At 70.5% G+C, this 113,181-nt stretch carries 99 protein-coding genes and 3 pseudogenes (1 of these 102 only partly in view); 63 read left to right on the top strand and 39 right to left on the bottom strand.

The genetic code is table 11. The features are described 5' to 3' along the window. The 4 genes in view from AB0B28_RS10425 to AB0B28_RS10410 are tightly spaced (at most 22 nt apart) and all read left to right on the top strand, a layout consistent with a single transcriptional unit that may run on beyond the window. Window positions 1–604 carry the end of an FAD-dependent oxidoreductase gene (locus AB0B28_RS10425; protein ID WP_360119352.1) on the top strand. 791 nt of this gene lie to the left of the window's left edge, so 604 of the gene's 1,395 nt are visible here — the last part of the coding sequence; the start codon falls outside the window, past its left edge; it ends in the stop codon at window positions 602–604. Further along, on the top strand, window positions 601–1,518 hold the full coding sequence (locus AB0B28_RS10420) for a dihydrodipicolinate synthase family protein (RefSeq protein ID WP_360119350.1): 918 nt from the start codon (window positions 601–603) through the stop codon (window positions 1,516–1,518). Before AB0B28_RS10425 ends, AB0B28_RS10420 begins: the two co-directional genes overlap by 4 nt. A gap of 22 nt (window positions 1,519–1,540) precedes the next feature. Next, window positions 1,541–2,542, top strand: a complete 1,002-nt coding sequence (locus tag AB0B28_RS10415; RefSeq protein ID WP_360119348.1) for a proline racemase family protein — start codon at window positions 1,541–1,543, stop codon at window positions 2,540–2,542. Window positions 2,543–2,551: 9 nt separating this feature from the next. Then, entirely contained in the window at window positions 2,552–4,018 is a 1,467-nt protein-coding gene (locus AB0B28_RS10410; protein ID WP_360119346.1) for an aldehyde dehydrogenase family protein, read from the top strand. Between the two features lie 133 nt (window positions 4,019–4,151). Here the strand turns inward: AB0B28_RS10410 and AB0B28_RS10405 are convergent, their stop codons facing one another. After that, on the bottom strand, window positions 4,152–5,357 hold the full coding sequence (locus AB0B28_RS10405; RefSeq protein WP_360119344.1) for an aminotransferase class I/II-fold pyridoxal phosphate-dependent enzyme: 1,206 nt from the start codon (window positions 5,355–5,357) through the stop codon (window positions 4,152–4,154). Between the two features lie 98 nt (window positions 5,358–5,455). On the opposite strand from AB0B28_RS10405, the gene AB0B28_RS10400 reads away from it, so the two are divergent. Continuing rightward, window positions 5,456–5,950 carry an Lrp/AsnC family transcriptional regulator gene (locus AB0B28_RS10400; RefSeq protein ID WP_360119342.1) on the top strand — a complete coding sequence of 165 codons (495 nt, stop codon included), beginning with the start codon at window positions 5,456–5,458 and terminating at the stop codon, window positions 5,948–5,950. Here the strand turns inward: AB0B28_RS10400 and AB0B28_RS10395 are convergent. Then, window positions 5,832–6,479 carry a TetR/AcrR family transcriptional regulator gene (locus AB0B28_RS10395; RefSeq protein ID WP_360119340.1) on the bottom strand — a complete coding sequence of 216 codons (648 nt, stop codon included), beginning with the start codon at window positions 6,477–6,479 and terminating at the stop codon, window positions 5,832–5,834. The genes AB0B28_RS10400 and AB0B28_RS10395 overlap by 119 nt on opposite strands. A 78-nt stretch (window positions 6,480–6,557) precedes the next feature. On the opposite strand from AB0B28_RS10395, the gene AB0B28_RS10390 reads away from it, so the two are divergent. Next, window positions 6,558–7,715: an FAD-dependent oxidoreductase gene (locus tag AB0B28_RS10390; RefSeq protein WP_360119339.1), complete on the top strand. Its 1,158-nt coding sequence runs from the start codon at window positions 6,558–6,560 to the stop codon at window positions 7,713–7,715. Between the two features lie 57 nt (window positions 7,716–7,772). Beyond that, complete coding sequence (locus tag AB0B28_RS10385) at window positions 7,773–8,966, top strand: hypothetical protein (protein ID WP_360119337.1); 1,194 nt, start codon at window positions 7,773–7,775, stop codon at window positions 8,964–8,966. Window positions 8,967–9,004: 38 nt separating this feature from the next. Here AB0B28_RS10385 and AB0B28_RS10380 read toward each other — a convergent pair whose 3' ends face one another. Together AB0B28_RS10380 and AB0B28_RS10375 are read right to left on the bottom strand one after the other, a co-directional pair. Further along, window positions 9,005–9,460, bottom strand: coding sequence for a hypothetical protein (locus tag AB0B28_RS10380; RefSeq protein WP_360119335.1), 456 nt, complete (start codon window positions 9,458–9,460; stop codon window positions 9,005–9,007). Between the two features lie 115 nt (window positions 9,461–9,575). After that, window positions 9,576–10,541 carry a hypothetical protein gene (locus tag AB0B28_RS10375; RefSeq protein ID WP_360119333.1) on the bottom strand — a complete coding sequence of 322 codons (966 nt, stop codon included), beginning with the start codon at window positions 10,539–10,541 and terminating at the stop codon, window positions 9,576–9,578. Window positions 10,542–10,759: 218 nt separating this feature from the next. Here AB0B28_RS10375 and AB0B28_RS10370 point away from each other — a divergent pair, with 218 nt between their 5' ends. Genes AB0B28_RS10370 through AB0B28_RS10350 form a run of 5 tightly spaced genes read left to right on the top strand, consistent with a single transcriptional unit; the run spans window position 10,760 to window position 16,474 of the window. Next, a complete protein-coding gene (locus AB0B28_RS10370; RefSeq protein WP_360119331.1) occupies window positions 10,760–11,779 on the top strand; it encodes a LacI family DNA-binding transcriptional regulator in 1,020 nt (339 codons plus the stop codon). 5 nt (window positions 11,780–11,784) lie between these two features. Then, window positions 11,785–13,380, top strand: a complete 1,596-nt coding sequence (locus tag AB0B28_RS10365; protein WP_360119507.1) for an FAD-dependent oxidoreductase — start codon at window positions 11,785–11,787, stop codon at window positions 13,378–13,380. A gap of 31 nt (window positions 13,381–13,411) precedes the next feature. Then, a complete protein-coding gene (locus AB0B28_RS10360; protein ID WP_360119329.1) occupies window positions 13,412–14,683 on the top strand; it encodes a sugar ABC transporter substrate-binding protein in 1,272 nt (423 codons plus the stop codon). Continuing rightward, window positions 14,680–15,627: a sugar ABC transporter permease gene (locus AB0B28_RS10355; protein WP_360119327.1), complete on the top strand. Its 948-nt coding sequence runs from the start codon at window positions 14,680–14,682 to the stop codon at window positions 15,625–15,627. Before AB0B28_RS10360 ends, AB0B28_RS10355 begins: the two co-directional genes overlap by 4 nt. Beyond that, window positions 15,617–16,474 (top strand): carbohydrate ABC transporter permease, encoded by an 858-nt coding sequence (locus AB0B28_RS10350; RefSeq protein WP_360119325.1) that lies wholly within the window; start codon window positions 15,617–15,619, stop codon window positions 16,472–16,474. Before AB0B28_RS10355 ends, AB0B28_RS10350 begins: the two co-directional genes overlap by 11 nt. A 28-nt stretch (window positions 16,475–16,502) precedes the next feature. Here the strand turns inward: AB0B28_RS10350 and AB0B28_RS10345 are convergent, their stop codons facing one another. Beyond that, window positions 16,503–17,417, bottom strand: a complete 915-nt coding sequence (locus AB0B28_RS10345) for a UbiA family prenyltransferase (protein ID WP_360119323.1) — start codon at window positions 17,415–17,417, stop codon at window positions 16,503–16,505. 157 nt (window positions 17,418–17,574) lie between these two features. Here AB0B28_RS10345 and AB0B28_RS10340 point away from each other — a divergent pair, with 157 nt between their 5' ends. Next, a complete protein-coding gene (locus AB0B28_RS10340) occupies window positions 17,575–19,875 on the top strand; it encodes a M28 family peptidase (RefSeq protein WP_360119321.1) in 2,301 nt (766 codons plus the stop codon). Here the strand turns inward: AB0B28_RS10340 and AB0B28_RS10335 are convergent. Further along, entirely contained in the window at window positions 19,872–20,792 is a 921-nt protein-coding gene (locus AB0B28_RS10335) for a diacylglycerol kinase family protein (RefSeq protein WP_360119319.1), read from the bottom strand. The genes AB0B28_RS10340 and AB0B28_RS10335 overlap by 4 nt on opposite strands. A gap of 149 nt (window positions 20,793–20,941) precedes the next feature. Between AB0B28_RS10335 and AB0B28_RS10330 the strand changes: the two genes are divergently transcribed. Continuing rightward, window positions 20,942–21,577 (top strand): class I SAM-dependent methyltransferase, encoded by a 636-nt coding sequence (locus AB0B28_RS10330; protein WP_360119316.1) that lies wholly within the window; start codon window positions 20,942–20,944, stop codon window positions 21,575–21,577. 80 nt (window positions 21,578–21,657) lie between these two features. Then, on the top strand, window positions 21,658–22,329 hold the full coding sequence (locus AB0B28_RS10325; RefSeq protein ID WP_360119505.1) for a DUF2071 domain-containing protein: 672 nt from the start codon (window positions 21,658–21,660) through the stop codon (window positions 22,327–22,329). Window positions 22,330–22,375: 46 nt separating this feature from the next. Here the strand turns inward: AB0B28_RS10325 and AB0B28_RS10320 are convergent, their stop codons facing one another. After that, window positions 22,376–25,033, bottom strand: coding sequence for a polysaccharide lyase family 1 protein (locus AB0B28_RS10320; RefSeq protein ID WP_360119314.1), 2,658 nt, complete (start codon window positions 25,031–25,033; stop codon window positions 22,376–22,378). Window positions 25,034–25,272: 239 nt separating this feature from the next. Here AB0B28_RS10320 and AB0B28_RS10315 point away from each other — a divergent pair, with 239 nt between their 5' ends. From AB0B28_RS10315 to AB0B28_RS10280, 8 genes are all read left to right on the top strand, one after another. Further along, window positions 25,273–26,358, top strand: coding sequence for a cellulose binding domain-containing protein (locus tag AB0B28_RS10315; RefSeq protein ID WP_360119312.1), 1,086 nt, complete (start codon window positions 25,273–25,275; stop codon window positions 26,356–26,358). 84 nt (window positions 26,359–26,442) lie between these two features. Then, window positions 26,443–26,880, top strand: a complete 438-nt coding sequence (locus AB0B28_RS10310; RefSeq protein WP_360119310.1) for an Asp23/Gls24 family envelope stress response protein — start codon at window positions 26,443–26,445, stop codon at window positions 26,878–26,880. Beyond that, window positions 26,877–27,191 carry a hypothetical protein gene (locus AB0B28_RS10305; protein WP_360119308.1) on the top strand — a complete coding sequence of 105 codons (315 nt, stop codon included), beginning with the start codon at window positions 26,877–26,879 and terminating at the stop codon, window positions 27,189–27,191. Before AB0B28_RS10310 ends, AB0B28_RS10305 begins: the two co-directional genes overlap by 4 nt. After that, window positions 27,191–27,367, top strand: coding sequence for a DUF2273 domain-containing protein (locus AB0B28_RS10300; RefSeq protein WP_360119306.1), 177 nt, complete (start codon window positions 27,191–27,193; stop codon window positions 27,365–27,367). The genes AB0B28_RS10305 and AB0B28_RS10300 overlap by 1 nt, the downstream gene beginning before the upstream one ends. Further along, window positions 27,360–27,740, top strand: coding sequence for a hypothetical protein (locus tag AB0B28_RS10295; RefSeq protein ID WP_360119304.1), 381 nt, complete (start codon window positions 27,360–27,362; stop codon window positions 27,738–27,740). The genes AB0B28_RS10300 and AB0B28_RS10295 overlap by 8 nt, the downstream gene beginning before the upstream one ends. Further along, window positions 27,737–28,258: a DUF6286 domain-containing protein gene (locus AB0B28_RS10290; protein ID WP_360119302.1), complete on the top strand. Its 522-nt coding sequence runs from the start codon at window positions 27,737–27,739 to the stop codon at window positions 28,256–28,258. The genes AB0B28_RS10295 and AB0B28_RS10290 overlap by 4 nt, the downstream gene beginning before the upstream one ends. After that, entirely contained in the window at window positions 28,255–28,818 is a 564-nt protein-coding gene (locus AB0B28_RS10285) for a hypothetical protein (protein ID WP_360119300.1), read from the top strand. The genes AB0B28_RS10290 and AB0B28_RS10285 overlap by 4 nt, the downstream gene beginning before the upstream one ends. A 474-nt stretch (window positions 28,819–29,292) precedes the next feature. Next, entirely contained in the window at window positions 29,293–29,403 is a 111-nt protein-coding gene (locus tag AB0B28_RS10280) for an AraC family transcriptional regulator (protein ID WP_360119298.1), read from the top strand. Here the strand turns inward: AB0B28_RS10280 and AB0B28_RS10275 are convergent. Continuing rightward, complete coding sequence (locus tag AB0B28_RS10275; protein WP_360119296.1) at window positions 29,400–30,035, bottom strand: hypothetical protein; 636 nt, start codon at window positions 30,033–30,035, stop codon at window positions 29,400–29,402. The genes AB0B28_RS10280 and AB0B28_RS10275 overlap by 4 nt on opposite strands. A gap of 98 nt (window positions 30,036–30,133) precedes the next feature. Here AB0B28_RS10275 and AB0B28_RS10270 point away from each other — a divergent pair, with 98 nt between their 5' ends. Then, complete coding sequence (locus AB0B28_RS10270) at window positions 30,134–31,126, top strand: SDR family oxidoreductase (protein ID WP_360119294.1); 993 nt, start codon at window positions 30,134–30,136, stop codon at window positions 31,124–31,126. Here the strand turns inward: AB0B28_RS10270 and AB0B28_RS10265 are convergent. The 12 genes from AB0B28_RS10265 to AB0B28_RS10210 form a co-directional block, all read right to left on the bottom strand. Beyond that, a complete protein-coding gene (locus AB0B28_RS10265; protein WP_360119292.1) occupies window positions 31,092–32,822 on the bottom strand; it encodes a serine hydrolase domain-containing protein in 1,731 nt (576 codons plus the stop codon). The genes AB0B28_RS10270 and AB0B28_RS10265 overlap by 35 nt on opposite strands. A gap of 119 nt (window positions 32,823–32,941) precedes the next feature. After that, a complete protein-coding gene (locus tag AB0B28_RS10260) occupies window positions 32,942–34,201 on the bottom strand; it encodes a DUF1343 domain-containing protein (RefSeq protein ID WP_360119290.1) in 1,260 nt (419 codons plus the stop codon). Window positions 34,202–34,212: 11 nt separating this feature from the next. Then, window positions 34,213–36,015 (bottom strand): glycoside hydrolase family 3 N-terminal domain-containing protein, encoded by a 1,803-nt coding sequence (locus AB0B28_RS10255; protein WP_360119288.1) that lies wholly within the window; start codon window positions 36,013–36,015, stop codon window positions 34,213–34,215. A 226-nt stretch (window positions 36,016–36,241) separates the two neighbouring features. Beyond that, window positions 36,242–37,165 carry an LD-carboxypeptidase gene (locus AB0B28_RS10250; RefSeq protein WP_360119286.1) on the bottom strand — a complete coding sequence of 308 codons (924 nt, stop codon included), beginning with the start codon at window positions 37,163–37,165 and terminating at the stop codon, window positions 36,242–36,244. Beyond that, complete coding sequence (locus AB0B28_RS10245) at window positions 37,162–39,096, bottom strand: prolyl oligopeptidase family serine peptidase (protein WP_360119503.1); 1,935 nt, start codon at window positions 39,094–39,096, stop codon at window positions 37,162–37,164. The genes AB0B28_RS10250 and AB0B28_RS10245 overlap by 4 nt, the downstream gene beginning before the upstream one ends. A 69-nt stretch (window positions 39,097–39,165) precedes the next feature. After that, the gene (locus tag AB0B28_RS10240; protein WP_360119284.1) at window positions 39,166–40,470 is read right to left on the bottom strand and encodes a M20/M25/M40 family metallo-hydrolase; all 1,305 of its coding nucleotides are present in this window, start codon (window positions 40,468–40,470) and stop codon (window positions 39,166–39,168) included. Further along, on the bottom strand, window positions 40,463–41,296 hold the full coding sequence (locus tag AB0B28_RS10235; RefSeq protein WP_360119282.1) for a M55 family metallopeptidase: 834 nt from the start codon (window positions 41,294–41,296) through the stop codon (window positions 40,463–40,465). Before AB0B28_RS10235 ends, AB0B28_RS10240 begins: the two co-directional genes overlap by 8 nt. After that, window positions 41,293–42,294, bottom strand: coding sequence for an ABC transporter ATP-binding protein (locus AB0B28_RS10230; protein ID WP_360119280.1), 1,002 nt, complete (start codon window positions 42,292–42,294; stop codon window positions 41,293–41,295). Before AB0B28_RS10230 ends, AB0B28_RS10235 begins: the two co-directional genes overlap by 4 nt. Beyond that, window positions 42,284–43,261, bottom strand: coding sequence for an ABC transporter ATP-binding protein (locus AB0B28_RS10225; protein ID WP_360119278.1), 978 nt, complete (start codon window positions 43,259–43,261; stop codon window positions 42,284–42,286). The genes AB0B28_RS10230 and AB0B28_RS10225 overlap by 11 nt, the downstream gene beginning before the upstream one ends. Further along, the gene (locus tag AB0B28_RS10220; RefSeq protein ID WP_360119276.1) at window positions 43,258–44,169 is read right to left on the bottom strand and encodes an ABC transporter permease; all 912 of its coding nucleotides are present in this window, start codon (window positions 44,167–44,169) and stop codon (window positions 43,258–43,260) included. Before AB0B28_RS10220 ends, AB0B28_RS10225 begins: the two co-directional genes overlap by 4 nt. A gap of 4 nt (window positions 44,170–44,173) precedes the next feature. Next, window positions 44,174–45,241 (bottom strand): ABC transporter permease, encoded by a 1,068-nt coding sequence (locus AB0B28_RS10215; RefSeq protein ID WP_360119274.1) that lies wholly within the window; start codon window positions 45,239–45,241, stop codon window positions 44,174–44,176. Further along, the gene (locus AB0B28_RS10210) at window positions 45,238–47,052 is read right to left on the bottom strand and encodes an ABC transporter substrate-binding protein (protein WP_360119272.1); all 1,815 of its coding nucleotides are present in this window, start codon (window positions 47,050–47,052) and stop codon (window positions 45,238–45,240) included. The genes AB0B28_RS10215 and AB0B28_RS10210 overlap by 4 nt, the downstream gene beginning before the upstream one ends. Window positions 47,053–47,275: 223 nt before the next feature. On the opposite strand from AB0B28_RS10210, the gene aspT (AB0B28_RS10205) reads away from it, so the two are divergent. The 3 genes from aspT (AB0B28_RS10205) to aspT (AB0B28_RS10195) are packed head-to-tail and all read left to right on the top strand — an operon-like array spanning window position 47,276 to window position 52,379. Next, the gene (gene aspT, locus AB0B28_RS10205; protein WP_360119270.1) at window positions 47,276–49,006 is read left to right on the top strand and encodes an aspartate-alanine antiporter; all 1,731 of its coding nucleotides are present in this window, start codon (window positions 47,276–47,278) and stop codon (window positions 49,004–49,006) included. Between the two features lie 31 nt (window positions 49,007–49,037). After that, a complete protein-coding gene (locus AB0B28_RS10200) occupies window positions 49,038–50,657 on the top strand; it encodes a bifunctional aspartate transaminase/aspartate 4-decarboxylase (RefSeq protein WP_360119268.1) in 1,620 nt (539 codons plus the stop codon). Between the two features lie 30 nt (window positions 50,658–50,687). Beyond that, the gene (gene aspT, locus AB0B28_RS10195; RefSeq protein WP_360119266.1) at window positions 50,688–52,379 is read left to right on the top strand and encodes an aspartate-alanine antiporter; all 1,692 of its coding nucleotides are present in this window, start codon (window positions 50,688–50,690) and stop codon (window positions 52,377–52,379) included. Between the two features lie 59 nt (window positions 52,380–52,438). On the opposite strand, the gene AB0B28_RS10190 is transcribed toward aspT (AB0B28_RS10195), so the two are convergent. Next, a complete protein-coding gene (locus tag AB0B28_RS10190; protein WP_360119264.1) occupies window positions 52,439–53,305 on the bottom strand; it encodes an alpha/beta hydrolase in 867 nt (288 codons plus the stop codon). Window positions 53,306–53,526: 221 nt separating this feature from the next. On the opposite strand from AB0B28_RS10190, the gene AB0B28_RS10185 reads away from it, so the two are divergent. The 5 genes from AB0B28_RS10185 to AB0B28_RS10165 all read left to right on the top strand — a co-directional run bounded on the left by AB0B28_RS10185 (window position 53,527) and on the right by AB0B28_RS10165 (window position 59,911). Continuing rightward, window positions 53,527–54,291, top strand: a complete 765-nt coding sequence (locus tag AB0B28_RS10185; RefSeq protein WP_360119262.1) for an IclR family transcriptional regulator — start codon at window positions 53,527–53,529, stop codon at window positions 54,289–54,291. Between the two features lie 289 nt (window positions 54,292–54,580). Beyond that, window positions 54,581–55,354 (top strand): MIP/aquaporin family protein, encoded by a 774-nt coding sequence (locus AB0B28_RS10180; RefSeq protein ID WP_360119260.1) that lies wholly within the window; start codon window positions 54,581–54,583, stop codon window positions 55,352–55,354. A gap of 55 nt (window positions 55,355–55,409) precedes the next feature. After that, window positions 55,410–56,939, top strand: a complete 1,530-nt coding sequence (glpK, locus tag AB0B28_RS10175) for a glycerol kinase GlpK (RefSeq protein WP_360119258.1) — start codon at window positions 55,410–55,412, stop codon at window positions 56,937–56,939. 25 nt (window positions 56,940–56,964) lie between these two features. Next, window positions 56,965–58,578 (top strand): glycerol-3-phosphate dehydrogenase/oxidase, encoded by a 1,614-nt coding sequence (locus tag AB0B28_RS10170; protein ID WP_360119256.1) that lies wholly within the window; start codon window positions 56,965–56,967, stop codon window positions 58,576–58,578. 145 nt (window positions 58,579–58,723) lie between these two features. Then, on the top strand, window positions 58,724–59,911 hold the full coding sequence (locus AB0B28_RS10165; protein WP_360119254.1) for a hypothetical protein: 1,188 nt from the start codon (window positions 58,724–58,726) through the stop codon (window positions 59,909–59,911). A 4-nt stretch (window positions 59,912–59,915) separates the two neighbouring features. On the opposite strand, the gene AB0B28_RS10160 is transcribed toward AB0B28_RS10165, so the two are convergent. Further along, window positions 59,916–60,455: a winged helix-turn-helix domain-containing protein gene (locus AB0B28_RS10160; RefSeq protein ID WP_360119252.1), complete on the bottom strand. Its 540-nt coding sequence runs from the start codon at window positions 60,453–60,455 to the stop codon at window positions 59,916–59,918. Window positions 60,456–60,526: 71 nt separating this feature from the next. Here AB0B28_RS10160 and AB0B28_RS10155 point away from each other — a divergent pair, with 71 nt between their 5' ends. Next, a complete protein-coding gene (locus AB0B28_RS10155) occupies window positions 60,527–61,807 on the top strand; it encodes an MFS transporter (protein WP_360119250.1) in 1,281 nt (426 codons plus the stop codon). A gap of 71 nt (window positions 61,808–61,878) precedes the next feature. On the opposite strand, the gene AB0B28_RS10150 is transcribed toward AB0B28_RS10155, so the two are convergent. Beyond that, entirely contained in the window at window positions 61,879–62,397 is a 519-nt protein-coding gene (locus AB0B28_RS10150; RefSeq protein ID WP_360119248.1) for an N-acetyltransferase, read from the bottom strand. Between the two features lie 79 nt (window positions 62,398–62,476). Beyond that, complete coding sequence (locus tag AB0B28_RS10145; RefSeq protein WP_360119246.1) at window positions 62,477–62,896, bottom strand: DUF4267 domain-containing protein; 420 nt, start codon at window positions 62,894–62,896, stop codon at window positions 62,477–62,479. A 105-nt stretch (window positions 62,897–63,001) separates the two neighbouring features. Between AB0B28_RS10145 and AB0B28_RS10140 the strand changes: the two genes are divergently transcribed. Then, window positions 63,002–63,568: a TetR/AcrR family transcriptional regulator gene (locus AB0B28_RS10140; protein ID WP_360119244.1), complete on the top strand. Its 567-nt coding sequence runs from the start codon at window positions 63,002–63,004 to the stop codon at window positions 63,566–63,568. 62 nt (window positions 63,569–63,630) lie between these two features. After that, window positions 63,631–64,485, top strand: a complete 855-nt coding sequence (locus AB0B28_RS10135; protein WP_360119242.1) for a sigma-70 family RNA polymerase sigma factor — start codon at window positions 63,631–63,633, stop codon at window positions 64,483–64,485. A gap of 186 nt (window positions 64,486–64,671) precedes the next feature. Here the strand turns inward: AB0B28_RS10135 and AB0B28_RS10130 are convergent, their stop codons facing one another. Continuing rightward, complete coding sequence (locus tag AB0B28_RS10130) at window positions 64,672–66,585, bottom strand: translation factor GTPase family protein (RefSeq protein WP_360119240.1); 1,914 nt, start codon at window positions 66,583–66,585, stop codon at window positions 64,672–64,674. Window positions 66,586–66,766: 181 nt separating this feature from the next. Here AB0B28_RS10130 and AB0B28_RS10125 point away from each other — a divergent pair, with 181 nt between their 5' ends. Genes AB0B28_RS10125 through AB0B28_RS10115 form a run of 3 tightly spaced genes read left to right on the top strand, consistent with a single transcriptional unit; the run spans window position 66,767 to window position 70,416 of the window. After that, window positions 66,767–67,963: a serpin family protein gene (locus tag AB0B28_RS10125; protein WP_360119238.1), complete on the top strand. Its 1,197-nt coding sequence runs from the start codon at window positions 66,767–66,769 to the stop codon at window positions 67,961–67,963. A 9-nt stretch (window positions 67,964–67,972) separates the two neighbouring features. Next, a complete protein-coding gene (locus AB0B28_RS10120) occupies window positions 67,973–69,169 on the top strand; it encodes a serpin family protein (RefSeq protein WP_360119236.1) in 1,197 nt (398 codons plus the stop codon). A 59-nt stretch (window positions 69,170–69,228) separates the two neighbouring features. Beyond that, window positions 69,229–70,416 (top strand): serpin family protein, encoded by a 1,188-nt coding sequence (locus AB0B28_RS10115; protein ID WP_360119234.1) that lies wholly within the window; start codon window positions 69,229–69,231, stop codon window positions 70,414–70,416. A gap of 128 nt (window positions 70,417–70,544) precedes the next feature. On the opposite strand, the gene AB0B28_RS10110 is transcribed toward AB0B28_RS10115, so the two are convergent. The 3 genes from AB0B28_RS10110 to AB0B28_RS10100 all read right to left on the bottom strand — a co-directional run bounded on the left by AB0B28_RS10110 (window position 70,545) and on the right by AB0B28_RS10100 (window position 74,794). Then, window positions 70,545–71,174, bottom strand: a complete 630-nt coding sequence (locus AB0B28_RS10110; RefSeq protein WP_360119232.1) for a hypothetical protein — start codon at window positions 71,172–71,174, stop codon at window positions 70,545–70,547. 40 nt (window positions 71,175–71,214) lie between these two features. Next, window positions 71,215–72,921, bottom strand: coding sequence for an ABC transporter ATP-binding protein (locus AB0B28_RS10105; protein ID WP_360119230.1), 1,707 nt, complete (start codon window positions 72,919–72,921; stop codon window positions 71,215–71,217). A gap of 211 nt (window positions 72,922–73,132) precedes the next feature. Beyond that, window positions 73,133–74,794 carry an ABC transporter ATP-binding protein gene (locus tag AB0B28_RS10100; RefSeq protein WP_360119228.1) on the bottom strand — a complete coding sequence of 554 codons (1,662 nt, stop codon included), beginning with the start codon at window positions 74,792–74,794 and terminating at the stop codon, window positions 73,133–73,135. Window positions 74,795–74,964: 170 nt separating this feature from the next. On the opposite strand from AB0B28_RS10100, the gene AB0B28_RS10095 reads away from it, so the two are divergent. Beyond that, a complete protein-coding gene (locus AB0B28_RS10095) occupies window positions 74,965–75,264 on the top strand; it encodes a hypothetical protein (protein ID WP_360119227.1) in 300 nt (99 codons plus the stop codon). A gap of 43 nt (window positions 75,265–75,307) precedes the next feature. Here AB0B28_RS10095 and AB0B28_RS10090 read toward each other — a convergent pair whose 3' ends face one another. Next, the gene (locus tag AB0B28_RS10090; protein ID WP_360119501.1) at window positions 75,308–76,456 is read right to left on the bottom strand and encodes an MFS transporter; all 1,149 of its coding nucleotides are present in this window, start codon (window positions 76,454–76,456) and stop codon (window positions 75,308–75,310) included. 208 nt (window positions 76,457–76,664) lie between these two features. On the opposite strand from AB0B28_RS10090, the gene AB0B28_RS10085 reads away from it, so the two are divergent. The 3 genes and pseudogenes from AB0B28_RS10085 to AB0B28_RS10075 all read left to right on the top strand — a co-directional run. Further along, window positions 76,665–77,030, top strand: coding sequence for a metalloregulator ArsR/SmtB family transcription factor (locus tag AB0B28_RS10085; protein ID WP_360119225.1), 366 nt, complete (start codon window positions 76,665–76,667; stop codon window positions 77,028–77,030). After that, window positions 77,027–77,500 (top strand): annotated as a pseudogene (locus AB0B28_RS10080) (SRPBCC family protein); the annotation flags it as partial. The gene AB0B28_RS10085 and the pseudogene AB0B28_RS10080, both read left to right, overlap by 4 nt. Window positions 77,501–77,512: 12 nt before the next feature. Continuing rightward, window positions 77,513–78,064: pseudogene (locus tag AB0B28_RS10075) on the top strand (TIGR03086 family metal-binding protein); the annotation flags it as partial. Between the two features lie 55 nt (window positions 78,065–78,119). On the opposite strand, the gene AB0B28_RS10070 reads toward AB0B28_RS10075, so the two are convergent. Further along, window positions 78,120–78,959 carry a 3-keto-5-aminohexanoate cleavage protein gene (locus AB0B28_RS10070; RefSeq protein ID WP_360119223.1) on the bottom strand — a complete coding sequence of 280 codons (840 nt, stop codon included), beginning with the start codon at window positions 78,957–78,959 and terminating at the stop codon, window positions 78,120–78,122. Further along, window positions 78,956–80,413 (bottom strand): lysine 2,3-aminomutase, encoded by a 1,458-nt coding sequence (locus AB0B28_RS10065; RefSeq protein WP_360119221.1) that lies wholly within the window; start codon window positions 80,411–80,413, stop codon window positions 78,956–78,958. The genes AB0B28_RS10070 and AB0B28_RS10065 overlap by 4 nt, the downstream gene beginning before the upstream one ends. A 174-nt stretch (window positions 80,414–80,587) precedes the next feature. On the opposite strand from AB0B28_RS10065, the gene AB0B28_RS10060 reads away from it, so the two are divergent. From AB0B28_RS10060 to abc-f, 9 genes are all read left to right on the top strand, one after another. Beyond that, on the top strand, window positions 80,588–81,646 hold the full coding sequence (locus tag AB0B28_RS10060) for a hypothetical protein (protein ID WP_360119219.1): 1,059 nt from the start codon (window positions 80,588–80,590) through the stop codon (window positions 81,644–81,646). Further along, window positions 81,643–83,199: a lysine 5,6-aminomutase subunit alpha gene (locus AB0B28_RS10055; protein ID WP_360119217.1), complete on the top strand. Its 1,557-nt coding sequence runs from the start codon at window positions 81,643–81,645 to the stop codon at window positions 83,197–83,199. Before AB0B28_RS10060 ends, AB0B28_RS10055 begins: the two co-directional genes overlap by 4 nt. Then, window positions 83,196–83,975 carry an OAM dimerization domain-containing protein gene (locus AB0B28_RS10050; RefSeq protein WP_360119215.1) on the top strand — a complete coding sequence of 260 codons (780 nt, stop codon included), beginning with the start codon at window positions 83,196–83,198 and terminating at the stop codon, window positions 83,973–83,975. Before AB0B28_RS10055 ends, AB0B28_RS10050 begins: the two co-directional genes overlap by 4 nt. Next, on the top strand, window positions 83,972–84,352 hold the full coding sequence (locus AB0B28_RS10045; RefSeq protein ID WP_360119213.1) for a hotdog domain-containing protein: 381 nt from the start codon (window positions 83,972–83,974) through the stop codon (window positions 84,350–84,352). The genes AB0B28_RS10050 and AB0B28_RS10045 overlap by 4 nt, the downstream gene beginning before the upstream one ends. Window positions 84,353–85,055: 703 nt before the next feature. Next, window positions 85,056–86,378 carry a glutamate mutase L gene (locus AB0B28_RS10040; RefSeq protein WP_360119211.1) on the top strand — a complete coding sequence of 441 codons (1,323 nt, stop codon included), beginning with the start codon at window positions 85,056–85,058 and terminating at the stop codon, window positions 86,376–86,378. A 439-nt stretch (window positions 86,379–86,817) separates the two neighbouring features. Further along, on the top strand, window positions 86,818–87,303 hold the full coding sequence (locus tag AB0B28_RS10035; protein ID WP_360119209.1) for a TrkA C-terminal domain-containing protein: 486 nt from the start codon (window positions 86,818–86,820) through the stop codon (window positions 87,301–87,303). Beyond that, window positions 87,303–88,496 carry a cation:proton antiporter gene (locus AB0B28_RS10030; protein ID WP_360119207.1) on the top strand — a complete coding sequence of 398 codons (1,194 nt, stop codon included), beginning with the start codon at window positions 87,303–87,305 and terminating at the stop codon, window positions 88,494–88,496. The genes AB0B28_RS10035 and AB0B28_RS10030 overlap by 1 nt, the downstream gene beginning before the upstream one ends. 295 nt (window positions 88,497–88,791) lie before the next feature. After that, window positions 88,792–90,114: a M20/M25/M40 family metallo-hydrolase gene (locus AB0B28_RS10025; RefSeq protein WP_360119205.1), complete on the top strand. Its 1,323-nt coding sequence runs from the start codon at window positions 88,792–88,794 to the stop codon at window positions 90,112–90,114. A 258-nt stretch (window positions 90,115–90,372) separates the two neighbouring features. Then, on the top strand, window positions 90,373–91,989 hold the full coding sequence (gene abc-f, locus AB0B28_RS10020; RefSeq protein WP_360119203.1) for a ribosomal protection-like ABC-F family protein: 1,617 nt from the start codon (window positions 90,373–90,375) through the stop codon (window positions 91,987–91,989). Between the two features lie 844 nt (window positions 91,990–92,833). On the opposite strand, the gene AB0B28_RS10015 is transcribed toward abc-f, so the two are convergent. Beyond that, window positions 92,834–93,670: a helix-turn-helix domain-containing protein gene (locus tag AB0B28_RS10015; RefSeq protein WP_360119201.1), complete on the bottom strand. Its 837-nt coding sequence runs from the start codon at window positions 93,668–93,670 to the stop codon at window positions 92,834–92,836. Window positions 93,671–93,745: 75 nt separating this feature from the next. On the opposite strand from AB0B28_RS10015, the gene AB0B28_RS10010 reads away from it, so the two are divergent. Beyond that, entirely contained in the window at window positions 93,746–94,240 is a 495-nt protein-coding gene (locus AB0B28_RS10010) for a VOC family protein (RefSeq protein WP_360119199.1), read from the top strand. A 31-nt stretch (window positions 94,241–94,271) separates the two neighbouring features. Here the strand turns inward: AB0B28_RS10010 and AB0B28_RS10005 are convergent, their stop codons facing one another. After that, window positions 94,272–95,246 carry an aldo/keto reductase gene (locus AB0B28_RS10005; RefSeq protein WP_360119197.1) on the bottom strand — a complete coding sequence of 325 codons (975 nt, stop codon included), beginning with the start codon at window positions 95,244–95,246 and terminating at the stop codon, window positions 94,272–94,274. A 131-nt stretch (window positions 95,247–95,377) separates the two neighbouring features. Between AB0B28_RS10005 and mshC the strand changes: the two genes are divergently transcribed. The 3 genes from mshC (at window position 95,378) to AB0B28_RS09990 (ending at window position 99,304) form a co-directional block, all read left to right on the top strand. Beyond that, the gene (gene mshC, locus AB0B28_RS10000; protein WP_360119195.1) at window positions 95,378–96,619 is read left to right on the top strand and encodes a cysteine--1-D-myo-inosityl 2-amino-2-deoxy-alpha-D-glucopyranoside ligase; all 1,242 of its coding nucleotides are present in this window, start codon (window positions 95,378–95,380) and stop codon (window positions 96,617–96,619) included. Between the two features lie 71 nt (window positions 96,620–96,690). Then, a complete protein-coding gene (locus AB0B28_RS09995; RefSeq protein ID WP_360119193.1) occupies window positions 96,691–98,379 on the top strand; it encodes an enoyl-CoA hydratase-related protein in 1,689 nt (562 codons plus the stop codon). Between the two features lie 31 nt (window positions 98,380–98,410). Beyond that, window positions 98,411–99,304 (top strand): phenylalanine 4-monooxygenase, encoded by an 894-nt coding sequence (locus tag AB0B28_RS09990; RefSeq protein ID WP_360119191.1) that lies wholly within the window; start codon window positions 98,411–98,413, stop codon window positions 99,302–99,304. 7 nt (window positions 99,305–99,311) lie between these two features. On the opposite strand, the gene AB0B28_RS09985 is transcribed toward AB0B28_RS09990, so the two are convergent. Then, window positions 99,312–99,944, bottom strand: a complete 633-nt coding sequence (locus AB0B28_RS09985) for a pyridoxamine 5'-phosphate oxidase family protein (protein ID WP_360119189.1) — start codon at window positions 99,942–99,944, stop codon at window positions 99,312–99,314. A 41-nt stretch (window positions 99,945–99,985) separates the two neighbouring features. Then, complete coding sequence (locus AB0B28_RS09980; protein WP_360119187.1) at window positions 99,986–100,123, bottom strand: hypothetical protein; 138 nt, start codon at window positions 100,121–100,123, stop codon at window positions 99,986–99,988. A 101-nt stretch (window positions 100,124–100,224) separates the two neighbouring features. Between AB0B28_RS09980 and metH the strand changes: the two genes are divergently transcribed. From metH to AB0B28_RS09960, 4 genes and pseudogenes are all read left to right on the top strand, one after another. Beyond that, window positions 100,225–103,761, top strand: coding sequence for a methionine synthase (metH, locus tag AB0B28_RS09975; RefSeq protein WP_360119185.1), 3,537 nt, complete (start codon window positions 100,225–100,227; stop codon window positions 103,759–103,761). Window positions 103,762–103,850: 89 nt separating this feature from the next. Continuing rightward, on the top strand, window positions 103,851–104,408 hold the full coding sequence (locus AB0B28_RS09970) for a thymidine kinase (protein ID WP_360119183.1): 558 nt from the start codon (window positions 103,851–103,853) through the stop codon (window positions 104,406–104,408). A 102-nt stretch (window positions 104,409–104,510) separates the two neighbouring features. Continuing rightward, entirely contained in the window at window positions 104,511–105,146 is a 636-nt protein-coding gene (locus AB0B28_RS09965; protein ID WP_360119499.1) for an HAD family phosphatase, read from the top strand. 415 nt (window positions 105,147–105,561) lie between these two features. Continuing rightward, a pseudogene (locus AB0B28_RS09960) lies at window positions 105,562–105,717 on the top strand (DUF2087 domain-containing protein); the annotation flags it as partial. Between the two features lie 57 nt (window positions 105,718–105,774). On the opposite strand, the gene AB0B28_RS09955 reads toward AB0B28_RS09960, so the two are convergent. After that, the gene (locus AB0B28_RS09955; protein ID WP_360119181.1) at window positions 105,775–106,113 is read right to left on the bottom strand and encodes a helix-turn-helix domain-containing protein; all 339 of its coding nucleotides are present in this window, start codon (window positions 106,111–106,113) and stop codon (window positions 105,775–105,777) included. Window positions 106,114–106,252: 139 nt separating this feature from the next. Here AB0B28_RS09955 and AB0B28_RS09950 point away from each other — a divergent pair, with 139 nt between their 5' ends. The 3 genes from AB0B28_RS09950 (at window position 106,253) to AB0B28_RS09940 (ending at window position 108,948) form a co-directional block, all read left to right on the top strand. Then, window positions 106,253–107,116, top strand: a complete 864-nt coding sequence (locus tag AB0B28_RS09950) for an NAD(P)-binding domain-containing protein (RefSeq protein ID WP_360119179.1) — start codon at window positions 106,253–106,255, stop codon at window positions 107,114–107,116. A gap of 63 nt (window positions 107,117–107,179) precedes the next feature. Continuing rightward, window positions 107,180–108,058 (top strand): NAD(P)-binding domain-containing protein, encoded by an 879-nt coding sequence (locus AB0B28_RS09945; protein WP_360119177.1) that lies wholly within the window; start codon window positions 107,180–107,182, stop codon window positions 108,056–108,058. After that, on the top strand, window positions 108,055–108,948 hold the full coding sequence (locus AB0B28_RS09940; protein WP_360119175.1) for an NAD(P)-binding domain-containing protein: 894 nt from the start codon (window positions 108,055–108,057) through the stop codon (window positions 108,946–108,948). Before AB0B28_RS09945 ends, AB0B28_RS09940 begins: the two co-directional genes overlap by 4 nt. Window positions 108,949–108,968: 20 nt before the next feature. Here the strand turns inward: AB0B28_RS09940 and AB0B28_RS09935 are convergent, their stop codons facing one another. Beyond that, complete coding sequence (locus tag AB0B28_RS09935) at window positions 108,969–109,820, bottom strand: helix-turn-helix transcriptional regulator (protein WP_360119173.1); 852 nt, start codon at window positions 109,818–109,820, stop codon at window positions 108,969–108,971. A 131-nt stretch (window positions 109,821–109,951) separates the two neighbouring features. Between AB0B28_RS09935 and AB0B28_RS09930 the strand changes: the two genes are divergently transcribed. After that, window positions 109,952–110,695, top strand: a complete 744-nt coding sequence (locus tag AB0B28_RS09930) for an NAD(P)H-dependent oxidoreductase (RefSeq protein WP_360119172.1) — start codon at window positions 109,952–109,954, stop codon at window positions 110,693–110,695. 66 nt (window positions 110,696–110,761) lie between these two features. Here AB0B28_RS09930 and AB0B28_RS09925 read toward each other — a convergent pair whose 3' ends face one another. Both AB0B28_RS09925 and AB0B28_RS09920 read right to left on the bottom strand, forming a co-directional pair. Next, complete coding sequence (locus AB0B28_RS09925; RefSeq protein WP_360119170.1) at window positions 110,762–112,054, bottom strand: lysine 2,3-aminomutase; 1,293 nt, start codon at window positions 112,052–112,054, stop codon at window positions 110,762–110,764. Between the two features lie 204 nt (window positions 112,055–112,258). Next, window positions 112,259–112,684 (bottom strand): OsmC family peroxiredoxin, encoded by a 426-nt coding sequence (locus tag AB0B28_RS09920; protein WP_360119168.1) that lies wholly within the window; start codon window positions 112,682–112,684, stop codon window positions 112,259–112,261. Window positions 112,685–113,181 lie beyond the last annotated feature (497 nt).

The following is a 113,181-nucleotide window of genomic DNA, read 5'->3' as shown; positions in this document are numbered from 1 at the left end:
CACCCTCGCCGCCGACGCGGTGTGCGTCTCGCACGGCTTCACCCCGCGCCTCGAACTGCCGATCGCCGTAGGCTGCCGCATCGGCCCCGACCGGTTCGTGGCGGTCGACGCCGACCAGCGCACCAGCGTCGGATCCGTCTATGCCGCAGGGGAGTCCACCGGCATCGGCGGCGTCGACGCGGCCCTGGTCGAAGGCCGCATCGCCGGACACCGCGCCGCAGGCGGCCGGTCCGGACTGCGCGGCGACCTGCGCCGCCGCGCCGCCACCACCGAGTTCGCCCGCCGCATCGAGGCCGCCCACGGCATCCGTCCGGGATGGACTTCCTGGCTCACCGACGACACCGTGATCTGCCGCTGCGAAGAAGTCGCCTACGGGCCCCTCCGCGACGCCGCCGCAGCGACCGCGCAGACCTCGACCCGCTCGCTCAAACTCACCACCCGCGCGGGCCTGGGCCTGTGCCAGGCCCGCATGTGCGGCCGCACCCTCGAAGACCTCACCGGCGCGGCCCCCGCCCGCGCCGAGGACACCACCGATCGGCGGCCCCTGGCCGCCCCCGTCCGGCTCGGCGACCTCGCCGCGCTCGCCCCAGAGGAGATCTCATGACCGATCCGCAGTTCGACCTGGGCGGCGTCATCGTCGCCACCACCCTCGCGTTCAAGGAGGACCCGAAGGCCCCCGGCGGTCTCGCGGTCGACTACGACAAGTACGCCGAGCACTGCGACTTCCTCATTCGCAGCGGTTGCCGCGGCGTCGGCCCCAACGGCTCGCTCGGCGAGTACTCCTCGCTCACCGACGCCGAGCGCCGCAAGGTCGTCCAAGTCGCCGTCGACACCGTCGCAGGCCGCGGCCTGGTCGTCGCGGGCGTCCACGGCGTCGGCTGGCACCAGGCCGTCCAATGGGCCGAGCACGCCAAATCCGACGGCGCCGACGGCGTGCTCCTGCTGCCACCGACCATCTACCGCGCCAACCGCGGCGAAGTCGTCGAGCACTACTCGCGCGTCAACGAGGTCGGCCTGCCGATCATGATGTACAACAACCCCATCGACACCAAAGTGGACCTCGTCCCCGACCTCGTGGCCGAACTCTACGAACTCGACAACGTGGTCGCCATCAAGGAGTTCTCGACCGACGTGCGCCGCGTCCTGGAGATCAAGGAGCGCTGCGACATCGACGTGATCGCCGGAGCCGACGATCTCCTGTTCGAGTCCCTCGTCGTGGGCGCCACCGGCTGGTTCGCCGGGTACCCCAACGCGTTCCCGCGCGAGGCCGTCGAGATCTATGACCTCGTGCAGGCCGGGCGCATCGAAGACGCCCGCCACCTCTACAGCGGCCTCGTCCCGGTGTTCCGCTGGGACTCCAAGACCGAGTTCGTGCAGGCCATCAAGCTCTCGATGGACATCGCCGGCCACAGCTACGGCGGCCCCACCCGCCCGCCCCGCGGGCCCCTCAGCCCCGCGCAGCGCGACCAGATCACCCGCGACACCCGAGCGGCCCTCGACTTCGCGGCCGCCAGATGACCACCGACCCACGGGGAGCACGATGAAGACCATAAGGACGATCAGCGCGGTCGACTCCCACACCGAAGGCATGCCCACCCGCGTCGTCACCGGCGGGGTGGGCGCCATCCCCGGCGCGACCATGAATGACAAGCGCCTCCACTTCATCGCCCATCTCGACCACCTGCGACAGTTCCTCATGAACGAACCCCGCGGGCACCCGGCGATGAGCGGCGCGATCCTCCAGCCGTCCACTCGGGACGACTGCGACTGGGGCGTGGTCTTCATCGAAGTATCGGGCTGCCTGCCCATGTGCGGCCACGGCACCATCGGCGTCGCCACCGTCCTGGTCGAGACCGGCATGGTCGAAGTGACCGAACCGGTCACCGAGATCCGCCTCGACACCCCCGCCGGGCCGGTCACCGCCAGCGTCGCGGTCGAGGACGGGCGCGCCACTTCGGTCACCATCCAGAACGTGCCCAGCTATGTGGACCGGCTCGACACCGAGATCGAGGTCCCCGGCCTCGGAACCGTCCCCTACTCGATGGCCTTCGGCGGCAACTTCTACGCCATCGTCGACCTCGACGCCCTCGGCCTCCCCTTCGACCGCACCCGCCAGCAGGACATCCTCACCGCCGGACTCGCCGTCATGGACGCGATCAACACCACCGCCCCGCCGCGGCACCCCCACATCGCCGGACTCGACCACTGCCACCACGTCTACTTCACCGCCCCCGGCTCCACCGCCGCCCACTCCCGCCACGCCATGGCCATCCACCCCGGCTGGTTCGACCGATCCCCCTGCGGCACCGGCACCTCCGCGCGCATGGCCGAACTCTGGGCCCGCGGTGAACTCCCACTCGACACCGACTTCGTGAACGAGTCCTTCATCGGCTCCCGCTTCATCGGCCGCCTCATCGCCGAGACCGCCATCGGCGACCGCCCCGCCGTCGTCCCCACCGTCACCGGCCGCGCCTGGATCACCGGCACCGCCCAGTACACCCTCGACCCCACCGACCCGTTCCCCACCGGCTTCCAGTTCTAGGAGCGCACGATGACCACCGACGCCACCGCCCGCACCGCCGACACCGCGACCCGCGCCCTCGCCGAACTCCCGCCCACCGTGAGGGCCGGCGCACTTGTGGCCCTCGCCGACGCGCTCACTTCGAACGCCGACGAACTCGTGGCGCTCGCGATGGGGGAGACCGGACTCGCCGAGGCTCGGCTTCGCGGCGAGCTCAAGCGCACTGCGGTGCAGCTGCGACTCTTCGCCGACACCGTCGTCGACGGCGCCCACCTCGACGTGAGGATCGACCGCGCCGACCCCGACTTCGCGCTCGGCCCCCGTCCCGACGTGCGCAGCGGCAACGAACCGATCGGCCCGGTCCTCAACTTCGCCGCCGGGAACTTCCCGTTCGCGTTCTCGGTCGCGGGCGGCGACACGGCTGCGGCGCTCGCGGCGGGGAACGCGGTGATCGTGAAGGCCCACCCGGGGCATCCGCGCCTCGCGGCTCGAGTCGCGGCGATCGCCGCTGAAGCGCTCGAAGGGGCCGGTCTGCCCACGGGCACACTGCAACTCATCGAAGGCCAGGACGCCGGGGTCGCGATGCTCGAGCACCCGCTGATCAAGGCCGCCGCGTTCACCGGCTCGCTCCGCGCGGGCCGCCTCCTCGCCGACATCGCCGCCGCCCGCCCGGCCCCGATCCCGTTCTACGGCGAACTCGGCAGCGTGAACCCGGTCTTCGCGACGGCGGGAGCGATCAAGGCCCGCTTGGCCGAGTTCGCTTCGGGTCTGGCGGCGAGCGTGGGCGGCTCGGCCGGTCAGCTCTGCACCAAGCCCGGATTGGTTTTCGTTCCGGCTGACCACGGTCTTGACGGGGCCGTTGCCGATGCCGTTGCGGTGCAGGAGCATCGAATGCTCGACCCGCGAATCGGAGACGGGTACCGCGAACGCCGCGACACGATCCTGAGCGCGGATGGCGTGCGGGTGATCGTGGAGGGCTCGGCCCGAGTCGACGACGAGGGCCAGGGCTGGGTGACACCGACCGTGGTGGCGACCACTCTGGACGGGCTTCGCGCGAATGCGGTGCTGTCGGGGGAGTGCTTCGGCCCGTTGACGATCCTGGTCGAGGTCCCCGACGAGGCCGACTACGCCGAGATCCTGGACGACCTCTTCGAAGGTGAACTCTCCGTCGCCATCTACAGGGCCGAAGGTGAAGACGTATCACTCCTCGCTCGAACAGCCGCCCGCAAGACAAGCCGCGTGCTCTTCGACGCCTGGCCGACGGGTGTCGCGGTCACCCCCGCGATGCAACACGGAGGCCCCTGGCCCGCAACAACATCAGGCGGAACCAGCGTCGGCACCGCAGCGATCAACCGCTTCCAAAGAGCAGTCGCCTACCAGAACGCCCCCGCAGAGGCCCTCCCTGCGCCGCTGCGCGACGACAACCCCTGGAACGTCCCGCAGCGCATCGCCGAAGCGGGCGAGTCCACGACCTGGGGCGACCGCGCGAAGTCCTGAGGCACTTCCCCAGGCACGCCGAACGCCGAGCACGCCGAAGATCGCCGGGACCACCGGGGTTGGGCCCCCGGTTTTCAACGGTTCCCGAGGGGTACGACAATTCAGGGCAGCAAGGCACGAATCGTGCCGGGGATCACTGTGCCTGGAGCTCCCTCGTCGCGACCGGGCGGTGCGTCCGCAGCGCCTGATCGAGGTCGGTCATCAGGTCTTCTGGGGCTTCGAGGCCGATGGAGAGGCGTACCAGGCTTTCCGTGGGCTTTGCCTCCGAAGCCACCGGGCGGTGTGTCAAGGCTGCCGGGTGTTGGATCAGTGAGTCGACTCCGCCGAGGGAGACCGCGTGGGTGAAGAGGTTGACTCCTGAGGTGACTGCCAAGGCTTGTTCGTAGCCTCCGAGCAGTTCCACTGCGATCATGGCGCCGGGGCCTCGCATTTGCTTGCCCAGGAGGCCCTTCGGGTCCTCGGCGAGGCCCGGGTAGTGGACCTCCGCCACGCTCGGGTGCCGTTCCAGCCATGCCGCGATTCGCCTGGCGCCTTCTTGTTGCGTCCGTACTCGGATCGGCAGGGTCGTCAAGCCTCGGTGGAGCAGGTACGCGCCCAGCGGGTGCAACAAGCCGCCTGTCACCGCCCGGACCCGCCGCAGCGCCGCCGCTGTCTCGTTCCCGCAGGCGATCACGCCCGCCACCACGTCGCCGTGGCCGCCCAGGTACTTCGTGGCGCTGTGCAGCACCATAGAGGCACCGAAGTCGAGCGGGTTCTGGAGTACCGGGGTGGCGAACGTGTTGTCCACCAGGACCGGGACCCCTTGGGCCGCTTGGACCACCGCTGTAATGTCGACCAGTTCCAGCGTGGGGTTCGCCGGGGTCTCCAGCACGATCAGGCCCGTCTCCGGCCGCACCGCCGCCGCCACCTCGTCCGCCGTGCAGTACGTGGTCTCGGTGCCCAGCAGGCCCGTCGAGAGCAGGTGGTCGGTTCCGCCGTACAGCGGGCGCACCGCCACCACGTGGCGCTTGCCCGACTCGGCGATCGTGGCCAGGATCGCGGCGGTCATCGCCGCCATGCCCGACCCGAACGCCACCGCCGCTTCGGCGTGCTCCAGCTCCGCCAGCGCCGTCTCGAACCGCGCCACCGTGGGATTCCACAGCCGCGCGTACACCGCGCCGCCCTCGGTCGGGGTCCCGCCAGTCGCCATCGACTCGTACGAGAGCCCGCCGGCCTCGATGTCGGGCAGGGGATTGGTCGAGGAGAGGTCGATCGGGAGGGCGTGGACGCCGAGTTCCGCGAGGTCTTCGCGGCCGGCGTGGACGGCGACGGTGTCGAGTTGCAGCCACGGCGATTTCATGACCAGACTGTAAGTAGAACCACAAGATACTGCAATACTTGCTGTGGGATCTAGCGTCAAGGTCCGAAATCAACGTGGATTCAGCGGAGGGAACCCTCATGGCAGGCACCCAGTCGAAGAAACCGCAACCTCCTCCGGGAGGCCTGGACGGGACCGACCTGGCCATCCTCGCCGCCCTGGTCGAGGACGGCCGGATGACCAACGCGGCCTTGGCCGCCCGCGCCGGGGTCGCCGAGTCCACCTGCGCCTACCGGGTCCGGGCGCTGCGGGAGTCCGGCATCGTCGAGCGCATCGGGGCCCGGCTGAACACTGAGGCGCTCGGCCGCCCGCTGCACGCGATCATCAAGGTGCGCTTGGGAAGCCACAGCCGCGAGTACGTGCACAACCTCTACGACCGGCTCATGAACGTCCCCGGCGCGCTCACGGTCTTCCATGTGGCCGGGGACGACGACTTCCTCATGCACGTGGCCGTGGCTAACCCTCAGGACCTGCGGGATCTGATCCTCGAACACGTGACGGTCCATCCGATGGTCCGGCAGACCGAGACCCAGCTGGTGTTCGAGGTGCGCGAGGCCGACGGCCTCCTGGGCTGACCAGCGCCTCGACCGTTCGCGGGAGCCGTTCGTCCCCGGTCAGGGCCGTGTGGTGCAGGACCGCCACGAGCGCCGGCGCAAGCGCCTCCGGATCGCCGTCGAAGCGCCCGAGTTCGCCTTCTGCCTTGAGATACGCGGCCAGTGCCCGCTCGATCGCGTCGAATCCCTTGTCGCCCAAGACCGCCTCGACGTTCGGCGCGAGGTCCGGGTGCAGCACCTGTAGCCGCGCCAGCGCCGACAGCGCCGCTCGCGGTATCGCCTGGAGCGTCGCGCTGATGTTCCCCGCAGGGTCGCCGAGGCCCGGTTCCGGGAGTGCCGCCGCGGCCGCGCTCACGGTGAACGTGCGGTCCACCGCGTAGGCGGTGAGGAAATCGTCGAGGTCGGTGAAGTGGGCGTAGAGCAGGCCTGCGGCCACGCCCGCTTCGGTGGTGACGGCCCTCCCGGTGAGCTTGGCGGGTCTGAGGATCAGCGCCTCGACCGCGGTGAAGAGCTGCTGCCTGAGCTGGGGGATCGCGATTCCTCTTGGCACGGGACCCAGTCTACAACCGGAATGAACAATGGTTCATACTCAGTTTGAACATGTGTTCATTCTCAGGTTGGAGGCCCCATGACGACCAAACGAGCGATCATCGTCGGCGCCGGCATCGCCGGACTCGCCGCCGCCCTGCGGCTCCACCGCGGCGGGTGGGCGACCCTCGTCCTCGAACGCGCGCCCGCCCGCCGCAGCAGCGGCTACATGGTCAACCTCCTCGGCGGCGGCTACGACGCCGCCGAGCGCCTCGGCCTCGTCCCCGCACTCCAAGCCCGCGACCTGGGCGTCTTCACCTCGATCCTCACCCGCGCCGACGGCTCGCCCAAGTTCACCGTCCCCGCCGCCGTGGTCGAAGCCGCCGTAGGCGACCGCGCCCTCTCGCTCTTCCGCGGCGACCTCGAAACCGTCCTCTTCGAAGCGGCCGCAGCGGACATCCGATTCGCCACGACCCTGCGCGCCATCGACACCGACCCCGACGGCGTCACCGTCACCTTGAGCGACGGCGCCACCGAACGCGCCGACCTCCTCATCGCCGCCGACGGCCTGCACTCGGCCACTCGCGAAGCCGTGTTCGGACCCGAGGCCGACCACCTCGTCGAGATGGGCCACATGGTCGGCGCCCTGCCCCTCCACCGCGTCCCCACCGGACTCGCCGAAGGCTCCGGCAGCACCTACATCGGCCCCGGCCGCACCGCCGCCGTGGTCAACCTCGGGCCCGGCCGCTCCTCCGCGTTCTTCACCTACCGCACCGCAGACGCGGCCGCCGACCTCGAACGCGGCTCCGTCGCATCCCTCACGAGCGCGTTCGGCGACCTCGGCGGCGGCGTCCCCGACGCCCTCGACCAGCTCGCCGCAGCGCCCGAGACCGCCTACTTCGACTCGGTCAGCCAGATCGTCACCGACTCCTGGAGCCGCGGCCGCGTCGTGCTCCTCGGCGACGCCGCGTGGTGCGTGACCCTCTTCGCCGGTTTCGGCGCGGCCCTGGCACTCTCGGGCGCCGACGAACTCGGCGCCGCCCTCCAGCGCCACCCCGACGTCCCGACCGCGCTGGCCGACTGGGAAGCGCGCCTGCGCCCCGAGGTCCGCAAGCGCCAGGCCCTCGCCAAGCGAGGCATGCTCCAGTTCGCGCCGCCCACGAAGGCGCACATCTGGATGAACGACCTCACGATGCGAGCGATCCAGTTGCCCGGGCTGCGCGCCCTGGTGCAGCGGTCGATCCGCGCTGCGCGCTGACCGGGTCACCAAGCGTCACAAAGCAACCTTTTCGCTCCTCTGTGGCGTATCCAGCTCATGCATCAACCACACCGGCACCGGCGCCCCCGCGCCGCGGCCCTGAGCCTCATCGCCGCCGCGGCCCTCGCGACCACGGCCTGCACCGAGTCGAGCGATCCGAACACGCAGACCGCCGCCGAGGGCGGGACCGTCGACCCCTCCCAGCTCGTCGAGATGGTCAACGAGGGCCTGCGGCTCGAACAGGAGCTCACCGCCGCCGAGTACCGCATCATCACCGAATGCCTTGAGGCCCAGGGCTTCACGATCCACGACCAGCGGTATGTGGGCCAGAACAACCTCTACGAGGTCGAGAGCCTGGTCGACCATTACCCCACGTCCGAGTTCCTCCCCGAGGCCGACGCGGCCGCCGAGTGGGGCTTCGGCTGGTGGGCCGAGCAGGACTCGGAGTCCGACGAGGCGCAGGCGTACTACGAAGAGGCGTTCGACTTCCCCTGGGACGACGAACCGGTCTTCGACAACGACGCGTTCGAATCCCAGCCCGACGCCGACCGCCGAGCCTGGGCCGTCGCCTACCACGGCGAGGAGATGGTCGCGGACCTCGAAGGGACCGGTGAAGCGTCGGGCGGTTCCGCAGAAGACGGCGAACTCGAGTTCGAAGGCGGGACCCAGACCGGGCCCAAGCCCGGCGGCTGCCTGCTGGAGATGATCGAGTCGCTCTACGGCGACCTCCGCCAGGTCGAGATCGACCCCGAAAGCGGCTCCATGACCTGGCAATGGGAGCTCACGGCCCCGAGCATCGACCTCGACGCGGTCACCGAACGGTACGCCGCCGACACCGCGGAGGCTCAAGAGCCGTTCCTGTCCTGCCTCGCCGAGGGCGGCCACCCCGGCTGGGTGTTCGGCGAGGACGGGAGGCTCGCGATGAGCGACTACTCGTCGCTGCTCTACACCGGCGAGATCTATGAAGAGGAGTGGTTGGGCGACGGGCCGCGCCCGGCCGACACCACCCCGCCGGTGCCGGACCTGCCGGGCGACGCCCCTACCGACTACGAGGGTCAACGCGCCTACGAGATCGACATGGCCGTCGCTTTCGCCGCGTGCGCCGACGACACCGGCTACCGCGAGACCGCGGACACCGCGTACGAGACGATCCTCGCCGACCAGTACGCCGCGATCGAGACCGAGACCTACGCGTGGCAGGAAGAGATGCGCCAGCTCATCACCAAGGCCCAGGAGATCATCGGGGCCTGATGACGAAGGGCCCGCAGCGCACGCGCTGCGGGCCGCTCCTACGCCGCGGCCGTGCGCTGCTCCCACTGAGCGCGCAGGGCCGTGAACATCGGCTTGCGGGACGGGGACTCGGCGAGCCCGCCGTGCAGGATCGAGGTGACCGCGATCGCCGCCGACGCGTTGTCGGCGGCGGTCACGCCCCCCGCGATCAGGTCGAGGATCTCGTCGGCCGCCGCGGCGACCAGCGCCGGGTCGGCGGTCTTCGCGCCCCGGGAGAACCCGAACGCGAGGTCCTTGTCGGCGTTGACGTTGCGCGCCGGCGTGGTGTGCAGGCGGCGGCCGTAGCCGATGTCCTCGATCCAGGTGTCCACCAGGAAGACCAGCGTGCGGCTCGCCGGGTCCCACATCAGGTCGCTCTCCAGCAGTTCCGACAGTGCCGGGAGCTGCTGCGCCTGGGGGTGGGAGGATTCGACGAAGGCCGCGGCGTCGTCCTGCGAGAGATAGCGGTAACTCATCCTTGAACGGTAGCCCCTCCGAGCGCGCCGCCGTCGCAGCCTCGGGAACGAATGACCTCATCCATGCCCGTTCGACGCCGTTCGGTGCGATCGGAATCTCCTCACTATCGGATGATCACGCCCTCGCGATGGCGATGTTCGTGTTGCCGCGCGCTCCTGCCTCGTAGAACATGTAGAGGCGCCCGCCCTCCTCCGCGAAGCTCGGCGCGGCCGCCCGCGTCGCCTGCGGCTCGGTGTACAGGACCCCGAGGTGCTCCTCCCGGTCGAAGCTCGTGCCCACGCGCGCGACGTGCATCCGCCCGTCCCCGCCGTGGTAGACCACGTGCCCGCCGCCGTTTCGCGACCAGTAGTGCGCGCCCGAGAGCTGCCCACCCTCGCCAGCGGCCGGGGAGATCAAGGGCTGGGGCTTGAACTGCCAGCCCGAGGCCAGCGAATGCGACCAGCCGATGAAGATCTTCCTGGTCCCGGCCTGGTTGCCCATGAACAGCATGACGTAGACGCCCGACTGCGCAGGATGCGGGAACACTCGCGCGTACGAGGCCTCCGAGACGTTCGACGGCAGCATCGAGGTGTGCAGGACGGGGTCGCCGAACCCGAAGCTGCGCCCGTCCGCGGAGGTCGCGACCCGCGTGGTCCGGTTGTCCCCGTGGAAGTACAGGTACATCCGCCGGTCGGCGTCGTTCCAGTACGCGTGCGGGCTGGAGACGTGCGGCACCGAGTACGGGTCCCTCGTGATGATCGGGTTCGCCGAGTACTCCTTCCAGGGCCCGGAGAGCGAGTCGGCGTATGCCAGGCAGATCCCGCCCGGGTCGTCGTGCGGCGCGTAGTACATGTACCAGTTGCCCAGGGGGTTCTGGACCCTCCCGGCCACGTGCCTGATCGAGGGGAAGATGATCTCCCGCCTCGCGGGCGCGTAGCTGAGGGTGCTCTTGTCCATCGCCGCGCCCAGGCGCGTGAAGGTCGGGAAGCCCGGCACGGCCGCGCTCGCCGGGGCCGCGCCCAGCGCCGCGGTCGCCCCGAGGGCCGCGGCCCCCAGCAGCAGGCCGCGGCGGCCGAAGGCGGATGGTCGATCGGAATCCATGATCACTCCAGTCCGGCCCGACGGCCGCCGCCGCGCCACAGTGCGCGGCGGCGAAGAAGCGCCGAAACGGGCCTTTGGGGACGAGTCTGGGAGCGGCGGGATCGGCCGTCAAGATGATAATACGAATTATCATCTTGACGGCCCGGAAACCCGCGTGCAATATGATCACACGCACCAGCGCTGATACGCATTATCAGCTTCTCGAGAAAGGCCCCGCAGTGTCCGGAACTCGCCGCCGCGTGACCCAGCGCGACATCGCTCGCATCAGCGGCGTCAGCCAGGCCACCGTCTCCCTGGTGCTCAACAACCGCCTCGACGCCGGAGTGCGCATCGCACCCGAGACCCGCGAAAGGGTCCTCGACGCCATCCGCTCCACCGGCTACGTCGCCGACCCCGTCGCCCGCCGCCTCGCCGACCGCTACAACCGCATCGTCGGCGTCTTCACCTACGAGCCCGTGTTCCCCTCGGGCACAAGGGACTTCTACCACCCGTTCCTGGTCGGCATCGAAGAGAGCGCCGAACGCCTCGGCTGCGACCTGCTCCTGCTCACCAGCGCCCCCGTCCAGGACGGACGCCGCCGCATCTTCGCCGAAGGCAGCCGCATCCGCCTCGCCGACGGCTGCGTCCTCCTCGGCCGCGACCTCGACCGCGGCGACCTCACCCGCCTCCTCGCCGAAGGCATCCCCTTCGTCTCGGTCGGCCGCCGCGACGACGCCGGGGGACCGGTGCCCTACGTCGGCGCCGACTACCCGGCCGCCACCGCCGCCCTGGTCCGCCGCGCCGCCGCCCTCGGCCACACCGGCGTCGCCTACATCGGCTCCGGCGCGGGCCCCGAATCCTTCGCCGACCGCCTCCGCGGCTTCAACGCCGCCGCGGCCGGGCTCGACGCCCGCCACCTCCCCGAAGCCGTCCCCGCCGCCCTCGACGCGGCCGTGGCCGAGGGCGTCACCGCCCTGTTCCTCGAAGAGCCCGCCGACGCCCCGGCCGTCACCGCCTGGGCCCGCGCGAAAGGCCTCGACATCCCCTCGGACCTGTCCCTCGTCGCCCTCGGCGACCCGACCCGCCCGGTCTCGTTCGACCTCGACGTCACCGGGTTCACCATCCCCCGCCGCGAGATGGGCCGCCAGGCCCTCGACGTGTTCGGCGCGCTCCTCGAAGACGCCGAGACCGACACGCAGCGGCTGCTCCCGTGCGAACTGCACGACGGCACCACCCTCACCGGAAGGAACCGACCTTGAAAGAACTGCGAACCGACATCCTCGTGGTGGGCGGCGGACTCGGCGGCGTGGCCGCCGCGCTGGCCGCGCTGCGAGCCGGGCGCGACGTGGTCCTCACCGAGGAGTACGACTGGATCGGCGGCCAGCTCACCAGCCAGGCCGTCCCGCCCGACGAGTCGTCCTGGGTCGAGCAGTTCGGCGTCACGGCCTCCTATCGCTCACTGCGCGAAGGCATCCGCGACTACTACCGCCGCCACTACCCGCTCACCGAGGCCGCCCGCGCCAAGACCGACCTCAACCCCGGCGGCGGGCACGTCTCCCGCCTGTGCGCCGAGCCGCGCGTGGCCGTGGCCGTGCTCGAAGCGATGCTCGCGCCCCACCTCGGCTCGGGCCGCCTGCGCCTCCTCCAGCCCTACCGGCCGGTCGCGGCCGACACCGACGGCGACCGCGTCGAGGCCGTGACGCTGGTCCACCGCGACTCGGGCGAGCGCCTGACCGTCAGCGCTCCCTACGTCCTGGACGCGACCGAGACCGGCGAGCTGCTGCCGCTGACGGGCACCGAGTACGTGACCGGGTTCGAGTCGCGCCTGGACACCGACGAGCCGAGCGCCCCCGACGTGGCCCAGCCGCAGAACATGCAGGCCGTCTCGGTGTGCTTCGCGGTCGACCACGTCGAGGGCGACAACACGATCGACAAGCCCGCCGACTACGACTTCTGGCGCACCTTCACCACCGACTTCTGGGGCGGCCCGCTCCTGGGCCTGCGGGCGCCCAACCCCCGCACCCTGGAGCCGGCCGACCGGATCTTCGAGCCCAACCCCGACGACGACCCGCTCGCGGTCGTGGGGGACCAGAGGCGCGGCGGCGGCGACATGAACCTGTGGACGTTCCGCCGCATCGCGGCCCGCCGCACGTTCACGCCCGGCGCGTACGCCAGCGACATCACGCTCGTGAACTGGCCGATGATCGACTACTTCCTCGCTCCGGTGATCGACAACCCCGACGCCGAGGCGCACGTCGAGAAGGCCCGCGGGCTCTCCCGCAGCGTCATGTACTGGCTCCAGACCGAGGCCCCGCGCCTGGACGGCGGCACCGGCTGGCCCGGGCTGCGCCTGCGCGGCGACGTGACCGGCTCGGCCGACGGCCTCGCCCAGGCCCCCTACCACCGCGAGTCGCGGCGCATCAAAGCCGAGTACACGATCGTCGAGCAGGACCTCTCGGCGGCGGTGCGCGGCGACAAGGGCGCGGTGTCCTATCACGACAGTGTCGGCATCGGCATGTACCGCATCGACCTCCACCCCTCCACCGGGGGCGACAACTACATCGACGTCGCCTCCTCACCGTTCGAGATCCCGCTCGGCGCACTCCTGCCGGTCCGGACGGAGAACCTGCTCCCCGCCGGGAAGAACCTCGGCACCACGCACATCACCAACGGCTGCTACCGGCTGCACCCGGTCGAGTGGAACATCGGCGAGGCCGCCGGGGCCCTCGCGGCCTACAGCTTCGAGCGCGGCCTGCCGCCGCGCGCGGTGGCCGCCGACGGTGCCCTGCTCGCCGACTTCCAGGACCGTCTGGTGGCCCAGGGCTTCGAACTGCACTGGCCCGATGTGGCCCCCTACTGACAACGACGTCGACAGAAATGAGGAACCCCTTATGAGAAAGCAAGCGAAACTGCTGCTGGCCGCCGCGGCGGCCGCGCCGCTCGCGCTCGCCGCCTGCGGAGGCGGGGACGACGACGGCCCGGTCACGCTGCGCATGACCACCTGGTCTTCGAATGAGGACCATTTGGCGATGCTGAACGAGATCGCCGACGCCTACATCGCCGACAACCCCGGCGTCGAGGCCATCGAGTTCGACCCGCTGCCCTTCGAGGGCTACACGAGCACCCTCACCACCCAGATCGCCGGGAACAACGCCCCCGACCTGGCGTGGATCCTGGAGAACTCGGCGCCCGACTTCGTCTCCAGCGGCGCCCTCGTGCCGCTGACCGACACGCTCTCGGGGACCGACGGTTACGAGTACGACGACCTCGTGCCCGCCGCGACCGAGTTGTGGCGCGACGGCGACGAGCTGTACGCCTACCCGTTCTCGACCTCGCCGTTCGCGATGTTCGTCAACGACGACCTCATGGCCGAGGCCGGGCAGCCCACCGCCGCCGAGCTCGTGGCCTCCGGCGAGTGGACCTGGGACCGCGTGATCGAGGCCGGTGCGGCCGTGCACGCCCAGACCGGCTCGGACGGGGTCGTCATCCGCGACTTCGACTATTCGGGCTGGGACAACCTCTCCACCCTGTGGACCGGTTGGGGCGCGAGCCCCTGGAGCGGCGACGGGGTCGACTGCGGGTTCGACGACCCCGAGATGATCGACGCCCTCACGTTCATGCACGACGCCGTGTTCGAGCACGAGGCCATGCCCGGACCGGGCACCACCGCGGACTTCTTCGCCGGTGAGGCGGCCATGACCGTCACCCAGATCTCCCGCGCCGGACTCCTCGCCGAGGCACCGTTCGGCTGGGACCTGGTGCCGCTCCCGGCCGGGCCGACCGGCGAGTACTCCGTGATCGGCCAAGGCGGCCTCGGGGTCCTCACCGTCGCGCCCCACCCCGAGGAGGCCGCCGACTTCCTCGCGTACATGACCAGCCCGGAGAACTCCGCGAAGCTCGCCCAGTACTTCCCGCCGCCGCGCCAGTCCCAGCTCACCGCCGAGGTCCTCGGCCAAGCCAACCCGCTGCTGACCCCCGAGCAGCTCCAGGCCACCGTGATCGACCGGATGGACTCCGGGGTCGTCAAGCCCAGCCACACCGGCCAGGCCCAGCTCGACCAGGCCGTGCGCGCCGCGCTCGACCCGCTGTGGACGCCCGGCGCCGACATTGCCGCCGTCCTCGCCGAGGTCTGCGTGTCCATCGACCCGCTGCTGGCCCAATGACGCAGCCCGTCCCCGACACCGCCGCGCCCCGCCGGGAGGAATCCCGGCGGGCGCGGCCCGCCCGGTGGACCGCGCGCCGCCGCGACCACCTCGCCGGGTACCTGTTCATCACCCCGCAGATGCTCGGCGCGGCACTGTTCGTGCTGCTCCCGCTGGGCCTGATGGTCTGGTACAGCTTCCACGACTGGAACGTCCTCGCCGGCGGCTTCCAGTTCACCGGCACCGACAACTACGAGCGCCTGCTCGAGGACCCGGCCCTGCCCGGCGTGCTCGGCGCGACCGCCGCGTTCTCCGTCGGCCTCGTGATCCTCAACCTGACCCTGGCGCTGTCGCTGGCGATCCTGCTCAACCAGAAGCTGCGCGGCTCGATCGTCTTCCGCACGATCTTCTTCTCGCCCGTCGCGGTCACGCTCGTGGCCTGGACCATCGTGTGGCGCTTCCTGCTCCAGGACGACGGCGGCATCAACGGCCTGCTCTCAGGCATCGGCGTCGAGGGCCCCAACTGGCTGCGCGGCGAGACCACCGCGATGCTCGCCGTCATCGTGGTGCAGGTCCTCAAGAACGTGGGCCTGAACATGGTGCTGTTCCTCGCCGCGCTCCAAGGGGTCCCCAAGGAGCTCTACGAGGCCTCCACCCTCGACGGCGCGGGCCCTTGGACGCGGTTCCGGCGCATCACCATGCCGATGATCAGCCCCACGATCCTGCTCACCTCGATCATCACCGTGGTCGGCTCGCTCCAGGTGTTCGCGCAGATCGACGTGCTCACCAGCGGCGGGCCCGGCACCTCCACCACCGTGCTCGTCTACTACCTGTACCAGAACGCCTTCCAGTTCCACGACTTCGGGTACGGCGCGACCCTCTCGGTCCTGCTGTTCGCGATCGTCCTGGTGCTCACCGTGATCCAGTGGCAGATGCGCAGAAAGTGGGTCGTCCATGAGGACTGAACGCGTCAAGTTCGCGCCCTCGCGCCGCGCCAAGCTCGTCCTCTACGGGCTCATGTGCGTGCTCGCCGTCCCGTTCGTGTTCCCGACCTGGTGGATGGTCACCTCCAGTCTCAAGCCGGCGAACGAGATCTTCGCGTTCCCGCCCACGCTGTGGCCGACCGACGCGACGTTCGCCGCCTACGGCCGGGTCTTCGACTTCGCGCCGTTCGCGGCCCAGTACTGGAACAGCATGTACATCGCGGCCCTGGTGACCTTCGGGACGCTCGCGGTCTCCTCCCTCGCGGGGTACGCGTTCGCGCGCATCCGCTTCCCCGGGCACAACCTGCTGTTCCTGGTGGTCCTCGCCGGGCTCCTCATCCCCTCCGAAGTCACCATCGTGCCGCTGTTCCAGATGTTCAACGGGCTCGGCCTGGTCGACACGCACTGGCCTTTGATCCTCGTCCCGATCTTCGGCGCGCCCAGCGTCCTGGCCACGCTCATCATGCGGCAGTTCTTCATCGCGCTGCCCGGCGAGCTCGAAGAGGCCGGGCGCATGGACGGCCTGGGCCGGTTCGGCCTGTACTGGAAGATCGCGCTGCCGCTCTCGCGCCCGGCCCTCGGCGCGGTGGGGATCTTCTCGTTCCTGCACTCCTGGAACCTGTACCTCGAACCGGTGGTGTTCCTGTCCACCCCCGCGAAGTTCACGCTCCCGCAGGCGCTCACCCAGTTCACCGACGCCTACGGCGGCCCCATGTGGGACGTCCAGCTCTCGGCGGCCACGATGTCGGCCCTCCCGGTGCTCATCGTGTTCGTGGTGGCCCAGCGCCAGTTCGTCGAAGGCCTCGCCCACACCGGACTCAAAGGCTGAACGGCGGCGGGCCGCAGGGCCCGCCGCCTCAGAACCCGTCCACGTAGCCGATCATGAAACCCGCGCACGGCAGCAGGTACGCGCACGCGACCACCGTGATCTTCGGGAACGTCGGGTCGCCGCGCAGCAGCACCCGGTACAGCACCAGCAGCACCGGCGTGACGACTACTTGCATCGGCAGCAGCGAGGAGTCCAGCACGATCCCGTTGAGGGTCAGGAAGAACGCGAACAGCGCGCTGGCCGTCCACAGCGCGAACCCCAGCTCGAAGACCGCGCGCGGCCCCAGCGCCACCGCGATCGTGCCGATCCCGGCCTGCTCGTCGGCTTCGCGGTCGGCGGCGGTCGTGGGCAGGTACAGGCCCGCCGCGGCCAGGACGCCCAGCACCGCGAGCTGCCACGGGAACCCCGCCGCGCCGCCGGTGAACACCACCCAGCCGCCCAGCGGCCCGACCACGCCCACCACCGCGTTCGCGAGCAGGTCCGCGCCCGGCCGGGCCTTCAACCGGACCGGCGGGACACTGTAGGCCCAGCCCAGCAGCACCACCAGCGTGGTCCCGGCGGTGAACAACGCGCCCAACGGGATCGACGCCACCGACGTCGCGAGTCCTGCCGTGACCGCGATCCAGAACGCGCCCCGCGTCGAGATCCGGCCCGCCACCAGCGGCGAATCGGCCTTGCGCGGGTTGACCCGGTCGCTGGCCAGATCGTGCGCGTCGTTGATCGCCAGCACCGCGAGCCACAGGAGCGGGCCGGTCACCAGGCACGCGTACGCCATCAGCGCGAGGTCGGGCCCGCGCGGCACGATCCGGTGCGAGGCGAGCACGTATCCGAGCTCCATCATCACGAAGGACGCCGTCCAGAACCTGGGCCGCGACATGGCCAGCACGTCGCGCGCGAACCTCGAAGCGTCGACCCGGGTCTCTTGCAGCAGTGGCGCTCTCATGACTCCAGTCTGTTCCCGCCCCGACGCCCGCGGCCTCCCTCCGCGGCGTGAAGGCCCTCACCCGCCCGGGGGAGCGGGCCGCGCCGATACGATGCCGCAGACCGAACTATCAGCGCCGATGTCGGCCCCCACATGGCAAGGTACGTGAAGCACTGACATGCAAGGACTCCTCAGACTGCCCGAACGCCCTTGGGCCGCAGCCGCACTCGCGCTGCTCCTCGTCGCCCTCGGGGTCGTGAACTGGCGTGTCGACGCCTCCTCGCCCGAACCCGCGCCCGCTGACGCCCCCGCCTCGGACTTCAGCGCCGAACGCGCCTGGGACACCGTCGAGGCGATGGCCACCGAGCCCCACCCGATGGGCACGCCCGCCAAGGACCGCGTCCGCGACCTGCTCGTGGCCGAACTCGACGCGATCGGCTTCGACGTCGAGGTCCAGACCGAACTCGCCGGCGACTCCGGCGACGGCGACGGCCTCGTTCGCTTCGGCCTCGTCGAGAACATCGTGGCCACCCTGCCCGGCACCGACCCGACCGGCACGGTCCTCTTGGTCTCCCACTACGACTCGGTGCCCTCCGGCCCCGGCGCGGCCGACGCCGCCTCAGGGACCGCCGCCGTGGTCGAGGCCGCCCGCGCCTTGACTCTCGAAGGGCCCGGGCGCAACGACCTCGTCGTGCTCCTCACCGACGGCGAGGAGATGGGCCTGTTCGGCGCCGAGTCCTACGCCCGCTCCCATCCCGCGGGGGACAAGCCCACCGTGGTGTTCAACCTCGAAGCCCGCGGCGTCTCCGGACCCTCGCTCATGTTCGAGACCTCCCGCGACAACGCCGCGCTCATCGAACTGTTCGCCGAGCACGCGCCCCACCCGCACGGCGACTCGTCCGCGATCGAGGCCTACCGGCAGCTGCCCAACGACACCGACTTCACCCGCTTCCACGAGGCGGGCTACATCGGACTCAACAACGCGTTCATCGGCGGGGCCTCCTGGTACCACACGCCCCACGACGACACCGACCACCTCGACCCGGCCAGCCTCCAGCACCACGGCGAGAACACCCTCGGCACCGCACGAGCGCTCGTCGCGATGGACCTCGCCGACCTCGAAGCCGACGGCGACCAGACCTTCTTCGGGTTCTTCGGGCTCCTCGTCCACTACGACGAGGCCTGGATCCTGCCCGTGGCCCTGGTCGGCCTCGCCGCCGCACTCGCAGCCGCCGCCCTGGCGCGGGCACGCCGCGTCCTGACCCTGCCCCGGCTCGGCCTCGCGTTCGCCTCCTTCGCGGTGCCCGTGGCCCTCGCCGCCGCCGCGGCAATCGGGCTGTGGCCCGCGCTCAAGGCCCTGCGCCCCGGCTACGCCGACACCGGCGGCCTCCTGTTCGATCGCACCTGGTACTACCTGGCGCTCCTGGTGTTCGCGCTGGCACTCGTCACCGCCTGGTACGCGCTCATCCGAGGCCGCCTCGGCCCGGCCGCCGCCGCGCTCGCGCCGCTGATCTGGCTCGCCGCGCTCGGCACGGCCACCGCTCTGGCGGTCCCGGGCCTGTCGTTCGTGTTCGCCGTGCCCGCGCTCGCCGCGGTCGGGGTACTCGCCGCGATGTACCTCCAGACGCGTTCGCGCCCTTGGCGTCTGGTCGGCTACGGGCTCTTCGCCGCAGGCCTGGTCCCGGCCGTCGTGCAGTTGAGCTGGACCTCGAACCTCATCGAGGCCTTCGGGATGGAGCTGGCCGCCGTCCCGGCCGTCCTGATCGTGCTCTTCGCGGCCCCGGCGCTGCCGCTGCTGGCGCTCGCGCCCCGCGTCGACGGCCGCGCCCTCGTCCCCGCGGTGGCCGCCGTGGCCGCGCTGGCCCTGGTCGGGACCGGTCTGGCCCTCGACCGCTTCGACGCCGAGCACCCGCGGCAGGCCTACCTGTCCTATGTGCTCGACTCGGGCACCGGGACGGCCGCGTGGGTCTCGACCGACCACGACCGCTCCGAGTGGACCTCCGGGTTCGTCACCGAGGACGGCCTGGAGGCTTCAGGCCTGCCCGAGGCCTACACCGAGACCTCGGGCGCCACCGGCCACGGCCCGGCCGAGGTACTCGATCTCGAAGCGCCCCAGGCGATCGTCACCGCCGAGGCCGCCGACGCGGTGACCCTGGAGGTGTCCTCGCCGCGCGGGGCGACCACGATGTGGCTCACCGTGGACGGCGAACCCGGTGCCGCCCTGGCCACACTCGCCGACGGCACCACGACCTCGGTGCCGATCGGGGACGCCCACGAAGGCCCGAGCCAGATCTGGTTCTTCAACGTCCCCGAGGAGGGCTTCACCCTGACGCTGACCGGCACCGTAGGCGACATCACCGTGTTCGACCAGACCCACGGCATCGAGGCGATCGACGGCTTCACCGACCGCCCCGAGGGCCTGATGCGCTCCCGTGACCGCCTCTCGGACACGATCACCGTGGCCGCCGCGGTCGGCTAACGTACCCGCACCGCTCCGGCCTGCACCTCGACGGTGAAGGCCTCGGTCTCCCCGAGGTCTTCACCGTCGATCTCCAGCACCCGCGGCCGCGACAGCCGCACATCGAGCTTCCGCGCCCGCGCGTGCTCGGTCGTGGCCCCGTCCTCGGCCCGCTCGTGCTTCTTGAAGACCCGCCGGATCCCGTTGTCCCACACATACGACCGCAGCGTGTCCAGCCACCCGCCGAGCCCCTCGGCGCTGAGCAGCAGGCAGTCGAGCTCACCGTCGTACGGGTCGGCGTCGGGCAGCAGCGTGATCCCGGCCTGGATCGTCCCGCAGTTGCCCACGATGAACGTGTGCCCCGCCGTCGCCTCCGCCTCGCCGCCGTCCACCGCCAGATCGAAGTCCACGACCTCGCTGGCGTTCACCGCCCGCCCCAGCGACTCCACATAGGCCAGCCACCCGACCTTGCTCTTCAAGTCCTCGTCGGTCTCGACGATCATGTGCGCGTCGATCCCGAACCCGGCCATGACCGAGAACGCCCGCCGCAGCCGCTCGCCCTCGATCTCGGCCTCGACCCAGCCCAGGTCGATCGCCCGCGCCTCGCCCTCGAAGGCCCGCTCAAGGGCCCCGGCGAGATCGTTCAACGGCACGTCCAGGTTCCGTGCCAGCAGGTTCCCCGTACCCAGCGGCACGATCGCCAACTCGGCCTCAGCGCCCTCGGCCAGGCGCTCGGCCACCGCGCGGACCGTGCCGTCCCCGCCCGCCGCCACGATCACCGACGCGCCCGCGTCCAGCGCCGCGCCCGCCGCACCCCGGCCCGGGTCGTCCTCGCTCGTCTCGAACCACGACACCTCGCCCGCGCCCTCGGGCAGCGCCGCCTCCAGGTCCTCCCTCGACGTCTTCGACGGATTCCACACGATCGCGACCTCGGCCATCGACGCACCCCTCCACGCATCGCCCCTGCGACCAGGAGCCCCGCCTCACCTTATGCGACAAGGCCTGCCGCAGACTTGCCGGAACGGCAAGAAAACTTGCGGATCTGCGCACTACGGTGAATCCTCGACGTGAACCGAAGGGGAACACCATGCACCACCACACCGAACGCACCGACCTCGCCGAATTCTGGGAGGAGCACTACGCCTCCAAAGACCGCGTCTGGAGCGGCCGCGTCAACCCCGTGCTCGCCGATTTCACCGCAGGACTCACCCCCGGTCGCGCCCTCGACCTCGGCTGCGGCGAAGGCGGCGACGCCGTCCACCTCGCCGCCGCCGGCTGGCAGGTCACCGCCGTCGACGTCTCCGCCACCGCGCTCGCCCGCACCCGCGAGCACGCCCAGGCCGCAGGCCTCGCCGACGCGATCACCACCGAACGGCACGACCTGACCGACTACACTCCCGAAGGCCCCTACGACCTGGTCTCCGCGCAGTTCCTCCAGACCCCGATCGAGTTCCCCCGGCCCCTGACGCTGCGCCGCGCCGCCGACGCCCTCGCCGTCGGCGGCCTCCTCCTCGTGGTCGACCACGGCTCGGCCCCCTCGTGGTCGCAGCACCGCGAGCACATGGACTTCCACACCCCCGAGGAGACCTTCGCCCAAATCGGCCTCGACCAGGCCCGCTTCCGGCCCGAACGCCTGGAATCGCCCGAACGCGCCATCACCGGCCCCGAAGGGCAGGCCGCCACCATCATCGACACCGTGGTCGCCGTCCGCCGCATCGCCTGACCCGCCAGGAGTGGGATGCTGTCGGTGTGCAGCCCGAACCCGTCACACCGGACCCGCCGCGGCAGGTCCTTCGCCCGCTCATGACCCAGTCGTGGCTGAAGGCCACATTCCTCCACTGGAACGTCGATCCCGAAACGGTGGCCCGGCTCCTGCCCGCGGGCTGCGAACCCGACCTGTTCGACGGCAAGGCCTACGTCGGCCTCGTGGCCTTCCGCATGCACGGCGTCGGCTGGTTCGGCCTCCCCGGCATCCCCTACCTCGGCTCGTTCCCCGAGACCAACATCCGCCTGTACTCAGTGGATGCGAAAGGCCGCCGCGGCGTCGTCTTCCGCTCCCTCGACGCCACCCGCCTCATCCCCGTCCTCACCGCCCGCACCGGCTTCGGCCTGCCCTACGTGTGGTCGCGCATGCGCCTCGACGTCGCGGCCGACACCGTGACCTACACCAGCTCCCGCCGCTGGCTCGGCCCCCGAGCTGACAGCCGCATCGCCGTCCGCGTGAGCGAACCCCTCCCCGAACCCACCGACCTGGAGCACTTCCTCACCGCCCGCTGGGGCCTCCACACCGAACTCGGCGGGAGCCTCAAGTTCATCCCCAACGACCACCCGCGCTGGCCTTTGTGCCGCGCCGACCTACTCGAATGCGAGGACGGTCTGGTGCCCGCGGCCGGGTTCGGCGGCCCGCTGGGGGACCCGATGAGCGTGCTCTACTCGCCCGGCGTGGCGGTCCGCTTCGGCCGCCCCGAGCGCTGAGCGAGGGCCGGTCCCCTCGGGGACCGGCCTGTTCGCTTTCGCGTGTCTAGAGGTCGACCACGTTCCCTCCGATCGTAACCACGAGCGCCCCGCTGGAGGAGTAGCTCCAGTCGAGGCCGCCGCTGTAGGCGCCGCAGCGGGACCCGTTGGAGCCGTTCCAGAACTGGTTCGAGGAGTCGGCGTCGCCGATGATGCGGTCGTTCGATCCGCTGTCGCACGAGGTGTTCCCGCGGAAGACCGAGGAGCCGCCGTCGAAGTTGAAGTTGCGTTCCTCGCTGCCGATGCTCAGGTTGTTCGTGACGGCGATCGAGCCGAGGTTGCGGTTGTAGGTGAAGCCGTGCTTGCCGTTGTCGTAGGAGATCGACCGCACCACGGTGTGGTCGACGGCGATGTCCTCGCCGCCGAGCTTGTAGCCGTTGCGGTCGCCGTTGCCGGCCTGGCTGCCGTCCGAGAGCGTGCCGTTCTCGTAGGCCAGCGAGTCCTCGATGGTCACCGCGCCGATGGCGCCGGTGTCGGTCTTGGTGTAGAGGTCCCAGCCGTCGTCGATGTTGTTGTGCGCCACGCAGTATCGGAACACGTTGCCGTCGCCGGAGGTGAGTTTGGCGGCGAACCCGTCGGCGTCCTCGCCGTCGGAGTCGGCGTTGTCGTGCGACTCGGAGCTGAGGATGAGGTTCCGCGAGGGCCATTCGCTCTTCGGCGCGCCCGCGGTGTACCGGGCGATCTGGAGCCCGGTGTCGTGGTTGAACCGGGTGACCACGCGTTCGATGATGTTGTCGTTCCCGCCGAGCAGGATGCCGTTGTCACCGGCGTGCTCGACGACCAGGCCCCGCAGGTGCCACCAGTCGCCGCCGATGGCCAGGCCCCGGTTGGCCGAGTCCTCGGACTGGGCCGAGAAGTTCAGCACCGGCGTCTCGTCCTCGTACGCCCACAGTTCGGTGCGGTCGCCGGAGAGGCCGTCGTTGCCCGGCTCGATGTCCACGGTCTCGGAGAGGTTGTAGGTCCCTCCGCGCATGTAGATGGTGCCGCCGGGGGTGATCCGGTCCACGGCCGAGTCCAGGGTGGTCGGATCGGAGATGGTGCCCGACGCGCCGCTCGTCCCGGTCGGGGCCACGAACAGCTGGTCGGCGCTCGGCCCGGGATCGGTGCCGGGGTCGGTCCCGCCGGTGGAGGCGCCGGCGTAGGTCTCGAATTCGGCGATCCTGGGGGTGCCGGTGGCGCTGACGATGACGAAGTTGAGTTTCTTGAGCGAGGTCGGCGTGAAGTTGATGACGCCCGAGCCGCTGCCGGTGGCGAGGACCGCGCCGTTGTCGTTGTTGACCAGCTGCCACGAGCCGATGGTGCCCGAGCCCGAGGCCTCGCGGATCACCGCCGAGGCGACGGTGGTGGCGCTGCTCCACTTGACGGAGATCCGCCCGGTGGAGCCGTTGGGGGACCAGTAGGAGCTCAGGCTCCCGTCGATCACGTCGCCGTAGCTGGTGCCGCTGGCCTTGCTGGTGCCGTCGGCGCCCGCGCCGATGCTCAGGTTGTTCCCCGAGGGCTCTTCGGGCCCGGTGGTGGGCTCGCCCGGATCGGTCGTGCCCGGGTCCTCGGACGGGGTCTCGGCCGAGCAGTTGCCGTCGGAGACCTTGAGGCCCTTGTTGGCCCCGGCGGTCTCGGCCACGATGGCCGGGACGCACGAGCCCTGGTCGAGCGCGTACGAGTACGGGATGCTGACCGTGGTGGTGGAGGTCGGGTTGGGCCCGGCCGGGTAGTTGTTGCTGCCCTCGGAGGACCAGGTGACGTTGTCGAACACGTTCCCGCTGACCTGCCAGTAGCCGCGCAGGTCGGTGTAGAAGGTGCCCAGCGGGTCCTTCGAGTCCTCGAAGTAGTTGTTGTCCACCTTGATCTTCGCGCCCACGCGGGAGTTGATGCCCGACTCCACGATGCCGGTGAAGTGGTTGTTGTACGAGTGGGCCGTGCCCCCGCGCAGCAGCGGCATGCGCGAGTTCAGGTTCTGGTACAGGTTGTGGTGGTAGGTGACGAAGCTGCTGTCCAGATCGGAGTCGCCCGAGCCGACGAGGCCGCCGCGCTCGGAGTTGCGCAGGATGCTGTACGACAGCGTCACGTACTTGGTGTCGTTCTTGAGGTCGAAGAGCCCGTCGTAGCCTTCGGACTCGCCGCCCGAGGCTTCGAGCGTCACGTGGTCGACCCAGACGTTGCGGACCCCGGCCTCCATCCCGATGGCGTCGCCGCCGTTCGAGGTGGGGGAGCCGGACTTCTTGACGTTCTTGACCGTCACGTTCTGGATGATGATGTTGCTCGAGGAGCGAATGTGGATGCCGATCTGGTCGAACACGGCGCCGCCGCCCACGCCCAGGATCGTCACGTTGCTGATGTTCTTGAGTTCGATCACGTCGGCGGCGGTGTCGCAGCTGTCGCCGGAGACCTTGGAGGTGTTGCCGTGGTTGATGGTGCCCGACACCTGGATGATGATCGGGGTGCTGGAACTGGCCCGGTTGCACAGGGCCGCATGGATCTGGGTGCCGGTGCTGGCTTGGACGACCTGACCGCCCGCGCCGCCGGTGGTGCCGCCGTTCTGGGTCGCGTAGCCGGTGGCCCCGTTGGTCTGCGCCGAGGCCTGCGTCATCGACAGCATCACCCCGGCGGCGACCACGGCGGCCGTGGCCAGCGCGGTGGCGATCCGGATCTTGATCTTGTGTCTCATCCGTTCACAACCTCTCATGAGGGAGACATTGAGATATTTCAATGAATCTACGGTAAAGGTTTTCTCAACGTCAATACCCCGACTGCAACCGATTGCCAGAATCCTTGAAATATTTTCGGCGCCCTCTCGTTCGCCCTGCTTATATTCGTACACTTGACTATATTAATTCGATCTTGGTATGCTGCCCTTCCGATCTGGGAGCGCTCCCGGCATGCTCCCCGGCACGAAGGGCGCTCGACATGCACAACCACCGCACCCGAAGGACGTCAGCACTCGCGGCCGGAGCGGCCGCGCTCGTGGTCGCGGGACTCGGCCTCGCCACCGCGGGCCAGGCCCAGGCCGAGACCGGCTGCGAGGTCGACTACCGGGTCGTCAGCGACTGGGGGAGCGGCTTCCAGGCGAACGTGGCCCTCACCGCCGCCGACGCCGTCGACGGCTGGGAGCTCACCTGGGACTTCCCCTCCGGCACCACCGTCACCAGCGCCTGGAACACCGACTGGACCCAGAGCGGCACCGCCTTCACTGCCGCCGACGTGGGCTGGAACGCGTCCCTGGCCTCCGGCGAGACCCGCGAGGTCTTCGGCTTCATCGGATCGGGCAGCGCCCAGGCCCCCACCGCGGTCACCCTCAACGGCGTCCTCTGCGACGGCCAGATCGACCCCACCGACCCGCCCACCACTGCGGAGCCCACCGAACCGCCCGGCGAGACGGTGTCCATCATGCCCCTCGGCGACTCCATCACCGGCAGCCCCGGCTGCTGGAGGGGCAACCTGTGGGACCTCCTCGTCGAGGCCGGGCACGACATCTCCTTCGTCGGCTCGCTCTCCCAAGGCTGCCCCCCGAGCGCGGCCGACCCCAGTCACGAAGGCCACGGCGGCGTCCTGGTCACCCAAGCCGTGGCCAACGGCAGCGCCCGTGACTGGCTGGAGCAGAACACTCCCGACGTGCTGCTCATGCACTTCGGCACCAACGACGCCTGGTCGGCCATCCCGCCCGCCCAGATCCTCGCCGCCTACACCTCCATCGTGGAGGACCTGCGCGAACTCAACCCCGACGCGCTGATCCTGGTCGCCCAGATCATCCCGCTCCACCCGGACCCCTCCTTCGGCTGCACCGACTGCCCGCAGCGCGCGATCGACCTGAACGCCCAGATCCCCGCCTGGGCCGCGGGCCTCACCACCGCCGACTCGCCGATCGTCGTGGTCGACCAGCACACCGGCTTCGACCCCGCCGTCGACGCCTACGACGGCGTCCACCCCAACGAGGCCGGCTACGTCAAGATCGCCGCCAACTGGTTCGCAGCCCTGGACCCGATGCTCCCCTGACGCGCATACCTCACTTTCGGTGACGGCAGCCTCACATTTGTGTGAGGCTGTATGCCGAAACCGAGGACTCCGAGGAGGCGTGCGATGACCGAGAAGGCGACCACCACCAAAGCCGAGAGCACCAGCGCACTGGCCAGCGACCAGGGCAAGACCACCATCGCCGACCAGGTAGTCGCCAAGATCGCGGGCATAGCCGCCCGCGACGTCGACGGCGTGCACGCCCTCGGCGGCGGCGTCAGCCGCACCGTCGGCGCCATCAAGGAGCGCATCCCCGGCTCGCGCACCAACTACGGCCAAGGCGTCTCGGTCGAGGTCGGCGAACGCCAGGCCGCCGTCGACCTCGACATCATCGCCGACTACGGCATCGCCATCGCCGACCTCGCCGCGGGCGTGCGCCGCAACGTCGTCGGCTCGGTCGAACGCATGACCGGCCTCGAAGTCACCGAGGTCAACATCGTCGTCCACGACGTCCACCTCGAAGGGGAGTCCGGCGACGACGAGGACGAAGCGCGGGTGGAATGACGGCCACCGCGACAGGGACCGACGACTTCGCGGCCCGCGCCGACGCGATCGCAGCGGCGGCGCTCGCGGTCCCCGGCGTCAAATGCCTGCACGGCGGCATGCTCGACGAGATCGCCACCGTCCTGCCCGGACGCCGCATCAAGGGCCTGCGCTTCGACGACTGCGGCTGCGCCGTCCACGTCGCCGTCGCCTGGGGCGCCGACATGCCGCTCGTGGCCGCCGCCATCAAGGCCGCGCTGGCCCCGCTCACCGACGGGGCCGTGTCCGTGACCGTCGAGGACGTGGCCGAACCCAGAGACGAGGACCGATGATGAAAGCGACGCTCGCCGGCCTGCTGGCCGGACTCCTGCTGGCCATCGCGGTGACCACCGGAGGCTTCACCGGCTTCCTGCTCGCCGTGGTCCTCGGCGCGGTCGGCCTCGCGATAGCCGGGAAGCTCAGCGGCGAAGTCGACGTGCTCGACTGGTTCCGAGGCCGCCGTGACTAGTGGATTCGCGCTCGCCGACGTGCCCGGCGGCACCGACCGACCGCCCGAGGAACGCGGCACGCTCAGCCTCAATGAGACGGCCGTGGCCCACGTGCTCGAAGGCGCCGCGCTCGGCGCGCCCGGCTCGGCCACTCGCGCCGCGCTGCTTGGCCGCGGCTACCCCAAGGCCCGCGCCACCGTCAAGCACGGCCGGATCTGGGCCAGCATCGACGTGGGCGTGCGCTGGCCGGGGCCGACCGCCGACACCGCGCGCGGCATCGCCCGTCGGGTGCGGGAGGAGGCCGCCCGGATCACCGGGCTCGACGTGGCCGCCCTCGACCTGACCGTGCACCTGGTCGACAGTGAGGACGGAACGGAACGGAGAGTCAAATGAAGCGCCGCGCCCCCCGCCGCCGACCCGCCGCGTCGTGGCTCGGCCTCGTCGGCGCGGTCCTCCTGGCGGGCCTGGCAGTCCTGTTCGGGCAGCATGCCGCGGCCGAGCGCGGCTGGACTTCGCGCGACTCGTGGCTGCTCGCCGCTTTGGACCGCCTCGACGACCCGGCCCCGCAGACGTGGGTCCTGGCCGCGGGGATCGTGGCCGCGCTCTTGGGCCTGTGGTTCCTGATCGCCGCGTGCGTCCCGGCCCGCCGCAGCCACCTGCCGGTGGAGGGCCGCTGCGACCTGTGGGTCTCGCCGCGCGCGCTCGAAGCGCTCGCGGCCGACGCTGCCGAACGCGCGCCCGGCGTGCTCCACGGCCACGGCGAGGTGCGCCGCCGCAGGCTCCGCGTCGAGGCGCTGCTGGCGCCCGGCACCGAGTCGGGCGTGGCCGGGGTGCTCGACGCGGTGGGGGAGCGGCTCACCGGCCTGGCCGATCTCGAAGTGTCCGTGCAGGCCAAGGAGGGAAGCCGATGAGAATACTCGCGATCGACCGCGCGGCCGCGGTGGTCCTCGGACTGCTCCTGCTCGCCGCCGGGGCCGCCGTGCTCGAATGGCGGTTCGACTTCTTCGGCCTGTGGAAGCGCTTGGATTCGGGCGCGGTCCGCGACGTGGCCGAGTCTTCTTGGTTCCCTTGGGCCGCAGGCGCGGCCGCGATCGTGTTCGCGGCGCTCGCCCTGTGGTGGCTCATCGCCCGCGTGCCGAGGCCGGTGGCGGGCAAGATCCGCCTCGGCTCCTCGGGCACCGACAGGGTCGAAGTGGACGTGCGCTCGGTGGCCCCGCGCCTGAGGGAGAGCCTGGAACGCAACGCCCCGGTCGACCACGTGACCAGCTCCCGGTCCCACACGGGCACCGGGCAGCTCGTCCAGCTGCGAGCGAGCGTCGACCCCAGAGGCGACGGAGAATCGCTCCGCAGAGCGGCGGACGCCCTGGCCGCGTCGGTCGAAAAGGCGTTCCCAGACGGCGAAGTCGAATTGAGAGTCCTCATCGACGCACCGCGCCGCCCAGGAGCAAGAAAGACCCCAAGAGTCCACTGAACAGGGCTGAGGGCAAGCGGCGCAGTAACGCGGGCACGGGCCCGTACCCCACGCTCGGGCGTTGTCATACTCTCGCGCGACCATAGAAGTCGGGGGCGGTCGAGTTTGGACACGCCCGACCGCAGGGGGCGATCCACGCGGTCGGGCGTGTCGCGACGCAAGCGCCCCCGGTGCAAATGATCGCGCGAGCCACCGACACTCGCTGCCGCCCCGGTTCTCGCTCTCGCGCGCGAGTTCCGCTCGCTTCACGGCGATGTCGTACCCTCGCGCGATCATTGCAACCGGGGGCAGTCGAGTTCGGACACACCCGACCGCAGGGGTCGATCCACGCGCCCGGGCGTGTCGCGACGGACCCGGCGGGAACTCCCTTATGGACCGTGTCCTCGACTGGGGGCTGATCTGCACGTTGAGCTGCTGGTTCGAAGACCAGGAGACCGCCCCCGCGTGGTTTCGCGGCGCGTTCGACCCTCGGCCGTGGCCCGCGCCGTCGGCTACGCCGACCCGTTCGCGTTCTCCTCGGCGTTCAAACGCCTCCAGGGCATGAGCCCCAGGGACTTCCGCGCCCACTGGGAGACCGCCGCCTAACCGAGCGCCGCGTCCCGCTTGTTCCGCCAGTTCTCCGAGTACCCGAACGCGACGTCTCGCGCGTGGACCTCGCGCACCGCCTTGGCCGCGTCGGCGAGCGCCGCCAGGTCGCCGTCCTCGACGCGGTAGCCGAACGGGTAGGACCGGCGTCCGGAGAACCACTCCATCCACAGGAGCACCAGGTCGCCGTCGTGTTCGAGATCCTGGCTGCTGCGGCTGCCCCGTTCGTTGCGCTCGATCGTCCACCCGCCGCCGGGTCGCGGGGCCGCGATGAAATGCGGGTCGAAGTCCCAGGTCCACCGGCCCTCAGAGAGCGCCTTCGGGCTGCGGACGTTGAGCACGGCGAGATGCTCGGCGAGGATCTGCGGGGTCCACGGCGCAGGGAACAGCGTCGTCATCGCCACTTGGAGTTCGAACGCCGTCAACCCCGCCGACCGCTCCCCGCGCGGGGCCAGCGCCGCGCACAGCATCTTGGCCGCCAGCGACGGGCCACCCTCGTCCACGAGGGCCACGTGCAGCGCCAGCATCCGTGTGAACCGGTCGTGCTCGGCGGCCGTGGCGAACGGCGGGAGCGGGATCGAATCGACGGCGGGGCGGCCCCAGGGGAGGCCGTCGGGAAGGAAGGCGCGCATGTGGACATTGTGCTTCACTGGTACGACAGCGAACCGGCCAGAGCGCCTCCTCGGCGACGAGTAGGGTGGGACCGTCCTTCACCTGAAAGGGGTTTCCCGTGAGCGTCAGCGTGCTCTTCATCGGCGGTACCGGCCGGATCTCCACCTCGTGCGTCCGCGAAGCGGTGAGCCGCGGCCTCGACGTCACCGTGCTCAACCGCGGCCGCACCAGCGAGCGGACCCTCCCGCCCGAGACCGCGCTCGTCACCGCCGACGTGAACGACCCCGAATCGGTGCGCAAGGCCCTCGGCGATCGCACCTTCGACGCGGTCGTCAACTGGGTCAACTTCACCCCCGAGCAGGTCCAGCGCGACATCGACCTCTTCAAGGGCCGCTGCGGCCAGTACCTGTTCATCAGCTCCGCCTCGGCCTACCAGACCCCGCCCACCCACCTGCCGGTCACCGAGTCCACGCCCCTGAAGAACCCGTACTGGCAGTACTCGCGCGACAAGATCGCCTGCGAGGAACTCCTCGTCAAGGCCTACCGCGAGGACGACTTCCCGATCACGATCATCCGCCCCTCGCACACCTACGACGAGACCATGCTGCCCTTCGACGGCGGCTGGACCGTCGTCGACCGCATGCGCCAAGGCAAGCCCGTCATCGTGCACGGCGACGGCACTTCACTGTGGACGATCACCAACAGCCGCGACTTCGCCGTGGGCTTCACCGGCCTCCTCGGCAAGGAGGCCGCGATCGGCGAGGCCTTCCACATCACCGGCGACGAGGCCCCCACCTGGAACCAGATCTTCCGGTACATCGCCGACGCCGCCGGAGTCGCAGACCCCGACCTCGTCCACGTGCCCTCCGACGCGATCGCCGCCGCCGACCCGAACTGGGGCGCGGGGCTCCTCGGTGACAAGGCCCACTCGATGGTCTTCGACAACGCCAAGGTCAAGTCCCTCGTCCCCGAGTTCGGCCTCGACACCACCCCCTACAAGACCGGCGCGCGCGAGGTCATCTCCTGGTACGACGCCCACCCCGAAGCCCAGGTGGTCGACCCCGAGACCGACGCGCTCATGGACCGCCTCGCCGAGCGCTACGGCGTCTGAACCGGCACGCGAACGGCCCCGAGCGCTTCGCTCGGGGCCGCATCCACCGCGTTAAATCACGTACCTGTTCCCAACCGACGGCTTCGAAGCCGTCGATGACGCTCGTGCGCCGCCCGCGGGCCTTCACCTTGTCCACGTAGACGCCCCGGCCCTGGTACAGCGGGTCGCTCGTGTACGTCCACCGCACCGCCACCGCGCCCGAAGGCAGCTCGGCGCGGGCGTCGATCCACTGCCGCCCCGAGAACCCCGAGAACGTCCCGTCACTCTCCCAGCGATGGTCGTCGACCCGCAGGTCCACCGGCACCGGCGTCCACGTCTCGCCGTCCACACTGGCCTCGAACGCGGCGGGATCGGAGACCTCCGTGTCGTACCAGAGCGCGAACTCGACCCGCTCGGCCCCGCGCGGCAGCGCCGCGGTCAGCGTCGCCGCCGACTCGTCGGCCAGCCCCGCGAACCACGAGTGCGTGCCCGTCCGAGGCCGCACCGGCACCGCCCGCCCGAACGGCCGACTCGCCGCCCGCCGGTACGCGCTGGCCGTGCCCCAGTCCCGTGTGGGGTGCACCCGGTTGGTGAGCAGCACCAGCAGTGTCCCCGCGAGCGGGTCGAGCACCAGTGACGTGCCCGTGTACCCGGTGTGGCCCACCGTGACCGGTGAGTTCATGGCGTCCATGTACCAGCGCTGGTCGAGCTGCCAGCCCAGGCCGCGCGCGGCGCTCTCGCCCATCCCGGCGTTCTGGTTCGTGAAGACCAGCCGCGCGGTGGATTCGGTGAGGATCTCGGCGTTGCCGTAGCGGCCGCCGTTGAGGATCATCTGCCCGAACACCGCGAGGTCCCATGCGGTGGCGAACACACCCGCGTGACCGGCCACGCCGCCGAAGCCCCACGCGTTCTCGTCGTGGACTTCGCCGCGCACCAGGCCCCGGCCCGTCCACGGCTGATATTCCGTGGCCGCGGTCCGGCCCGCATCGGGCGGGTTGTATCCGGTGTCGGTCAGCCCCAGCGGCTCGCACACGATCTCGGCCACCAGCTCGTCGAGCCCCTTGCCCGAGACCGCTTCGAGGATCTTCGCCAGGACGATCAGGTTGAGGTCGGAGTACTCGTAGCCGCTGCCGGGTTCGCGGCGCAGCGGGTGGGCGTAGATCGCCGCCATCCGCGCCTCGTCGTCGGGCAGGTCGTACAGCTTGATGAACGAGATCATCCCCGAGGTGTGGGACAACAGCTGCCCCAACGTGATCGGGGTCTTCTGCGGGTCGGTCGAGTCGAACTCCGGCAGGTACTCGACCACCTGCGACTTGAGGTCCACCAGGCCGTCGTCCATCAGAGCGCCGGTCACCGTGGCGGTGAACAGCTTCGAGATCGAGGCCAGGTCGTAGACGGTGTCCTCGGTGGCCTCCTCCCATTCGTCTTCGGGGAGCTCGATCGGGGCTTTCGCGGCCTCGTCCCAGCCCGAGTAGCGCAGCCGGTGCCCGCCGGCCTCGTGCAGGGCCACCACGCCGTGCCGCGCCCCCAGCACCGTGTACCCCGGGAACGACGGGGCCGGTCCCTCCAGGTGCAGGTCCAGTTCGGGGGCGACCCGGTCCAGGTGCTCGGCGGTCAGGCGCGCCTGCCGCGCCGTCCCCGAGCGCAGCCGCAGCGGCGACTCGGGGAACGTCACGTCGTAGGGTCCGGCATCAGGGGGGCCGGTCAGTTCGGGCATTGAGGGTTGCTCCTCGGCGTAAGCACGGGGAGCGAACGAGAGCGCAGAAACCACCGCCCCCGTCGCGCCCCCGATCACGGTTCGACGCTTCATCATGTCTCCCGGTTATCGTGCCATCACTAAGAGGTGCCGCGATAGAGCAAATGCGACTTCCGTTGCTCGGAAAACGCATCCAATTCCTCGGCCCAGATCGCGGGGAGCTCTTCGGCGTCCGCGCCCGCCTCGATCGCCAGGCGCACCGCCTGGTTGCCCGTGAGCTTGTCCAGCCAGAACGATTGCCCGCCGTCCTGGGACCGCCATCCGTGCTCGGGGAAGGCCCGCCGCTGCTCCACGATCATCGTCAGCGCCGTCTGGATCGGGTCGAAGCGCCGCCGGTCGGTCACCTGGAGCTCGGTGCCACCGCAGACCTGCCCGGTCCACTTCGAGAAGCTCGGCGTGAAGTACGCCTCCCGGAACCGCGTCCCCGGTAGGCCCTGCACCGCCTCGGTCCACGTGTGGTCGATGCCCGGCGCGCCGAGCAGCTCGAACGGCTTGGTGGTGCCGCGGCCCTCCGACAGAGCCGAGGCCTCGAACAGGCACGTCCCCGGATACGCCACCGCGGTGTCCACAGTGGGCATGTTCGGAGAGGGCGCGACCCACGGGAGCCCGGTCTCCTCGAAGTACATCGAGCGCTTCCAGCCCTCCATCTTCACCACGGTCAGGTCCGCCTCGGTCTCGACGAACTCGTGGTTGAACAGGGTCGCCAGCTCGCCCACGGTCATCCCGTGGCGCTGCGCGATCGGCTTGAGCCCCACGAACGTGGCGTGCTCGGGGTGGAGCACCGGCCCGCTCGCGGACTGGCCCGTCACCGGGTTCGGCCGGTCGAGCACCACGAACCGCAGCCCGAGCTGCCCGGCCGCTTCGAGGGCCAGGTACATCGTCCAGATGTAGGTGTAGAACCGCGAGCCCACGTCCTGGATGTCGAACACGATCGTCTCGACCCCGGCCTCGGCGAACAGCTCGGCCATCCGGTCCTTGTCGTTGTACGCGTTGTACACCGGCAGGCCGGTCTTCGGGTCGATGAAGTAGTCCTCGCCCTCCCCGGCCTGCGACACGCCCCGGAAGCCGTGCTCGGGGCCGAACACGGCCACCACGTCGACCTTCCCGCTGGCGTGCATGAGGTCCACTTCGTGGCTCAGGTCCGGCAGCACCCCGGTCGGGTTGGAGATCACCCCGACCCGCTGCCCCGCGAGGGCGGCGAAGTTCTGCTTGGCCAGGACCTCGATCCCGGGTTTGACGCGGCGTCCGCCGCCGTTGCCGTGTGCCTGGGCCGGGAGCGCCACGCCGGCCGCGAGCGCGGTCCCCGCTATGGCACTGCCCAGGAGTCTTCTGCGCTGCATGGGATCGCCCTTCAGTAGGTGAGGCCGTGACCGAACGCGAACAGGACTTCGTCGGGGTCGTCGGCGCTGGGCACGTCGACCGGGAGCTTTCCCTGCGGCGCGAGTGAACCGACCACGGCGCCGACCGCCGACTGGAGAGCGTCGGCCGCGTACGAGTAGGTCGCCAGGTAGGCGTTCACCTCATCGGTGAAGTACGCGATGTCGTAGGGGTTCCTGACCCCCAGCGCCACGAGCGGCACCCCGGTGGCCGCGAGTGCGCGCACCAGCTCGGCCTGCGCCGGATTGTCGGCGACCCCGTTGGTGGACACCACGATCAGTCCCTGGCCCTCGGCGGCGGCCACGGCGGCCTCGATCTGCGCCGGGGTCGGGGCGAGCCCGGTGACCAGTGTGGACGGGGTCCAGCCGCGCGCGGTGAACTCGTCGGCGATCGTCACCGCAGTGGCCTCGCCCCAGCCGGTGACGAGCACGTGCCCGCCGTCGGTGGCCATCGGCAGCGTCCCGTCGTTGGTCACCAGCGTCACCGAGGTGTCGCTGATCGCCTGCGCCGCTTCGAGGTGCTCGGGGATGCCCACGATCCCGGCCACCTCGTCGGGGTCGGCGTACGGGTCGTCGAAGAGCCCGAGCCGGTACTTCAGGTCCAGGACCCGCGTCACGGACTGGTCGATGCGCCGCTTGGTGATCTCGCCTTCGGCCACCGCGGTGAGCACCGCGTTGTACGCCAGGTCGATGTCCATCGGCATGAGCAGCACGTCGGCCCCGGCGAGCAGTGCCAGGACCGGGACGCGGTCGTCGCCGTAGCCTTCCCTCACGCCCTCCATCTGGAGCGAGTCGGTGATGACCAGCCCGTCGTAGCCCAGCTCCTCGCGCAGGAGCCCGGTGAGGATCGGCTGCGACAGCGTCGCGGGCGTGAGCGATTCGTCCAGCGCCGGGAACTGGATGTGCGCGGTCATCACCACGTCCACGCCGGACGCGATGGCCGCGCGGAACGGCGGAGCGTCGATCGCCTGCCACTCCTCGAAGGTGTGGTCGATGCGGGGGAGTGAGTGGTGGCTGTCGTCCTCGGTGTTGCCGTGCCCGGGGAAGTGCTTCACGGCCGAGGCGAGGTCGCCCCTCTCCTGGTAGCCCTCGACCTGCGCGGCCACGAAAGCGGCCACGTGCTCGGCGTCGGACCCGAAGGACCGCACCCCGATCACGGGGTTGGCGGGGTTGACGTTGACGTCGGCGTCGGGCGCGAAGTTCTGGTTCAGGCCCATCGCGCGCAGCTCCTGGCCGGCGATGACGGCCGCGGCGCGCGCGGACTCGGGGTCGTGGGTCGCGCCCAGCGCCATCGCGCCCGGCAGCTGCGTCGCGGGCGGCCCGATCCGGGTCACCAAGCCGTGCTCCTGGTCGGTGGCGATGATGAGCGGGGTCCCGCAGCGGCCGGTGGCCGCGTCCTGGAGCCCGTTGGAGAGCGCGGTGATCTGGTCGGGGTCGGCGACGTTGTTCGACCACGCGAAGTAGATGATGCCGCCGAGCTTGTACTTGTCGATGAGCTGCGCGGCGTTGTCGACGCCGTGCGCGGCCCGGTTGTTCGCCACGTCGGTGGCGTCGGTGGAGGTGGCGCTCTGCCCGTACGCGTAGGTGGTGAAGAGCTGGCCGACCTTCTCCTCCAGGCTCATGGCCTTGAGGCGGCGCTTGACGAACCGGCGGCGGTGGGCCGCGTCGCTGCGTCCGGGCCCGGCCTGTGCGGCCCCTGAGGTGGCGACGGCGGCCGCGGCGCCCACGGCGGTCCCGAGGGCGACGCCGAGCACGGTCCGGCGGGGATGGGTCTCCATTGAACGGACTCCAGTCTGAGCGGGAAACGGGGATGGGGGTCCTGTTTGGAAAGGTGCGCTGTGACCGGGTTTCACCCGACTCGCTCATCCTGGCAGAAACTTTCATGTGAAGGCAAGACTACGGAGAGAATTTTCGCGGCGGGTTTCGCGCCCGCCGCGCCCCTGTGGCCTCACCTGTCACGCATCCCGTTGCCCCGCAACGGAGTCGTCCATCCCGCGCCGAGGCTCAGCGGAGCGCGGGTTCCTCGAATTGCAGCGTCCCCGCGTCCGCGTCGAGGTGCGCGGTGAGCCCGAGCGGGATCGTGAGCGAGGGCGCGCGGTGCCCGAACCCGAACTCCTCGACGACCGGGATCCCGAGCCCGCCGAGCTGGTCGAGCATCACCTCGCGCACCCCTTCGTACGGCCCGCAGTCGACCCACGAGCCGAGCACGACCCCGGCGAGCTCGTCGAACCAGCCCGATCGCCGCAGCTGCGTCATGGCCCGGTCGATGCGGTAGGGCTCCTCGCCGATGTCCTCGAGCAGCAGCAGCCCGCCCGCGAGGTCCGACCGGTGCTCGGGCGTCCCGATCCCCGACGACAGCAGCGTCACCGTCCCGCCCAGCGTCACCCCGGTGGCGGTGCCGCCCACCAGGGTCCGAGCCGTCCCCGAAGCGAGCTTCTGGACCCGCTCGGGCTCGAACAGGGTCTGGCGCAGGTGCTCCTGCATCCAGGCGTCCTCGCAGAACTTCGACCAGGTGGGCATCGGGCCGTGGATCGAGGACGCGCCCAAGCGGATCGCGACCGCCTCGTGCATCGCCGTGACGTCGCTGAAGCCCACGAAGGCCTTCGGCCCGGCCGCGCGCATCCGGTCCCAGTCGACCAGGTCGAGCATCCGCTGCGCGCCGTAGCCGCCGCGCGTGGCGATCACGGCCGCGAACGAAGGGTCGCACCACGCCTCGGTGAAGTCGGCCGCGCGGTCCTCGTCGCGCCCGGCCAGGAACGAGTGCACGTCCCTGGCGTGCGGCATGAACACCGGCTCCAAGCCCCAGGACCGCAGCACGGACGCCCCGGACTCATAGCCCGCGGCCGGGGCCGGACTCGCGGGGGAGACGAGCGCGACCCGGTCCCCGGGGACGAGCCGGCGGGGGCGCTCCAGCGGTGCGAGGCTCACGTGTGCAGCTCCAGATCGAAGTCGGGGCCCTCGAAACCGAAGACCCGCGCGTACAGCGCGTGCTCGGCGAGCACGGCGTCCTTGACCGTCTCGGCCCGCCGGAACCCGTGCTGCTCGCCCTCGTACGTGCGGTACGCGTGCAGCACCCCCAGGCCTTCGATCCGCTCCAGCAGGCTCTCGGCCTGCGCGGGCGGGCAGATCTCGTCTTCGAGGCCCTGCAACAGCAGGAACGGGGCCCGGATCCGCTCGGCGTTGTCCACAGGGGACCGCAGCTTCGACCGCTCCACGATCACGTCAGGGGTCCCCACGAGCGAGTACACGTATTGCGACTCGAAGTCGTGCGTGTCGTCGACCCGCCAGCCCGCGAGGTCGAGGATCGGGTACTTGACCACCGCGCACGCGTACACGCCTTCGGCGGCCTTCGAGGTGAGCGACGCCGCCGAGGTCCAGCCCCCGGCGCTGCCGCCGCGGATCGCGAGCCGCTTCGGATCGGCCGTGCCCTCGTCGGCCAGCGCCCGCGCCACGGCCGCGCAGTCCTCGACGTCGACCACGCCCCACCGCTCGCGCAGCCGGTTGCGGTACTCGCGCCCGTACCCGGTCGAGCCGCCGTAGTTGACCTCGGCGACCCCGATCCCGCGCGAGGTGAAGTAGGCCAGCTCCACATCGAGCACCGACCGCACATGGCTGGTCGGCCCGCCGTGGACCCACACCACATAGGGCGGCAGTTCCCCTTCGGGCCCTTCATGATCGGGACTTTGCGGCGCGTAGACGTGCGCGTGGATCTCGCGCCCGTCAGGGCCGGTGAAGGTCCGGTGCTCAGGTTCGGGATAGTACGCGGGGTCGACTTTGTCCTCGTGCGCCGAGGCCACGACCTTCGCGGTGTCGGCCACCGAGTCGTACTCGACGAGCTCGTATCCGCTCTTCGGCCCGGCCGCCATGCCGTACACGCGGTCACCCACGGCCACCAGCTCGGCGGTCCAGTCGCTCCACGCCTCGGCGACGCGACCCAGGCGCCGCTCCCAGCCGTCGAAGATCCCCAGGCGGCTCTCGCCCCTGCCGTGGACGGCAGCCACGTCGCCGCTGGCGAGCACCTGGAACCACCGGGCCCCCAGCGACCACAGCGGACCGGCGAACTCGGCCTCGGCCCGGTGCAGCACCTCGGTCTCGCGGCTGTCGGGGTCGACCCAGTGCAGGTTCCACCAGCCGCTGCGGTCCCCCGCGTAGATGATCGAGTTGTCGCGGGCCCATTCGACCTGCGCGATCGACTCGCCATCGCCCCCGGCCACGGTGCGCGCGTCGGCGAAGTCCCCGGCCTCGGTGACCTCGGCGGTGCGCAGTTCGGTCTCGTCCCAAGGCATGTGCGGGTGGTTCCACGCGATCCACGCCACCCGCGAGCCGTCGGCGTTGCGCTTGGGCCCGGTCAGGAACCGGTACGAGTCGTCGGTCAACTCGCGCACCGCGCCCCGATCGGACGCGGCCGAGCCGTCCAGCGGCACCGCCGCGAGGACCCGCCGCACGTCGGTGGGCCGGTCCCCGGTGGACTCCTCCAGGACCGCCCACACCTCGCCGAACTCCTCGGCCACCACGGGTTCGCACCAGCGCAGCCCCGCGGGCGTGGCCGCCTCGGGCGTCAGCGGCACCGGCTCCTTGCCCGCGTCGGGCTCGAACCGGTACATCCGCTGGTCGTCGAAGTTGGTGAACACCACGAGCGGGCCGCGTTCGGCGATGACGCCGGTCCAGGCGGTCCCGCCGTACTCGTGGACGCGATTGCGGGCGTTCCACGGCGCGGGGAGCACCGTCTCGACCTCGCCGCCCTCGCGGCGGCGCACCAGCGCCCGCCGCCCGCCCTCAGTCGGGCGCGGCTCGGTCCACCACAGCTCGCCGCCCACCGCGCCGAGCTGCCCCGGCCTGCCGTCGGAGGCCGCCACCATGTCCAAGGTGATCGGGGACCGCCAAGCGCCGTAAGGGGTCTGCACCACTGTCGGTTCTCCTCGCTCGTGTCACGCGTTGCGCAGGAAGTGGTCCAGGACCCGCAGCCCGAAGGCGAGGCCCTCGACGGGAACCCGCTCGTCCACCCCGTGGGCCAGCGTGCCGTACCCGAATTCGGGCCCCAACCCCAGGGGTGAGAAACCGTACCCCGTGATGCCCAGGCGCGAGAACTGCTTCGCGTCGGTCCCGCCGGACATGCAGATCGGGATCGGATGCCCCTCGGGATCGAACTCGCCGATCGCGGCCCGCATGGCCGCGAACGTCGCCGAGTCCACCGGGGCGGTCAACGGCTCGGTCCGGTGCTGGTAGTCCCACCGCACGTCCGGCCCGCACAGGGCATCCATCGTGGCCTTGAACTCGGCCTCGCCACCCGGCACCACCCGTCCGTCCACTTCTGCCCGCGCGTGCTCGGGGATCACGTTCACCTTGTACCCCGCCGAAAGCACCGTCGGGTTCGCGCTGTTGCGCAGTGTGGAGACCACCAGCTGCGAGGCCGGGCCGAGTCTCTCGACCAGCGCGTCCACGTCCTCCAGATCCGGCTCGACCCCGTAGAGGGCCGCCAATTCGGTGAGCGCGGCCCGCACCGTGGGCGTGATCCGCACCGGCCACTCGTGCGCGCCGATCCGCGCGATCGCCCCGGCGAGCTTGCTGACCGCGTTGTCCGGGTTGGCCTTCGAGCCGTGACCGGCCCGGCCCCGCGCGCTCAATTCCAGCCACGCCGTGCCCCGCTCGCCCGCCCCGATCGGGTAGATCCGCCTGCCGTCCCCGCCGTGGAAGGTGAACCCGCCCGACTCCGAGATCCCCTCGGTGCAGCCCGCGAACCGCTCGGCGTGCGCCTCGGCGAGGTACCCCGCCCCGTACTCGGCGCTGGCCTCCTCGTCGGCGGTGAACGCGATGACGATGTCGCGCCGCGGACGGAACCCTTCGCGGGCCCAGGACCCGATGATCGCCAGGACCATCGCGTCCATCGACTTCATGTCGAGCGCGCCGCGGCCCCACAGCATCCCGTCGCGGATCTCCCCGGAGAACGGGTGGACGCTCCAGTCCGCCGCTTCGGCGGGTACGACGTCGAGGTGGCCGTGGACGAGCAGCGCGTCGGCCCCCGGGTCCGTCCCCGCGATCCGGGCGACCACATTGGACCGCTTCGGGGCCTTCTCCAGGATCTCCGGCGCAAGGCCCGCCGCGGCGAGATGCTCGGCCGCGTACTCGGCCGCTTCGCGCTCGTTCCCGTCCCCGCCGCCGTGGTTGGTGGTGTCGATCCGGATCAGCTCCGAAGCGAACCGGACGACCTCCTCGACCGCTTGCGCGTCAACCATACTGCTCCTCCATCGCCGCTGAGGCGATCGTCGTCACGGCCTTGAAGCACCTGATGGCCTCGTACATCGTGGGCGTCTCGAACGCGACGCGCCGCTCGCCCGAGCGGGCCACGCCCGGGATCACCTCGGCCGCGCCGACCAGGTGCTCGGCGTCGAACTCGATCTCGATCCGGTAGGGGCCTTGCCGCACCGGCTCGTGGCGCACCGCCAGGGCCTTCGCCGCCTTCGCGCCCTCGCGGAGGAGCCGCGCGGTGGTCTCCGGCGTCAGGCACCTCGCGGTGTAGCGCGAGACGTAGTGCTTGACGGCCACGCCGACGGCGTCCGGGGCGTACCCGCGGGCGTCCTCGATGGTCTTGTCGTCACCGGTCACCATGATCACCGGGACCCCGTACTCGGCCGCCACGGCGGCGTTGAGCCGCCCCTCGCTGGCGCGGACCCCGTTGAGCCACACCGAGGTCACCGTGTTCGCCAGGTAGGTGTGCGCGAGCACGCCCTCGCTGCCTGCCCCCGCGTGGTAGCCGAGGAACACCACGCCCGCGACCTCCGGGTCCTGCACGCCCTCCATCATCGACAGCTCCTTGTGGCGGCCGGTGATCATCTCCGCCTCCGCGTCGAGCTGCTCCAGCAGCAGGTTCCGCATCGACCAGTGCGCCTCGTTGACCAGCGGCACCACCGCGGTCCCGTCCCGCAGCCCGGCCAGGACCGCGTTCACGTCCCCGGTGAACACCGGCCGCATCCGCTCCCAGCCCGGCGTCCCGGGCAGCACGTCCCCCGGATGCGTCACGGCGGTCGCGCCCTCCATGTCGGCGCTGATGAGAATCTTCACGCCGCGATCCTCGCACGGTCCAAGTGGCAGGCCACCAAGTGCGGCGCGGCCTCCGGGCCGAGCACCGCCGGGTCCTCGCCCTCGCACTCGTGCAGCACCGCGTCGGCCGCACCCGAGGCGACCTCCTGGCAGCGTGGCCGGAACCGGCACCCGAGGGGAATCCTGGACGCGTCCGGCAGCTCCCCGGCCAGCACGATCGGCTCGGGCACGGCCGCCTTCAGCGCGGGCGCGCCCGGCAGGACCGAGACCAGCGCCCGCGTGTACGGGTGCCGCGGCTCGGTGAGCACCTGCTCGACCGGGCCCTGCTCCACGATCCGGCCCAGGTACATGATCGCGATCCGGTCGGCGATGCTCCACGCCAGACCGAGGTCGTGCGTGATCACCAGCGCCCCCAGCCCCGCGTCCTCCTTGAGCCGCAAGAGCAGCGAGAGGATCTCCCCGCGCACCGAGGCGTCCAGCGAGGCTACCGGCTCGTCGGCGATCAGGATGCTCGGCTCCAGCACCAGAGCCCCGGCGATCACCACGCGCTGGCGCTGCCCGCCCGAGAGCTCGTGCGGGTACGCCAGGAAGAACTGCTCGGGCGGGCGCAGCCCGGCCCGCGACAGCGCCTCGGCCACCCGTCCGGGCTCGTCGTCGGTGATCCCGTGGATGCGCAGCCCCTCGGCCACCGCGTCGTACACGGTGTGCCGCGGGTTGAGCGCCCCCGTCGGGTCCTGGAGCACCAGCTGTACCTGCCGCCGGTAGGCCTTGAGCGCCTTGGACGAGTGCCGCAGCGCCTCCCCGCCGAACGCGACCGTCCCGCCCGTCGACTTCTCCAGGCCCAGCAGCGTGCGCGCCAACGTGGTCTTGCCGCAACCGGACTCGCCCGCGAGCGCCACGATCTCGCCGGGGGAGACGTCCAGGTCCACCCCGTCCACGGCCCGCGCGGTTCGCCCGCCCGGCAGCCCGAACTCGACCCGCAGGTCCCGGGCGGTGAGCACCTTGTCCTCAGACTGCAATGGATTCCCCGTCCTGCGCCACGAAGCACGCGCTCAAGCGGCCCGCGCCCACTTCCAAGAGTTGCGGCGCGGCCTCGCCGCACCGCTCCTCGGCCACGGCGCACCGCGGCCGGAACGAACACCCCTCGGGCAGCTTCGCCGGGTTCGGCGGGTCGCCCGCCAGGCCCCCGGGCCGCTTGCGCGAGGCTGGGTCGCCGATCACCGGGAACGCCGCGCCGAGCGCCGCCGAGTACGGGTGCCGCGCTTCGGCGAACACCTCGGCGGCCGGACCCTGCTCCACGATCCGCCCCGCGTACATCACCGCGGCCGTGTCGCACACCGACGACAGCACCGACAGGTCGTGGCTGATCATCATCAGCCCCACCCCGCGCTCGGTCACCAGCCCCGAGATCAGTTGCAGCACTTGGGCCTGCACCATGACGTCGAGTGCGGTGGTGGCCTCGTCGGCGATCACCACGTCCGGGTCGCAGGCCAGGGCCATCGCGATCATGACGCGCTGTCGCTGTCCTCCGGAGAGCTCGTGCGGGAAGCTCCGCGCCCGCGAAGGCGGCAGCCCGACCCGCTCCAACAGCGCCTCGGCCCGCTTTCCGGCTTCTGCGGGCGTGACGTCCTCGTGGACGAGGATCGGCTCGGCCACCTGCCTGCCGATGCGCTGCACCGCGTTCAGCGAGTGCATCGCGCCCTGGAACACGATCGAGGCGCCGGTCCAGCGCACCGCCCGCAGCCGCCCCCAGCCCATCTCCAGCAGGTCCTCGCCGTCGAGCAGGATCGTGCCGGTGACCTCGGCGGTCTTGGGCAGCAGCCGCAGCACCGCCATCGCCAGCGTCGACTTCCCGCACCCCGACTCGCCCGCGATGCCGAGCGTGCGCCCGGCCTCCACTTTCAAGTCCACGCCGCGCACGGCCGGAATGCGCCCGCGCGAGCCGCGGTAGGTCACGCTCAGGTCCTTGAACTCCAGGAGCGTCATCCCCGCTCACCTCGCAGTCTGGGGTTGAACACGGCTTCGAGCGCCCGCCCGCACATCATGAACGCCAGCACCACGACCAGGATCGCCAGGCCCGGCGGCAGCAGGTACCACCACGCGTGCGCCGAGACCGCGCCGTTGCTCGACGCCCGGTTGAGGATCGAACCCCACGAGACCACGTTCGGGTCGCCCAGCCCCAGCCACGCCAGGGAGGACTCCATGAGGATCGCCGAGGGCACCAGCAGCGTCGCCGAGGCGAGCACGAGCGGCAGCACGTTCGGGAGGATGTGCTTGGTCATCTGGTGCCAGTGCCCGGCCCCGAGCGCCTTGGCGCGCTCCAAGTACGGCCGCGACTGCACCGTGAGCGTCTGGGCCCGCACCAGACGCGTGGTGCCCGACCAGGACACCATCGCGATCACCAGGATCGTGGTGGACATGCTGCGCCCCAGCACCGCCAGCAGCGCGATCGCCACCACCAGGCTCGGCAGCACCATGAACCAGTCGGAGATGCGCAGCGCGACCCACCCGTACCAGCCCCCGACGTGCCCGGCGGTCACCCCGACGGTGGTGCCGACCACGATCGCCACGACCGTGGCCGTAAGTCCGATGAGGAGCGACAGGCGCGCGCCCCACAGCGTCAGGGCCAGGATCGAGCGGCCCACCTCGTCGGTGCCGAGCGGGTACCCGGCCGAGGGCGGGGCCATGCGCTCGCCGGTGGCCTGGGTGACCGAGAGCGCCGACTCGTCGATCAGGATCGGGGCGCTGAGCGCGAGGATCACGATGATCCCGAGGAGCACCAGGCCGATCATGCCGGTCCTCTGGCTGCGGTAGGCGTTCCAAGAACGCGTGAAGGACTGCCGCCGCCGCGCCCATCGCAGGGCGCGCGGGGAGACCGCCGTCGTGGTCGTCATGGTCTCAGCCGGACCTTCTAATTCGCGGGTCGATGAACCAGTAGAGGATCTCCGCGCACAGCACCGCGAGGATGGTCGAGGCGGAGAAGAGCACGAACAGGGCCTGGAGCACGGGCCGGTCCGGGTAGAAGATCGACTGGACGAACAGGCTGCCGAGCCCGGGCCAGGAGAAGACCGTCTCGGTCACGATGGAGCCGTTGACGACCCCGCCGAGGGCCAGGAACACCAGGGTCACCGTGGGCAGCAGCGCGTTGGGGACGGCGTGCCTGCGCCGCACCTCGTCGTCGCGCAGCCCCTTGGCTCGCGCCGTGGTCAGGTAGTCGCTCCCGATCTCGTCCAGCAGGGACGAGCGCATGATCATGAGGTACCCCGCGTAGACCACGGCCGTATATGTCAGGACCGGCAGCACGAGGTGGTGTCCGATGTCGACCGCTTGGGACCAGAAGTCCGGCGGCGTGCTCGGCGAGCGCATCCCGTTGACCGGGAACAGCCCCAGGTACCTGGCGAACACCAGGATCACGATCATGCCGAGCCAGAACGTGGGCGCCGAGTACAGGAGCAGCCCGGTCGCGACCTGGCCCTTGTCGAAGCGGCTGCCCTGCTTCCATCCGGCGCGCGTGCCGATCCAGAAGCCGAGCACGACCGCCAGGACCATGCCGGTGCCCGAGAGCAGGAGCGTGGCCGGGAGCCGTTCGACGATGAGTTCGAAGATCGGCCGGCGGTATTGGAACGACTCGCCGAGGTCGCCGGTGAGCGTCCCGGTGATGTAGTCCCAGAACTGCTGCCACATGGGCTGGTCGAGGCCGAGTTCGGCGCGCATCGCGGCGCGCTCCTCGGGCGAGACGGGCCGCTCGCGGGTGAGCTGGTCGATCGGGTCCCCGGCGATGAGCCGGAAGATGAAGAACGAGGAGAACAGCACCAAGAGCAGCGACACGGCGGCGCCGCCGACGTGCTTGGCCAGGTACCGGCCGAAGCCGGAGGAGATCCGTTTCTCGGGGGCGCGCATCGCGGCGCGCCCCGCGGACGAGGCCCCGATCGGGACCCCGTCCGCGGCGGGCGAGCCTTCGGTCATTCGCGCTCGTCCGCAGTCTTCCTGCGCTGGAGCACGAACCATGCCGCAGCGGCGGCCACGACCACCACGGCCGCGCCGACCGCGATCCACACCCACATCGGGGCGCCGCCGTCGTCGCCTGCGGCCTGCGGCTGCGCGGAGACGTACGCCCACGCGTAGCCCTGCTGGCCGGTGATCATGCCGCCCTCGCTCGGCTGCGTCTGCATGCCGCCGATCTTGTCGTGGTTGTACGCCTCGGTGGTGTTCTGGTAGTACAGCCAGATCACCGGCGCTTCGGTGTACAGCAGCTCCTGCTGCCGCTTGACCAGTTCGGCGCGAGCGTCGGGGTCGGACTCGACCTTCTGCTGCTCGTGGAGCGCGTCGTACTCGGTGTTGCAGTACGAGTTCTCGCTGCTGCGCTCGGAGCCGTCGGTGAGGGTCGGGAGCACCGCGCACGTGTGCATGCCGAGCTGCTCGGTCGGGTTGGGGCCCACGCCCCAGCCGGAGAAGGCGATGTCGAACTCGCCGAGGTAGGCCAGGTCGTTGAGCGTGCCCTGCTCGATCGGCTCGGGCGTGACCTCGATGCCCAGTTCGGTCCACCACTCGGTCACGAACTGCACGATCGTGGCGTACGCGATGTTGTCGGCGTGGTGGTAGAACCGGAAGCTCAGCTTGTCGCCGCCGCCGGGCATGGTCCGGATCCCGTCGTCGCCGCGCTCGTAGCCGGCCTCGTCGAGCATCCGGTTGGCCTCGTCGATGTCGAACTGGACGAGCTGGTCGCCGCCGTCCCAGTGGTACTGCGCGAAGATCGAGGGGATCAGCGAGGTCGCCGGGGTGCCGCTGCCGTCGAGGACGGTGTCCACCAGGGCCTGCTTGTCGATCGCGGTGTGGAGCGCGTTGCGCACCACCGGGTCCTTGAGCGCGGGGTGCCCGTCGCCGAACTCGGTGCCGTCTTGCGTGACGGTCCCGTGGTTGAGCGTCAGGGACACGTACCGGCGTCCTTGCGCGTCGTTGACGGTGACGTGGTCCTGCTTCTCCAGGGCGTCCATCTGGGCCGGGTTGAGCCCGGAGACGACGTCCACTTCGCCCGCTTCGAGCGCGGCCACGGCCGCGTCGGCCTCGGAGTAGTAGTCGTAGACGATCTCGTCGAAGCCCGGGGCGCCGTCCCAGTAGCCCTCATTGGCCGCGAGGCGCACGAACTCGTCGGTCTGGTACTCGGTGACCTGGAACGGCCCGGAGCCGACCAGCGGCGGCTGGTTCGCGTCGTCGGCCGAAGGGTCGGGGTACTCCGACCAGATGTGCTCGGGGACGATGAACACCTCGCGGGTGAGCACCTCTGCCGGGGCCGGCGCCGCCAGGGTGAGCACGAACGTGGTGTCGTCGGGGGCCACGGCGCTGACCAGGTTCCCCGCGAAGTCGATGTTCCAGGTCCTGATGTCCTCGTTCTCGATCATCAGGTTGTAGGTGTAGGCCACGTCCTGGGCCGTCAGCGGCTCGCCGTCGGACCATTTGGCGCCCTCGCGGATCGTGAAGGTCCACTCCAGGCCGTCGGCCGACTCGACCCACTCGGTCGCGAGTCCGGGCACGGGCTCGTAGTCGGTGCCCATGCGCACGAGCGTCTCGTACGTCATGATGCTGGTGTTGTAGGTGATCACGAACCGCCGCTTGAACGGGTTGAAGGTGTCGACCTCCTGGTCGGTGGCGATCAACAGCGTGTTCTTGTCGTCGTCCGCTTGCGCGGCGGCGGGCGCGGTGACGGCGAGCGCGCCCGCCGACAGCATCAGCGCGGCCGCGGCGGACAGGCACCGCCGCATCAGGGCATGGGGATTCATGGGGTGCTGGTTCCTCGCATTCGGTTCCGGGCCTGAGGCGCGCGTGCGGCTCGCGAGCGCGCCGCCGGTCCTCGATGTACCGAACAGAATGACGGAACACTTCTTGAGTTGTCAACGATGTGAAGAAAGTTTTCATTGCCGCAATATGCGAACGCCCCGAACTCCCGAACCCGATGAGCAATTCGGCCGATTCGGCTAGATTCAATCCACTACTGACGGTGACATGGGGGTCGCGGTGTGGCATTGGCTGACTGAATCGCTGGTCGCGCACCCCGAGATAGCCATCTTCCTCGCACTCGGCCTCGGTTTCTTCATCGGCAAACTCAAGATCAAGGGCATCGTCCTCGGGCCCGTCACCGGCACGCTCCTCGCGGGCGTCCTGGTCGGCATCCTCTTCAAAGACGTCGACATTCCCGACCTCGTCAAGACCGTAGCCTTCGTCGCGTTCCTGTTCGCGCTCGGCTACAACGTCGGCCCCCAGTTCTTCGCCGGACTGCGCGGCGACGGCGTCAAGCAAGTGATCCTCGCGGTCATCAACTGCCTCTTCGGACTCGGCGTGGTCATCGTCCTGGCCAAGCTCCTCGGCTACGGCCCCGGCTGGGGCGCGGGGCTCCTCGCCGGCGGCCTCACCCAGTCCGCCGTCATCGGCGTGGCCGACTCGGCCATCAGCGCCCTCCCCGGTCTCAGCGACGCCGAGATCAAGGAGATGGAATCCCAAGTGGCCGTCGGCTACGCCGTCTGCTACCTGTTCGGCACCGCCGCCGCCGCGTTCTTCCTGTCCACCATCGCCCCCCGCATGCTCGGCTCCAAAGACCTCGCCGCCGACGCCCACGAGATGGAGAAGCGCCTCGGCGTGGCCAAAGAACCCGGCATCGCCCCCGCCTACTACTCGGTCGTGCGCCGCGTCTACCGCGTCACCGGCGATCGCCCCGGCACCGAAGGCACCGCCATCATCGGCGCGAGCGTGGCCGACCTCGAAGCCCGCGCCCTCGCCGCCGGACACCGCGTCATGTTCCACGACCTGCGCCGAGGTGGCCGCGTCGAACCGGTCGAACCCGCCACTGTGCTCCAGCGAGGCGACCTCGTCACCCTCGCCGCCCGCAGGCCCGACCTCGTGGCCCTCGACGTCGACCGCTGGGCCGAAGAGGTCGACGACGAGCAGCTCCTCGACTACCAGGTCGAAACGCTCGCCATCGTCATCACCAAGAAGGAGCTCGCCGGAGCGAAGATCGGCCCCGCGTTCGCCGAGCACGCGCCCCGCCTGTTCGTGACCAAAGTGGTCCGAGGCGGCCAGGAGATCCCCTGGAGCGATGAGACTGTCATCCACCGCGGCGACGAGATCACCGTCCAAGGCGGCAAAGAGGAGGTCGAAGCCGTCGTCGGCGACCTCGGCTACCCCAATCGCGCCTCGGACGCCACCGACATGAGCTACGTCGGTATGGGCATCGTCCTCGGCGCTCTCATCGGCGTCCCCACCATCGCCGTCGCCGGAGCCGACATCGGCCTCACCACCTCGGGCGGCGCGCTCATCATGGGCCTGGTCTTCGGCTGGCTGCGCGCCAAGTCGCCGACCTTCGGCCAGTTCCCGCCCGCCGCCAACTGGATGCTCTCCACCGGCGGCCTGTGCATGTTCGTGGGCATCGTCGGCATCATGGCCGGCCCCGACTTCGTCTCCGGCGTCAAGTCCGAAGGCCTCAGCCTCGTCTTCGCCGGACTCGTGGTCACGCTCCTGCCGATGCTGTTGACCATGTACCTCGGCAAATGGATCTTCAAGATCCCCGTCCCGGTCAACCTCGGCATCGTCGCGGGCGCGAACACCACCACCGCGTCCATCGGCGCCATCACCGACAGCGCCAAGAGCCAGGTTCCCGTCCTCGGCTACACGATCCCGTACGCCATCGGCAACGTCCTGCTCACCATCTGGGGCGCGGTCATCGTGGCCGTACTCGCCTGAACCGCAACCTGCATTCCCGAAAGGACCAGCCATGACCAAGGTCGAACGCGACGAGGAACGCCGCCTCGAAGGACTCAGCCCCTTCGAACTCAAGAACCGCCTCATCGAACTCGCCGGCGACAACGAGCGAGCCAACGCCATCGCCATGGTCAACGCCGGGCGCGGCAACCCCAACTGGACCGCCACGGCCCCGCGCGAGGCGTTTTTCCTGTTCGGACAGTTCGCGGTCACCGAGACCCGCCGCGACTGGGACGAGTTCACAGGCCTCGGCGGCATGCCCCAGAGCGAGGGCATCGCCCAGCGCCTCGACGACTACCTCAAGGCCAACGCCTCCGCTCCCGGAGCCGACGCGCTGGCGTCCTATGTGGCCTACGGGGTGGAGAAGCGCGGCTTCGAGCCCGACGTGTGGGTGGGGGAGTTGGCCGACGCGGTGATCGGCGACCACTACCCGGTGCCCGACCGGATGCTCGTCCACGTCGAGAAGGTCGTGCACGACTACCTGGACGCGGAGATGGGCGGCGCGCCCGAGGGCGGCTGGGACCTGTTCGCCGTCGAGGGCGGCACCGCCGCGATGTGCTACCTCTTCGACTCGGCCCAGATCAACGGCCTGCTCGACCAGGGCGACCGGATCGCGATCATGGTCCCGATCTTCACGCCCTACCTGGAGATCCCGCGCCTGGACCGCTACGACTTCGACATCGTGGAGCTCCAGGCCTCCAAGACCACCGAGGCCGGCGTCCACACCTGGCAGTACCCCGACGCCGAGATCGACAAGCTCAAGGACCCCTCTATCAAGGCCTTGTTCCTGGTCAACCCCTCGAACCCGCCTTCGGTCAAGCTCGCCGAGGCCACTTTGGAGCGCATCCGCTCGATCGTGGCCGAGGACAACCCGGGCCTGGTGATCATCACCGACGACGTGTACGGCACCTTCACCGAAGGGTTCACCTCGCTCATGTCGAGCCAGGCCTCGAACACGATCGGCGTCTACTCGTTCTCGAAGTACTTCGGCTGCACCGGTTGGCGTCTCGGCGTGATCGCGGTGGCCCGCGACAACGTGTTCGACCGCCGCATCGCCGGCCTCGACGAGGCCCGCACCGCCGACCTCCGGGAACGCTACGGCTCGATCACGTTGGAGCCCGAGAAGCTCAAGTTCATCGACCGGCTCGTGGCCGACTCGCGCGAGGTGGCGCTCAACCACACCGCGGGACTGTCGACGCCGCAGCAGGTCCAGATGGCGTTCTTCGCCCTCCACACGCTCACCGACACCGAGGGCGCTTACAAGCGCGACTGCCAGGCGATCATCGCCCGCCGCCTCAAGGCCCTCGTCGAAGGCCTCGAAGTGCCGATTCCCGAAGACCCCGAGGCCGCGAACTACTACGTGGAGCTCGACCTGCTCAGCTGGGCCGAACGCAACTGGGGCAGCGAGTTCGCCGACTGGATGCAGGCCAACTTCGAGCCGGTCGACCCGATCTTCCGGCTCGCCCAGGAGGCCTCGGTGGTGCTGCTCAACGGCGGCGGCTTCGACGGGCCCGAGTGGTCGGTACGCGTCAGCCTCGCGAACCTGCGCATGGACTCCTACAAGGAGATCGGGGCCGCGCTCAAGCGGATCGGCGAGGAGTACCACGCCGCGTTCCAGAAGCAGCGTCGATAACCGAGTGTCGAGCGTGGAGAGGGGGAGGGCATGGACTGGATGAAGTCCATTCTGGAGTCGACGCCGGAGATCGCGCTGTTCGCGTGCCTGGCGATCGGCTTCGCGGTAGGCAAGATCCGGGTCTGGAAGATCTCGCTCGGCGGCGTGGCCGGGACGCTGGTGGTGGCGATCTTCATCGGCATGTTCGCCGACATCGACCTCAACGACCAGGTCAAGAACATCGCGTTCGCGCTGTTCATCTTCACGCTCGGCTACGTCTCGGGCCCCACGTTCGTGGCGAGCCTGAACCGCAAGAGCCTGCGGTACGCCACGTTCACCGGCGTCGAGGTGGTCTCGGTCCTGGCGATCACCGCCGCGGCGGTGCTCATCATGAACCTCGACGTCGGCACGGCCGCGGGGCTCTTGGCAGGCGGCGCGACCGAGTCGGCGGCGGTCGGTACCGCGACCGACGCGATCGGGCGGCTCGACCTGTCCGATTCGGAGATCTCGACGCTCCAGGCGAACGTCGGCACGGCCTATTCGATCTCCTACATCTGCGGCCTGATCACGATCGTGCTCCTGTCGAGCCAGTTCTTCCCGCTCATCATGCGCGTGAACCTGCGCGAGGAGGCCGCGAAGCTGTGGGCCAAGATGGGCGGCGCGCGCGACGAGAACACCGCGACCCCGGCCGCCCCCGCGGTCGTTGGCCGCGAGTACCGCGTCCAGGCCGCGGCGGGCAAAACCGTGGCCGAGGTCCAGCAGGCCCTCGGCGGCGGTTCGGCGATCGAGGAGGTCTTCCGCGAGGGGAACACGATTGACCTCGCGCAGGACCTCATCCTCGCGGCAGACGACCGGGTGCTGGTGGTGGGCCACCGCGAGGCGCTCGTGGGCGCCGAGGACGTGATCGGCCGGGAGGTCCCGCTCGACTCCTCGCTGGCGATGGACCTCGACGTGGCCGAGATCGTGGTGACCTCCAAGGACTACAAGGCCACCACGCTCGGCCAGATCCGCGAGGACTTCGCCGAGGACCGCCGAGGGGTGTTCCTCCAGAAGATCCAGCGCGGCGACCACGAACTGCCGGTCAACGCCTCCACGGTGATCCAGCACGGCGACACGGTGCGCCTGGCCGGTTCCAAGAGCGACATCAAGCGCGTGGTGCCCAAGATCGGGTTCCGGCTCGACCCCACCATCACGATCGACATGGTGTACATCGCCGTGGGCGTGGTGGCCGGGTTCCTCATCGGCAAGCTGGTGTGGACGGTCGGCACGATCCCGCTGACGCTCGGCACCGGCGGCGGCTGCCTCCTCGCGGGCCTCCTGTTCGGCTGGCTCCGCTCCAAGCGGCCCACGTTCGGCCAGTACGAGTCCGGCGCGGCCGACGTGGTCAAGACACTCGGCCTCTCGGTCTTCATCTGCGCGGTAGGCCTCTCGTCGGGCCCGCAGGCGGTGGCCCTGGTCAAGGAGTTCGGCATCGGCCTCCCGATCGCGGGCGTCGCGATGACGGCCATCCCGGCCTTCATCTCGCTCTTCGTGGCCTGGAAGCTCATGAAGCTCCCGGCCCCGCTCGTGCTCGGCTCGGTGACGGGCCAGCAGTGCTCCACACCGGGCGTGACGGCGGTCCAGGCCGCGGCGGGCAACGCGACGCCGCTGATGGCCTACACGATCGTCTACGCCTTCTCCAACGTGGTGCTCCCGCTGCTGGGCCCGATCGTGGTGGCGATGGCGCACAGCCTCAACCCGTAGCTCGACAACGCGAACCGGGCCCAGCTTCGGCCGGGCCCGGTTCGCGTTGTCACTCTCGGCTAGACGTCGAGGACCTCGTGGAGCCTCGCCGCGAACTCGTCCGGCTTGCCCGTCTGTCCGTACTCGCCGCCGAGGAAGCCGCCGTGGTCGCTGGGGAACTCCACCGCCTCGACGCCGACGCGTTCGGCCACCACGCGTGCGCCTCGGGCCGCCAGCGTCTCACCGGACTCCTCGCCGTAGGCCGGCACGATCCGCGTCGATGCCTTTGCGAGCGCGTCGAAGTCGTGCTCGTAGGCGTTGCAGGTCACCATGTTCTGGCTCAGCAGCGCGTCCTCGCGGTTGCCGTCGTCCTCTGTCGGGAGGCCGAACATCGCCGGGTCCGGGGCGGGCGCTTCGAGGTAGTCCGCCGGGATCGGGCCGTCGTAGGAGACCAGCGCGATGAACTTCGCCATCGCGGGGCCGAAGCCCGACTTCAGGAACGTCTCGCGGATGTCGGTGCAGACCGCCAGTGCCGCTTCCCGGTCCGGCAGTGCCGAAGCCGCCGGCGGTTCGTGGGCCACGAGGGTCGCCACCTGTTCGGGGTGCTTCGCGACGAGCGCGAGCGCGTTGACCGCGCCGCCGCTGCTGGCGAACACGTCGACCGGGCCGCCGCCGACGGCGTCGATGATGCGGTGCAGGTCGTCGGCGTGCTCGTCGGGATTGGACTCGGCGGCCCCGTCGGTGCGGCGGCTGCGTTCAGACGCGCGCGGGTCGTAGGTCACGACGCGGCGGTCGTCGAAGTGCCCCGCGAGCGTGACGAATCCGGCCGCGGCCATCGGGGAGCCGATGATCAGCAGGGGCGGGCGGGTCCCGTCGCCGCCGTCGCGGACGTCGTAGTGGAGCTCGGCCCCGGGCACTTCGAGGACGTGGGTCTGCGGTTCGGTCATGGCGGTCTCCTGGATTCGTTCGGGTGTCTCACACACTTAGACGAGCCTGGCCCGCCGGATTCATCGGCGGGCCCGATCGCGCCGATTCGGGCCGGTCCCATACTCCGAACGGGGGCCAAGTCCGCACACGGTTGGTCGGTCAGAGCCGCTAGCGTTTAGCATTGTCGAACGCGGCGCTTCAGAGCCGCCGCTGCGGACCTCGATGGAACGGAGGCGCCCGGATGGCCCGGAACATCCAGTCGCTGGAGCGCGCGTCGGCCATGCTGCGGCTGCTGGCCGGGGGCGAGCGCCGCCTCGGCCTGTCCGACATCGCGTCCGCGCTGGGCCTGGCCAAGGCCACCGCGCACGGGATCCTGCGCACCCTCCAGCACGAGGGCTTCGTGGAGCAGGACCCCGACTCGGGCCGCTACCAGCTCGGGGCCGAACTGCTGCGCCTGGGCACCACCTACCTCGACGTCCACGAGCTGCGGGCCCGCGCGCTGGTGTGGACCGACGACCTGGCCCGCTCGGGCGGCGAGGCGGTCTACCTCGGGGTGCTGCACCAGCACGGCGTGCTGGTCGTCCATCATGTCTTCCGCCCCGACGACAGCCGCCAGGTGCTCGAAGTGGGCGCCATGCAGCCCTTGCACTCCACGGCCCTGGGGAAGGTCCTCGCGGCCTTCGACCCGGTGGCGCACGCCGAGCTCGTGGAGGCGAAGCGCGAGCCGTTCACCGCGCACACGGTGACCGATCTGGACGACATCGAGCGCGGCCTGGACCTGGTCCGGGCCCAGGGCTACGCCACCGACGCCGAGGAGACCTGGGAGGGCGTGGCCTCGGTGGCCGCGCCGATCTTCGACCGGCACCGCATGGCCGTGGGCGCGGTCGGCATTACCGGCGCGGTCGAACGCGTCCGCCGCGACGGGCAGCCCCGTCCCGAGCTCGTCGCATCGATCCGCGACACCGCGCGCTCGGTCTCGCGCGATCTCGGCGTCAAGCCCTTCTAGCCGGGCGCCCCTTTTCTCCGTTTTCAGTGTGCCCGTTGTGGCCCTGATCTGCCTCTCTTGCAGGCGTTTCGCATGTTTCGAGAATGCGTCAGTGGTGGTCGTCACATAAGCCTTGACGAGCTGATAGCATGAGAGAACACTTTGCGTACGTCGGTCGACATTGTCGAACGGTCGAGTCGTTTCGGTACCTCAGCCGGACTCGACGTTCACAGCGCCTGCCGCCTATACAAAGCCCTTCCCCCTACGGGCCGAGCCGTGGCTCGGTCCGGACGCAGACAAAGGAGTCGGTGTGTCCAACTCAGACATCATGATCGGCGAGATCGTCGGCACGGCCTTGCTGATCCTGCTCGGCGGCGGCGTGTGCGCCGCGGTGACCCTCAAGAAGTCCAAGGCCCAAGGCACGGGCTGGCTCGCCATCACCTTCGGGTGGGGCTTCGCCGTCCTCACCGGCGCCTATGTGGCCGCGGGCGTCTCCGGCGCCCACCTCAACCCCGCCGTGACCCTCGGCCTCGCCGTCGAGGGCAGCACCCCCTGGAGCCAGGTCCCGCTCTACATCGCCTCCGAACTGGTCGGTGCGATGCTCGGCGCGTTCCTGGTCTGGATCGCCTACTACGGACAGTTCCGGGCCCACATGGCCGACCTCGCGAACCAGCCCGAGGCCGTCGAGGCCGCGGGCGACGCCAAGGCCGGACCGGTGCTCGGCATCTTCTCCACCGGACCCGAAGTCCGAAGCGCCCCACTGAACCTCGCCACCGAGATCATCGGCACCTTCGTGCTGGTCATCGCCATCCTCACGCAAGGCCTGAACGACGACGGCAACGGTCTCGGCCCGCTCGGCGTCCTCATCACCGCCCTCGTGGTGGTCGGCATCGGCCTCTCGCTCGGTGGCCCCACCGGCTACGCCATCAACCCGGCCCGCGACCTCGGCCCCCGCATCGTCCACGCGCTCCTGCCGCTCAAGGGCAAGGGCGCCTCCGACTGGGGTTACGCCTGGGTCCCGGTCGCAGGTCCCGTGGTCGGCGGCGTCCTCGCCGCGCTGCTCTACAACGTTGCCTTCGCGTAGGCGCGCCCGCACAATCGAGACAACCCGCTTTGACAACGACGTTTTGGAGCGAACCATGACCGACACGCACACCGGGCCGTTCATCGCGGCCATCGACCAAGGCACCACCTCCAGCCGGTGCATCATCTTCGACCGCGACGGGCGCATCGTGGCCGTCGACCAGAAGGAGCACGCCCAGATCTTCCCCAAGCCCGGCTGGGTCGAGCACGACGCGGCCGAGATCTGGCGCAACGTCCAGGAAGTGGTCGCCGGGGCCATGGTCAAGGCCGGGGCCCGCCGCGAGGACATCCTCTCGATCGGCATCACCAACCAGCGCGAGACGACCATGTTGTGGGACAAGCACACCGGTCAGCCGGTCCACAACGCCATCGTGTGGCAGGACACCCGCACCGACGTGCTCTGCAAGCAGCTCGGCGGCGAGGTCGGCCAGGACCGCTGGCGCCCCCAGACCGGTCTGCCGCTGGCCGCCTACTTCGCCGGCCCCAAGATCGCCTGGCTCCTCGACAACGTCGAAGGCCTGCGGGCCAAGGCCGAAGCCGGGGACCTCCTGTTCGGCACCATGGACTCCTGGGTCATCTGGAACCTCACCGGCGGGGTCAACGGAGGCGTGCACGTCACCGACGTCACCAACGCCTCCCGCACCCTCCTGATGAACCTGGAGGACCTCTCCTGGAACGAGGAGATCGCCGCGGAGATGGGCGTCCCGCTCCAGGTGCTCCCCGAGATCCGCTCCTCCTCGGAGATCTACGGCGAGGTCACCGGCGGCACCCTCGGGCAGCTCCTCGGTGGCGTCCCCGTCGCCTCGGCGCTCGGCGACCAGCAGGCCGCCCTGTTCGGACAGACCTGCTTCTCGGTCGGCGAGGCCAAGTCCACCTACGGCACCGGCACGTTCATGCTCATGAACACCGGCGAGAAGCTCATCCACTCCGAGTCCGGGCTGCTCACCACCGTGGGCTACCGCATCGGCGACCAGGACCCGGTCTACGCGCTCGAAGGCTCCATCGCCGTCACCGGCTCCCTCGTCCAGTGGATGCGCGACCAGATGGGCCTCATCAAGACCGCCGCCGAGATCGAGACCCTCGCGGCCTCGGTCGAGGACAACGGCGGCGCGTACTTCGTGCCCGCCTTCTCCGGCCTCTTCGCGCCCTACTGGCGCTCCGACGCCCGCGGCGTAATGGCCGGCCTCACCCGGTACGTCACCAAGGCCCACATCGCCCGCGCCGTCCTGGAGGCCACCGCCTGGCAGACCCGCGAGATCACCGACGCCATGACCAAGGACTCCGGCGTGGAGCTCTCCGCGCTCAAGGTCGACGGCGGCATGACCTCGAACAACCTGCTCATGCAGTTCCTCGCCGACGTCCTGGACGCGCCGGTGGTGCGCCCGATGGTCGCCGAGACCACGTGTCTGGGCGCGGCCTACGCGGCCGGACTCGCGGTCGGCTTCTGGGAGAGCACCGAGGACCTGCGCGTCAACTGGCGCCGGGCCGCGGAGTGGACGCCCGACATGGACCCCCAGGTGCGCGACCGCGAATACAAGAACTGGCTCAAGGCAGTCGAACGCACCATGGGCTGGCTCGAAGACTAGTAGTTTCACAACGAGGAGCGCGGCCATGACCACCATGCAGCAGATCCCCTTCGCGGGGACCGAACCGACCCCCACCGTCCGCTTCACCGAGCGGCTCGGCAGGGCCGAACAGCGCGAGGAGCTCGCGAACACCACGTTCGACCTCCTCGTCATCGGTGGCGGCATCCTGGGCATCTCCACCGCCTGGCACGCCGCCCAGTCGGGGCTGCGGGTGGCCCTGGTCGACTCCGGCGACTTCGCCGGGGCCACCTCCTCGGCCTCGTCCAAACTCCTCCACGGCGGCCTGCGCTACCTCCAGACCGGGGCGGTGAAACTGGTGGCCGAGAACCACTTCGAACGCCGCGCGGTGACCCGCCAGGTCGCCCCCCACCTCGCCCGGCCGCTCACCTTCTACCTCCCCGTCTACAAGGGCGGCCCCCACGGGGCCGCCAAAATGGGCGCCGGCGTCTTCGCCTACTCGGCCCTCTCGGGCTTCGGCGACGGCGTCGGCCACCTCCTCAACCCGGCCAAGGCCCGCATGGCCGTGCCCGAGCTGCGCATCGAGGACCTCAAGGCCGTGGCCGTATACGGCGACAGCCAGATGAACGACTCCCGCATGGCCCTCATGACCGTCCGCGCCGCCGCCGACTCCGGTGCGGCAGTGCTCAACCACGCCGAGGTCACCGGTCTTCGCTTCACCAGGGGCCGCGTCTCGGGCGCCGACGTGCGCGACCGCTTGGACGGCACCGAGTTCGGCATCGACGCCCGCGTCGTCCTCAACGCCACCGGCCCCTGGGTCGACCACCTGCGCCGCATGGAGGACGCCGGAGCCGACCCCTCGATCCGGCTCTCCAAAGGCGCGCACCTGGTCCTCAAGCGCACCTCCCACTGGAAGGCCGCGCTGGCGACCCCGATCGACAAGTACCGCATCACGTTCGCGCTGCCTTGGGAGGACATGCTCCTCCTGGGCACCACCGACGAGGCCTATGAGGACGACCCCGGCGCGGTCGCGGTCAACGACAAGGACCGGGCCCAGATCCTCGACGAGGCGAGCGTCTCGGTCCGGGCCGAGCAGCTGCGCCCCGAGCTCATCACGTACGCCTTCGCCGGGCTCCGGGTCCTGCCCGGCGGCCCCGGCGACACCGCGAAGGCCAAGCGCGAGACCGTGGTCACCGAAGGCCGCGGCGGGATGCTCTCGGTGGCCGGCGGCAAGTGGACCACGTTCCGCCACATCGGACGCACCGTGATGCAGAAGCTCGCGGCCATGCCCGGCTACACGATCGGCTCCGACATGGAGCCGATGCGGAACCTGCCGCACCGCCTCCCGCTGCCCGGCGTGGCGAACCCGCACGCGGTCGCGCACCGCCTGCTCTCCGACGGCGGGGCGCCGATCCCGCACCTCGCCGAGGACACCGCCGAGCACCTCGCGACCCACTACGGCTCGCTCGCCTTCGACCTCACCCGCCTCGCGGGGGAGCACCCCGAACTGGCCGAACGCATCCACCCCGACGCGCCCGAGATCTGGGCCCAGGTGGTCTACGCCCGCGACATGGAATGGGCCCAGACCCCCGACGACGTGCTGCGCCGCCGCACCACGCTCCAGATCCGCGGCCTGGACACTCCTGAGATCCGCGCGCGCGTCGAACGGTACTTCCTATAGGAAATAGACTTTGTTGCACGAGGGACGGCCGGGGCGGGATCTGAGGGGTTCCCGTCCCGGCCCATCGCTCTGCGCTCGCGTTCCGTTACGGAACCGACATCGCCGCGCCTGCAACCGGTCGCACGGTCCGGTTCGTCGGTCATATATGGACCCCTCGCCTCGCGGCCCGCGCACCGCCGCCGCCCTCCTCGCCACCGCCCTGCTCACGACCGCCGGATGCCAGTGGCTCGGATCCGATGAGGACGACCAGGTGGAGGACATCGACATCGGGACGCTCGACGCGCTGTTCGAGGAGAACAACCGGCTGGTGGACGAGATCGTGGACATCCAGGGCCGCCTCATCCAGAACTGCCTGGAGGAGGCCGGCCACAGCGTTCACGACGAGTCCTCGTTCGTCAAGTGGAACTTCCAGAAGCGCCCGATGCCCGACGTCGACTCCGGCGCGCTCCCGTGGCTGATCGACCGCGAGATCGCCAAGACCTGGGGCTACGGGATCTGGGCCACCTCGGACGAAATGTACGGCTCGCCCGAGCACCTCGAATTCGAGGAGCTGATGTTCGGGGAGGGCCTGAGCTTCGCGACGGTGGACGCCACGGCCTTCCAGGAGCTGTCCGACGCCGAGCAGTTCGCATGGCACGTCGACTACGTCGGGGAACCGCAGGCCCGCCTCGACTACGCCCACCTGCTGGGGGACGACGACACCATGGGACCGGGCGGCCTGATCGGCTCGGTCGAGCCCGAAGGCTGCATGGGCGAGGTCACCGAGGCGTTCGGTCTCGAACCGGAGTTCGTGCCCGCGCCCGAGTTCGGCGAAGACGCCGGGACCTGGTCGACCTTCCCAGTGCCGCCCGGCCTGGACACCCTCAGTTCGGGGGCGCTCGACGAGGAGGTGCGCGCGGCGAGAGGCGGCGAGGAGGAGTTCCTCGACTGCCTGGAGGAGGCCGACCGGGGCCGGTGGGACTTCAACCAGGGCGGCGACCTCAACGTCAGGCGCTACATCGAGCAGGCCTACGGGTGGGCGATCGACCCGATGTTCCCCGAACCCGAGGAGTTCACCGTCGGCGTTCCCGACGAGCTGCCCACCGACGACCTCGCCGTCCCCGCAGAGCCTGACATCCCCGAGGACTTCGAACCCCGCAGGCAGTGGGAGTCGGCCCTCGCGCTCGATCTCCTGGACTGCGCCGAGGAGTCCGGGCTCGACGACGGCGCCAGGCAGGCCTGGGCGAACGCCTACGGCGCCGAACTGCTCGACCGCGAGGCCGAGACGGTCGCCTGGCAGGAGGAGATGCGCTCCCTCATCACCGTCGGGCAGGACCTGCTGGCCGCGGGGTGACGCCCTAGTTCCGGTCGATGTCCGGGTGGATCGCCAGGAACAGCGAGTACGGCTCCGCTTCAGGGCCGGGCTCCCAGGTCAGGATTTCCTGGAACACGCCTTGGAACCGCTGCTGAGCCTCGGCGTACTGCGCCTTGTCCAGGCGCAGCCCGAGCCGGGCGATGTTGACCTTCGCCGGGTCCGACAGTTGCGCGACCTCGGTGTTGAACGCGTCCATCATCGCCGTGGACATGTCCGACCAGAACTCCTCGTCGAGCCGCAGCGCCCATGACTTCCGGGTCGCCAGGTACGGGATCTCTCTCGCGCCCCGCGCCCCGATCCGCTCCTCCTGCGGCGCGAGGAACCCCGTGTCCACGAGTTTGCGCACGTGGTGCAGCACCGTGGCCGGGTTCGCGCCGATGCGCAGCGCGATCTCCTTGTTCGTCAGCGCCTGATCGAGGCACAGCCGCAGGATCCGCAGCCGCACCGCTGAGGCCAGCGCCTTGGCCTCGGCCTCGGTCGCCAGCGGTCGGTCGTCCTCGAATCCTTCGCGCTCCTGTGCCACGACCCCATCCTAGGGGGTCCCCGCGGACGAAGTGATTGACTTTTCCCAACTGATTGGGAATACTCAATCGCATGACCGTCCTCGAGTCTCCCGACACCGTCCCGCCCGCACGGCGCGACCGGCTCGGCCTGCTGCGCGACCGCGACTTCCGCGACCTGTTCCTGTCGACCACGGTCGCGCAGATCGGCTACCAGATCACCTCGCTCGCGCTCCCGCTCGCGGCGGTCATCGCCCTCGGGGTGAGCGAGTTCGAAGTCGGGGTCCTCTCCTCGATGACCACGATCGCGTTCCTGCTCATCGGCCTGCCCGCGGGCGCCTGGATCGACCGCATGCGCCGCCGCCGCGTGCTCATCGTCAGCGACGTGGTCCGCGCGTTCGTGCTGCTCACCGTCCCAATCGCCTGGTGGACCGACACGCTCACCATCTGGCAGCTGTACGCCGTGGCGCTCCTCATCGGCGTCTTCACCGTGTTCTTCGACGTCTCCTACCAGAGCTACCTGCCGCATCTGGTGGGCCGAGCGCGACTGGTCGAAGGCAACGCGAAACTCGAGGTCGTGCGCTCCACCGCCCAGCTCGGCGGGCCGGTGTTCGCCGGGCAACTCATCGGCTGGCTCACCGCCCCCGTGGCGCTGGCCGTCGACGCGGTGGCCTTGGGCGCCTCGGCGCTGTTCCTGGTGCGCATCCGCCGTCGCGAGCCCAAACCCGAAGTGGCCCAAGGCGCCAAGATCGCCAAGGAGATCAGGGACGGCCTCGGGTTCGTCCTCGGCAACCGCGTCCTCAGCTCGATCGTGGCCTGCACCGGCTGGTACAACCTCTGGAACGGCGTGTTCATGGCCATGCTCGTGGTGTTCCTGCCGCGTGACCTGGGCCAGAGCCCCGGCCAGATCGGCCTGCTGTTCTCCGTGTACGGCATCGGCGGCCTCGTGGGCGCGCTCGTCGTCCGCCCGGTGACCGCCTGGCTCGGCGAAGGCCGGGCCATCTGGATCTCGATCCTGGCCACCTCGCCGTGGATCCTGCTGATCCCGGCCGCCGAACCGGGCTGGCGTCTGTGGCTCGGGGCCGCGGGGATGGCGATCGTGGGCGTCGGCACGGTCGTCTACAACGTCAACCAGGTGAGCTTCCGCCAGCGCCTGACCCCCGACAACATGCTCGGCCGCATGAACGCCACGGTGCGGTTCATCGTGTTCGGGGCCGTCGCGGTCGGGGGCCTGACCGGCGGTGTCCTCGGTGAACTCGTGGGCGCGCGGAACACGCTGTGGATCGGCGCGATCGGGTGCAGTCTCGCGTTCTTGCCGGTGTTCTTCTCGCCGTTGCGGAACCTCCGCGATCTCCCCGACCCCGAGCACGCCTAGGCCAACGAACTCCCGCCCGGCGGCGATGCCGCGAGCCTCGTCGCGGCGCCTGCCGCCGCCGGGCGGGTCCCTCAGCCCATCTCGTCGAACGCGGGGGAGTAGGCGTACTTGCCGCGCAGCTCAGGACGCCACGCCGAGAGGGTCCGAATCTGGAAGTACGCGCCCCAGGCCGCCTCGGGCGCCTCCACCCCGAACTCGGTCGAGGGCACGAACCCGAAGCGGCCGTAGAACTTCGGATCGCCGAGCAGCACGATCCCCGGCTCGTCCCGCGCGTCGGCCGCCGCGATCGCCGCGTGCATGAGCGCGGAGCCGATCCCCTTGCCGTGCAACGACGGGTCGACGCTGATCGGCCCGAGACCGAGCACCCGCTCCCCGTTCAGCCGCCCGTACGTGGAGACGACGTGCCCGACCGGCTTCCCGTCCGCCTCCGCCACCAGCGAGTACTCGGGGACCCAGTCCCCACCGGTCCGCAGGGCGTCCACCAGGTCGGCCTCGTATCCCGCGGCGTGCGCGGCGGTGGCGAAGGCGGCGTCGTGGAGGGCGTGGATGAGCGGGGCTTCGCCCTCGGTCTCGCGTCGAATCACAGTCACCGCACGAGTATCGAGGGCGTATCGCCAGCTCGCAAGCCAATTGCCGGGGCCGCCTCCCGGGCGGCCCCTCGCGATGCGCCTACCCGACGGGGGCGAGCTCGCGGTCCCGAGCGGCGTCCCCCGCGACCTTGAGCTGGAGCAGGCCGAGGGCGATGACGCCGACCGCGGTGGCGTAGTGGACGAAGAACGCCATGGCGGCGCTGCCGCCGTGGATGAGGATGAGCGAGCCGTCGCCGATCGGGATGAGGGCGGTGGCCAGGAGCGCCCATCCGAGCGCGCGGCGTTCGCGGATCAGCAGCAGGACCAGGAGCACGATCGCCGAGCCCAGGTCGCGCGCGCCTTTGACGCTGAGGAACTGTGCGGCCTCGCCGGTCGGCCAGTGGGCGAAGCCCATGCTCGGGGCGACCGCGGCGGGGGTGACGAGGTACTGAAGGCCGAAGGAGAAGACGAAGAGGACGCATACGACGGTGAGGACGTCGGCGGTGATGCGGCGGGCCATGGGGACTCCTTGTGTGAGGGTGGCTAGAAAATCTAGCGTTGCTAGGAACACGAATGACGCTAACATACCCTTGCTCGATTGTCTAGCACTGCTAGAATTGTGCTCATGGCTACCCAGCAGCGTCGCGAACGCGAACGCGCCCAACGCGAAACGCTCATCGTCAACGCCGCCCGCGAGATGGCCGAGGCCGACGGCTGGGCCTCGGTGACGGTCCGCAAGCTCGCCGACCGGATCGAGTACAGCCAGCCGGTGCTCTACAGCCACTTCGCGGGCCGCGGCGCGATCGTCGACGCCGTGGCCCTCCAGGGCATCGCCGAACTCACCGAGGTCTTCAGGGCCGCGCGGGCCGGGGCCGCGCCCGGCGGTGAGCTCGCCGCCCTCGCGCAGGCCTATCTCGACTTCTCGGTCGGCAGTCCCGCGGTGTTCGAGGCGATCTTCACCCTCGCCGAGGGTCTCCCCTTCGGAGTGGACGCCCCCGAGGTCCTCAAGGCGGCTTTCGCCGAGCTGTTCGCGGTCTTCGCGCCGCTCGCGGGCGACCGCGACCCCGAAGCGTTCACCGAGGTCGGCTGGGCAGCCCTCCACGGCCTGGCGGCCCTGGGCCGCGACGGACGCCTGCGCCCGGACCTGCTGGAACAGCGGCTGGAGATCTTCCTGGGACTCTTCGCCGCTTGATCTGTCACGTTCGGGCCCGCTCGCGGGTCTCTTACTTTTGAGCGACTTTCACGGAGGGACCCATGGACGACGACTTCCCGGTGCAGCGTTTCGAGGAGCACCGCGACCACCTGCGGGCCGTGGCGTTCCGGATGCTCGGCAGCACCGGCGAGGCCGAGGACGCCGTCCAGGAGACCTGGATGCGCTTCGCGCGCACGGACACCGCCGAGGTGGAGAACCTGCGCGGCTGGCTCACCGCGGTCGTGTCCCGGATCTGCCTCAACCTGCTGCGCTCGCGGCGCACCCGCCGCGAGGACGCGCTGGAGGGGCACGAGTCGATCGCCGACGCCGGAGCCGGGCCTGAGGCCGAAGCGGTCATGGCCGACTCGGTCGGCCTGGCCCTCCAAGTCGTCCTCGACTCGCTGGGCCCGGCCGAGCGGCTCGCGTTCGTCCTGCACGACCTGTTCGGCGTGCCGTTCGACCGCATCGCGACCGTGCTCGACCGCACCCCCGAGGCCACCCGCCAGCTCGCCAGCCGCGCCCGCCGCCGCGTCCGCTCGGGCCGCCCCGCGCCCGACACCAGGCGTCAGAAGAGCGTGGTCGACGCGTTCCTGGCCGCCGCCCGCGAGGGCCGCTTCGAGGACCTCCTCGCCGTCCTCGACCCCGACGTCACGGTCCTCGCCGATGACGCCGCGGTCGCCACCGGCTTCGCCGGCCACCAGGTCACCGGCGCGAACGCGGTGGCCGAACTCTTCAACGGCAAGGCCGCCGCCGCGATCCCGGTCCTGGTCGACGGCGCGGTCGGCGCGATGTGGGCACCCGGCGGCCAGCCCCGCTCGGTACTCGCCTTCACCGTCGAGGACGGCCGCGTCACCGGCATCGACATCACCAACGACCCGGCCGCGATCGCCGCCCTCGACCTGGTCCGCATCGACTGAACCCGGCCGCGGGACCCGACGATCCGCAAAGGCCTGCACGGCCTCGACTACCCGCGGCTCGGTCAGCACGGCGGCCGGGTGCTCTACGAGGGGCCGGTCGCCGGTCTCGAAGGGACCGCCACCGCCCAGGCGCTCCTGGACTGAGTCCTATGCGCGCCGACCGGACCGGTCGGCGCGCATCCGTCCCTATCTGGGTTCGCCGCGCCGCGGCGGGGTGCCGTAGACCGGCCGGTACTCGGCGAACTCGGTGGTGAAGACCGCGAGGCCTTCGGACAGCGAGGGCAGCCTGCGTTCGATGCCGTGCACCGCTTCGGTGGGCACGAAGCCCGACACGAAACCGGCGGTGTCGGTCGAGAACTGGCCCTTGATGTCCGAGCGGGCCTCGCCGAGGACTTTGAGGACCGCCTGCCCGCTTCCGGCCGGGAACTCGGCGCTGAAGCTGTTGAACGGCTCGCACACCACCGTCCCCGACTCCTTGAGCATGACGTCGAGCAGGTACTTCACGACCTCCCGGAAGTCGCCCGCGGTGCTGGCGCGGCCGATGTAGCCGGTCGCGGTGAGCACCACCCGGCAGTCGGTCACGCCCCAGCCGTACAGGCCGCGCCGCAGGACCTCGTGGACGGTCTCCTCGATCGCGTTGTGCAGCGCCCGCGTGAGCGAGCCGCGCTCCACTTCGAGTTCGTAGCCGACCCCCGATCCGGGCTCGCCCGGTTCGAGCCGCAACCCCACGGTCGCGAGGTGCGGGGTCTGCTGCCACGGGCCCATCTCGTGCAGGGCCTCCGAGACCTGCTGCGGCCGTTCGACATGGATTGCCCGGGTCTCCTCGAACTCGACGGCGATCCCGAACTCCTCGTCGAGCAGCGAGGCCACGACCTCCTTCTGCACCTCGCCGTAGAGGCGCACGGCGATCTCCTCGGACAGCTCGTCCAGGTGCGGGTCCACCAGCGGGTCGCGTTCGGCGAGGCTGAGCAGGGCCCGGTTGAGCGGGATCCGGTCGTCGGGGTCGGCCGGGCGCACGACCGTCTCCAATGTGGGCGGGGTGAAGAACCCGCCGCGCGCCAGGGCCTCGGGGGAGCCGATCGCGTCGCCGATCCTGATGTCGGCCAGGCCTTTGAGCTTCGCGATGCTTCCCGGGACGGCCGTCCCGGGCACCGTGGCGGTCCCGGTGTCGAACACCTCGACGGCCGTCACCTTGCCTTCGAAGGACTCGACGGTGCCCCGGTCGCCGCGCCGGTAGCCCGTGACCTGGTCGCGCGGGGCGATGGAGCCGCTGCGCATCCGCAGGTAGGTGATCTTCTGGCCCGCGTCCGCGTGCTCGACCTTGAACACCGTCCCCACCGCATCGCCCGAGTCCTCGGCCTCGGGGACCGGCAGGAACCGCTGAATCCCTTCGGCCAGTGCCGCCGCGCCCGCGCCGGTGATCGCCGACCCGAAGTACACCGGGTGCGCCGCGCCCGATCGGACCTGCGCGGCCAGCTCGGCTTCGCAGTCGAGCGGCGCGTCGTCGAGGTACGCGGCGAGGAACTCGTCCGAGCCCTCGGCGAGCATCTCGGCGGCCCGCTCCTCGAACGCGTTGTCGCCGAAGGCGAACGGCACCACCTCGGCCTCGCCCGAGCCGATCCGCTCGACCGTGGCCATCGGCAGCAGCCGCGGGCTCAGCAGTTCGGCGAGGTCGGCCAGGAGCTCGGCTTCGCGGGCGCCGCGGCGGTCGATCTTGTTGACGAACAGCAGCGTCGGCACCCCGAGCCGCTCCAACGTGCGGAACAGGACCCGGGTCTGGGCCTGCACGCCTTCGACGGCGGAGACCACGAGCACCGCGCCGTCGAGCACGCGCAGCGCGCGCTCCACTTCGGCCACGAAGTCGGTGTGGCCGGGCGTGTCGATGAGGTTGACGGTGAGATCGCCGAGGCGGAACGCCACGACCGCGGACTGGATCGTGATCCCGCGGCGGCGCTCCAGGTCCATCGAGTCGGTCTGCGTGCTGCCGGAGTCGACGCTGCCGACGCGGTCGATGATCCCCGCGTCGTAGAGCAGTCGCTCGGTCAGGCTGGTCTTACCGGCGTCGACATGGGCGAGAATCCCCAGATTGAGAAAAGGCAATGAACGTCCTCGGAAGTGAGATCGACTGGATTCGCATGGTGTTTCCCGAGGTACGCCGCATGTCGAGTCCTGCTCTCTGTAGCTCCGAAGCGCCATTGCCGACGCTGCGACCGAGGCTAAGCGCACCCGCGCGAGGCGCGCAACCGGTTTTTTCCGGCCCCGGCGCGATAGCATCCGCGGCATGGGCACCACCTTGCAGCACGCCTTGACCGCCGCCGACATCGCCGCCGCCAACACCCTGACCCGCCGCTGGCTCGCCTCGCGCACCGAGATCCCCGCCGCCGCATCGGGACTCGGCGTCTGGCCCCTGCTCGCCGTCTTGGCCACCGGAGCGGTGGGGGAGACCCGCGACGAACTCCTCGCGGCCGCCGGACTCGACCCCGCCCGCGCCGCCGCGCTCCCCGAAGCGCTCCTGGCCGCCGCCGCGACCTCGCCGGCGATCCGCCTCGCCGTAGCCGTCTGGGCCGGTGCCCGCGTCACGCTCGACCCCGACTGGACCGCCGGGCTCCCCGTCGACACGGTCGGATCCCTGACCGGCGACGCCCCCGCCGACAAGGCCGCGCTCGACGCCTGGGCCGCCCGGCACACCCAGGGCCTCATCGAGGAGATGCCCCTCGACTTCGCCGCCCCCATCGACCTCGTGCTCGCCAGCGCACTCTCGGTCCGCACCGACTGGAAGACCCCGTTCCAGGACCTCCAGCGGTCCTTCACCACCGGCCCCTGGTCCGGCCTCGGCCCCTGCCGCGCCCTCAGCGCGACGCTCCGCGAGGACGTGCTCCGCTTCGCCGACCACGCCACCGTCCTCACCCTCCCCGGCAACGGCGACATCGACGTGCTCCTGGGCCTGGGCCGCCCCGACCTCGCCCCGCACGCGGTCATGGACGCCCTCCTCGACGCCCTCGACCCCGCATGGGGCCGCTCGGCCACCGAACTGGCCGTAGGCGAACGCGCGGTCGGCGTCGAGGTCGCCGAATATCTCACCGCCGGCCGCCAGAGGGACCCCGAGACCCAGGTCGAGACCGTCCGCTTCACCCTCGAATCCGACCTGGACCTCTCCGAGGACGCCGCCGCACTCGGCCTCACCCTCGCCTGCGACGACGACCGCGCCCGCTTCGACCGCCTCGCAACCGAACCGGTCCACATCTCCCAGGCCAAGCAGTCCTGCAAAGCGATCTTCAGCGCCAAAGGCTTCGAAGCCGCAGCGGTCACCGCCCTCGCCATGACCCGAGCCGCGGCCCTCCCCAAACCCAACCACCGCCATGTGAGGGCCACGGTCACCTTCGATCGCCCCTTCGCCTACCTCGCCCGCCACCGCCCCACCGGACTCGCCCTGGTAGCAGGCTGGGTCGCACAACCCGAACCCGCAACCCCGCGTTAGCATCCCCGCATGAAATCCCTTGAGGACGCCCTGACGCCCGCGGACGTCGTGGCGGCCAACGCACTCACCAAGCGCTGGCTCCTCTCCGGCGACGACGTCCCCGCGGCCGCATCAGGACTCGGGGTCTGGGCGCTTCTCGCCGTCCTCGCGACCGGCGCGGTCGAGGACACCGAGGAGGAACTGCTCGCCGCCCTCGGCATCCCCGCCGAGCGTGCCGCGGCTGTTCCCGCCGCGCTTCTGGATGGTCTTCGCGCCACCGAGTCCATCCGCCTGGCCGTCGCCGCCTGGGCCGACGCGACCCTCATGCTCGACGCCGACTGGGTCGCTTCGCTGCCCGCCGACGTGGTCGGCGTCTTCACCGGCGACGCCGTCGCCGACGAGGCCGCGCTCGACGCCTGGGCCGCCCGCAACACCCAGGGCCTCATCGAGAAGATGCCCCTCGACCTCGACGCCACCGTCATGCTCGTCCTCGCCAGCGCGCTCTCCGTTCGCACCGAGTGGCTCACCACGTTCGAGAACCACTACGACCGCATCGCCGAAGGCCCATGGGCGCATTTCGACCGGCCGAAGCTCCTCACCGCCGAATACTGCGAGCCGGTGCTCCGCGTGGGCGCGAACGCGTCCGTGCTCACCGTCCCCGGCGAGGACGATGTGGACGTGCTCCTCGCGATCGGCCGCCCGGACACGACCCCCAGCGAGGTCGCGGCCCGACTGCTCGCCGCCGCGAACGACCCTGACTGGGGCCGCGCGGCCGCCGACCTCGCCCCGGGCGGGACCGGCCCTGGCGTGCGCGTCGTCGAAACCTACGAAGCGCATCCGCAGACCGCGCCCGAGACGATCGCCTACACGGCCGCGTTCGAGGTCGCCGCGGACCTCGACCTCCTCACCGACGCCGGGGCGCTCGGCCTCGAACTCGCCTCCGATTTGGACCTCGCGCGTTTCGACCGCCTCGCCGCCCAGGCCCTGTACGTCTCCCAGGCCAAGCAGACCTGCGTCGCGTCCTTCGACGCCACCGGTTTCGACGCCGCCGCAGTGACCGGGTTCGGCATGGCCTTCATGGGCGGCCTGCCCCCCGAACCTGAGCAGACCCACAGGCATGTCAAGGCCGTCGTCTCCTTCGACCGACCCTTCGCCTACCTCGCCAGGCACCGCCCGACCGGTCTGGTGCTCGTCGCGGGCTGGGTCGCCGAGCCGGCACTTCATTGACCTTGGCGCAGCGTGCCTTCGCGCCGCTCGAAGTCGCAACCCCGCGTTAGCATCTGTGCATGAACCCCCTTGAGGACACCTTGACGCCCGCCGATGTCGCGGCCGCGAACGAACTCACTCGGCGCTGGTTCGCTTTCCGTGCCGAGATGCCCGCTGCGGCTTCGGGATTGGGGGTCTGGCCGCTGCTCGCCGTGCTCGCTACCGGCGCTTCCGGGGAGACGCAAGAGGAGCTGCTTGCGGCTGCGGGCCTCGATGCCGCTCGCGCCGCCGCGCTTCCCGCGGTGCTGCTCGACACCGTCCGTTCGATGCCCGCGATCCGCATCGCCCTCGCGGCCTGGGCCGGTTCCCGCGTCACGCTCGATCCCGATTGGGTCGATGGGCTGCCGGTCGACGTCGTCGGGGCGCTCACCGGGGATCACGCCGCCGACAAGGCCGCGCTCGACGCCTGGGCCTCGGACAACACCGACGGGCTCATCGACCGGATGCCGCTCGAATTGGACGATTCGATCCTGCTCGTCCTCGCGAGCGCGCTGCTGGTGCGCACCACCTGGACCACCGAGTTCGCGGCCATGCCCATAACCTTCGGGTCGGGGCCCTGGAAGGGGCTCGGCTTCGAGTCGCTCAACGCCACCTACCACCAGGACGTGCTCCGCGTCGGCGAGGACGCCTCCGTGCTCACCGTCGCCGGGACCGACGACATCGACGTGCTCCTCGGCCTCGGCCAAGAGAACCTCGACCCCCGGGCGGTCTTCGCCCACCTCTACGAGGCCGCCGTCGACCCGGCCTGGGGCCGATCCTCCACCGAACTGGCCCCAGGAGAGCGGGGCGTCGGCGTCGAGGTCGTCGAGTACGTCAGCCCGTTCCCCCAGACCACGCCCGAAGTCGCGGCCCGGACCGTCGCCTTCGAACTCGACGCCGAACTCGACCTCAAGACCGACGCGGCAGCACTCGGTCTCACGCTTGCCTCCGACGAGGACCGCGCCCGCTTCGACCGCCTCTGCGCGCAGCCGCTCTACGTGAGCCGCGCCAAGCAGGCCTGCACCGCGATCTTCAGCGCGACCGGATTCGAAGCCGCCGCGGTGACCGCCATGGGCATGGCCATGGCAGGCGCGGCACCGCAGCCCGCAGAGCACCGGCACGTCCTCGCGAAGATCGCGTTCGACCGGCCCTTCGCCTATCTCGCCAGGCACCGCCCGACCGGCCTGGTGCTCGTCGGCGGCTGGGTCGCCGAACCCGCGCGACCCTGACGCCCGGGCGCGCTCCTTGTCGGTTCGGTCGCTGCGCCCGCGCCGAGGAGGTGGCTCGCCGCCCGGCCCTACCGTCTCCGAGCCCGCTCCGTACGGTGCCACCGCGCCCGATCCCGTTCGCCCGCAACCTACTCCGGCAGCGGCGCCCCGTGCCAAGTCCAATCCGAACCCCGCCGCTCGAACCCGTCCAGCTCACCGCGGCCCGTGGCCCACAACAGCGTCGGCCACGGGTCCGTACCGGTCGGCGCCTCCGGGAACAACCGCGCCAGCGCCGGAGCCACCAGCTCCGCGGGCGGCGAGCACTCCACCCCGAGCCCGGTCGCGATGTCGAACGCGTGCGCCAGCGTCTCCACGACGCCCATCGCCGCGAACCCCTCCGGGTCGGCCGTGCCCCAGACGTGGAACGCCCGCGCCGAATCGGGCCGGGTCTCGACCACCGCCGACACCAGCCCGCCCACGTTGAGCAGCACCGCGAGCCCCGCCTCCGGCCCCAGCTCCCGGTCGGTGACGATCGGCAGCGGCCGGTCCCCGCCGCGATCCCACAGGATCGACGGCCGCCACTCCTCCGGCACCGGCGGCGCCAGGCGGAACGCGTACGAGAACACGCCGTTGTTCAAGTGGTCCAACGCGTCCCAGCAGTCGCAGTCCATCGGCCCGGCCCGGTTCCCCCACGCCTCCTCCGGTGCGCCCCGCAGCGCCTCCGCGGTGAACGCCACCGCCGCCTCGACCATCGCACCAGTCACCCGAGTTCTCGTCATGACCGGACCCTAACGGCCCGCCGCCGCTCTCGCAACGTCCTCATTCGCCCTGCCACGCGTACCAGAGCTCGGCGTAGATCCCGCTCGCGGCGAGCAACTCGTCATGCGTCCCGGACTCGGCGATCCGCCCCGCCTCGACCACCGCGATCCGGTCGGCCGAGGCCGCCGCCTGCAACTGGTGCGCGATCGCGATCACCGTGCGGCCCGCGAGCGCCGCCGCCAGCGCCGCCTCGACCCGGCCCGCGCTGGCCGGGTCGATCCCGGCGGTGGCCTCGTCGAGGATCACGATGTCGGGGTCGGCGATCACCACGCGCGCGAGCGCGATCTGCTGCGCCTCGGCCGTGGACAGCTTCCGGTGCTCGTCGCCGAGCATCGTCTCCAGTCCTTCGCCGAGCGCCCAGCCCGCGTCGACGCGGCGCAGCGCCTCCTCCAGGCGGGCGTCGTCGGCGTCGGGCGCGGCCAGGATCAGGTTGTCCCGCAAGGTCGCGGTGAACACGTAATGCTCCTGGGTCACCAGCACCACGTGGCGGCGCAGCTCCTCGACCCCGATGTCGGCCACGGGCACGCCGCCGAGCGTCGCGGTCCCGGTGCGGGGCCGGTCGATCCCGGCCAGGAGCCGCGCGATGGTCGACTTCCCGGCCCCCGAGGGACCGACCACCACGAGCCGCTCGCCCGGCTCGGGGCGCAGGCTCAGCCCGTGCAGCACGTCGGGGCCGTCCCCGTACCCGAACGTGACCTCGTCCAGGCGCAGCTCGGTCCCGGATGGAACCGCGGTGCGCGGCTCGGTCCCGATGAGGTTGACGCCCTCGATGCGCGCGAGCGCGGCCCCGCCCTGCTGGAACTCGCCGAGCTGCGTCATCACGGCGTTGGTGGGGTTGGCGATTCGCACGGCCACGGTGATCCCGGCGATCGCGGTGCCCAGGGTCATCGAACCCTGGAAGTACGCGAACCCGGCCGCGAGCACCACGATGAGCAGCTGCCCGCGGTTGATCATGAGCAGCTTCGTGAAGAAGCTCGTCTGGAGCCTGACGACCCGCATGTACCTGTCGGCCATGCTCTGCCCGCGCGCGTACCCGATCTCGCGCCGCTCCTCTTGGAGCGCGAGGGAGGCCACGGTGCGCGCGCCCGACCCGGACGCGCTGAGCGTCTCGGCCGACTCGCTCATCGCGGCCCGCTGCGCCAAGAACGCGGGCGCGGTCCGCCTCAGGTAGCGCCGGGCGCTCAGGTACAGCGGCGGCACGGTGACCAGCGAGACGAGACCGAGGAACGGGTCGACCACGAACACGGCCGCGTATAGCACGATCACCTCGATGAGCGTGGTCGCGACCGTGGGTCCGTTGTCGCGCAGCATGTCGGCGACGGTGTTGACGTCGGAGGCCGTCCGCGTCCCCAGGTCCCCGCGCCCGGCGCGCTCGACCTGGACCAGCGGCAGCGTGAGCACGCGCCGCACCACCGACTCGCGCAGCCGCGCGGCGGCCCGCTCCCCGAACCGGTAGCCCGAGCGCCGCCCGAGCCGCGAGAGCACCAGCTGCACGGCCACGCACCCGAGGATCACCAGGCACACGGCGTTGATCCGCCCGATGCTCCAGTCGGCCCGCAGGCCGTCCACGACCAGCCCGAGCAGGATCGGCACGGCCACGCTGAACGCGGCCGCGAAGAAGTACAGGACCAGCACCATGACGGCCCGCCCGCGGTCGGCCGCGAGCAGCCGCCCCACGGCCCGCCGCACCTCGGCGGGCGAGGCCACTGGCAGCCGCCCCTCGGCAGCGGCGGGCGGTGGCGTGTCGCCGGAGGCCGCTTCCCCTCGTCTCGCAGTCCCGTTCGCGCCCATCGACTTCGCTCCGCTTCCCGCTCGACGCGCCATCATTCGCCCCCGCCCGAAGCGAGCGCCCCGCCTGTCCGCGCCGCCCGCCGGTCTCGGTTCGCGCTCCGCCCCAGGCCGTTCGTGTGCCGATCCATCACGCGCCCCCATGCGAGGCCAGGGCCCGGTACGCCGGGTCCGCGAGCAGTTCGTGGTGCGTCCCGGTCGCGTGGACCTTGCCCTCGACCATCCACACCACCCGGTCGGCGTGCGCGAGCCACAGCGGTGAGGCCGTCACCACCACCGTCGTGCGCCCGGCGCGCAGCTCGGCGCATCGAGCCGTGAGCACCGATTCGGTGTGCGCATCCACAGCGGACGTGGGCTCGACCGCGAGCAGCGTCTCAGGCTTGGCCGCCAGTGCCCGCGCCAGGCGCAGCCGCTGCCGCTGGCCCCCCGAGAGGTTCCGCCCGCCCTCCTCGATCCAGGCGTCGAACCTGGAGCCGAGGCTCGTGAGCACGTCCTCGGCGCACGCGGCCGCGATCGCCTCGCGCGCTTCGCCTTCGCCGACCCGCAGCGTGGCCGCGAGCGTCCCGGCGAACACGTAGTCCTCGTTGGTGAGCAGCATGATCCGCTCCCGCACCTCGTCGAGCGCGTACTCCTCCAGCGCGTGCCCGCCCCACTGCGCCTCGGAGTCCCTATAGCGCGCAAGGCGTTCGCACACTTCGGCGGCCGGTGCGGTCTCGGCGGTCACGACCACCGTCAAAGAGCCCACCGGCACGGTCAGGCCCGAGTCGGGGTCGCGCAGTTCGCCGCCGGAGCCGCGGATCGTCCCGGTGTCGGCGAGGTCGGGCTCCAAGTTGAGCATCCGCACCACCCGTTTGCCCGCGACCCAGGACGCGACCAGGTAGTTCGCCGAGGACACGAAGTTCCCCGAGACCGCGATGAAGATCGTGGCGAAGCTGAACGCCGACGCCAGCCCGCCGATGCTGATCGACCCGTGTGCGGCCAAGAGCGCGCCGACCCAGGTGATCGCCGCGACGAACACGATCGGCATCGAGGTGCGCAGCGCGTGGATCCACGAACTCGAATTCGCCACCTCGTATCCGTTGCGCCGCAGCTCATCCGAGCGCTGCCCGTACCGGGCCGCGAAGAGCACGTCGCCGCCGATGCCGCGCAGCACCCGCAGGCCGCCGACGATGTCGGCCGCGTGCGCGGTGAGCTCGCCGATCTTGGCCCGGTAGTCCGACTGCCTTTGCTGGAGCCGCCCCAAGAGCGGCCCGGCGATGAGCGCGGTGACCAGGCCGCCGCTGATGAGCACCACTCCCAGCAGCGGGTGGATCGACCACACCAGGAGCGAACCGACGATGAACATCGTCAGGTTGTTGACCACGAACCCGATCTCGGCGACTGCCCGCGCCGCGCGCCGCGTGTCCTCGCTGGGCAGGTTCACCAGCTCCCCGGCCGAGACCCGCTCCCGCACGACCGGCCCGACCGCGTTGAGCCGGTCGGTCAGGTCGCGCACGATCTCGCGCTGGTTGCGCGCCTCGACCGTGGCGAACTGCCGGAACCCGTTGGCCCACAGGACCGGCTGCGCGACCACGAGCACCGCGGTGACGGCCGTCCACAGCGCGAAGTCTTCGATCGAGCGGGCGATGAGCCCCTCGTCGATGATCTTCCCGATCATCCACATCTGCGGCATCGAGCAGCAGGCCGAGCACACGTACAGCGCGGCGCCGAGCGCGAACCGCCGTCGGCCAGAGCGCGCTTGCCGCAGGAACAGCCGCATCGGCGTGAGCGGCCCGGGACTGGGGGAGGGCATGTGTCCGAAGCTTACCTGCCGACCGGCTGTGACGCCTCCTCGTTTCCGGCTCGCTTCGCAGTCGTGCCGTCACGCAGCGTGGATTTCCGTGCGCGCCGGTTTGCGTTGCGCCGCTTCGGGGAACCCGTTCCGTCCACCATCGACACAACTTCGATGGGGAAGGAGTGGTCATGCCCATCGTCGCCACGCGGCACCGTCCGCTTATCGTGCACGTCATCACCATCGTGTTCGGGCTCATCGCCCTGATCATCCTGCTGCACCTCGCGTTCGTGCTCCTCGAAGCCAACACCGCCAACCCGTTGGTCGCGTTCTTCGCCGACCTGGCGAACTGGTTCTCGTGGCTGTTCCGCGACATGTTCACCGTGGACGACCCCAAGGTCCGCGCGGTCGTCAACTACGGCCTCGCCGCCCTGGTCTACCTCGCCATCGGCGGCGCCGTCTCGGGCGTCGGCCGCCGCTGGGGCACTTGAGGATCCGACGGACAGGGCCCGGCCGCGCAAAGCGGCCGGGCCTTCACCTCGTCTGCGGTCGGTAGGCGGCCACCACGAGGACCGCGAGCGAGGCGGTGAGCCCGCCGAGCACCATGACCGCCGACGGCGAGCCCCGGTCCACCACCGCGCCGCCGAGCAGCGCCCCGAGTGAGATGGTGGCCTGGAACGACGCGGTGAACAGCACGCCCGCGACTTCGGGATTCGCCGCGGCCCTGGCGAACCACGTCTGCGAACAGACCGGGACGCCGCCGTAGGCCGCGCCCCACAGGACGAGGAGCGCGATCGCCCCGCCGAGGTCCTGCCCGAGCACCGGCAGCAGCACCGTCCCGGCCGCGATCACGCCTGCGGTGGCCCCGAACGTGGCCCGCGGCCACCGCGCCACGGCCGTGCCGCACACGAGGTTCCCGGCGATCCCGGCCACGCCGTAGACCAGCAGCGCCCCCGTGACGACGGCCGGCCCGGCCCCGGTGACCTGTTCGAGGAACGGCGTGATGTACGTGTACGCCCCGAAGTGGGCCAGCACGATGAGGAACGTCGCGGCCAGCGCGAAGCGCGTCCCGGTGTGTTTCAGCGTCCGCCCCAGCAACCCCAGTCGGGTCGCCTGCGCAGGAGGCAGCGCGGGCAGCGTGAGCAGCAGCGCCGCGAGCACGGCGGCGCTGAGGATCCCGAGTACCACGAACGCCGTGCGCCACCCGGCGAACTGCCCGATGAGCGTCCCGGCCGGGACGCCGAGCACCGACCCGAGCGGCACCGCCGAGAAGATCACGGCCGCAGCGCGTGCGGTCGAAGCAGCGGGCACGAGCCTGCTCGCCAGGCCCGCGCCGATCGACCAGAACCCGCCGATCGTCAGTCCCACGAGCACCCGTGAGGCGAGCAGCACCCAGTAACCGGTGGCCGCCGCGGCCATGAAGTTGGCGACCGCGAGCAGCAGGATGAACGCGCACAACATCATCCGTCGGTCGAAGCGCGCCGTCGCGGCGGTCACGAGCGGCGCGGCGACGGCCGCGAGGAGGCCCGGCATGGTCATCATCAGCCCGGCCATCCCGTCCGAGACGGTGAAGTCCGCGCCGATCGAGGTCAGCAATCCGATGGGAAGGATCTCGGTGGTCACGATGGCGAAGATCCCCATCATCACCGCGATCACCGCGGGCCAGCGGGCGGCGGTCTCCATCGGTGCGGGCGCGGTCTGGGCCGCGGTGTCGGTGTGCACGAGTCGGCGTCCTGTCTCGAGGTCGGGTGCGGTGAGCACGCACAACCTCACCAGGACGCGCCGCCCGATGCTGGCCGGCGAACGACGTCAACCGTTATTCAACCAACTGGTTGACAACGATCGCGCTTCGGAGTAGCGTCGTATTCAACCGAGCGGTTGAGGAGGATTCTTGGACGACAGCTCGATGCGGCTCGACCGGGCGTTCGCGGCGCTCGCCGATCCGATCCGACGCGATCTGGTGGCCCGGCTGGCCGTGTCCGACGCGACCGTGGGCCAGCTGGCCGAGCCCTACGAATGCAGTCTCCAGGCGATTTCCAAGCACGTGAAGGTGCTCGAAGAGGCCGGGCTGGTGACCCGCAGCAGGGACGCGCAGCGCAGGCCCGTCCACCTGCACGCCGAGACGTTCGACCTGATGACGCAGTGGATCGAACGCTACCGCCGCGAAGCTGAGGAACGCTACAGCCGCCTCGACGCCCTGCTGGCCCGCACGGCCGACGACGAGGGGCGAACCGACTTGACGAAGGACGCATCATGACCCAGCACCAGACCGAGATCACTGCGGACCCGAAGACGCCGACGATCGAGATCACGAGGGAGTTCGACGCCCCGCCCGAGCGGCTGTTCCGCGCCCACGTCGACCCCGACCTCTACGCCCAGTGGGTCGGGCCGCGCTCGATCACCACGCGCATCACCCGCTGGGACGCCCGGACCGGCGGCGAATGGGCCTTCGCCAACGACCGCGACGGCGAGGAGATCGCCGCCTTCTACGGCAGCTTCCACCAGGTGCGCGAGAACGAGCGGATCGTGTGGACCTTCACCTACGAGGGCGAACCCGACGGCGTCGCCCTGGAGACCCTGGTCTTCGAACCGCTCGAAGGCGGGCGCACGCGCCTGCGGGTCCTGAGTGTGGTGGGGGACTTCGCGACCCGCGACGGCATCCTCGCCAGCGGCATGGAGGTTGGCGTCGACGAGGGCTACGACAAACTCGACGAGCTCCTCGGCGAGGTCCCGGACGACCCCTCCGGGCGGCACGCGCACGACGCGGCCGTATTCACCTCGTTGGTCGAGTCCGCCACCGCCGAGGACTGGTCGCGTCCCAGCCCGGTCGCGGAATGGACCGCCCTGGACGTGGTGAAGCACCTGGTCGAGTGGTCCCGAAGTTTCCTCAAGGGCGCCGGGATCGAACTGGAGCCCTTGGACGTCGAGGCCGACCCTGCCGCCGCCTGGCGTCGGCACGTCGCCGACATCCAGTCCATCGTCGACGCCCCCGCCGGGCGTGTGCTCAGCAACCCCCACACCGGCGACAAACCCGTGGACGAGGCGATCGACCAGTTCTACACCGGGGACGTCTGGATGCACTCGTGGGACCTGGCCAAAGCGCTCGGCCGCGAACCGGAACTGGGCCAGGAGCGCTGCCGCGCCGCGCTCGCGGCCATGCGGCCGATCGAGCAGATGCTGCGCGACAGCGGCCAGTTCGGTCCCGCCCGAGCCGTCGCCGACGACGCCTCCCCGCAGCACCGGCTCGCGGCGTTCATCGGCCGCGACCCCGCCTGGAAGCCGGAAGGCTGAGCCGACGCGAAACGGGACCGGCCGCAATGCGGCCGGTCCCGTCGTCGTCCCCGGATCAGTCGGCGTCCCGCATCCGCAGGAGCTTACGTGCCTCCACTGTGGATATCGCGGGCCGCTGTGCCAGTTCCGCCGCCGCCGCGGCGCGGGCCACGAGTTGGTCGTTGCCCTTCACCGGTTGCCTGCGAGCGAACGAAACGGTGTCCTCCATGCCGACGCGCAGGTGCCCGCCGTGCGCGAGCGAGGCGTACATGACCGGCAGCGTGGTGCGCCCGATCCCGGTGGCGGAGAACGTGGTCCCCTCCGGCAGGTACCGGCGCACGGCCTCGGCGAACGCGGTCACCGTGGACGCGTCCCCGGCCGCGCCGCCGGGCACACCGAGCACGAAGTCCACGTGGACGTGCTCGCCGAACGGCAGCCCGTGCTGATCGAGCAGCCGCGCCAGCGACGCCACGTGCCCGAGGTCGAACAGCTCGTACTCGGGCACCACGGCCCGGTCGATCATCCGGGCGTGGAGCTCGGTGATGAAGTCCCAGCGGTTGGTGAACACGTCGGGGCCGAAGTTCACCGTGCCCATCGTGCACGAGGCCATGTCCGGTTCGGCGTCGAGCACGGCCAGCCGCGCCGCCTCGCCGTCGCGCACCGACCCGCCGGTCGACAACTGCACGATCAGGTCCGTCGTGTCCCTCAGGGCCGCGACGGCGTCGCGCAGCCGCACCGGGTCGAGCGTCGGCTTCGCGTCGTCGTCCCGCAGGTGCACGTGGATGATCGAGGCCCCGGCCCGCTCGCACGCGACCGCGGTCGCCACGAGTTCGTCGAGCGTGACCGGCAGCGCCGGGACCTCGCCCTTGTCGACTTCGGCCCCGGTGGGGGCCACCGTGATGAGGGTCCCGCTCACCCGACCTCCGCCGCCTCGTCCTGGCGCGCGGCGGCCTGCCGCGAGCGCGCCGCTGCCTCGTTCCCGGCCTCGCGCACCGCCACGGGCGGGTGCATGTTGCCCCACCACTGCTGCCCGGCCTTGGGCAGCGTGTCGATCGGGTCGTAGAACGGGTAGCGCCGGGTGAGCGCGTCGGGGTCGTCGGCCTCGATCGAGGTCCGGTAGTTCTTGGTCCAGTACGAGATCCCCAGCTCGCGGTCGTACTCGGAGAGCTGGTGGACCCAGCGCTTCCCGACCATCGGCACGTCGCAGATGATCCGCGGGGTCGCGTACCCGGGCAGGTAGCCCATGATCGCGGTCTGGAGCTCCTGCGCCTGCGCCACCGAGGTCCGCCAGTGCTCGGCGTTGGGGATCATGTCGCACATGTAGAAGTAGTACGGCAGGATGTTCGCCTCGCCCTGCATCGCGAAGCACAGGTCGAGCAGGTCGGCCTGGGTGTCGTTGATGCCCCTCATGAGCACGCCTTGGTTGCGCACGTCGCGCACGCCCGCGTCGAGCATCGCCGCGGCCGCCTTCGCCACGGTCGGGGTCACCGAGTTGACGTGGTTGATGTGCGTGTGGATCGCCAGGTTCACGCCGCGTTCGGCGGCGGTCTTGGCGATGCGGCCCATACCGTCGACGATCTCGTCCTGGAGCCAGTGCTGCGGCAGCCCCATGAGCGCCTTGGTTGCCAGGCGGATGTCGCGGATGGTCTCGACGTCGAGCAGGCGCTCGAGGAACCGCTCCAGCTGGCGCCACGGCAGGTTCGCCACGTCGCCGCCGGAGACCACCACGTCCCGCACGCCCGGGTGCGTCTCCAGGTATTCGAGGATCGCGCTCTGGCGGTCGACGGGTTTGAGCGCGAGCCTGCGCTTGTCGACCGTCGGCGTGGAGTTGCCGACCAGGTCCATGCGGGTGCAGTGCCCGCAGTACTGCGGACAGGTCGAGAGGAGCTCGGCGAGGACCTTCGTGGGGTAGCGGTGGGTCAGGCCCTCCACGGCCCACATGTCGTGCTCGTGCAGCGAGTCGCGGCCCGAGAACGGGTGCGAGGGCCAGTCGGTGCGCCGGTCCGAGGCCACCGGGAGCATGTAGCGGCGCACCGGGTCGGACAGGAACGCGTCGGTCCACGAGCCCGCCGAGGTCTCCTCGATGCCGGGCACCATCGTGTTGAGCATCTGCGGCGGCAGGAGCATCGACATCGTGGCCGAATTCGCCATGTCCGCTTCGAGGTCGGCGAAGAACGACTCGTCGAGCCGGTCGCCCACCACCTCCCGCAGCTGCTTGACGTTCTTGACGCAGTGGACCCGCTGCCACTGCGCCGAGGCCCAGTCGGCTTCGGTCACGTCCGCCCAGCCCGGGAACCGCGTCCAGTCCGGCTCCACCAGCTCCCGCCTGCGGTACTGGTAGGGCTGCTCGATCTGGACGGGTGCGCTCACGCCCGAAGGTCGATCCGACACCTTCTCACCTCCATGTCCGGGATGGTGTCCCGGGGAAAGCCTGCGGACGGGGATGGCCGTCCTTGTGACGAGGATAACCTTCCGTTACTGTAGTGCGCTAGGTCCCGCATATTGAGACTCAATAAAGACCCTGCTACCAGAAGGGCGGCAACGATGTCGACAGGCTCACCGGTCGGATCGCACCGAGTCGTCAATCCCGCCGGAGCGCTGCCACAAGCGGCCGAACGGCTCGATCCCGACCCCGAGATCGCCGACGACGAGGTGAGGATCGCGATCGAGCGCCTCAACCTCGACGCGGCCTCCTTCCGGCAACTGCGCACCGCCCACGGCGGGGACGGCGCGGCCGTCCGCGCCGAAGTGCTCGACATCGTCCAGCGCCGCGGCAAGATGCACAACCCCGTCACCGGCTCCGGCGGTATGCTCATCGGCACCGTCGACGCCGTCGGACCCCGCTCCCCGCTCGGCCTCAAGGTCGGCCAGAAGGTCGCCACCCTCGTCTCGCTCACCCTCACCCCGCTGCGCATCACCGACGGCCTCGCCGCCTGGGACGGCGCCTCCGAGCAGGTCCCCGCCGAAGGCCACGCGATCCTCTTCGGCCGCTCCATTGCCGCCGTCCTCCCCGCGGACCTGCCCGAACCGGTCGCGCTCGCCGTGCTCGACGTGTGCGGCGCGCCCGCCCTCGTGCGCCGCGTCGTGGCCCGCCGCCCCCACGCGGCCACCACCGTGGCCGTCCTCGGCGCGGCCGGCAAGTCCGGGTCGCTCTCGCTCGCCGCCGCCCGCGACGCCCACGCCGCCACCGTCCTCGCGGTCGTCCGCACCGAGGACGAAGCGGCACGGCTGCGCGGTACCGGCCTCGCCGACCGCATCACCGTCGCCGACGCCACCGACCCGCTCGGCCTCGCCGAAGCCGTCACCGCCGCCCTCGACGGCCGCGGCGCGGACGTCACCGTGGTCTGCGTCGACGTCCCCGGCTGCGAGCACGGCGCGATCCTCGCCACCGCCACCGGCGGCACCGTGGTGTTCTTCTCCATGGCCACCTCCTTCCCCGCCGCCGCGCTCGGCGCCGAAGGCCTCGCGGCCGACGTCGAGATGCTCATCGGCAACGGCTACGTCCCCGGCCACGCCGACTACGCGCTCCACCTCGTCGACTCCCACCCGGCGCTCGCCGAGCTCTTCACCACCCGCGTCGGCGAACCCGAGGAGGCCCGATGACCGCGCTGCTCCCGCTCGACCCCGAACAGGTCGCCCTCGCCCGCCGCCTCGCCGCCCGCGCCGCGCAACCCGTCGTCGACCTCGCCCGCAGCCACACCACCGTCTCGGTCGAGCGCGCCACCCTGCGCCTCGCCGGACTCACCGGCGCCGACCCCGACGGCATCCCCTGGGTCAACCGCATCGCCGACGCCGTCGCCGACCAGATCGGCATCGAGCACGGCATCGCCCTCCCCGTCTTCCACGCGCTCGCCGACCACCCCGACCTCACCCGCCTCGCCCACGCCGCCGCCGCGGGCGGCGCGCGCTTCACCCTCCCCACCGGCACAGCGGCCGAAGCGGCCCGCGAAAGGGCACGGGCCGCCATCGGGGCCGGCTTCGACCGCATCGACGCCTCCCGCGCCCGCCGCGACCAGCTCGTGGGCGAGATCGGCGACCCGCCCCAGCGCCCCTGGATCTACCTCATCGTCGCCACCGGCGACATCTACGAGGACATCCCGCAGGCCCAGGCCGCCGCCAAAGCCGGAGCCGACGTCATCGCCGTCATCCGCTCCACCGGCCAGTCCCTCCTCGACTACGTTCCCGAAGGGGCCACCCGCGAAGGCTTCGCCGGGACCTACGCCACCGGCGAGAACTTCCGCCTCATGAGAGCCGCCCTCGACGAGACCTCCCGCGAGGTCGGCCGCTACATCCGCCTCACCAACTACGCCTCGGGGCTCTGCATGCCCGAGATTGCCGCGCTGGCGGGCATGCACCGGCTCGACATGATGCTCAACGACTCGATGTACGGCATCCTGTTCCGCGACATCAACCCGATCCGCACCTTTGTCGACCAGCGCTTCTCGCGCCAGGTCCACGCCCGGGCCGGGATCATCATCAACACCGGCGAGGACAACTACCTCACCACCGCCGACGCGGTCGAGGCCGCGCACACCGTGACCGTCTCGCAGCTGCTCAACGAGCGCTTCGCCCATGAGGCGAGCCTGCCCGACCACCTGCTCGGCCTCGGGCACGCGTTCGAGATCAACCCCGAAGTGCCCGAGTCGTTCCGGCTCGAACTCGCGCACGCGCTCCTGGCCCGTCAGCTGTTCCCCGACGCGCCGCTCAAGTGGATGCCGCCGACCAAGCACATGACCGGCGACGTGTTCCGCGGCAACCTCCTCGACGGGTTCTTCAACCTCGCCGGGGTCATGACCGGGCAGTCGATCCTCCTGGTGGGCATGATGACCGAAGCGGTCGTCACCCCCTGGATCTCCGACCGCGACATCGCCCTCCAGAACGTGCGGTACGTCCTCAGCGCCTGCGCCGGGCTCGCCGAGGACTTCCACCCGCCCGCCGACGGCTTCATCGCGGGGCGTGCGAACCACGTCCTCGGCGAAGCGGTCGAACTGCTGGAGAAGATCGTCGACGATGGCCTGCTCAACGCCATCGCCGACGGCACCTTCGGCATCATGAAGCGCCCCGCCGACGGCGGCCGCGGCCTCGACGGCGTCGCCAAGCGCGCCGAGGGTTACTGGAACCCGGCCACCGAGATCCTGGATGGAGGCGAGCAGTGAGCCGCATCGTCCGCCCCTACGGCGACACCACCGGCGACGGCATGGTGCAGATGTCCTTCACCCTGCCGATCCCGCACGACAAACGCGCCGAGGGCGCGGCCCTCCAACTCGCCGCCAAGATGGGCCTCGACGGCGCGATGCTCGTCCACGCCAAGGCCATCGGCGAGTCCTACACGTTCTTCGTGGTCTACGGCGCGACCACCCACCTGGTGAACCTGGACGAGGTCAAGGTCGTCGAGCGCGACTTCCCCCACATGAGCCCCAAAGAAGTCAACGACGCCGTACGCGAGAAGCTCGGCCGCAAGCTCACCGTCGTGGGCGCGTGCATCGGCACCGACGCGCACACCGTCGGCATCGACGCGATCCTCAACATCAAGGGCGTCGCGGGGGAGAAGGGCCTGGAGTACTACCGCGAACTGCGCGTGGTCAACCTGGGCGCGCAAGTCGCCGTCCCCGACCTGGTCAATCGCGCCGTCGACGAGCAGGCCGACGCGGTCCTGGTCAGCCAAGTGGTCACCCAGAAGGACGCCCACCTGCACAACACCCGCGAGATGTCCGCGGCCTTCCGCGAGGCCCTGCCCCCGGGCAAGCGCCCGCTCCTGGTCGTCGGCGGCCCCCGCTTCGACGAGAACGCCGCCGCCGACCTCGGCGTCGACCGCATCTTCAGCCGCGGCACCATGCCCTCCGACGTCGCCTCCTTCCTCGTCCACCGGCTCGTGTTCTCGAACCGGACCGAACCGCAGACGACCGAGCCTTCGAACGGAACCACAGCATGACCGACCACAACGGCACCGCCGTCACCCACCGCCGCTACATCCCCTACAGCCACGCCCATTACGGCGGCGACCTGGTCGACGGCGCCTACGGACTCGGCATGTTCGGCGACGTGGCCACGGAACTGTGCATCCTCACCGACGGCGACGAAGGACTGTTCGCGTCCTATGCGGACGTACAGTTCAAGGCCCCGGTGCGGGCCGGCGACGTGGTCGAGGCGACGGCAACGGTAGTGCGCACGGGAAAGCGAAGCCGCACCGTCGAATTCGTACTGAAGGTCGTCTGCCGGGCCCAGCCCGACAAGGGCGCCTCGGTCGCACAGGTCCTGGACGAGCCGATCATCGCGACCACGGCAACGGGCACGGTGGTGGTGCCGTGACCGGCACGGCTCGGGGACGAGGCGTCGAAGGTGCCGACCGAACGGCGGCGACGATCGCCCACGGGCGGCGGCCCAGGCGGGGCGGCGCCCGGGCTGCGAGAGCGGCCGTTCGCGCCGACCGTCACGATGCGGATGGCTCGGCTGCGAACGGCGTCGTCCAGCGGAGCGGTGCCGCCTGCGACATGACGGCGATCGACCGCCGAGCCTTCAGATGGCGTCGCAGGCGGGACGGCGTGCGCGCCGTGGTCCGGACGGAGGCGTGCGTGGCCGCCTGCGCTGACTGTCACGATGCGGATGGCGCCGCCGCGAACGCGGTCGTCCCACGGAGCGGTGCCGACCACGGCATGACGGCGATCGACCGCCGCGCCCGCGGACGACGTCGCATGCAGTGCGGCGTGCCCGCCGCGATCCGAACCGCTGCGAGTACGGCCGCCCGCGCTGACCGCCACGATCGCTCCTCGCAGCGCGGCGGCGACCGCGAAGCGACGCCGATCGCTCGCGGTGGCGTGAACGGGACCGACTCGGGGCCGGACAGTGTCGGCCGTGAACGCTGCGGTGCGCGCCTCGCAGGTCGGACAGCCGCGGTCACGGCCGCCTGCCGCACCGCCGGCTGCCGCCACCGGGATCGCTGCGCCGCGGATCTTCGCGCCGCTCGTCCTCGCCGTCTTCCTTCCCGCCTCTCGAACCCGCCGGGAGCCACGCGATGACCAGTGCCGTCGTCTGCGTCGACGTCGGGTCGACCTACACCAAGGCCGCCGTCGTCGACGCCGACAGCGGGGCCCTCCTCGGGGCCGCCTCGCATCCGACCACGCTCGCCACCGACGTCATGGAAGGCCTCGACAACGCCCTCGCCGCAGCACTTCCCAAGGGCGTCAACGTCATCGACACGCTCGTGTGCTCCTCGGCCGGAGGGGGCCTGCGCCTCGGCGTCATCGGCAACGAACCGCTCGTCACCGCCCGCGCCGCCTACCGGGCCGGGCTCAGCGCCGGGGCCCGCGTGGTCGACGTGCGCGCCGGGCACCTCACCGCCGCCGACTTCGACGCGCTCGCCGCCGCCCGGCCCGACGTGCTCCTCCTCGCCGGGGGCACCGACGGCGGCGACGACACCGTCCTTCTCGCCCACGCCGCCGACCTCGCCGCCTCCGGCCTGCGCACCCCGGTCGTCCTCGCGGGCAACGCCAGCGCCGCCCCCGAGGTCACCGCCCTCCTGGGCGCCGCCGACATCCCCGTCACCGCAGTCGGCAACGTCCTGCCCCGCATCGGCGCGCTCGACCCCGTCCCCGCCCGCACCGCCCTGCGCGAAGTCTTCCTCCACCACGTCATCGCCGGAAAGCACCTCTCGGCCAGCGCCGACTTCACCCGCATGGTCAAGGCCGCCACCCCCGACGCGGTCCTCACCGGCGTCGAGACCCTCGCCGAACTCGTCGCCGACGACCTCCTCGTGGTCGACGTCGGCGGCGCGACCACCGACGTCTACTCCGTGCTCACCCCCGACGCCGAACTCCAAGGCCCCCGCGCCGAAGTCGCCGGGACCGCCTGGCGCTCGCGCACCGTCGAAGGCGACCTCGGCGTGCGCCACACCGCCGTCGGCATCACCGAAGCCGCCGAGGAAGAGGACCTGCCGGTCTCCTGGACCCTCCCCGAGGCCGCGCGCCTGCGCGCCGCCGACCCCGGTCTGCGCACCGACGACCTCGCCGACGACGCCGAACTCACCGCGCTGGCCGCCCGCGTCGCGGTGCGCCGCCACGCGCGCGGCGAACGCATCGGCGGCCCGACCGAGCCGCTGCGCGGCGGCAAGGACCTCGCGGCCGTGGGCCTGGTGATCGGCTCGGGCGGCATCCTGCGCCGCGACCCGGACGCCGTCGAGCTCCTGCGCGAAGCGGTCGGCGGCGACACCTCCGGCGGGGTCCGCCCGCCGAAGGACGCGAGGTTCGCGATCGACGCCGACTACCGCCTGGCCCCGGCGGGCCTCCTGGCGGCCGAGGGCCGCACCGACCTCGCCGCGCGCCTCCTCGCCGATATCTAGGCGGTGTTTGCGCCCCTCGCGCCGATTAGCCCGCTCGCTTCGTTGTCGGCCTTCCCGATCCAACACCGGTATCGGGAAGGCCTTCTGCGACCTCGGCGACGCTTGCGAGCCGTATACGAGCCCAGCGAGCGAACGAATGGACTCCGATACCGACTCGCCGCGAGTTCCCAAACCCGCCCTAGCCGTTCGCACGCCGGCCCGAGGCGACCTGTCCCCAGGTCGCCCGCCCTCATCCGGTGGCCCCCGCGCCGCCTGAGGCGACCGTCCGAGCCCGGGTCGCAGCGGACACCGACGGCCCCGCTTCGCGGGCCCGCAGCGCCTCCGGCCTCCTCAGTCCTTGCGTGTCCCACACTGCCGTCGGCCCCTGACGATCGCGTCGGAGGCGGGCGGGGTGGGTGTACGGTCTGGTGCGTATCCCGCACAAAAGGAGTGATCAACAGTGGACGTGGAGCGCACCGAGCTGCCCGGAATCGGCGTGCGATTCGAATTCGAGACCAAGCGCCATGTACGCCTCGGCATAGTCGCCCACCGCGAAGGCCGCCGCGACTTCGTCATCTACGATCCTGACGATCCCGATTCGATGCTCGACTGCATCGTGTTCTCGGCCGACGAGTCTGCCGCGATCGGCGAGCTCCTCGGCGGCGCCCGGATCGTCGAGAAGCTCAACCGGCTCCACCACGAGATCGACAACCTCGTCTCCCGCCAGCTGCTCGTGGACGCCACCAGCCCTTACGCCGAGCGCCCTCTCGGTGACACCCGCGCCCGCACCCGCACCGGCGCCTCCATCGTCGCGATCGTGCGCTCCGACGGCGTCGAGACCGGACCCGCCCCCTCGGCCACCCTGCACGTCGGCGACCGGCTCGTGACGATCGGAACGCAGGAGGCGGTCGACGCGGTCGAGAGAATCCTGCGGGGGCTCGAATAGTGCACGACACTGTAGAGCTCCTCCTCGAACTGGGCGTCCTCATCGGCGCCCTCGGACTGCTCGGCGCGTTCGCCGGGCGGTACGGCATCTCGGCGATCCCCCTCTACCTCCTCGCGGGCCTGGCGTTCGGGCACGGCGGCGTCTACGAGATGCACGCCATCACCGGTTTCCTCGACGTCGGCGCCGAAGTCGGCGTCGTCCTCCTGCTGTTCACCCTCGGCCTCGAATACACCCCGCGCGAACTGCTCGGCACCATGAAGACCTCGTGGACCGGCGCGGTGGTCGACCTGGTCCTCAACGCCACCCCCGGCGTGCTCTGCGCGCTGCTGCTGGGCTGGGGCCCGGTGGCCGCGGTCGTGTTCGGCGGCGTCACCTACGTGTCCTCCTCGGGCATCATCGCGAAGGTCCTCACCGACCTCGGCTGGCTCGGCAACCGCGAGACCCCCACGATCCTCGCGCTGCTCGTGGCCGAGGACCTGGTCATGGCCCTGTACCTGCCGATCCTCACCACGATCCTGGCCGGGCTCGCGTTCGCGCAGGCCGCGGTCGGCCTCGGCGTGGCGCTGCTTGCGGTCGCCGCGGCGTTCCTGGTCGCCTCCCGGTTCGGCGGGCTGCTCTCGCGGTTCCTCGCCTCGCCCAGCGACGAGATCCTCATGCTCAAGGTCATGGGCATCGTCCTGGTCGTGGCCGGACTCGCCGAGAAGGTCCACGTCTCGGCCGCCGTCGGCGCGTTCATCGTCGGCATGGCGCTCTCCGGCGAGGTCTCGCGCCAAGCCGAGGAGACTCTGGAGCCGCTCAAGAACCTGTTCGCGGCGATCTTCTTCGTCAACTTCGGTTTGGAGACCGATCCGACGGCGCTGCCACCGGTGCTCCCGGTCGCGATCACGCTCGCGGTCTGCACGATCGCCACGAAGTTCGCCACCGGCTGGTGGGCCGCCGAACGCAGCGGCTCGATGTTCACCGGCAAGCTCAGAGCCGGCCTCGTGCTGCTGCCACGAGGCGAGTTCTCGATCGTCATCGCAGGCCTTGGCGTCACCGCCGGACTCAATCCGCAACTGGGCTCGGTCGCCGCCGCCTACGTGCTCATCCTCGCCGCCCTCGGCCCGATCGCCCCCCGCCTCGCGGGCCCGATCGTCGCCAAGCGCCGCAGGCAGGCGAGAGCCAAACGCCTGGCCGAAGCCGCGAACACCTGACGAAGAGCCCGGTCGGCCCCAACCGACCGGGCTTTCGCACTCACCTCGCGCACGCCTGACCAGCCGTTTCGAGTGCGGTGGCGAGCGCCACCGCACCCGAACGGGTGACTCGCCCGCTCCGGGGCCCGATTTCTGTCGTACCCCTCGGCGATGATCAGCGCATAGTCCCCTGGGTGGGTGGGGGTTTGGGATGGCAGTCGGCCTCAAGCCCCCCAGTGCCCGCGACCGGAGTGAATACTGCGACAGCGGCCACAGCGCGGTGCGAACCGTTATCAGCGCTTGATAGAACTCAGGGATGGCTGAAACCGCGAAAGAGCCCCGCCCCGCCGACGAGGTCGTCGAGATCGCCCGCGACCTGATCCGGATCGACACCACCAACACCGGCGACAACGCGACCGCCAAAGGCGAGCGCGCCGCCGCCGAATACGTCGCCGAGAAGCTCGCCGAAGTCGGCCTCGAAGCGAAGATCTACGAATCCGCGCCCGGCCGCGCCTCCGTGGCCTGCCGCTTCCCCGGCGCCGACCCCTCCCGCGGGGCCCTCCTGCTCCACGGCCACCTCGACGTCGTCCCCGCCGAGGCCGGCGAATGGTCCGTCCACCCCTTCAGCGGCGAGATCAAGGACGGCTACCTCTTCGGCCGCGGCGCGGTCGACATGAAGGACTTCGACGCGATGCTCCTCGCCCTCGTGCGCGACTGGAAGCGCCGCGGCGTCCTCCCCCCACGCGACCTCGTCCTCCTCTTCACCGCCGACGAAGAGGCCGGCTCCGACTACGGCGCCCGCTTCATGGTCGAGGAGCACCCCGAGGTCTTCGAAGGCGTCACCGAAGCCGTGGGCGAAGTCGGCGGCTTCTCCATGACCCTCCCGAACGACCTGCGCGTCTACGTCGTCCAGACCGCCGAGAAGGGCCTCGACTGGCTCCGCCTGCGCGCCTCCGGGCGCCCCGGCCACGGCTCGATGCTCCACGACGACAACGCCGTCACCCGCCTCTCCCGCGCCGTCGCCAACATCGGCGGGCACCAGTTCCCCGTCGAGATCACCCCCACGGTCCGCCAGTTCCTCGAATCGGTCTCCGAACTCACCGGCATCGAGTTCGACCCGTCCAACCCCGACGAGACCGTCGCCAAACTCGGCCCCATCGCCCGCCTCGTCGGCGCGACCCTCCGCAACACCGCCAACCCCACCCGCCTCGACGCCGGCTACAAGACCAACGTCATCCCCTCCACCGCCGACGCCGTCATCGACTGCCGCTCGCTCCCGGGCCGCAACGACGAACTCGAAGCCACCCTCAAGGACCTCGCCGGAGCCGGCATCGACTTCGAATACGAGATCCGCCAGCCCGGCTACGAGACCTCCTTCGACGGCCCGCTCGTCGACGCGATGGCCGAAGCGATCCGCCTCGCCGACCCCGGCGCGGTCACCGTGCCCTACATGCTCTCCGGCGGCACCGACGCCAAGGCCTTCGCCACCCTCGGCATCCGCTGCTTCGGCTTCGCGCCGCTCCAGCTCCCCGCCGACCTCGACTTCACCGCGCTCTTCCACGGCATCGACGAGCGCGTCCCGATCTCGGGACTCCAATTCGGAGTCGACGTCATGGACCGCTTCGTCTCCCGCTCATAACCCCTGCGAGAACCCAACGGGCCCTTGCGCGGTGACCACCCTCACCGCACAAGGGCCCCTCTTGTGCTTGCCGGCCCCGAACATCGCGGCTGCGATCGTCAGCGATGTTGATTTTCTTCCTCTAGAAGCAGCCCGGTCACCGCGTCGAGCCCCGCTCCGCAGCGACCGCCACGGCACGCATCCGAAATTCCCGAAGCCATTCGCTTCCCTTTCGCGTGCCTGCATCCTCTCCTCATCGACTGCTTCCTGGAGGCCGCCTTGCTCCGCCATGTACACGTATCCCTTGTAGACGTCACCAAGCGCTACGCCGACCACCTCGTCCTCGACCGGATCGCGTTCACCGTCAAGCCCGGAGAACGCCTCGGCGTCATCGGCGACAACGGTTCGGGCAAGTCCACCCTGCTCAGGCTCCTCGCCGCCGTCGAAACACCCGACAACGGCGAACTCACCGTCACCTCCCCGGGAGGCATCGGCTACCTGCCCCAGCAGCTCGACCTGCCCGAGGACCGCACCGTCGCCGACGCGATCGACCTCGCGCTGGCCGACCTTCGCGAGATCGAGGCCGCCATGCGCGAGGCCGAGAACGCGATCGCGGGCGGCGACGAGGCCGCCGCCGAGCACTACGCGGACCTCATGGCCCGCTTCGAAGCCCGCGAGGGCTGGGACGCCGACCTGCGCGTCGACCGCGCGTGCGCCGCGCTGGGCCTGCCCGGGCTCGACCGCTCGCGCCCGATCGGCACGCTCTCGGGCGGCGAGCGCTCGCGGCTCATGCTGGCCGCGACGCTCGCCTCGCGTCCGGCGCTGCTGCTGCTCGACGAGCCGTCCAACGACCTCGACGACGCGGCCGTGTCCTGGCTCGAAGCCGAGCTGCGGGCCTGGCCGGGCACCGTCGTCGCAGTCACCCACGACCGGGCCTTCCTGGAGGCCGTGACCACCACGATGATCGAAGTGGGGGACCGCAAGGCCCGCCGCTACGGCAATGGCTATTCGGGATATCTCGTTGCCAAGGCATCCGAGCGTCAACAGGCGCAGGCCGCCTACGACGAATGGAGCGCCGAACTCGTACGCCAAGAAGGCATCGTCGACCACAACGCCGACCGCATGGGCGCGATCCCGCGCAAGCTCCCGATGGCGAACATGTCCACCGGGGCCTTCCGGGCACGCAATCGTGACCACGGCGCGTCCAGCCGCATCAAGATCGCCAAGCAGGCGCTCGAACGGCTGCGCGCCAACCCGGTCGCGCCGCCGCCCGAACCGATGCGGTTCACCTCGACCCTGGTCACCACCGAGGTCGACACGCGCCGCGCGGCACTGCGACTCGAAGGCGTGCGCGTGGGCGACCGCCTGAAGGTCGACCGGCTGTCGGTCGCCCACGGCGAACGGGTCCTCATCACCGGACCCAACGGCGCGGGCAAGACCACGCTCATGCGAGTCCTCGCCGGAGAACTCACGCCCGACGAAGGCGAGAGTGATCGGGGTGGCGCGATCGGCCACCTGCGGCAGCTCTCGGGCCCCGGCTCTGAGCGCCAATCGGTGCTGCGGGCCTTCGCCGAGGGCCGCGTCGGCACGCTCGAAGAGCACGCCGAGGCCCTGCTCTCGTTGGGGCTGTTCGCACCCGAGCAGTTCGGGACCCCGGTGGCGGCCCTCTCGACGGGCCAGCGCCGCCGCCTCGAACTCGCGAGGCTGGTGACCCGCCCGGTGGACGTGCTGCTCCTCGACGAGCCCACGAACCATCTCTCGCCGGTCCTGGCCGAACAGCTCCAGGAGGCCCTCGCGACCTACACGGGCACGGTGGTCCTGGTCAGCCACGACCGCCGCCTCCGCGAGTCCTTCGAAGGACGACGCCTGGAGATGGACGCCGGGTCCCTGGTCTGACCGAATCCGCGACGAACGGAGTGCAAACCCTGATGGCCGTATCGATCATCTACGAGACCCACTCGATCACCGAGGACAACGAACGTGGCATAGCGACCGGGCACCTGCCCGGTCGCCTGTCGGCGCGGGGCCGCGCAGCCGCCGCGGAACTCGGCGAGCGCTACCAACCGGTGGGCGCTGCAGGTCCTCTTGGGCGGCAGCCGGATCGAAGACCTCCTAGATGCGCCGTTCCAGTGGCAACCCGGCTGGCATTACCACCTCGCCTGACTCACCACCGCTGTGGGCCCTTCCGATGCCGGCACGGGAAGCGACGCCACCATTGGAATCCCAGGGCACGGTGAAGCCCATAGGGGAGAAGCGCTTCGTCTTGCGTGGGACCGCCTGTCGGACGGGTCCACGCTCGAAGGGCACCTCTCAGGCCTTGCGGTCGAACCAAGCGTCTTTATGTGCCTCGTTCCGAGCACTGCCCCCGGCCAGGGTGATCCCGACCGGAGATCTCCCACCCAATGACCCAGAAGGTCGGTTCGCTGTGAGACCCGATGGCACGAAAGGACTGAGACCTGGAAAGTCTCGGAGAAAGTCCGGTTTGCCTGTAGGCCAGAGGCTTGGCTTAGTCTGCTTGCACCTACACGACACCTGTACGTTTTCCATATCCCTGTGCGTAAATCAATTCTCCCATGAACACCAAGGGATAGCATCACCCACAAGGGTGCAAATGACTCATGTTCAACCCATCTCGCCTGCGCCGCAACCGAAACCAACCCGCCAGACCGCCGCCCAGCCCGCCCCCGCCACACCCGACCGTCGCTGACAGCTCGAACCCCGACCTTCGACCCACCGCCGTCTACCGACGAGCCAGCACCAATTCCCTGGCCTCCGTAGCGCACTGAGCCGCATACTCCGAAGGCGGATACCCGATCAAATCCTTGAAGTCATGCGTGAAATGCGCCTGATCGCTCCACCCCAGCTCCGCCGCCAGGCCCGCCAGGTCCACCCCAGGGTCAGCCGCAAGGCGGTCCGCTGCATCGTGCAACCTATACCGCCGCAGCAGCATCTTCGGCCCCAGCCCGATGTACGCCCCGAACAGCCGCTGCAGCCCCTTCACCGTCGTGAAGCACTGCGCCGCGAGCTGATCCACCCGAGTGAGCGTCCGGTCCTCCAACATCCGCGCCACGATCCCCAAGAGCTCCTCGTACCGCTCATCGACCCCGGAAGGCATCCGAGCCTTCAAGAACGCCGAGACCGCCTCGATCCCCGCCTCGTCGCCCCCGCTCATCACGATCGCGTTCAACTCGTCCACATCCGGCCCGAACACGGTCCCCGCGCCCACCGCCCAGTCCGCGACCGAGGCCGCCTCGATGCCCGTGAACGCGGTGAACCCGCCGGGCCGGAACTTCGCCCCGAACACCCGCCCGCGCCCGGCCAGCGGGTGCCGCGACACCGCCACCCCGGGCCCGTGGACCTCCGCGCCGATCACCGGCATGAAACTCAGGTTCGCGCACGGGTGGGGGATCACCACCGACTCGTACGCCGTACCCTCCGGCAGGTCCCAGTGCACCGCCCAGTACCGCTCCACGTACATGCCGAGCGCCCCCGTCACCGGATACCGCCGCAGGTCGATGTGCCGGGCGGCCTGCTGCGGTCGCAGGAGGCCCTTGTCGCTGGAAGTCGGTCCGTTCACCACGTCTGCATCGTAGATCCGGGGTACGTCGCTTTTTTACAAGCGACCGGCCCCGGCCTCGGCGAGACTGGGGCCATGAGCACAGATCCCGAGCACACCAGCGTCAACCCGATCCCCGAGGGCTACCACTCGATCACGCCGTTCATCGTGGTGAAGGAAGCCGCGAAGGCCATCGACTGGTACACCGAGGTCTTCGGCGCCGTCGAACTCACCCGCAACACCGGGCCCGACGGGAAGGTCTGGCACGCCGAGATCCAGATCGGCGACTCGATCCTCCAACTCGGCGACGTCAACCCGGGCTTCAACATGGCCGAACCCGACCCCGAGACCATCACCGCCTCGCTCGTTCTCTACGTGCCCGATACCAACGCGGTCTTCGCCAAGGCCGTCGAAGCGGGCGCGCGCGTCCGCGAGGAGCCCTCGGTCTTCCTCACCGGCGACCTGTACGGCTCGATCGCCGACCCGTTCGGCCGCCGCTGGGCGATCATGACCCGAGTCGAGGACGTCTCCCGAGAAGAGGGCGAGCGCCGCGTCGACGAGTGGATCGCCTCCATGAGCGAAGGCGAATAACCCGCCGGAGTCGCGGGTCGACGCCCGCGGCTCAATAGCTCTCCGGGTACCCCACGGTCGGCGCCGAGACGTCGTCGAGCGCCAGCCGGATCTCCGGAGGCAGGAACAGCTGCTCGGCCGCCAGCGAGGCCCGCAGCTGCGTCGCGTTGCGCGCCCCCACGATCGCCGAGGCCACGCCCGGCTGGTCGCGGACCCACGCCAGGGCGACCTCCAGCGGGCTCACCCCGAGCCCCTCGGCCGCCGTCGCGCACGCCTCCACGATCCCCGCCGACCGCTCGTCCAGGTACGCCCCGGCGAACCGCGACCACTGGGCCGAGCCCGCCCGCGAGTCGGCCGGGCGCCCGAACCGGTACTTGCCGGTGAGCACCCCGCGGCCCAGCGGCGACCACGCCAGGACGCCCATCTCCATGGCCAGGCACGCCGGGAGCACTTCGCGCTCGACCCCGCGCTGGAGCAGCGAGTACTCGACCTGGCTGGCCACGACCGGGGTGCGCCCCGGCCACGCCGACTGCCACGCGAACGCCCGCGCCGTCTGCCAACCGGTGTGGTTCGACAGCCCCACGTAGCGCACCTTGCCGCTGGCGACCGCGTTGTCGAGCACCGACATGGTCTCCTCCAGCGGCGTGTCCGGGTCGTACACGTGCAGGATCCACAGGTCGACGTAGTCGGTCCCGAGCCGGCGCAGCGACCCTTCGAGCGACCGCGTCAACCACCCGCGCGAGGTGTCCCGCTTGCGCGGCGCGCCGTCGGTGCGCACGCCCGCCTTGGTGGCGATGTGCAGCTCCGAACGCGCCGCGATCTTGCCGATGAGCTGCCCGATCACCTCTTCTGCGGCGCCCTGGCCGAACACGTCGGCGGTGTCGACGAGCGTGCCCCCGGCCTCGACGAAGGTCTGGAGCTGCGCGGCGGCATCCTCCAGCCCGGCCTCGTCGGTGGTCCAGGTCATCGTCCCCAGACCGAGCGAGGAGACCTCGATCCCGCTGCGTCCAAGTGGTCGGCGTTCCATGAGCACACAAGGTACATCGAGCAACCCTCGCATGAGTCCCGCAGGTGCGCTTGAGAGGACGTGTCCGAAGCCTCCCCGCGCGATTCGCCGCCGCTGGCCGCGCGGCCGGTATTCGAAATAAGATCGCGGACATGGATTCCTGGACCGCACCGCACGTACCCTCCCTGCCCGGCCACGGCCCGACCCTGCGCCTGCACGACACCGCCTCGGCGGGCCTGCGCGAGACCGTCGAGCCCGGCGGCGAGCGCGCGACCATGTACGTGTGCGGCATCACCCCCTACGACGCCACGCACCTCGGCCACGCCGCCACCATGATCACGTTCGACCTGGTCCACCGGTACTGGCTCGACCAAGGCCTCGACGTCCACTACGTGCAGAACGTGACCGACGTCGACGAGCCCCTGTTCGAGCGCGCCGAACGCGACGGCACCGACTGGCAGGTCCTCGGCCTGCGCGAGACCGCGCTCTACCGCGAGGATATGGAGGCCCTCCAGGTCCTCCCGCCGCGCGACTTCGTCGGCGCCGTCGAGTCCATCCCCTCGGTCGGCAAGGCCGTCGCCGAACTCCTCGACAAGGGCGCGGCCTACCGCCACGACAGCGGCGACGTCTACTACTCGGTCCAGTCCCACCCCGGCTTCGGCTCCGAGTCGAACTACGACCGCGAGACCATGCTCCGCTACGCCCGCGAAAGGGGCGGCGACCCCGACCGCGAAGGCAAGCGTGACGCCCTCGACCCGATCCTGTGGAACGCCCCCAAGGACGGCGAGCCCTCCTGGGACTCCGCCGCCGGCCCCGGGCGCCCCGGCTGGCACATCGAGTGCGCCTGCATCGCCCTCGACCACCTCGGCCCCCAGATCCACGTCCAGGGCGGCGGCAACGACCTCATCTACCCCCACCACGAGATGTCCGCCGCGCACGCCGAGTCCCTTTCTGGCGCAAGCCCGTTCGCCCGCGCCTACGTCCACACCGGCATGATCGGCCTCGATGGCGAGAAGATGTCGAAGTCCCTGGGCAACCTCGTGTTCGTCTCCAAACTCCGCGCCGAAGGCACCGACCCCGCCGCCGTGCGCCTGGCGCTTCTGGCCCAGCACTATCGCGAGGACCGCCAGTGGAGCGCTGCCGCGCTCGCCGAAGCCGAACTGCGCCTGGGGCGCTGGCGCGAGGCCGTCGGCCGCGAACTGGCCGTCCCGGCCGGGGCGATGCTCACCGCCGTTCGCGAGCGCCTCGCCGACGACCTCGACACCGCCGGAGCCCTGCGGGCCGTCGACGAGTGGGCCGCCGAGACGCTCGCCGCAGGTGGGGAGGACCCCTCGGCCCCGAGCCTCGCCCGCGACACGATCGGAGGAATCCTCGGCATAGACTGCACGCGCTGATTGTGCGAAATGCCGAGTATCGGTACGCTCATCACTGAGCGTGGCCGACTCCCCATTCCCCTGGAGTCGAATTGAAGATCCTGCTGCTTGCGTCCGCCTTCAACGGTCTCACCCAGCGCGTCTGGTGCACCCTGCGCGAGCAGGGGCACGACGTCGGCGTCGAACTCGCCCCCGCCCACGACACCCCCGAGTCGCTCACGCGCACCGTCGAGCGCATCGACCCCGACCTCATCGTGTGCCCCTTCCTCAAGCACCGCGTACCGGAGGAGGTGTGGCGGCGCTGGACCACCGTGATCGTCCACCCCGGACCGGTCGGCGACAGGGGCCCCTCCTCGCTCGACCACGCCCTGCTGGGCCAGAGCCCCCGCTGGGGCGTCACGGCCCTCTCGGCGGTCGAGGAGATGGACGCGGGCCCCATCTGGGCCTCCTTCACGTTCGACGTCCCCCAGGGGATCACCAAGAGCGCCCTCTACAACAGCCGCGTGGCCGACGCGGCGATGGAGTGCGTCGCGGCCACCGTCCGCAAGGTCGCCGCCGGGGAGCGGCCGATCCCGGCCGACCGCCACCCGCGCCCGATCCCCGGCACCGGCGAACTCCCGCTGCTGCGCCGCCCCGCGTTCACGCTCGACTGGCGCGCCCCCGCGGCCGACCTGGCCCGCCGCATCGCCGCCGCCGACGGCGCCCCCGGCGCCTCGGCCGAGATCGCCGGGCGCACCTACTGCCTCTACGACGCCGCCGCCACCGACGAGCGGACCCTCGCCGAGCCGGGCACCATCGTCGGCCGCGACTGCGAGTCGATCGCGTTCGCGACCGGCCGCGGCCTCCTGTGGGTCGGCTACGCCGCCCTCCTCGAACGCAAGCGGGGCCCCAAGCTCCCCGCCGCGATGGTCGTCGACGCCGCGAGCGTCCCCTTCCGGCCCGCCCCCGACGCGATCGCCGAGACTCGCTACCGCCGCGAAGGCGACATCGGCTACCTGTCGATTCGCTCCTACAACGGCGCCATGCACACCGAGCAGTGCCGCCGCCTCACCGGAGCGGTCGAGAAGGCCCTCACCGAGGACACCCGCATCCTCGTGATCACCGGCACCGAGCACGCCTTCTCCAACGGCATCCACCTCGGCGTCATCGACGCCGCGGCCGACCCCGCGGCCGAGGCCTGGGACAACATCAACGCCATCGACGACCTGTGCCTGGCGATCGCCGAGGCCGACCAGCTCACCGTCGCCGCGTTCTCGGCCAACGCCGGCGCGGGCGGGGTCATGGCCGCGCTCTGCGCCGACGTCACCGTCGCCCGCGACGGCACCGTCCTCAACCCCTACTACGACATGGGCATCTACGGCTCCGAGCTGCACACCTGGTCGGTCGCCAACCGCGTCGGCGCCCAGACCGCCGCCAGGCTCCTGGGGGACAAGCTCCCGATCTCGGCCGCCGAGGCCGCCCGGATCGGCCTCATCGGCGCGGTCGGCCCCCGCGACTGGGACGAGTTCGGGCGCTGGCTGCGGGCCGTGGCGGTCGGCTACAACGAGCCGGTCGCGCGCGGGCGCATGTTCGCCGCGAAGGCCCGCCGCAGGGCCGAGGCCAAGCCGATGTCGTACTACCGCACCATCGAGCTGGCCGAGATGGCCCGCGACATGTTCGACGACAGGCACGGTTTCGACGCCAAGCGCCGCGCGTTCCTCGGCAAGTCGGCCCCCGCCGAGACCCCCGCGAAGCTGCGCTTCGGCCAGGGACAGGGCTTGCCAGTCTCGCCAGTGCGTTGACAGGCCGCGTCCCACCTGATGGACTGTCCCTATGTTCGAAGAAGGACAGTACTTCGCGCCGGTCAACACCGACGCCGACGGCACGGTCGTCGTGGAACTGGGTGAGAACCACCCGGGCTTCGCCGACCCCGAGTACCGCGACCGGCGCAACGCCATCGCGGCCCTCGCAATGGACTGGGACCCGGGCCTACCCATGCCCCAGGTCGCCTACACCGACACCGAGCACGAGATCTGGCGGCTGGTCAGCGCCGAACTCGCCATCAAGCACCGGGAACTGGCCGCCAGCGAGTACCTCGAAGGCGGCGAGCGCCTCAAGCTCCCCGCCGACCACATCCCGCAGCTCCACGAGGTCTCCGAGGCCCTCGCGCCGCTGACGGGGTTCAGCTACCTGCCCGCGGCCGGGCTGGTGCCGCTGCGCGAGTTCTACGGGGTGCTGGCCGACGGGAAGTTCCACGCGACCCAGTACATCCGCCACCACTCGGTGCCGCTGTACACGCCTGAACCCGACGTGATCCACGAGGTCATCGGCCACGCCAACGCCCTCGCGTCGCCGAGGTTCGCCGCGCTGTACCGAGCCGCGGGCGAGGCGGCCCGCCGCGTCCACTCCGAGGACGCGCTCGAATTCGTCTCCCGCGTCTTCTGGTTCACCCTGGAGTTCGGGGTGATGAGCGAGAAGGACGGCCTCAAGGCCTACGGCGCGGGCATCCTCTCCTCCTACGGGGAGATCGACGAGTTCCGCGGGATGACCATCATGCCGCTCGACCTGGTCACGATGGGCACCATCGACTACGACATCACGCACTACCAGGACAAGCTCTTCGACGCCGGTTCGATGGAGCAGCTGGAGGACGTGGTGGGGGAGTTCTGGGAGACCTGCGACGACGACTCGATCGAGCGGCTCCTGGCCGACGCCGGGAAGGGCTAGGCGGGGCCTAGTAAAGGCCCTTCTCGTACACCTCGCCGTAGTGCTGCTCCAGTTGCTCGACGGTCTCTGCGACGATCTGGGTCTCCTTGACCAGCTGCGCCTGCGAGGGCAGCGTGTCGGGATTCCAGGACTCGGGGTTCCAGATGCCCGAGCGCATGGCGGCCTTGCCGCAGTGGTAGAAGATCGTGTCGATCTCGACCACGAGCGCCAGGATCGGCTTGTGGCCCTTGACGATCATGTGCTCGAAGAAGGGCGCGTCCGAGACCACACGGGCGCGCCCGTTGATCCGCAGCGTCTCGCGGCGCCCGGGGAGGACCGACAGCAGGCCCACATGCGGGTTCGCGAGCACGTTCATGTAGCCGTCGACGCGCCGGTTGCCCTTGCGCTCGGGGATGGCGATCGTGGTGTCGTCGAGCACGTGCACGATCCCGGCCGGGTCGCCCTTGGGGGAGGCGTCGCAGTTGCCCTCGGCGTCGGTGGTCGCCACGACCACGTACGGCGAGGCCGCCAGCCATTCGCGGTCCCTGGGGTGGAGTCGGAACCGCTCCTTCTCGGCGGCGCGGGACATCGGTTCCCCGACGATCTCGCGGAGCTTCGCGGGGTCGGTGACTTCGGTCCACAGTCGAGTGTCATCGTCCATTGAGTTGTTTCCTTCCGGCAGAGGGAGGTTCAAGGCCGATGCTACGCCCCGTCCCGGTTGGGGTCGAGTCTGTTGCGACGGTCGTCCGCATCTTGGAGCGCGTGCCGCACCGCGTAGCGGACCACCCAGTACAGGATGTAGAAGCCGAGGGCGGCGAAGAAGAAGGGGAGGAATTCCATACCCGCATCCTATTGATCCGAGTGTGATCTTCCACCGACACGGTGCCCAGCCTGTGAAACCGACTTCCCACTTGTCGGCACGCGTCGGTACCCTTGGTCCCGTGTCTACGCAGAGTCTGTTCCTCGATGTCCTCAGCCGCCGCGTCGTGATCGCCGACGGGGGCATGGGCACGATGCTCCAGACCTTCGACCCCACCATGGAGGACTACGACGGCCACGAGGGCCTCTCGGACATCCTCTGCCTCACCCGGCCCGACATCGTGCTCGGCATCCACGACGCCTACCTGGCCGCCGGGGCCGACTGCGTCGAGACCAACAGCTTCAACGCCAACTACGGCGGCCTGGTCGAATACGACATCGCCGACCGCGCCCGCGAGATCGCCCGCGCCGCCGCCTCCCTGGCCCGCCAGAAGGCCGACGAGTACGCCACCCCCGAATGGCCCCGCTTCGTCCTCGGCTCCATGGGCGGCGGCACCCGCCTGCCCACCCTCGGCCACGCCCCGTTCGCGCTCCTGCGCGACCACTACGAGGCATGCTCGGTCGGCCTCATCGAAGGCGGCGCCGACGCGCTCCTGGTCGAGACCGCCCAAGACCTCCTCCAGGCCAAGGCCGCCGTCATCGGCGCGAAGCGGGCCAACGCCGCCCTCGGCACCGCCGTCCCCATCATCGCCCAGGTCACCGTCGAGACCACCGGCACCATGCTCGTCGGCGGCGAGATCGGCGCGGCCCTGACCAGCCTCGCCGCCCTCGGCATCGACCTCATCGGCCTCAACTGCGCCACCGGCCCCGCCGAGATGAGCGAGCACCTGCGCTACCTCTCGCGCCACTCGCCGGTCCCGATCTCGGTCATGCCCAACGCGGGCCTGCCCACCCTCGGCCCGAACGGCGCGGTCTACCCCCTCACCCCCGAGGAGCTCGCCGACGCCCACGAGGACTTCGTCAAGAACTACGGCGTGAGCCTGGTCGGCGGCTGCTGCGGCACCACCCCCGACCACATCCGCGCCGTCCGCGCCCGCCTCGGCGGCGCCGACCTCATCGCCCCCAAGGACCGCACCCCCGTCCTCGAAGCGGGCGTCTCCTCGTCCTACCACCACGTGCCCTACCGCCAGGACGCCTCGATCCTCAACGTCGGCGAGCGCACCAACGCCAACGGCTCCAAGGCCTTCCGCGACGCGATGCTCGCCGCCGACTACGACCGCTGCGTCGAGATCGCCCGCGAGCAGGCCGGCGGCGGCTCCCACCTGCTCGACTTGTGCGTCGACTACGTCGGCCGCGACGGCGCCGAGGACATGAAGGTCCTCGCCTCCCGCTTCGCGACCGCCTCGACCCTGCCGATCATGCTCGACTCCACCGAGCCGAACGTGGTCGAAGCCGGCCTCGACGCCCTCGGCGGCAAGTGCATCGTCAACTCCGTCAACTTCGAGGACGGCGACGGCCCCACCTCCCGCTACCAGCGCATGATGCCCCTCGTCGCCGAACACGGCGCGGGCGTCGTGGCCCTGTGCATCGACGAGGACGGCCAGGCCCGCGACCGCGACTGGAAGGTCCGCGTCGCCACCCGCCTCATCGACGACCTCACCGGCACCTGGGGCATGAACATCGAGGACATCTTCGTCGACGCCCTCACCTTCCCCATCTCCACCGGCCAGGAGGAGACCCGCCGCGATGGGCTGGAGACCATCGAGGCCATCCGCGAGATCGCCCGCCTCTACCCCGACGTCAACTTCACCCTCGGCGTCTCCAACATCTCCTTCGGCCTCAACCCGGCCGCCCGCCAGGTCCTCAACTCCGTGTTCCTCCACGAATGCGTCGAGGCCGGCCTGACCAGCGCCATCGTCCACGCCTCCAAGATCCTCCCGATGGCCTCCATCCCCGAGGAGCACAAACAGGTCGCCCTCGACATGGTCTACGACCGCCGCACCGAGGACTACGACCCGCTCCAGCGCCTCATCGAGATCTTCGACGGCGTCAGCCTCGCCGGCACCAAGGAGGCCCGCGCCGAAGCCCTCGCCGCCCTCCCGCTGGGCGAGCGCCTCGCCCAGCGCATCATCGACGGCGACAAGAACGGCATGGACACCGATCTCGACGAAGCCCTCGCGGGCGGCACGCGCCCCCTGGAGATCATCAACGACCACCTCCTCGAAGGCATGAAGGTCGTCGGCGACCGCTTCGGCGCCGGCGAGATGCAGCTCCCGTTCGTGCTCCAGTCCGCCGAGGCCATGAAGTTCGCCGTCGCCCACCTCGAACCCCACATGGACAAGGCCGACTCCACCGACAAGGGCACCATCGTCCTGGCCACCGTCCGCGGCGACGTCCACGACATCGGCAAGAACCTCGTCGACATCATCCTGTCCAACAACGGCTACACCGTCGTCAACCTCGGCATCAAACAGCCCATCAACGCCATCCTCGACGCCGCCGAAGCACACGACGCCGACGTCATCGGCATGAGCGGCCTCCTGGTCAAGTCCACCGTCATCATGAAGGACAACCTCGCCGAGATGATGGCCCGCAGCCTCCACCGGCGCTGGCCCGTCCTCCTCGGCGGCGCCGCGCTCACCCGCGCCTACGTCGAGGACGACCTCCGCGACATGTTCCAAGGCGGCCAGGTCCACTACGCCCGCGACGCGTTCGAAGGCCTCTCCCTGATGGACAAGGTCATGACCGCCCGCCGCACCGGCGTGCCCATCTCCGACCCCGAGCAGGACGCCAAGATCGCGCTGCGCCGCCAAAGGCGCGCCAAGCAGGCCACCCTCGTCGCCGAGACCCTCCCCGACCTCGACGACACCTCGGTGCGCTCGAACGTGGCCACCGACGTCGACATCCCCGTCCCGCCGTTCTACGGCTCCCGCGTCGTCAAGGGCATCGCCCTCGCCGAATACGCGTCCATGCTCGACGAACGCGCCACCTTCCTCGGCCAATGGGGCCTCAAACCCGGCCGCGGCGACGACGGCGCCTCCTACGAGGAACTGGTCGAGACCGAAGGCCGCCCGCGCCTGCGCTACTGGCTCGACCGCCTCGCCACCGACAACGTCATCGAAGCCAAGGTCGTCTACGGCTACCTCCCGGTCTACTCCGAAGGCAACACCCTCGTCGTCCTCGACGAGAACGGCCACGCCGAAAGGGCCCGCTTCACCTTCCCGCGCCAAAGGCACGGCAAGCGCCTGTGCCTGGCCGACTTCTTCCGCGCCAAGGACGGCGAGCAGCTCGACGTCCTCGGCATGCAACTGGTCACGTTGGGCTCCAAGGTCTCCGAGTACACCAACGAGCTCTTCGCGGCCAACGCCTACCGCGACTACCTCGAAGTCCACGGCCTCACCGTGCAGCTCACCGAATCGCTCGCCGAGTACTGGCACCGCCGCATCCGCCGCGAATGGACCCTCCCCGGCGGCGGCACCGTCGGCGACGCCGACCCCGGCGACCTCTCCGGCATCCTCGACGTCGACTTCCGCGGCTGCCGCTACTCCTTCGGCTACCCGGCCTGCCCCGAGCTCGCCGACCGCGCCACCCTCGTCGACCTCCTCGGCGCCGACCGCATCGGCGTCGAACTCTCCGAAGGGGACCAGCTCCACCCCGAGCAGTCCACCGACGCGATCGTGCTCCACCACCCCGAAGCGAGCTACTTCAACGCGAAATAACGGGCACCGCTGCCCGGCGCCGATGCGGCGCCGGGCACTCGACCCCCACCGCTTCCCACCCGCCACCCGCGGCCCGGCACCATAGACCCATGTCGCACGAACTCGTCGCCTATCTCGGCGTCATGGACGCCGGGAAGTCCACCCTCGCCCTCCAATACCACCACTCACTCGGCGGCGACGGCGTCGTGTACACCTCAATGGACCGCGGCGGCGAAGGCGTCGTCTCCAGCCGCCTGGGCCTGAGCCACCAAGCCCGCGAAGTCAAACCCGGCTTCGACATCTACGACGACCTCGCCGAACTCAGACCCCCCTACGTCGTGGTCGACGAAGTCCAGTTCCTCGAAGCGCCCAAACAGATCAACCACCTCGCCGACGCCGTCGACGGCCTCGGCATCGACGTCTACGCCTTCGGCCTCAAAACCGACTTCCTCGGACGCCTCTTCCCCGCCTCCCAGCGCCTCATCGAACTCGCCGACCGCGTCGAAGAACTCCCCGTCCGCGTCAACTGCTGGTGCGGCGAAAGGGGCACCCACAACGCCCGCGTCCGCGAGGGCGTCATGGTCTTCTCCGGCGACCTCGTCGAAGTCGGCGACATGGACTCCTACACCGTCCTGTGCCGCCGCCACCACCGCGCCGGACTCGCCTGACCCCTGTGAGCCGCCTCGCGGCCCCACCGCAAACCTGGAACGCCCCCAGGCCCCGCACGTACTGTGGGGCCTGTGACTGACCTTCCGCCGTTCCCGCAGGCCGTGCTCTTCGACATGGACGGCACCCTCGTCGACAGCGAACCGGTCTGGGACGGCGGCATCGAAGAACTCGCCCAGATCCTCGGCGGCACCCTCGACCCCGACGTCCGCGCCCGCATGGTCGGCACCAACGAAGACGCCTCGGTCCTCATGCTCCTCGAAAGCCTCGGCCGCCCCCTCGCCGAAGCCCCCGAACGCCAACGCTGGCTCCGCCGCCGCATGAGGGAACTCTTCAGCCAAGGCGTCGCCTGGAAACCCGGCGCCCGCGAACTCCTCCTCGAAACCCGCGCCGCCGGCATCCCCACCGCCCTGGTCACCTCCACCCCCCGCGAACTCGCCGACGTCATCCTCGGCGGCCTCGGCCCCGACAACTTCGACATCACCCTCTGCGGCGACGAAGTCGACCAGCGCAAACCACACCCCGAGCCCTACCTCGCCGCCGCCGCCAAACTCGGCGTCGACATCACCGCCTCGGTCGCCCTCGAAGACTCCCTCGCCGGCGTCACCTCCGCGCTGGCCGCCGGAGCGGTCACCGTCGCGATCCCCTCCGAAGTCCCGCTCCCGGCCGACCTCGACGTGCACCACCTCAGTAGCCTCGACGGCATCGACCTGGCCTACCTGCGCGCCCTGGTCTCCTAAAACTCGTTGACCGCCCGGCCCGGCTGCGCCAGTCTGACCGGATGGAAGCCGAGCCCAGCCACGTCATCGTCAAGGCCCTCGCCGACCCCGAGCGGCTCAAGGTCTTCGCCGAACTCGTCCTCGCCGATTCGGGCGTCGCACTCGCCGATCTGAAGACCCGAAACCCGGGCGCCGAGCGCGCCCTCTCCCGCCTGTTCGAGGCCGGCCTGGTCGTCCGCGAGGACGGCGGCCTCCGCGCCGCACCGGACGCGTTCCGCGCCGCCGCCGCGGCCGCTCGCCGGACCCGTCCCGACGCGCCCGCGGGCGTCGCCCCCGAGATCGCCGGGCTCTACTCGGGCGGACGCATCGCCCAGCGCCCGGTCAATCGCCGCACCCGGTCGCCCTCCTCAAGGACCTCGCCGCCCGCCTCTTCGAGTTCGAACGCGTCTACGCCGAACGCGAGGTCACCGAGGCGCTCGCGACCGAATTCGACGACCCGCTCCAACTGCGCCGCGACATGATCGACGAGCTCATCCTCGAACGCACCGAAGGCGGCGCCGAGTACCGCCGCCGCGTCCCCCCGCCCCTCTGACCCCAAGCACCACGACGGCCGCGAAGCGAACGCTTCGCGGCCGTCGTACGTCGTGCCTCACGCCTTCGCCGTGTAGTCCTCCCGGTGCAGGTCGCCCCAGCGCTCCAGCGGCAGCAGCGCCTCGTTCAGCGACTCACCGCGCGGCGTCAGCGAGTACTCCACGCGCGGCGGCACCTCGGCGTACAGCTCCCGGTGCACCACGCCGCTCGCCTCGAGTTGCCGCAGGTTCTCCGCGAGCACCTTCTCGCTCACCCCGTCGAGCTTGCGGCGGATCTGCCCGAACCGCACCGGTCCCTCGGCCAGCACCCACATCAGGTGCATCTTCCACTTGCCGCCGACCACGTCGATCGCGATGCTCATTCCGCAGATTTGATCCGCGTCACTCTCGGCCAGCATCGAACCCCTCCCGGCCATATTTCGAACCTCGAAGTAAGTAGCCGCACCTGGAAGTGCGGTCTTGCAGAGCCTACCCGCAGCCACCACCATTGGACCGGCAAGCAGCACTCAGGAACCACCACTTACCAAGGGGCACAACATGTCTGCCAAGAACTCGGTCACCGTGATCGGCCTGGGCCCGATGGGCCGGGCCACCGTCAAGGTCCTCCTCGACGCCGGATACGACGTCACCGCCTGGAACCGCAGCCGCCCGAAGCTCGACGCTATCGCCGAACTGGGCGCGGTCCCCGCCCCGACCGCCGCAGCGGCCGTGGCCGCCAACGACACCGTCCTGCTCTCGCTCATCCACTACGACGCGATGTACGGCGTCCTCGAGCAGGCCGACCTCACCGGCAAGACCATCGTCAACCTGTCCTCCGACTCGCCCGGCAACGCCCGCCGCGGCGCGGCCTGGGTCGCCGAGCGCGGCGGAACGTTCCTCACCGGCGCCTACATGACCCAGAGCGACGACCTCAAGCACGCCGCCTCGCGCCTGTACGTCAGCGGCCCCGAGGACCTCTACGCCACCCAGAAGGAACTGCTGGAGACCCTGGTCCCCAACGAGTACCTCGGCGCCGACTACGGCACCGCCCAGCTCTACTACCAGGCGGGGCTCGCCCAGTTCCACGCGTTCCTCGCGTCCTTCGAGCAGGCCGTGGCCATCGTCGACGCCGCGGGGGAGGACGTCGACCGCTTCGTCGCCTTCGCCACCGAGTCGCCCGACAGCTACAAGGACTTCATGCTCTTCTTCGCCGAGGCCGCGAAGCAGGGCGGCTGGGGCGACGTCGCCAACCTCCAGATGATGCACGCCGGAGCCCAGCACGTCATCGACACCGCCGAAGAACTCGGCGTCGACGCCGACCTCACCCGCACCCTCCAGCGCTACTACCAGCGCGCCCTGGACGCCAGCGAAAAGTCCGGCACGCCCGTCCCCAGCTACCAGATCTTCCGCCACGGCGCCTGACCACCGCCCCGACCCGGGCCCGGCAGGGTGCCAGGGCCCGGACCAGCATCGAAAGGAACAACCATGAGCGCGAACGCGAAGTCGACCGTCACCGTCCTCGGCCTCGGCGCGATGGGCTCGGCCATCGCCGAGCGACTCCGCCGGACCGGCCACACCACCACGGTCTGGAACCGCACAGCCGCCAAGACCCGACCGCACGTCGAAGCCGGCTCCGCCGCCGCCCCCACGGTCGCCGACGCCGTCCGAGCGAGCGACCTCGTCCTCGTCGTCCTGCTCGACCACGCCAGCGTCCGCGAGCACCTCGATCCCGTCGCCGCCGAACTGCGCGGCAGGACCGTCGTCAACCTCGTCACGACCACCCCGAACCAGGCCCGTGAAACCGCCGCCTGGGCCGCCGAGGAGGGCATCGCCTACGTCGACGGCGCGATCATGGCCACCCCGGACATGATCGGCGGTCCGGGCTCGCGCCTGCTCTACTCCGGCGACGAGGCCGCCTACACCAGCGCCAGATCCGCCCTCGAGACCCTCGGCACCGCCGATTTCGAAGGCGCCGACGCGGGCCTGGCCTCGCTCAAGGACATGGCGCTGCTCTCCGCGCTGGACCTCATGTTCAGCGGCTACGTCCAGGCCATCGCCATGATGCGCACGGTCGGCGTCCCCGCCGTCGAGACGGCCCGCGAAGTCCAGGCCTGGCTCGAACCGATGCTTTCCTACGGTCCCGGGCTCGCCGCGATCATCGACGGCGGCACGTACGACACCGGCGGCCAGAGCGTCGACTTCAGCCGCGCCGGTCAGGCCTCGCTCATCACCGCCAGCCGCGAGCAGGGCATCAGCGCGGCCCTGCTCGAACCGCACAAGAAACTGCTCGACGAACTCGCGGCCACCGGCCGCGGCGACAGCGACTGGCTCCGCATCGTCGACCTCCTCACCATCAGCAAATGACCGCTAAGGAAACCGCAATGTCCAAGGGCACCATCAGCATCCTCGGCCTCGGCGCGATGGGTTCGGCCATCGTCGACCGCCTCCGCGAGTCCGGTTACGACACCGTGGTCTGGAACCGCACCGCAGCGAAGGCCGAACCGCATGTCAAGGCCGGATCGGAGCACGCCGCCACGGTCGCCGAAGCGGCCCGGGCCGGGGACATCGTCATCGCCGTCCTGCTCGACCACGCCAGCGTCCGCGAACACCTCGAACCGGTCGCGACCGAGCTCAAAGGCAAAGTGGTCGTCAACCTGACGACCACCACTCCGAACGAGTCCCGCGCCACCGCCGCGTGGGCCGCCGAGCACGGGCTCTCCTACCTCGACGGCGCGATCATGGCCACGCCGCCGATGATCGGCCGGCCCGGTTCGAGCCTGCTCTACTCCGGCGACGAGAACGCGTTCGCGATCGCCAAGCTCGCCTTGGAGACCCTCGGCACCGCCGATTTCGAAGGCGCCGACGCGGGCCTGGCCTCGCTCAAGGACATGGCGCTCCTGTCGGCGATGTACCAGATGTTCACCGGGTTCCTCCAGGCCGCCGCGATGATGCGCACCGTCGGCGTCGCCGCGGGCCGGACCGCCGAAGACGTCATCGCCTGGCTCAGTGAGCTGATCCCGCACGTGGGCCACTTCGCCGCCGTCATCGACGGCGAAGACGACGACCCGGCCCTGCGCCAGGACGTGGCGTTCACCAGGCCCGCGATCGCCTCGCTCATCACCGCCGCCCGCGAGCAGGGCGTCAGCTCGGACTTCCTCGAACCGCTCAAGAAGCACCTCGACGAGCTCGCGGCCACCGGCCGCGGCGACGCGAACTGGATCAGCGTCATCGACCAGTTCCCGATCAACGAGTAAGCCCAAACGGGGGCGGGGGACTAGTCTCCCGCCCTCAACAGCGCCAGCTTCTCGTACCCGTCGGTCCCCGGATCGGCCGTCAACGTCACCAGCATCTGCCCCGACCCGTCGGCCACCCGGAACTGGTCCTTGTGCAACTGGAACCGACCCACCATCGGGTGGTCGAACTGCACGCTCCCGATGTTGCAGTCGCGCACCTCGGCCTTGGCCCACAGCTCCGCGAAGGAACGGTGCCGCACCGAGAGCTCGCCGATCAAAGCGATCATCTCCGCGTCCTCGGGGAACAGCGCCGCCATCTTCCGCAACTGCGCCACCGTCTCCCACGAGCACAACGCCTCCCAGTCGGGGAAGAACGCCCGCGAGTCGTCGTCGAACAGCAGCCGCACGAAGTTCGGCCCCGACTCCAGGTCCCAACCGAAACCCCCGTACAGCAACTGCGCCATCCGGTTCGAAGCCAGCACGTCCTGCCGGTGGTTCAAGATCAGCGCCGGAAACGCGTCGATCGCCGCCAGCATCGTCTGCAACGAGGGCCGCACACCCTCCGACACCTGGAACGGGCTCAACCGCGAGTTCCCCGCCAGCCGGTGCAGATGCGCCCGCGTGGTCTCGTCCAGCCGCAGCGCCCGCGCCACCGCGTCCAGCACCTGGTCGGACGGATGCTTCGCCCGGCCCTGCTCCAGCCGCGTGTAGTAGTCCACGCTCACCCCGGCCAGCATCGCCAGCTCCTCGCGGCGCAGTCCCGGCACCCGCCGCCGCATGTCCTCGGGAAACCCCACGTCGGCCGGGTTCACCCTCGCGCGCCGCGCCTGGAGGAACTTCCCCAGGTCGACCACGTCCTCCAGTTTGTGGATCCCCGTCGCATCAGATGACATCACTCAAACCTCCGCGGCAAGTATCGCCGCCGAGCGGCCCGGCTGCCTAGGTCTGTCAGTCCTAGGGTCGAACGACCCCAGGTCGAACAGACGTCTGGCAGGCCTGCGGATTCACCCGCACGATGGACCGCATGAGAACACACCTCGTCTACGCCCACCCGCACCACGGCTCGCTCAACGCCTCGCTCCGCGACGAAGCCGTCCAGACCCTCGAAGGCCTCGGCCACACCGTCACCGTCTCCGACCTCTACGCCATGAAATGGAAGGCCGTCGCCGACTTCGACGACTACGGCCCCACCGAGGCCGACTCCTTCATCAACGCCTCCGCCCAGGCCTGGGACGAGGGCACCCTCTCGGCCGACATCCTGGCCGAACAGGAGAAGCTCCTGGCCGCCGACAACCTCATCCTCCAGTTCCCCCTGTGGTGGTTCTCCATGCCCGCCATCATGAAAGGCTGGATGGACCGCGTCTTCACCAACGGCTTCGGCTACGGCACCTCCCGCGACTGGAAGCGCTACGGCGAAGGCAGACTCGAAGGCAAGCGCGCCATGATCGTGGTGACCACCGGCGCCGCCGACACCCACCTGTCCGCACGCGGCATCAACGGCGCCATCGACGACCTGCTCTTCCCCATCCAGCACGGCATCCTCTTCTACACCGGCATGGAAGTCCTCCCGCCCCTCGCGCTCACCGGCGCCGGCTGGAACCCCGACTACGAAGGCATGACCAAGCGGCTGCGCGAACGCCTCGAAACCCTCGCCGAGACCGCACCCATCGCCTACCGCCACCAGTCCACCGACTACGACGAGGACAAGCTCCTCCTCCCGGGCCTCGAACCCGAAGGCACCACCGGCTTCGCCCTCCACACCGCCTGAGACGCAAAGAGCCGGAGCGACCATGTCGCTCCGGCTCCGCACACCGTCCCCCTCAGGGACGCCCCGCTACTCGAACGGGAACTTGTCCGCGAACGCGGGCTTCAGGTCGTCCACCCACACGGCGTTCTCATCGAACTTCGCGTAGAACGGAATCCCCACGATCGAGGGATCCCGCGCCTGGAGCATCCGCAGCGCGAACACCTTCTCCTCACCGATCTGGACGACTCCGTCCACCGCTACCTTGCCCGGCGTGGCCGACATCGACGGGCCTCTCACGGTCCGGCACAAGCCGGAGACCTGACTGAACGCGTCCCGGTAGATCTCCCAAGCCCGCCACAGCGGCACCGAGAAGTAGTCCTGCGGGCCGGTGTCGCGCTCCACGAACATGTAGTACGGGATCATCCCCAGCTTGTGCTGGGTCCTCCACATCCCCGCCCACTGCTGCGCGTCGTCGTTGATCGTCCTGATCAACGGCGCCTGCGTCCGGATCACCGCACCGGTGGACCTGATGCGCCGCACCGCCTCCTGGACGAGCTCGGACTCCAGCTCCTTGTGGTGCGAGAAGTGCGCCATGAACGCCAGGTTCTTCCCCGACGCGACCACCCGCTCGAACAGGCGCAGCGTGTCATCGGCATCAGGGTCCGACACGAACCGCTGCGGCCAGTACGCCAACGCCTTCGACCCGATCCGGATCGACTCCACGTGGTCCATCTCCAGCAGCGGCTCGATGTACCGCCGCAGGACCGGCTCACCCATGATCATCGGGTCCCCGCCGGTGAGCAGCACACTGCTCACCTCCGGGTGGTCCCGCACGTAACCGGTGAGCTGCTCGGTGTCGTTGTTCGCCATCTTCAAATCGGCGATCCCCACGAACTGCGCCCACCTGAAGCAGTAGGTGCAGTACGCGTGGCAGGTCTGCCCCTGCTGCGGGAAGAACAGCACCGTCTCGCGGTACTTGTGCTGGAGCCCCGGCACCGGGTCCTCGCCGGCCTTGGGGATGTTGAGCTGAAGCTGCCCCGCCGGATGCGGATTGAGCTTGAACCGGATCCGATTGGCCGCGGCCGTGAGCTCCTGCTTCGAAGCTTCGGCCTTGAGCAGCCCCGCGATGTGGTCCACGTCCTCCGCGGGAAGCATGTCCTCCTGCGGGAAGACCAGCCGGAACATCGGGTCGTCGAACGCGCGGTCCCAGTCGATGAGCTCATCGACCACGTACGCGTTCGTCCGGAACGGCAGCACCGACGCCACGGCCTTCGTACGAAGCCGCTGCTCCTCTGTCAGCGGCGCTCGCTGGAGCAGTTCCTCCAGGTGTCGAATGGTGTAGGCCTGGAACCGCCTACCGGTGTTTTCAGGAGCAGTCACGAGAACTCCCTCCTCTTGCGATGTAGGTCTGCAACTGGGCAGGCAGGCCTCGTTAACAGACAAGTGCGCGAAACCAACGTTCACCCTGCCGTCCCGGGCTCTCGCCCGTGTCCGGCGCCGCGCTCCTCAGACCGCGGCCGGTGCACCCGATGCTTCCGCGCACACTGTGCGTGATTATGAAATTCTCAGTGGTTTGCGACGACCCTAACCCAGAGTCGCCTCAAGGGAGATCGGGACCGCCTTGAGCGCCTGGCTCACCGGGCACCCGTCCTTCGTGGCCGCCGCGATCTCGTCGAACTCGGCCTTCTCGATACCCGGCACCACCGCGCGCACCACCAGAGCGATGCCCGTGATCCCCGTGCCCGGCTTGAAGTCCACCCCGGCCTCGGTAACGATCTCGTCCGCCGTGTAGCCGGCCTTCCCCAAGCCCGCCGAGAGCGCCATCGAATAGCAGGAGGCGTGCGCCGCCGCGATGAGCTCCTCCGGGCTGGTCTTCCCCTCCGGGTCGTTCGCGCGCGACGCCCACGTGACGGGGGTGTCGGCGATACCGGACGACACGAAGCTGGTCACGCCGCCCCCGTCCTGAAGCCCACCGGTCCAACGGGTCCGTGCGTTACGAGTGACTGACATGCCTTCTCCTCTGATCGGAGTTCCTTCGCTCGCAGGCTAACAGCCGCACTCGCAGTCGGCAGAGCGTCCGCGACGGCGGCCGGGCATGCCCGCCTGCCGCCGTCCTCGGGAAAACCATTGAAGTCTTCCCAGGTCAAGCGTATCGTTGAACAACAGGTGACCCCCCTGATTTCAGGGGCAACGAGGGTGTGTATATTTGTCTCTGCCCGCGGGGGAACGGAACAGCCGAGGAAGACGAGGCCGGTCCGGAGATCACGGAGGCACGCGACAGACTTAAGCGCTGGCGCGGTCCGAGATCGAGGCGCGGGGATCACCTGAGACTTCATAGAGGCTCAATCGCATGTGACCAGGGTCAAGCATCCTGAGTTGGACGATGCGGTTCGAGGCTAGTAATGTTGATCGGGTTGCTTCGGCGGAGAATAAATCCTTGTGTGGGTGGTTTCTTTGTGGTGGCGTGTTGTTTGAGAACTCAACAGGGTGTTTGGATGGTCAGCGTG

The sequence above is a fragment of the Glycomyces sp. NPDC046736 genome, assembly GCF_040645615.1.
Lineage (GTDB): Bacteria > Actinomycetota > Actinomycetes > Mycobacteriales > Micromonosporaceae > Glycomyces.
Note: the sequence above shows the minus strand (reverse complement) of the source record. Positions and strands in the feature narration are given on the sequence as shown.

What these genes read in the sequence shown, in the direction of transcription:
- AB0B28_RS10215 (WP_360119274.1), bottom strand. Translation starts at nt 45,241, where the DNA reads ATGACCGAAGGCTCGCCCGCCGCGGACGGGGTCCCGATCGGGGCCTCG.
- AB0B28_RS10025 (WP_360119205.1), top strand. Translation starts at nt 88,792, where the DNA reads ATGGCTGAAACCGCGAAAGAGCCCCGCCCCGCCGACGAGGTCGTCGAG.
- AB0B28_RS10260 (WP_360119290.1), bottom strand. Translation starts at nt 34,201, where the DNA reads ATGCAGCGCAGAAGACTCCTGGGCAGTGCCATAGCGGGGACCGCGCTC.
- AB0B28_RS10405 (WP_360119344.1), bottom strand. Translation starts at nt 5,357, where the DNA reads ATGAAATCGCCGTGGCTGCAACTCGACACCGTCGCCGTCCACGCCGGC.
- AB0B28_RS10190 (WP_360119264.1), bottom strand. Translation starts at nt 53,305, where the DNA reads ATGACCGAACCGCAGACCCACGTCCTCGAAGTGCCCGGGGCCGAGCTC.
- AB0B28_RS10135 (WP_360119242.1), top strand. Translation starts at nt 63,631, where the DNA reads ATGGACGACGACTTCCCGGTGCAGCGTTTCGAGGAGCACCGCGACCAC.
- AB0B28_RS10320 (WP_360119314.1), bottom strand. Translation starts at nt 25,033, where the DNA reads ATGAGACACAAGATCAAGATCCGGATCGCCACCGCGCTGGCCACGGCC.
- AB0B28_RS10165 (WP_360119254.1), top strand. Translation starts at nt 58,724, where the DNA reads ATGGACCCCTCGCCTCGCGGCCCGCGCACCGCCGCCGCCCTCCTCGCC.
- AB0B28_RS10275 (WP_360119296.1), bottom strand. Translation starts at nt 30,035, where the DNA reads ATGCGCGCCTTCCTTCCCGACGGCCTCCCCTGGGGCCGCCCCGCCGTC.
- AB0B28_RS09950 (WP_360119179.1), top strand. Translation starts at nt 106,253, where the DNA reads ATGTCTGCCAAGAACTCGGTCACCGTGATCGGCCTGGGCCCGATGGGC.
- AB0B28_RS10245 (WP_360119503.1), bottom strand. Translation starts at nt 39,096, where the DNA reads ATGGTGGCGGCCTCCGACGGCAGGCCGGGGCAGCTCGGCGCGGTGGGC.
- AB0B28_RS10385 (WP_360119337.1), top strand. Translation starts at nt 7,773, where the DNA reads ATGCATCAACCACACCGGCACCGGCGCCCCCGCGCCGCGGCCCTGAGC.
- AB0B28_RS10255 (WP_360119288.1), bottom strand. Translation starts at nt 36,015, where the DNA reads ATGGAGACCCATCCCCGCCGGACCGTGCTCGGCGTCGCCCTCGGGACC.
- AB0B28_RS09940 (WP_360119175.1), top strand. Translation starts at nt 108,055, where the DNA reads ATGACCGCTAAGGAAACCGCAATGTCCAAGGGCACCATCAGCATCCTC.
- AB0B28_RS10330 (WP_360119316.1), top strand. Translation starts at nt 20,942, where the DNA reads ATGCACCACCACACCGAACGCACCGACCTCGCCGAATTCTGGGAGGAG.
- AB0B28_RS10120 (WP_360119236.1), top strand. Translation starts at nt 67,973, where the DNA reads ATGAAATCCCTTGAGGACGCCCTGACGCCCGCGGACGTCGTGGCGGCC.
- AB0B28_RS10095 (WP_360119227.1), top strand. Translation starts at nt 74,965, where the DNA reads ATGCCCATCGTCGCCACGCGGCACCGTCCGCTTATCGTGCACGTCATC.
- AB0B28_RS10390 (WP_360119339.1), top strand. Translation starts at nt 6,558, where the DNA reads ATGACGACCAAACGAGCGATCATCGTCGGCGCCGGCATCGCCGGACTC.
- AB0B28_RS10200 (WP_360119268.1), top strand. Translation starts at nt 49,038, where the DNA reads ATGACCAAGGTCGAACGCGACGAGGAACGCCGCCTCGAAGGACTCAGC.
- AB0B28_RS10305 (WP_360119308.1), top strand. Translation starts at nt 26,877, where the DNA reads ATGACGGCCACCGCGACAGGGACCGACGACTTCGCGGCCCGCGCCGAC.
- AB0B28_RS10315 (WP_360119312.1), top strand. Translation starts at nt 25,273, where the DNA reads ATGCACAACCACCGCACCCGAAGGACGTCAGCACTCGCGGCCGGAGCG.
- AB0B28_RS10410 (WP_360119346.1), top strand. Translation starts at nt 2,552, where the DNA reads ATGACCACCGACGCCACCGCCCGCACCGCCGACACCGCGACCCGCGCC.
- AB0B28_RS10140 (WP_360119244.1), top strand. Translation starts at nt 63,002, where the DNA reads ATGGCTACCCAGCAGCGTCGCGAACGCGAACGCGCCCAACGCGAAACG.
- AB0B28_RS09985 (WP_360119189.1), bottom strand. Translation starts at nt 99,944, where the DNA reads ATGGACGATGACACTCGACTGTGGACCGAAGTCACCGACCCCGCGAAG.
- glpK (WP_360119258.1), top strand. Translation starts at nt 55,410, where the DNA reads ATGACCGACACGCACACCGGGCCGTTCATCGCGGCCATCGACCAAGGC.
- AB0B28_RS09970 (WP_360119183.1), top strand. Translation starts at nt 103,851, where the DNA reads ATGTCGCACGAACTCGTCGCCTATCTCGGCGTCATGGACGCCGGGAAG.
- AB0B28_RS10350 (WP_360119325.1), top strand. Translation starts at nt 15,617, where the DNA reads ATGAGGACTGAACGCGTCAAGTTCGCGCCCTCGCGCCGCGCCAAGCTC.
- aspT (WP_360119270.1), top strand. Translation starts at nt 47,276, where the DNA reads ATGGGGGTCGCGGTGTGGCATTGGCTGACTGAATCGCTGGTCGCGCAC.
- AB0B28_RS10155 (WP_360119250.1), top strand. Translation starts at nt 60,527, where the DNA reads ATGACCGTCCTCGAGTCTCCCGACACCGTCCCGCCCGCACGGCGCGAC.
- AB0B28_RS10240 (WP_360119284.1), bottom strand. Translation starts at nt 40,470, where the DNA reads ATGGTTGACGCGCAAGCGGTCGAGGAGGTCGTCCGGTTCGCTTCGGAG.
- AB0B28_RS10400 (WP_360119342.1), top strand. Translation starts at nt 5,456, where the DNA reads ATGGCAGGCACCCAGTCGAAGAAACCGCAACCTCCTCCGGGAGGCCTG.
- AB0B28_RS10090 (WP_360119501.1), bottom strand. Translation starts at nt 76,456, where the DNA reads ATGGAGACCGCCGCCCGCTGGCCCGCGGTGATCGCGGTGATGATGGGG.
- AB0B28_RS10360 (WP_360119329.1), top strand. Translation starts at nt 13,412, where the DNA reads ATGAGAAAGCAAGCGAAACTGCTGCTGGCCGCCGCGGCGGCCGCGCCG.
- aspT (WP_360119266.1), top strand. Translation starts at nt 50,688, where the DNA reads ATGGACTGGATGAAGTCCATTCTGGAGTCGACGCCGGAGATCGCGCTG.
- AB0B28_RS09935 (WP_360119173.1), bottom strand. Translation starts at nt 109,820, where the DNA reads ATGTCATCTGATGCGACGGGGATCCACAAACTGGAGGACGTGGTCGAC.
- AB0B28_RS10005 (WP_360119197.1), bottom strand. Translation starts at nt 95,246, where the DNA reads ATGGAACGCCGACCACTTGGACGCAGCGGGATCGAGGTCTCCTCGCTC.
- AB0B28_RS09920 (WP_360119168.1), bottom strand. Translation starts at nt 112,684, where the DNA reads ATGTCAGTCACTCGTAACGCACGGACCCGTTGGACCGGTGGGCTTCAG.
- AB0B28_RS10125 (WP_360119238.1), top strand. Translation starts at nt 66,767, where the DNA reads ATGGGCACCACCTTGCAGCACGCCTTGACCGCCGCCGACATCGCCGCC.
- AB0B28_RS10265 (WP_360119292.1), bottom strand. Translation starts at nt 32,822, where the DNA reads ATGCCCGAACTGACCGGCCCCCCTGATGCCGGACCCTACGACGTGACG.
- mshC (WP_360119195.1), top strand. Translation starts at nt 95,378, where the DNA reads ATGGATTCCTGGACCGCACCGCACGTACCCTCCCTGCCCGGCCACGGC.
- AB0B28_RS10420 (WP_360119350.1), top strand. Translation starts at nt 601, where the DNA reads ATGACCGATCCGCAGTTCGACCTGGGCGGCGTCATCGTCGCCACCACC.
- AB0B28_RS10345 (WP_360119323.1), bottom strand. Translation starts at nt 17,417, where the DNA reads ATGAGAGCGCCACTGCTGCAAGAGACCCGGGTCGACGCTTCGAGGTTC.
- AB0B28_RS10055 (WP_360119217.1), top strand. Translation starts at nt 81,643, where the DNA reads ATGACCGCGCTGCTCCCGCTCGACCCCGAACAGGTCGCCCTCGCCCGC.
- AB0B28_RS10355 (WP_360119327.1), top strand. Translation starts at nt 14,680, where the DNA reads ATGACGCAGCCCGTCCCCGACACCGCCGCGCCCCGCCGGGAGGAATCC.
- AB0B28_RS10040 (WP_360119211.1), top strand. Translation starts at nt 85,056, where the DNA reads ATGACCAGTGCCGTCGTCTGCGTCGACGTCGGGTCGACCTACACCAAG.
- AB0B28_RS10375 (WP_360119333.1), bottom strand. Translation starts at nt 10,541, where the DNA reads ATGGATTCCGATCGACCATCCGCCTTCGGCCGCCGCGGCCTGCTGCTG.
- AB0B28_RS10110 (WP_360119232.1), bottom strand. Translation starts at nt 71,174, where the DNA reads ATGACGAGAACTCGGGTGACTGGTGCGATGGTCGAGGCGGCGGTGGCG.
- AB0B28_RS10290 (WP_360119302.1), top strand. Translation starts at nt 27,737, where the DNA reads ATGAAGCGCCGCGCCCCCCGCCGCCGACCCGCCGCGTCGTGGCTCGGC.
- AB0B28_RS10185 (WP_360119262.1), top strand. Translation starts at nt 53,527, where the DNA reads ATGGCCCGGAACATCCAGTCGCTGGAGCGCGCGTCGGCCATGCTGCGG.
- AB0B28_RS09930 (WP_360119172.1), top strand. Translation starts at nt 109,952, where the DNA reads ATGAGAACACACCTCGTCTACGCCCACCCGCACCACGGCTCGCTCAAC.
- AB0B28_RS10045 (WP_360119213.1), top strand. Translation starts at nt 83,972, where the DNA reads ATGACCGACCACAACGGCACCGCCGTCACCCACCGCCGCTACATCCCC.
- AB0B28_RS10335 (WP_360119319.1), bottom strand. Translation starts at nt 20,792, where the DNA reads ATGGCCGAGGTCGCGATCGTGTGGAATCCGTCGAAGACGTCGAGGGAG.
- AB0B28_RS09980 (WP_360119187.1), bottom strand. Translation starts at nt 100,123, where the DNA reads ATGGAATTCCTCCCCTTCTTCTTCGCCGCCCTCGGCTTCTACATCCTG.
- AB0B28_RS10225 (WP_360119278.1), bottom strand. Translation starts at nt 43,261, where the DNA reads ATGACGCTCCTGGAGTTCAAGGACCTGAGCGTGACCTACCGCGGCTCG.
- AB0B28_RS10220 (WP_360119276.1), bottom strand. Translation starts at nt 44,169, where the DNA reads ATGACGACCACGACGGCGGTCTCCCCGCGCGCCCTGCGATGGGCGCGG.
- AB0B28_RS10340 (WP_360119321.1), top strand. Translation starts at nt 17,575, where the DNA reads ATGCAAGGACTCCTCAGACTGCCCGAACGCCCTTGGGCCGCAGCCGCA.
- AB0B28_RS09955 (WP_360119181.1), bottom strand. Translation starts at nt 106,113, where the DNA reads ATGCTGGCCGAGAGTGACGCGGATCAAATCTGCGGAATGAGCATCGCG.
- AB0B28_RS10380 (WP_360119335.1), bottom strand. Translation starts at nt 9,460, where the DNA reads ATGAGTTACCGCTATCTCTCGCAGGACGACGCCGCGGCCTTCGTCGAA.
- AB0B28_RS10210 (WP_360119272.1), bottom strand. Translation starts at nt 47,052, where the DNA reads ATGAATCCCCATGCCCTGATGCGGCGGTGCCTGTCCGCCGCGGCCGCG.
- AB0B28_RS10325 (WP_360119505.1), top strand. Translation starts at nt 21,658, where the DNA reads ATGACCCAGTCGTGGCTGAAGGCCACATTCCTCCACTGGAACGTCGAT.
- AB0B28_RS10145 (WP_360119246.1), bottom strand. Translation starts at nt 62,896, where the DNA reads ATGGCCCGCCGCATCACCGCCGACGTCCTCACCGTCGTATGCGTCCTC.
- AB0B28_RS10415 (WP_360119348.1), top strand. Translation starts at nt 1,541, where the DNA reads ATGAAGACCATAAGGACGATCAGCGCGGTCGACTCCCACACCGAAGGC.
- AB0B28_RS10100 (WP_360119228.1), bottom strand. Translation starts at nt 74,794, where the DNA reads ATGCCCTCCCCCAGTCCCGGGCCGCTCACGCCGATGCGGCTGTTCCTG.
- AB0B28_RS10115 (WP_360119234.1), top strand. Translation starts at nt 69,229, where the DNA reads ATGAACCCCCTTGAGGACACCTTGACGCCCGCCGATGTCGCGGCCGCG.
- AB0B28_RS10170 (WP_360119256.1), top strand. Translation starts at nt 56,965, where the DNA reads ATGACCACCATGCAGCAGATCCCCTTCGCGGGGACCGAACCGACCCCC.
- AB0B28_RS10300 (WP_360119306.1), top strand. Translation starts at nt 27,191, where the DNA reads ATGAAAGCGACGCTCGCCGGCCTGCTGGCCGGACTCCTGCTGGCCATC.
- AB0B28_RS09990 (WP_360119191.1), top strand. Translation starts at nt 98,411, where the DNA reads ATGTTCGAAGAAGGACAGTACTTCGCGCCGGTCAACACCGACGCCGAC.
- AB0B28_RS10010 (WP_360119199.1), top strand. Translation starts at nt 93,746, where the DNA reads ATGAGCACAGATCCCGAGCACACCAGCGTCAACCCGATCCCCGAGGGC.
- AB0B28_RS10285 (WP_360119300.1), top strand. Translation starts at nt 28,255, where the DNA reads ATGAGAATACTCGCGATCGACCGCGCGGCCGCGGTGGTCCTCGGACTG.
- AB0B28_RS10310 (WP_360119310.1), top strand. Translation starts at nt 26,443, where the DNA reads ATGACCGAGAAGGCGACCACCACCAAAGCCGAGAGCACCAGCGCACTG.
- AB0B28_RS10060 (WP_360119219.1), top strand. Translation starts at nt 80,588, where the DNA reads ATGTCGACAGGCTCACCGGTCGGATCGCACCGAGTCGTCAATCCCGCC.
- AB0B28_RS09945 (WP_360119177.1), top strand. Translation starts at nt 107,180, where the DNA reads ATGAGCGCGAACGCGAAGTCGACCGTCACCGTCCTCGGCCTCGGCGCG.